105 protein-coding genes and 2 pseudogenes (2 of these 107 cut by a window edge) are annotated in these 112,865 nt (G+C 64.5%); 29 read left to right on the forward strand and 78 right to left on the reverse strand.

Annotated features, from left to right (window positions below):
• The 5 genes from ACOAPY_RS11360 to ppsA all read right to left on the reverse strand — a co-directional run.
• A protein-coding gene (locus ACOAPY_RS11360) for a zinc transporter ZntB (RefSeq protein ID WP_465153337.1) crosses the window boundary here: on the reverse strand, positions 1–99 show its 5' end (the start). 882 nt of this gene lie to the left of the window's left edge; only the first 99 of its 981 coding nucleotides appear in the window; the start codon lies at positions 97–99; its stop codon lies off the left edge, out of view.
• A gap of 18 nt (positions 100–117) precedes the next feature.
• Positions 118–606, reverse strand: coding sequence for a ribonuclease E activity regulator RraA (gene rraA, locus ACOAPY_RS11365; RefSeq protein ID WP_076578659.1), 489 nt, complete (start codon positions 604–606; stop codon positions 118–120).
• Between the two features lie 24 nt (positions 607–630).
• A complete protein-coding gene (locus ACOAPY_RS11370) occupies positions 631–930 on the reverse strand; it encodes a Rieske (2Fe-2S) protein (RefSeq protein ID WP_465153338.1) in 300 nt (99 codons plus the stop codon).
• A 65-nt stretch (positions 931–995) separates the two neighbouring features.
• Positions 996–1,964 (reverse strand): alpha/beta fold hydrolase, encoded by a 969-nt coding sequence (locus ACOAPY_RS11375; RefSeq protein WP_279999754.1) that lies wholly within the window; start codon positions 1,962–1,964, stop codon positions 996–998.
• Positions 1,965–2,069: 105 nt separating this feature from the next.
• Entirely contained in the window at positions 2,070–4,442 is a 2,373-nt protein-coding gene (gene ppsA, locus ACOAPY_RS11380; RefSeq protein ID WP_076426653.1) for a phosphoenolpyruvate synthase, read from the reverse strand.
• Positions 4,443–4,597: 155 nt separating this feature from the next.
• Between ppsA and ppsR the strand changes: the two genes are divergently transcribed.
• Positions 4,598–5,416, forward strand: a complete 819-nt coding sequence (gene ppsR / locus ACOAPY_RS11385; RefSeq protein ID WP_076578654.1) for a posphoenolpyruvate synthetase regulatory kinase/phosphorylase PpsR — start codon at positions 4,598–4,600, stop codon at positions 5,414–5,416.
• A 52-nt stretch (positions 5,417–5,468) separates the two neighbouring features.
• On the opposite strand, the gene prpF is transcribed toward ppsR, so the two are convergent.
• The 5 genes from prpF to ACOAPY_RS11410 all read right to left on the reverse strand — a co-directional run bounded on the left by prpF (position 5,469) and on the right by ACOAPY_RS11410 (position 12,293).
• Positions 5,469–6,656, reverse strand: a complete 1,188-nt coding sequence (gene prpF / locus ACOAPY_RS11390) for a 2-methylaconitate cis-trans isomerase PrpF (protein WP_465153339.1) — start codon at positions 6,654–6,656, stop codon at positions 5,469–5,471.
• A 173-nt stretch (positions 6,657–6,829) separates the two neighbouring features.
• A complete protein-coding gene (acnD, locus tag ACOAPY_RS11395) occupies positions 6,830–9,439 on the reverse strand; it encodes a Fe/S-dependent 2-methylisocitrate dehydratase AcnD (protein ID WP_465156776.1) in 2,610 nt (869 codons plus the stop codon).
• 11 nt (positions 9,440–9,450) lie between these two features.
• Positions 9,451–10,614, reverse strand: a complete 1,164-nt coding sequence (gene prpC, locus ACOAPY_RS11400; protein ID WP_076578650.1) for a bifunctional 2-methylcitrate synthase/citrate synthase — start codon at positions 10,612–10,614, stop codon at positions 9,451–9,453.
• 72 nt (positions 10,615–10,686) lie between these two features.
• Positions 10,687–11,574, reverse strand: a complete 888-nt coding sequence (gene prpB / locus ACOAPY_RS11405) for a methylisocitrate lyase (RefSeq protein WP_465153341.1) — start codon at positions 11,572–11,574, stop codon at positions 10,687–10,689.
• Positions 11,571–12,293 carry a GntR family transcriptional regulator gene (locus ACOAPY_RS11410; RefSeq protein WP_465153342.1) on the reverse strand — a complete coding sequence of 241 codons (723 nt, stop codon included), beginning with the start codon at positions 12,291–12,293 and terminating at the stop codon, positions 11,571–11,573. The genes prpB and ACOAPY_RS11410 overlap by 4 nt, the downstream gene beginning before the upstream one ends.
• 284 nt (positions 12,294–12,577) lie before the next feature.
• Between ACOAPY_RS11410 and rloA the strand changes: the two genes are divergently transcribed.
• The 4 genes from rloA (at position 12,578) to pabB (ending at position 17,074) form a co-directional block, all read left to right on the forward strand.
• Positions 12,578–13,114 carry a retropepsin-like aspartic peptidase RloA gene (gene rloA, locus ACOAPY_RS11415; protein ID WP_465153344.1) on the forward strand — a complete coding sequence of 179 codons (537 nt, stop codon included), beginning with the start codon at positions 12,578–12,580 and terminating at the stop codon, positions 13,112–13,114.
• A 5-nt stretch (positions 13,115–13,119) separates the two neighbouring features.
• A complete protein-coding gene (gene rloB / locus ACOAPY_RS11420; RefSeq protein WP_465153346.1) occupies positions 13,120–14,646 on the forward strand; it encodes an osmotic stress tolerance membrane protein RloB in 1,527 nt (508 codons plus the stop codon).
• A gap of 7 nt (positions 14,647–14,653) precedes the next feature.
• Complete coding sequence (locus ACOAPY_RS11425; protein WP_465156778.1) at positions 14,654–15,637, forward strand: alpha-L-glutamate ligase-like protein; 984 nt, start codon at positions 14,654–14,656, stop codon at positions 15,635–15,637.
• Positions 15,638–15,730: 93 nt separating this feature from the next.
• Complete coding sequence (gene pabB / locus ACOAPY_RS11430) at positions 15,731–17,074, forward strand: aminodeoxychorismate synthase component I (RefSeq protein WP_465153347.1); 1,344 nt, start codon at positions 15,731–15,733, stop codon at positions 17,072–17,074.
• Positions 17,075–17,134: 60 nt separating this feature from the next.
• Here pabB and thrH read toward each other — a convergent pair whose 3' ends face one another.
• Positions 17,135–17,752, reverse strand: a complete 618-nt coding sequence (gene thrH / locus ACOAPY_RS11435) for a bifunctional phosphoserine phosphatase/homoserine phosphotransferase ThrH (protein WP_021699844.1) — start codon at positions 17,750–17,752, stop codon at positions 17,135–17,137.
• A gap of 140 nt (positions 17,753–17,892) precedes the next feature.
• On the opposite strand from thrH, the gene ACOAPY_RS11440 reads away from it, so the two are divergent.
• Positions 17,893–18,675: a phosphoadenylyl-sulfate reductase gene (locus ACOAPY_RS11440; protein WP_465156780.1), complete on the forward strand. Its 783-nt coding sequence runs from the start codon at positions 17,893–17,895 to the stop codon at positions 18,673–18,675.
• A 45-nt stretch (positions 18,676–18,720) separates the two neighbouring features.
• Here ACOAPY_RS11440 and cysB read toward each other — a convergent pair whose 3' ends face one another.
• The 4 genes from cysB to ACOAPY_RS11460 form a co-directional block, all read right to left on the reverse strand.
• Positions 18,721–19,695: an HTH-type transcriptional regulator CysB gene (gene cysB, locus ACOAPY_RS11445; RefSeq protein ID WP_465153348.1), complete on the reverse strand. Its 975-nt coding sequence runs from the start codon at positions 19,693–19,695 to the stop codon at positions 18,721–18,723.
• Positions 19,696–19,832: 137 nt separating this feature from the next.
• Positions 19,833–20,318 carry a universal stress protein gene (locus ACOAPY_RS11450; RefSeq protein WP_061904385.1) on the reverse strand — a complete coding sequence of 162 codons (486 nt, stop codon included), beginning with the start codon at positions 20,316–20,318 and terminating at the stop codon, positions 19,833–19,835.
• Between the two features lie 50 nt (positions 20,319–20,368).
• Entirely contained in the window at positions 20,369–21,304 is a 936-nt protein-coding gene (locus tag ACOAPY_RS11455) for a putative 2-dehydropantoate 2-reductase (RefSeq protein WP_465153349.1), read from the reverse strand.
• Entirely contained in the window at positions 21,304–21,690 is a 387-nt protein-coding gene (locus tag ACOAPY_RS11460; protein WP_076578638.1) for a thioredoxin family protein, read from the reverse strand. The genes ACOAPY_RS11455 and ACOAPY_RS11460 overlap by 1 nt, the downstream gene beginning before the upstream one ends.
• On the opposite strand from ACOAPY_RS11460, the gene ACOAPY_RS11465 reads away from it, so the two are divergent.
• The gene (locus ACOAPY_RS11465; protein WP_465153350.1) at positions 21,689–22,111 is read left to right on the forward strand and encodes a PilZ domain-containing protein; all 423 of its coding nucleotides are present in this window, start codon (positions 21,689–21,691) and stop codon (positions 22,109–22,111) included. The genes ACOAPY_RS11460 and ACOAPY_RS11465 overlap by 2 nt on opposite strands.
• Before the next feature lie 121 nt (positions 22,112–22,232).
• On the forward strand, positions 22,233–23,309 hold the full coding sequence (locus ACOAPY_RS11470) for a 3-deoxy-7-phosphoheptulonate synthase (protein WP_061904381.1): 1,077 nt from the start codon (positions 22,233–22,235) through the stop codon (positions 23,307–23,309).
• Between the two features lie 55 nt (positions 23,310–23,364).
• On the opposite strand, the gene ACOAPY_RS11475 is transcribed toward ACOAPY_RS11470, so the two are convergent.
• Together ACOAPY_RS11475 and ACOAPY_RS11480 are read right to left on the reverse strand one after the other, a co-directional pair.
• Positions 23,365–23,646, reverse strand: coding sequence for a GNAT family N-acetyltransferase (locus tag ACOAPY_RS11475; RefSeq protein WP_076578636.1), 282 nt, complete (start codon positions 23,644–23,646; stop codon positions 23,365–23,367).
• Between the two features lie 19 nt (positions 23,647–23,665).
• A complete protein-coding gene (locus tag ACOAPY_RS11480; protein WP_465153351.1) occupies positions 23,666–24,931 on the reverse strand; it encodes a hypothetical protein in 1,266 nt (421 codons plus the stop codon).
• Between the two features lie 330 nt (positions 24,932–25,261).
• Here ACOAPY_RS11480 and oprI point away from each other — a divergent pair, with 330 nt between their 5' ends.
• Entirely contained in the window at positions 25,262–25,513 is a 252-nt protein-coding gene (oprI, locus tag ACOAPY_RS11485) for an outer membrane lipoprotei OprI (RefSeq protein WP_003448337.1), read from the forward strand.
• Between the two features lie 127 nt (positions 25,514–25,640).
• Here the strand turns inward: oprI and ACOAPY_RS11490 are convergent, their stop codons facing one another.
• From ACOAPY_RS11490 to ACOAPY_RS11500, 3 genes are all read right to left on the reverse strand, one after another.
• On the reverse strand, positions 25,641–26,594 hold the full coding sequence (locus ACOAPY_RS11490) for a L,D-transpeptidase family protein (protein WP_465153352.1): 954 nt from the start codon (positions 26,592–26,594) through the stop codon (positions 25,641–25,643).
• Between the two features lie 74 nt (positions 26,595–26,668).
• Positions 26,669–26,950, reverse strand: coding sequence for a hypothetical protein (locus ACOAPY_RS11495; protein WP_076578630.1), 282 nt, complete (start codon positions 26,948–26,950; stop codon positions 26,669–26,671).
• A gap of 56 nt (positions 26,951–27,006) precedes the next feature.
• Complete coding sequence (locus ACOAPY_RS11500) at positions 27,007–27,612, reverse strand: arylesterase (protein WP_465153353.1); 606 nt, start codon at positions 27,610–27,612, stop codon at positions 27,007–27,009.
• 10 nt (positions 27,613–27,622) lie between these two features.
• On the opposite strand from ACOAPY_RS11500, the gene ACOAPY_RS11505 reads away from it, so the two are divergent.
• Genes ACOAPY_RS11505 through greB form a run of 3 tightly spaced genes read left to right on the forward strand, consistent with a single transcriptional unit; the run spans position 27,623 to position 31,351 of the window.
• Positions 27,623–28,306 (forward strand): ABC transporter ATP-binding protein, encoded by a 684-nt coding sequence (locus tag ACOAPY_RS11505; protein ID WP_076426633.1) that lies wholly within the window; start codon positions 27,623–27,625, stop codon positions 28,304–28,306.
• Complete coding sequence (locus tag ACOAPY_RS11510) at positions 28,306–30,798, forward strand: ABC transporter permease (protein ID WP_465153354.1); 2,493 nt, start codon at positions 28,306–28,308, stop codon at positions 30,796–30,798. Before ACOAPY_RS11505 ends, ACOAPY_RS11510 begins: the two co-directional genes overlap by 1 nt.
• Before the next feature lie 40 nt (positions 30,799–30,838).
• Positions 30,839–31,351 (forward strand): transcription elongation factor GreB, encoded by a 513-nt coding sequence (greB, locus tag ACOAPY_RS11515; protein WP_272793600.1) that lies wholly within the window; start codon positions 30,839–30,841, stop codon positions 31,349–31,351.
• Here the strand turns inward: greB and ACOAPY_RS11520 are convergent.
• The gene (locus ACOAPY_RS11520) at positions 31,338–31,649 is read right to left on the reverse strand and encodes a class I SAM-dependent methyltransferase (protein WP_465153355.1); all 312 of its coding nucleotides are present in this window, start codon (positions 31,647–31,649) and stop codon (positions 31,338–31,340) included. The two genes, greB and ACOAPY_RS11520, sit on opposite strands and share 14 nt — an antisense overlap.
• 166 nt (positions 31,650–31,815) lie before the next feature.
• On the opposite strand from ACOAPY_RS11520, the gene thpR reads away from it, so the two are divergent.
• The 3 genes from thpR (at position 31,816) to ACOAPY_RS11535 (ending at position 34,581) form a co-directional block, all read left to right on the forward strand.
• Positions 31,816–32,352, forward strand: coding sequence for an RNA 2',3'-cyclic phosphodiesterase (thpR, locus tag ACOAPY_RS11525; RefSeq protein WP_465153356.1), 537 nt, complete (start codon positions 31,816–31,818; stop codon positions 32,350–32,352).
• A 197-nt stretch (positions 32,353–32,549) separates the two neighbouring features.
• Complete coding sequence (locus ACOAPY_RS11530) at positions 32,550–33,491, forward strand: alpha/beta fold hydrolase (RefSeq protein WP_465153357.1); 942 nt, start codon at positions 32,550–32,552, stop codon at positions 33,489–33,491.
• A 55-nt stretch (positions 33,492–33,546) separates the two neighbouring features.
• Positions 33,547–34,581: a lipase secretion chaperone gene (locus tag ACOAPY_RS11535; RefSeq protein WP_465153358.1), complete on the forward strand. Its 1,035-nt coding sequence runs from the start codon at positions 33,547–33,549 to the stop codon at positions 34,579–34,581.
• A gap of 46 nt (positions 34,582–34,627) precedes the next feature.
• On the opposite strand, the gene ACOAPY_RS11540 is transcribed toward ACOAPY_RS11535, so the two are convergent.
• Together ACOAPY_RS11540 and ACOAPY_RS11545 are read right to left on the reverse strand one after the other, a co-directional pair.
• On the reverse strand, positions 34,628–35,062 hold the full coding sequence (locus tag ACOAPY_RS11540) for a DoxX family protein (protein ID WP_076578616.1): 435 nt from the start codon (positions 35,060–35,062) through the stop codon (positions 34,628–34,630).
• A 107-nt stretch (positions 35,063–35,169) separates the two neighbouring features.
• Complete coding sequence (locus ACOAPY_RS11545) at positions 35,170–36,585, reverse strand: MltF family protein (protein ID WP_465153359.1); 1,416 nt, start codon at positions 36,583–36,585, stop codon at positions 35,170–35,172.
• Between the two features lie 215 nt (positions 36,586–36,800).
• Between ACOAPY_RS11545 and ACOAPY_RS11550 the strand changes: the two genes are divergently transcribed.
• Positions 36,801–37,604, forward strand: a complete 804-nt coding sequence (locus tag ACOAPY_RS11550) for a TatD family hydrolase (RefSeq protein ID WP_465153360.1) — start codon at positions 36,801–36,803, stop codon at positions 37,602–37,604.
• Here ACOAPY_RS11550 and ACOAPY_RS11555 read toward each other — a convergent pair.
• From ACOAPY_RS11555 to ACOAPY_RS11580, 6 genes are all read right to left on the reverse strand, one after another.
• Positions 37,601–38,398 carry an acyl-CoA thioesterase gene (locus ACOAPY_RS11555; RefSeq protein ID WP_076578610.1) on the reverse strand — a complete coding sequence of 266 codons (798 nt, stop codon included), beginning with the start codon at positions 38,396–38,398 and terminating at the stop codon, positions 37,601–37,603. The genes ACOAPY_RS11550 and ACOAPY_RS11555 overlap by 4 nt on opposite strands.
• A 90-nt stretch (positions 38,399–38,488) precedes the next feature.
• Complete coding sequence (locus ACOAPY_RS11560) at positions 38,489–40,474, reverse strand: transglutaminase TgpA family protein (RefSeq protein WP_465156782.1); 1,986 nt, start codon at positions 40,472–40,474, stop codon at positions 38,489–38,491.
• A gap of 50 nt (positions 40,475–40,524) precedes the next feature.
• The gene (locus ACOAPY_RS11565) at positions 40,525–41,484 is read right to left on the reverse strand and encodes a DUF58 domain-containing protein (RefSeq protein WP_465153361.1); all 960 of its coding nucleotides are present in this window, start codon (positions 41,482–41,484) and stop codon (positions 40,525–40,527) included.
• The gene (locus ACOAPY_RS11570) at positions 41,484–42,401 is read right to left on the reverse strand and encodes an AAA family ATPase (RefSeq protein ID WP_076426621.1); all 918 of its coding nucleotides are present in this window, start codon (positions 42,399–42,401) and stop codon (positions 41,484–41,486) included. Before ACOAPY_RS11570 ends, ACOAPY_RS11565 begins: the two co-directional genes overlap by 1 nt.
• 92 nt (positions 42,402–42,493) lie before the next feature.
• Positions 42,494–43,102 carry a flavin reductase family protein gene (locus ACOAPY_RS11575; RefSeq protein ID WP_465153362.1) on the reverse strand — a complete coding sequence of 203 codons (609 nt, stop codon included), beginning with the start codon at positions 43,100–43,102 and terminating at the stop codon, positions 42,494–42,496.
• A 2-nt stretch (positions 43,103–43,104) separates the two neighbouring features.
• Entirely contained in the window at positions 43,105–43,383 is a 279-nt protein-coding gene (locus tag ACOAPY_RS11580; RefSeq protein ID WP_061904363.1) for a hypothetical protein, read from the reverse strand.
• A 142-nt stretch (positions 43,384–43,525) separates the two neighbouring features.
• Here ACOAPY_RS11580 and ACOAPY_RS11585 point away from each other — a divergent pair, with 142 nt between their 5' ends.
• On the forward strand, positions 43,526–44,512 hold the full coding sequence (locus tag ACOAPY_RS11585) for a patatin-like phospholipase family protein (RefSeq protein ID WP_465153363.1): 987 nt from the start codon (positions 43,526–43,528) through the stop codon (positions 44,510–44,512).
• Positions 44,513–44,521: 9 nt separating this feature from the next.
• Here ACOAPY_RS11585 and ACOAPY_RS11590 read toward each other — a convergent pair whose 3' ends face one another.
• The 7 genes from ACOAPY_RS11590 to ACOAPY_RS11620 all read right to left on the reverse strand — a co-directional run bounded on the left by ACOAPY_RS11590 (position 44,522) and on the right by ACOAPY_RS11620 (position 53,823).
• Positions 44,522–45,871 carry a tetratricopeptide repeat protein gene (locus ACOAPY_RS11590; protein WP_465153364.1) on the reverse strand — a complete coding sequence of 450 codons (1,350 nt, stop codon included), beginning with the start codon at positions 45,869–45,871 and terminating at the stop codon, positions 44,522–44,524.
• Between the two features lie 93 nt (positions 45,872–45,964).
• Positions 45,965–46,660, reverse strand: coding sequence for a response regulator (locus ACOAPY_RS11595; RefSeq protein WP_076578600.1), 696 nt, complete (start codon positions 46,658–46,660; stop codon positions 45,965–45,967).
• Positions 46,657–49,314 carry a DUF4118 domain-containing protein gene (locus ACOAPY_RS11600; RefSeq protein ID WP_465153365.1) on the reverse strand — a complete coding sequence of 886 codons (2,658 nt, stop codon included), beginning with the start codon at positions 49,312–49,314 and terminating at the stop codon, positions 46,657–46,659. Before ACOAPY_RS11600 ends, ACOAPY_RS11595 begins: the two co-directional genes overlap by 4 nt.
• Complete coding sequence (gene kdpC / locus ACOAPY_RS11605; RefSeq protein ID WP_465153366.1) at positions 49,311–49,886, reverse strand: potassium-transporting ATPase subunit KdpC; 576 nt, start codon at positions 49,884–49,886, stop codon at positions 49,311–49,313. The genes ACOAPY_RS11600 and kdpC overlap by 4 nt, the downstream gene beginning before the upstream one ends.
• Before the next feature lie 74 nt (positions 49,887–49,960).
• Complete coding sequence (gene kdpB / locus ACOAPY_RS11610) at positions 49,961–52,024, reverse strand: potassium-transporting ATPase subunit KdpB (protein WP_465153367.1); 2,064 nt, start codon at positions 52,022–52,024, stop codon at positions 49,961–49,963.
• Positions 52,025–52,033: 9 nt separating this feature from the next.
• Positions 52,034–53,722: a potassium-transporting ATPase subunit KdpA gene (gene kdpA / locus ACOAPY_RS11615; RefSeq protein ID WP_465153368.1), complete on the reverse strand. Its 1,689-nt coding sequence runs from the start codon at positions 53,720–53,722 to the stop codon at positions 52,034–52,036.
• 8 nt (positions 53,723–53,730) lie between these two features.
• Positions 53,731–53,823, reverse strand: coding sequence for a potassium-transporting ATPase subunit F (locus tag ACOAPY_RS11620; RefSeq protein ID WP_465153369.1), 93 nt, complete (start codon positions 53,821–53,823; stop codon positions 53,731–53,733).
• Positions 53,824–54,078: 255 nt separating this feature from the next.
• On the opposite strand from ACOAPY_RS11620, the gene ACOAPY_RS11625 reads away from it, so the two are divergent.
• The 3 genes from ACOAPY_RS11625 (at position 54,079) to xopAW (ending at position 56,705) form a co-directional block, all read left to right on the forward strand.
• Positions 54,079–54,825 carry a response regulator gene (locus ACOAPY_RS11625; RefSeq protein WP_465153370.1) on the forward strand — a complete coding sequence of 249 codons (747 nt, stop codon included), beginning with the start codon at positions 54,079–54,081 and terminating at the stop codon, positions 54,823–54,825.
• On the forward strand, positions 54,825–55,841 hold the full coding sequence (locus ACOAPY_RS11630; RefSeq protein WP_465153371.1) for a sensor histidine kinase: 1,017 nt from the start codon (positions 54,825–54,827) through the stop codon (positions 55,839–55,841). Before ACOAPY_RS11625 ends, ACOAPY_RS11630 begins: the two co-directional genes overlap by 1 nt.
• Positions 55,842–55,964: 123 nt before the next feature.
• The gene (gene xopAW / locus ACOAPY_RS11635; RefSeq protein WP_465153372.1) at positions 55,965–56,705 is read left to right on the forward strand and encodes a XopAW family type III secretion system calcium-binding effector; all 741 of its coding nucleotides are present in this window, start codon (positions 55,965–55,967) and stop codon (positions 56,703–56,705) included.
• A 49-nt stretch (positions 56,706–56,754) separates the two neighbouring features.
• On the opposite strand, the gene ACOAPY_RS11640 is transcribed toward xopAW, so the two are convergent.
• From ACOAPY_RS11640 to sdhC, 18 genes and pseudogenes are all read right to left on the reverse strand, one after another.
• Positions 56,755–58,344 (reverse strand): YdgA family protein, encoded by a 1,590-nt coding sequence (locus ACOAPY_RS11640; protein ID WP_465153373.1) that lies wholly within the window; start codon positions 58,342–58,344, stop codon positions 56,755–56,757.
• A 151-nt stretch (positions 58,345–58,495) separates the two neighbouring features.
• Positions 58,496–59,566, reverse strand: a complete 1,071-nt coding sequence (locus ACOAPY_RS11645; protein ID WP_465153374.1) for an AI-2E family transporter — start codon at positions 59,564–59,566, stop codon at positions 58,496–58,498.
• 52 nt (positions 59,567–59,618) lie between these two features.
• Positions 59,619–60,416, reverse strand: a complete 798-nt coding sequence (locus tag ACOAPY_RS11650; protein ID WP_465153375.1) for a DUF4892 domain-containing protein — start codon at positions 60,414–60,416, stop codon at positions 59,619–59,621.
• 8 nt (positions 60,417–60,424) lie between these two features.
• A complete protein-coding gene (locus tag ACOAPY_RS11655; RefSeq protein ID WP_465153376.1) occupies positions 60,425–61,078 on the reverse strand; it encodes a glutathione S-transferase family protein in 654 nt (217 codons plus the stop codon).
• A 49-nt stretch (positions 61,079–61,127) separates the two neighbouring features.
• Positions 61,128–61,991 (reverse strand): alpha/beta hydrolase, encoded by an 864-nt coding sequence (locus ACOAPY_RS11660; protein WP_465153377.1) that lies wholly within the window; start codon positions 61,989–61,991, stop codon positions 61,128–61,130.
• On the reverse strand, positions 61,988–62,806 hold the full coding sequence (locus ACOAPY_RS11665; RefSeq protein ID WP_061904351.1) for an alpha/beta fold hydrolase: 819 nt from the start codon (positions 62,804–62,806) through the stop codon (positions 61,988–61,990). Before ACOAPY_RS11665 ends, ACOAPY_RS11660 begins: the two co-directional genes overlap by 4 nt.
• Positions 62,807–62,962: 156 nt before the next feature.
• On the reverse strand, positions 62,963–64,276 hold the full coding sequence (brnQ, locus tag ACOAPY_RS11670; RefSeq protein ID WP_465153378.1) for a branched-chain amino acid transport system II carrier protein: 1,314 nt from the start codon (positions 64,274–64,276) through the stop codon (positions 62,963–62,965).
• A 241-nt stretch (positions 64,277–64,517) separates the two neighbouring features.
• Positions 64,518–65,231 (reverse strand): methyl-accepting chemotaxis protein, encoded by a 714-nt coding sequence (locus ACOAPY_RS11675; RefSeq protein ID WP_465156784.1) that lies wholly within the window; start codon positions 65,229–65,231, stop codon positions 64,518–64,520.
• Between the two features lie 141 nt (positions 65,232–65,372).
• Positions 65,373–66,479, reverse strand: a pseudogene (locus ACOAPY_RS11680) (HAMP domain-containing protein); the annotation flags it as partial.
• Positions 66,480–66,611: 132 nt separating this feature from the next.
• The gene (gene sucD / locus ACOAPY_RS11685; RefSeq protein ID WP_021699802.1) at positions 66,612–67,499 is read right to left on the reverse strand and encodes a succinate--CoA ligase subunit alpha; all 888 of its coding nucleotides are present in this window, start codon (positions 67,497–67,499) and stop codon (positions 66,612–66,614) included.
• Positions 67,499–68,665 (reverse strand): ADP-forming succinate--CoA ligase subunit beta, encoded by a 1,167-nt coding sequence (sucC, locus tag ACOAPY_RS11690; protein ID WP_021699801.1) that lies wholly within the window; start codon positions 68,663–68,665, stop codon positions 67,499–67,501. Before sucC ends, sucD begins: the two co-directional genes overlap by 1 nt.
• A gap of 189 nt (positions 68,666–68,854) precedes the next feature.
• Positions 68,855–70,291, reverse strand: coding sequence for a dihydrolipoyl dehydrogenase (gene lpdA, locus ACOAPY_RS11695; RefSeq protein WP_465153379.1), 1,437 nt, complete (start codon positions 70,289–70,291; stop codon positions 68,855–68,857).
• Between the two features lie 68 nt (positions 70,292–70,359).
• Positions 70,360–71,583, reverse strand: coding sequence for a 2-oxoglutarate dehydrogenase complex dihydrolipoyllysine-residue succinyltransferase (gene odhB, locus ACOAPY_RS11700; RefSeq protein WP_280052694.1), 1,224 nt, complete (start codon positions 71,581–71,583; stop codon positions 70,360–70,362).
• Between the two features lie 71 nt (positions 71,584–71,654).
• Positions 71,655–74,486, reverse strand: coding sequence for a 2-oxoglutarate dehydrogenase E1 component (locus tag ACOAPY_RS11705; protein WP_465153380.1), 2,832 nt, complete (start codon positions 74,484–74,486; stop codon positions 71,655–71,657).
• Between the two features lie 243 nt (positions 74,487–74,729).
• Complete coding sequence (locus ACOAPY_RS11710; RefSeq protein WP_021699797.1) at positions 74,730–75,449, reverse strand: succinate dehydrogenase iron-sulfur subunit; 720 nt, start codon at positions 75,447–75,449, stop codon at positions 74,730–74,732.
• An 11-nt stretch (positions 75,450–75,460) separates the two neighbouring features.
• Positions 75,461–77,233, reverse strand: coding sequence for a succinate dehydrogenase flavoprotein subunit (gene sdhA / locus ACOAPY_RS11715; protein WP_465153381.1), 1,773 nt, complete (start codon positions 77,231–77,233; stop codon positions 75,461–75,463).
• Between the two features lie 3 nt (positions 77,234–77,236).
• On the reverse strand, positions 77,237–77,605 hold the full coding sequence (sdhD, locus tag ACOAPY_RS11720; protein WP_076578577.1) for a succinate dehydrogenase, hydrophobic membrane anchor protein: 369 nt from the start codon (positions 77,603–77,605) through the stop codon (positions 77,237–77,239).
• Positions 77,599–77,985: a succinate dehydrogenase, cytochrome b556 subunit gene (gene sdhC, locus ACOAPY_RS11725; protein WP_169920005.1), complete on the reverse strand. Its 387-nt coding sequence runs from the start codon at positions 77,983–77,985 to the stop codon at positions 77,599–77,601. Before sdhC ends, sdhD begins: the two co-directional genes overlap by 7 nt.
• Before the next feature lie 349 nt (positions 77,986–78,334).
• On the opposite strand from sdhC, the gene gltA reads away from it, so the two are divergent.
• A complete protein-coding gene (gene gltA / locus ACOAPY_RS11730) occupies positions 78,335–79,624 on the forward strand; it encodes a citrate synthase (protein WP_465153382.1) in 1,290 nt (429 codons plus the stop codon).
• A gap of 57 nt (positions 79,625–79,681) precedes the next feature.
• On the opposite strand, the pseudogene ACOAPY_RS11735 reads toward gltA, so the two are convergent.
• The 3 genes and pseudogenes from ACOAPY_RS11735 to ACOAPY_RS11745 all read right to left on the reverse strand — a co-directional run bounded on the left by ACOAPY_RS11735 (position 79,682) and on the right by ACOAPY_RS11745 (position 81,580).
• A pseudogene (locus ACOAPY_RS11735) lies at positions 79,682–80,291 on the reverse strand (START domain-containing protein).
• Between the two features lie 55 nt (positions 80,292–80,346).
• The gene (locus ACOAPY_RS11740; protein WP_021699791.1) at positions 80,347–80,598 is read right to left on the reverse strand and encodes a YkgJ family cysteine cluster protein; all 252 of its coding nucleotides are present in this window, start codon (positions 80,596–80,598) and stop codon (positions 80,347–80,349) included.
• A gap of 109 nt (positions 80,599–80,707) precedes the next feature.
• The gene (locus ACOAPY_RS11745) at positions 80,708–81,580 is read right to left on the reverse strand and encodes an NAD(P)-dependent oxidoreductase (protein WP_465153383.1); all 873 of its coding nucleotides are present in this window, start codon (positions 81,578–81,580) and stop codon (positions 80,708–80,710) included.
• 121 nt (positions 81,581–81,701) lie between these two features.
• Between ACOAPY_RS11745 and ACOAPY_RS11750 the strand changes: the two genes are divergently transcribed.
• Entirely contained in the window at positions 81,702–82,244 is a 543-nt protein-coding gene (locus ACOAPY_RS11750) for a 3'-5' exonuclease (RefSeq protein WP_465153384.1), read from the forward strand.
• A gap of 68 nt (positions 82,245–82,312) precedes the next feature.
• Positions 82,313–82,594, forward strand: a complete 282-nt coding sequence (ppnP, locus tag ACOAPY_RS11755; protein ID WP_021699787.1) for a pyrimidine/purine nucleoside phosphorylase — start codon at positions 82,313–82,315, stop codon at positions 82,592–82,594.
• A 68-nt stretch (positions 82,595–82,662) separates the two neighbouring features.
• Here the strand turns inward: ppnP and ACOAPY_RS11760 are convergent, their stop codons facing one another.
• The 3 genes from ACOAPY_RS11760 to ACOAPY_RS11770 form a co-directional block, all read right to left on the reverse strand.
• Complete coding sequence (locus tag ACOAPY_RS11760) at positions 82,663–84,483, reverse strand: NAD(P)-binding protein (RefSeq protein WP_465153385.1); 1,821 nt, start codon at positions 84,481–84,483, stop codon at positions 82,663–82,665.
• A 66-nt stretch (positions 84,484–84,549) separates the two neighbouring features.
• Complete coding sequence (locus tag ACOAPY_RS11765) at positions 84,550–85,644, reverse strand: extracellular solute-binding protein (RefSeq protein ID WP_465153386.1); 1,095 nt, start codon at positions 85,642–85,644, stop codon at positions 84,550–84,552.
• A gap of 95 nt (positions 85,645–85,739) precedes the next feature.
• The gene (locus tag ACOAPY_RS11770; protein WP_465153387.1) at positions 85,740–86,627 is read right to left on the reverse strand and encodes a LysR substrate-binding domain-containing protein; all 888 of its coding nucleotides are present in this window, start codon (positions 86,625–86,627) and stop codon (positions 85,740–85,742) included.
• Positions 86,628–86,743: 116 nt separating this feature from the next.
• Here ACOAPY_RS11770 and ACOAPY_RS11775 point away from each other — a divergent pair, with 116 nt between their 5' ends.
• The 4 genes from ACOAPY_RS11775 (at position 86,744) to rhtA (ending at position 91,148) form a co-directional block, all read left to right on the forward strand.
• Positions 86,744–88,252 (forward strand): aldehyde dehydrogenase family protein, encoded by a 1,509-nt coding sequence (locus tag ACOAPY_RS11775; RefSeq protein ID WP_465153388.1) that lies wholly within the window; start codon positions 86,744–86,746, stop codon positions 88,250–88,252.
• 35 nt (positions 88,253–88,287) lie between these two features.
• Positions 88,288–89,655, forward strand: a complete 1,368-nt coding sequence (locus ACOAPY_RS11780; RefSeq protein WP_465153389.1) for a flavin monoamine oxidase family protein — start codon at positions 88,288–88,290, stop codon at positions 89,653–89,655.
• A gap of 87 nt (positions 89,656–89,742) precedes the next feature.
• Entirely contained in the window at positions 89,743–90,195 is a 453-nt protein-coding gene (locus ACOAPY_RS11785) for a hypothetical protein (RefSeq protein ID WP_465153390.1), read from the forward strand.
• 95 nt (positions 90,196–90,290) lie between these two features.
• Complete coding sequence (gene rhtA, locus ACOAPY_RS11790) at positions 90,291–91,148, forward strand: threonine/homoserine exporter RhtA (protein WP_465153391.1); 858 nt, start codon at positions 90,291–90,293, stop codon at positions 91,146–91,148.
• Here rhtA and ACOAPY_RS11795 read toward each other — a convergent pair whose 3' ends face one another.
• The 5 genes from ACOAPY_RS11795 to ACOAPY_RS11815 are packed head-to-tail and all read right to left on the reverse strand — an operon-like array spanning position 91,149 to position 96,276.
• Positions 91,149–92,255 (reverse strand): saccharopine dehydrogenase family protein, encoded by a 1,107-nt coding sequence (locus tag ACOAPY_RS11795; protein ID WP_465153392.1) that lies wholly within the window; start codon positions 92,253–92,255, stop codon positions 91,149–91,151. It lies immediately after the preceding gene.
• Positions 92,256–92,264: 9 nt separating this feature from the next.
• Entirely contained in the window at positions 92,265–94,043 is a 1,779-nt protein-coding gene (locus ACOAPY_RS11800; RefSeq protein WP_465153393.1) for an ABC transporter transmembrane domain-containing protein, read from the reverse strand.
• Positions 94,040–94,480: a thiol-disulfide oxidoreductase DCC family protein gene (locus ACOAPY_RS11805; RefSeq protein ID WP_465153394.1), complete on the reverse strand. Its 441-nt coding sequence runs from the start codon at positions 94,478–94,480 to the stop codon at positions 94,040–94,042. Before ACOAPY_RS11805 ends, ACOAPY_RS11800 begins: the two co-directional genes overlap by 4 nt.
• A 33-nt stretch (positions 94,481–94,513) precedes the next feature.
• Entirely contained in the window at positions 94,514–95,146 is a 633-nt protein-coding gene (locus ACOAPY_RS11810; protein WP_465153395.1) for a DUF1287 domain-containing protein, read from the reverse strand.
• 17 nt (positions 95,147–95,163) lie between these two features.
• Positions 95,164–96,276 carry an ATP-NAD kinase family protein gene (locus tag ACOAPY_RS11815; RefSeq protein WP_465153396.1) on the reverse strand — a complete coding sequence of 371 codons (1,113 nt, stop codon included), beginning with the start codon at positions 96,274–96,276 and terminating at the stop codon, positions 95,164–95,166.
• 118 nt (positions 96,277–96,394) lie between these two features.
• Here ACOAPY_RS11815 and ACOAPY_RS11820 point away from each other — a divergent pair, with 118 nt between their 5' ends.
• On the forward strand, positions 96,395–96,568 hold the full coding sequence (locus ACOAPY_RS11820) for a PA1571 family protein (RefSeq protein WP_465153397.1): 174 nt from the start codon (positions 96,395–96,397) through the stop codon (positions 96,566–96,568).
• 141 nt (positions 96,569–96,709) lie between these two features.
• Here ACOAPY_RS11820 and pdxB read toward each other — a convergent pair whose 3' ends face one another.
• Positions 96,710–97,840: a 4-phosphoerythronate dehydrogenase PdxB gene (gene pdxB, locus ACOAPY_RS11825; protein ID WP_465153398.1), complete on the reverse strand. Its 1,131-nt coding sequence runs from the start codon at positions 97,838–97,840 to the stop codon at positions 96,710–96,712.
• Between the two features lie 124 nt (positions 97,841–97,964).
• Here pdxB and ACOAPY_RS11830 point away from each other — a divergent pair, with 124 nt between their 5' ends.
• Positions 97,965–99,332 carry an MATE family efflux transporter gene (locus ACOAPY_RS11830; RefSeq protein ID WP_169920016.1) on the forward strand — a complete coding sequence of 456 codons (1,368 nt, stop codon included), beginning with the start codon at positions 97,965–97,967 and terminating at the stop codon, positions 99,330–99,332.
• A 9-nt stretch (positions 99,333–99,341) separates the two neighbouring features.
• Here the strand turns inward: ACOAPY_RS11830 and ACOAPY_RS11835 are convergent, their stop codons facing one another.
• From ACOAPY_RS11835 to ACOAPY_RS11890, 12 genes are all read right to left on the reverse strand, one after another.
• Complete coding sequence (locus ACOAPY_RS11835) at positions 99,342–99,794, reverse strand: gamma-glutamylcyclotransferase family protein (protein WP_222931724.1); 453 nt, start codon at positions 99,792–99,794, stop codon at positions 99,342–99,344.
• A gap of 3 nt (positions 99,795–99,797) precedes the next feature.
• The gene (gene tusA, locus ACOAPY_RS11840; RefSeq protein WP_021699775.1) at positions 99,798–100,037 is read right to left on the reverse strand and encodes a sulfurtransferase TusA; all 240 of its coding nucleotides are present in this window, start codon (positions 100,035–100,037) and stop codon (positions 99,798–99,800) included.
• Positions 100,038–100,091: 54 nt separating this feature from the next.
• Entirely contained in the window at positions 100,092–101,141 is a 1,050-nt protein-coding gene (gene rlmM, locus ACOAPY_RS11845) for a 23S rRNA (cytidine(2498)-2'-O)-methyltransferase RlmM (RefSeq protein WP_465153399.1), read from the reverse strand.
• 104 nt (positions 101,142–101,245) lie between these two features.
• Positions 101,246–102,688, reverse strand: coding sequence for a mannose-1-phosphate guanylyltransferase/mannose-6-phosphate isomerase (locus tag ACOAPY_RS11850; RefSeq protein WP_465156786.1), 1,443 nt, complete (start codon positions 102,686–102,688; stop codon positions 101,246–101,248).
• A 76-nt stretch (positions 102,689–102,764) separates the two neighbouring features.
• Positions 102,765–103,877 (reverse strand): mannuronate-specific alginate lyase, encoded by a 1,113-nt coding sequence (locus tag ACOAPY_RS11855; protein ID WP_465153400.1) that lies wholly within the window; start codon positions 103,875–103,877, stop codon positions 102,765–102,767.
• Positions 103,877–104,524 carry an alginate O-acetyltransferase AlgF gene (locus tag ACOAPY_RS11860; protein WP_442962413.1) on the reverse strand — a complete coding sequence of 216 codons (648 nt, stop codon included), beginning with the start codon at positions 104,522–104,524 and terminating at the stop codon, positions 103,877–103,879. The genes ACOAPY_RS11855 and ACOAPY_RS11860 overlap by 1 nt, the downstream gene beginning before the upstream one ends.
• An 11-nt stretch (positions 104,525–104,535) precedes the next feature.
• On the reverse strand, positions 104,536–105,696 hold the full coding sequence (locus ACOAPY_RS11865) for an alginate O-acetyltransferase (RefSeq protein WP_465153401.1): 1,161 nt from the start codon (positions 105,694–105,696) through the stop codon (positions 104,536–104,538).
• 12 nt (positions 105,697–105,708) lie between these two features.
• Entirely contained in the window at positions 105,709–107,175 is a 1,467-nt protein-coding gene (locus tag ACOAPY_RS11870) for an MBOAT family O-acyltransferase (protein WP_465153402.1), read from the reverse strand.
• A 72-nt stretch (positions 107,176–107,247) separates the two neighbouring features.
• Positions 107,248–108,657: an alginate O-acetyltransferase gene (locus ACOAPY_RS11875; RefSeq protein WP_465153403.1), complete on the reverse strand. Its 1,410-nt coding sequence runs from the start codon at positions 108,655–108,657 to the stop codon at positions 107,248–107,250.
• Entirely contained in the window at positions 108,654–110,186 is a 1,533-nt protein-coding gene (algG, locus tag ACOAPY_RS11880) for a mannuronan 5-epimerase AlgG (RefSeq protein ID WP_465156788.1), read from the reverse strand. The genes ACOAPY_RS11875 and algG overlap by 4 nt, the downstream gene beginning before the upstream one ends.
• Before the next feature lie 13 nt (positions 110,187–110,199).
• Entirely contained in the window at positions 110,200–111,615 is a 1,416-nt protein-coding gene (locus tag ACOAPY_RS11885; protein WP_465153404.1) for an alginate export family protein, read from the reverse strand.
• Positions 111,612–112,865, reverse strand: the 3' portion of a protein-coding gene (locus ACOAPY_RS11890) for a tetratricopeptide repeat protein (protein ID WP_465153405.1). The gene runs 117 nt beyond the window's last position; the window shows 1,254 of its 1,371 coding nt (coding positions 118–1,371); its start codon lies off the right edge, out of view; it ends in the stop codon at positions 111,612–111,614. Before ACOAPY_RS11890 ends, ACOAPY_RS11885 begins: the two co-directional genes overlap by 4 nt.

Raw genomic sequence — 112,865 nt, forward strand, 5'->3', positions numbered from 1 at the left:
CCCTTCCAGCTGCCCCCACTCCAGGCTGCGGGCGCCGCCTCGTCCGTCGAGGACGAAGGCGTGCACCAACCCCCAATGCAGATTGTCTTTCTCGTACATCCTAGTGTGCGTCAGGCCTTATTCCGGCATCTTCAGCGGCTCGGGGGAAACGATGATGCCGTTGTTGTCGGCATATACGTAGTGGCCCGGTTTGAAGGTCACGCCGCCGAAGGTCACGGCCACATTGAGATCGCCAATATTGCGCTTGTCGGTCTTCATCGGGTGGCTGGCCAGGGCCTGTACGCCCAGGTCAGTCTGCGCCAGCACATCGACGTCGCGCACGCAGCCATAGATCACCATGCCTTCCCAGCCGTTCTTCGCCGCCTTCTCGGCAATCATGTCGCCCAGCAGCGCGCGGCGCAGCGAGCCGCCGCCATCGACTACCAGCACCTTGCCTTTGCCCGGCTGGTCGGCCTGGGATTTGACCAGCGAGTTGTCCTCATGGCACTTGACGGTGACGATCTCGCCGCCGAAGGAGTCGCGGCCGCCGAAGTTGGCGAACATCGGCTCGACCACTTGCACCAGCTCCGGGTAGGCGTCGCACAGATCGGGGGTGACGTATTGCATGGGAAAACTCCTGTGGGTTGAGACTCAGACATCGATACCGATACGGTCGCCGTCATAGGCTAGGTCGAACATCTTCAGTGCTGCGCACCTGGCGCTCAGCGGCTCACCGCTGCGCAGGTCGAACTCGATACCATGGCGCGCGCAGCGCAGTACCTGGCCGTTCAGCGAAGCGCTGTGCAACGGCGCATCGCGGTGTGGGCAGCGGTTCTCCAGCAGCAATGGCCGACCATCGACCACCAACAGCAGAAGATCAAGGCCGGCGACCCGAAAGGTGGACCGATAGCCATCCTGTAGATTGATCAGGCGCTCCAGGGCTACGAACATGACTAATCGTGACCAGCTCGGCGAATTTCGTCACATCTTAGCCGCATGCCAGAGCGCTTGGAACCTCAATCCTGCTGCTTTTCAGGTGGCAGCTGCAGCTCCCGCAACCAGTGCTCGACCAGCGGCCAGACTTCGCCCTGTGCCTCCTTGCTGACCAGCATCTCGACATGACCGAAGTCACTGCTGAAGCCCTGTTCCTTGCCCAGCAGCAGGAAATGCCGCGGCGCCGCGATGAACTGCTCGTAGAGCTTGCGGCAGGCCCAGGCGGGGTCCTGCTGGTCACCGGCGGCACTCACCGCCAGCAGCGGCACCTGTACATCGGCCATGCCGGCCCACCAATCGCGCTCGGCGTCGCCGAAGCGGCCGAACAGCCGGTGCCAGCGCAGGCTCTCCAGTGCCAGGCCGATCGGCTCGTCCTCGGGGCCGCGCTTGAAGCGTGCTCCGGAGATATGGTGGAAACCCTTGAGCAGCAGGCGACTGCCCCACTCCACCGGCGGCACCTTGAGCGGCCAGTAGATACGGCTGATCTGCGTGCCGAACAACGCCGCCGAGGCAGCCTCCTCGGCCCCCAGGTAGCCGCCACCCAGCGCAGCCGCCAGCGTCGTGCCACCCAGCGAATGGCCAACCCAGTGCGGCGCCTGAGCGGTCTGCTCGCGAACGAAGGCGGCGATGGCCGGCAGGTCGTAGCGGGCATAGTCGGCCACGCTGTTGTGCTTGTAGGCCTGGTTGCGCGGCGACAGACCGTGGCCACGCATCTCGGCGATCCACACGTCGAAGCCGGCACGCGCCAGGTGCGGACCGAGCCCGATACCACGCGGCGAGTACCAGAAGCGCCGATTGGAGAAGCTGCCGTGCAACAGGATAACCGGCACGCCACGGTTTTCCTGGCCGGCCAGGCCAAGACGGGTGACGGCCAGTTCGACGGTGAAATCCGGCGAATTGCCGGGTTTCAGGCGATAGACGTCCTCGCTGAGATCACCGCGCAACTCGGCGCTGACCAGGGCGACGGGAAATAACTCACTACTGCTTTGCATACTGCTTCTTGCACACAGATTTATCGGATGCCCGAGGCATCCCGCATGGATCACCGCTCACAAAAAAGGCGGGATCGCTCCCGCCCTTTCCGCGATATTCAACTATCAGCCTTGCTGGCCCTCGGCGAGGAAGAACCAGGTGTCCAGCACCGAGTCTGGGTTCAGCGACACGCTCTCGATGCCCTGTTCCATCAGCCAGCGCGCCAGATCCGGGTGGTCCGAAGGGCCCTGACCGCAGATACCGATGTACTTGCCAGCCTTGTTACACGCCTGGATGGCGTTGCTCAGCAGCTTCTTGACCGCCGGATTACGCTCGTCGAACAGGTGCGCGACGATGCCGGAGTCACGATCCAGGCCCAAAGTCAGCTGGGTCAGGTCGTTGGAGCCGATGGAGAAGCCATCGAAGAACTCGAGGAACTCGTCAGCCAGCAGGGCGTTGGACGGCAGCTCGCACATCATGATGACGCGCAGGCCGTTCTGGCCACGGGCCAGGCCATTGCTGGCGAGCAGTTCAACCACCTGCGACGCCTCGCCCAGGGTGCGCACGAAGGGCACCATGATCTCGACGTTGGTCAGGCCCATCTCGTTGCGCACTTTCTTCAGCGCGCGGCATTCCAGCTCGAAGCAGTCGCGGAAGCTCTCGCTGATGTAGCGCGAGGCGCCGCGGAAGCCGAGCATCGGGTTCTCTTCTTCCGGCTCGTAGAGCTTGCCCCCGATCAGGTTGGCGTATTCGTTGGACTTGAAGTCCGACAGGCGCACGATGACCTTCTTCGGCCAGAAGGCCGCCGCCAGGGTGCTGATGCCCTCGACCAGCTTCTCGACGTAGAAGCCGACCGGGTCGTCGTAGCCGGCGATGCGCTTCTCGACGCTGTCCTTGATCTCGGCCGGCAGGCCGGCGAAGTTCAGCAGCGCCTTGGGATGCACGCCGATCATGCGGTTGATGATGAATTCCAGGCGGGCCAAGCCCACGCCCTCGTTAGGCAGCTGGGCAAAGTCGAAGGCGCGGTCCGGGTTGCCGACGTTCATCATGATCTTGAACGGCAGGTCGGGCATAGCGTCGACCGAGTTCTTGCGGATATCGAAGCCCAGCTCGCCTTCGAAGATGAAGCCGGTGTCGCCCTCGGCGCAGGATACGGTCACACCCTGGCCATCCTGCAGTACCTGGGTGGCGTTGCCGCAGCCGACCACGGCCGGAATGCCGAGTTCGCGAGCGATGATCGCCGCGTGGCAGGTACGCCCGCCGCGGTTGGTAACGATGGCACTGGCGCGCTTCATCACCGGTTCCCAGTCCGGGTCGGTCATGTCGGAGACCAGCACGTCGCCCGGTTGCACCTTGTCCATCTCGGACACGTCGTGGATCACCCGCACGCGGCCTGCGCCGATGCGCTGACCGATGGCACGGCCTTCGACCAGAACCTTGCCCTTTTCCTTCAGCAGGTAGCGTTCCATCACGGTGGCGCTGGCACGGCTCTTCACGGTTTCCGGACGGGCCTGCACGATGTACAGCTTGCCGTCATCGCCATCCTTCGCCCACTCGATATCCATCGGCCGGCCGTAGTGTTTCTCGATGATCAGCGCCTGCTTGGCCAGCTCGCTGACTTCGGCGTCAGTGATGCAGAAACGCGCACGGTCGGCGCGGTCGACGTCGACGGTCTTGACCGAGCGACCGGCCTTGGCCTCGTCGCCGTAGACCATCTTGATCGCCTTGCTGCCCAGGTTGCGGCGCAGGATGGCCGGGCGGCCGGCTTCCAGGGTCTGCTTGTGCACGTAGAACTCGTCGGGGTTCACCGCGCCCTGCACCACGGTCTCGCCGAGGCCGTAGGCACCGGTGATGAACACCACGTCACGGAAGCCGGATTCGGTGTCCAGGGTGAACATCACCCCGGCGGTGCCGGTTTCCGAACGCACCATGCGCTGCACGCCGGCGGACAGGGCAACCAGCTTGTGGTCGAAGCCCTGGTGTACGCGGTAGGCGATGGCACGGTCGTTGAACAGGGAGGCGAAGACTTCCTTGGCCGCACGGATCACGTTGTCCACGCCACGGATGTTGAGGAAAGTCTCCTGCTGGCCGGCGAAGGAAGCATCCGGCAGGTCTTCGGCGGTCGCCGAGGAACGCACTGCAACGGCCATGTTGTCGTTGCCGGCAGCCATTTCGGCGAAGGCCTGGCGAATTTCACGGTCGAGGCGCTCGGGGAACTCGGCGTCCATCACCCACTGACGAATCTGCGCGCCGGTCTTGGCCAGGGCGTTGACATCGTCGACATCGAGAGCGTCAAGCGCAGCGTGGATACGGTCGTTCAGGCCGCTCTGTTCGAGGAAGTCACGGTAGGCCTGGGCAGTGGTGGCAAAGCCGCCGGGAACCGATACGCCTGCACCGGCGAGGTTGCTGATCATCTCGCCCAGGGATGCATTCTTGCCCCCTACATGCTCCACATCGTGGACGCCGAGCTTATCGAGGGAAACGACGTACTCTACCAAGGTGAACTCTCCACTGTACGTGGCAGAGCCGGTGCAGCGCCGCCGCTACCTGGCTTTGCCTCAAGGAAATAAGTCACAATGCCGACCAGTACGGGCCCGGCAAAGGGGGCCTATCATAGCCAAGAATCGTTCCTGACTTAAGGCCTCCGCCATCAATGAAACGCACCGCATTCTTCATTTCCGACGGCACGGGCATCACCGCGGAAACTCTGGGGCAAAGCCTGCTGGCGCAATTCGAGGCCATCAGCTTCACCAAGCTCACACGCCCCTACATAGACAGCGTCGACAAGGCGCGGGCCATGGTACAGCAAATCAACCATGCTGCGGAGAAGGACGGCGCTCGGCCGATCATCTTCGACACCGTGGTCAACCAGGAGATTCGCGACGTCCTGGCCCAGTCCGACGGCTTCATGATCGACATCTTTTCGACCTTCCTGGCACCGCTGGAGGCTGAGCTCAGCGAGCACTCCTCCTATTCGGTTGGCAAGTCGCATTCCATCGCCAGCAACAGCAACTACATGGAACGCATTGAGGCGGTCAACTTCGCCCTCGACAACGATGACGGCGCCCGCACCCATTACTACGACAAAGCCGATCTGATCCTGGTCGGGGTGTCGCGCTGCGGCAAGACACCCACCTGCCTGTACATGGCCATGCAATTCGGCATCCGCGCCGCCAACTACCCACTGACCGAAGAGGACATGGAGCGCCTGCAGCTACCCGCCGCGCTCAAGCCCTACAAGCACAAGCTGTTTGGCCTGACCATCGACCCGGACCGGCTCACCGCCATCCGCCACGAGCGCAAACCCAACAGCCGCTACGCCAGCTACGCGCAATGCGAATTCGAGGTGCGCGAAGTGGAAAACCTGTTGCGCCGCGAGAATATCAACTTCATCAACTCCACCCATTTTTCGGTGGAGGAGATCTCCGCCAAGATCCTGGTGGAAAAAGGCGTGGAGCGCCGGCTCAAGTAAAACCGGCGCTGCCCAGCAAAAAGCCCGGCCCAGTGCCGGGCTTTTTCATGCATCAGAACGCATCACCCGGCACCCGCACCCAGCCTTCCATCAGGATGCGTGCCGAACGCGACATGATGGCCTTGGTCACCGTCCACTGACCGTCAATCTGCTTGGCCTGAGCGCCGACCCGCAGAGTGCCCGACGGATGACCGAAGCGCACCGCTTCGCGCTCCTGGCCACCCGCCGCTAGATTGACCAGTGTTCCGGGCACCGCCGCCGCCGTGCCGATGGCCACCGCACAGGTCCCCATCATGGCGTGATGCAGCTTGCCCATGGACAGCGCGCGTACCAGCAGGTCCACTTCGCCCGCCTCGATCTGCTTGCCGCTGGAGGCCTGGTAAGACTTGGGCGGACTGACGATGGCAATCTTCGGTGTGTGCTGCCGGGTCAACGCCTCTTCGGCCGTTTTGATCAGGCCCATGCGCAGGGCGCCGGCCACGCGGATCTGCTCGAAGCGCGCCAGCTGCGCCGGATCTCCATTGATGGCCTCGCGCAGTTCGGTGCCCTGGTAGCCGATGTCCTCGGCATTGACGAACACGGTGGGGATGCCGGCGCTGATCATGGTCGCCTTGAAGGTGCCGACGCCGGGCACTTCCAGGTCATCGACCAGGTTGCCGGTGGGGAACATCGAGCCGCCCTCCTCGCCATCATCGGACGGATCGAGGAACTCCAGCACGATCTCGGCGGCCGGAAAGGTCACCCCATCCAGCTCGAAGTCGCCGGTTTCCTGCACCTGACCACTGCTCACCGGCACATGAGCGATGATGGTTTTCTGGATATTGGCCTGCCAGATACGCACCACGCACACGCCGTTGTCCGGAATGCGCGCCGGATCGACCAGCCCGGCATGAATGGCAAAGGCGCCGGCGGCGGTGGAGAGGTTGCCGCAGTTGCCGCTCCAGTCGACGAAGGCCTTGTCGATCGAAACCTGACCGTAGAGGTAGTCGACGTCATGCTCCGGCTGACTGCTTTTCGACAAAATCACGCACTTGGAGGTCGAGGACGTGGCGCCGCCCATGCCGTCGATATGCGCCGCATAGGGATCGGGGCTACCGATCACCCGCATGAACAGCTTGTCGCGGGCAGCGCCCGGGACCTGGCAGCTCTGCGGCAAGTCCTGCAAACGGAAGAACACGCCCTTGCTGGTGCCGCCACGCATATAGGTGGCGGGAATCTTGATCTGGGGTACGTGAGCCATGATGAGGTCCTGGCTTGATGGAAGTAGCCCGAATGCAATCCGGGAAACAGGTCACCCCGGATTACATCCGGGCTAGAGGCTGGGGTCCCCTTCTCCCCAAGGGAGAAGCGGCCCGAAGGGCGGATGAGGGAGACCGCCTCCCTCACCCAGCCCTCTCCCAAAGGGAGAAGGAGTTAGCCGGCGGACGACTCGAGGAAGTCCTGGGCGAAGCGCTGCAGCACACCACCGGCCTTGTACACGTGCACTTCGGCAGCAGTGTCCAGACGGCAGGTCACCGGCACCTTGACCACTTCACCGTTGCGGCGATTGACCACCAGAGTCAGATCGCAACGCGGCGAGATATCGCCTTCGATGTCATAGGTCTCGGTACCGTCGAGGCCCAGGGTCAGGCGAGTGGTACCCGGCTTGAACTCCACCGGCAGCACGCCCATGCCGACCAGGTTGGTGCGGTGGATACGCTCGAAGCCTTCGGCAACGATCACTTCGACGCCGGCCAGACGCACACCCTTGGCAGCCCAGTCACGCGAGCTGCCCTGGCCGTAATCGGCACCGGCGACGATGATCAGGTTCTGCTTGCGGTTCATGTAGGTTTCGATCGCTTCCCACATGCGCATCACCTTGCCCTCGGGCTCCACGCGCGCAAGCGAACCCTTCTTCACCACACCGTCGACCACGGCCATTTCGTTGACCAGCTGCGGGTTGGCGAAGGTGGCGCGCTGAGCGGTCAGGTGATCGCCGCGGTGGGTGGCGTAGGAGTTGAAGTCCTCCTCCGGCAGGCCCATCTTCGCCAGGTACTCGCCGGCGGCCGAGTCCGCCAGGATGGCGTTGGAAGGCGACAGGTGATCGGTGGTGATGTTGTCCGGCAGGATCGCCAGCGGCAGCATGCTCTTGAGCGTACGCTCGCCGGCCAGCGCGCCTTCCCAGTACGGCGGACGGCGGATGTAGGTGGACATCGGACGCCAGTCGTACAGCGGGCTTTCGGCTTCCTGAATGGTGCCCAGATCGAACATCGGGATGTAGATCTGCTTGAACTGTTCCGGTTTGACACTGGCGGCAACGATGGCATCGATCTCCTCGTCGCTCGGCCACAGATCCTTCAGGGTGATCGGCTTGCCGTTCGAATCTACGCCCAGTACGTCCTGCTCGATATCGAAGCGCACGGTACCGGCGATGGCGTAGGCCACCACCAGCGGCGGTGAGGCGAGGAAGGCCTGCTTGGCGTAGGGATGGATACGACCGTCGAAGTTGCGGTTGCCGGAAAGCACGGCGGTGGCGTACAGGTCGCGGTCGATGATCTCCTGCTGGATCACCGGGTCCAGCGCACCGGACATGCCGTTACAGGTAGTGCAGGCGTAGGCAACGATGCCGAAGCCGAGCTTTTCCAGTTCGGTCAGCAGGCCGGCTTCTTCCAGATACAGCTTGGCAACCTTGGAACCCGGAGCGAACGAGGTCTTGACCCACGGCTTGCGCACCAGACCCAGCTCGTTGGCCTTCTTCGCCAACAGACCCGCGGCCACCACGTTGCGCGGGTTGGAGGTGTTGGTGCAGCTGGTGATGGCAGCAATGATCACCGCGCCATCCGGCAGCAGGCCTTCGGCTTCCTCAGCCTTGGCTGCCGCCAGTTTGGCTTCGTCAGCAATGCCGCGCTCGTGCAGTGCCGAAGTCGGCAGGCGCTTGTGCGGGTTGCTCGGGCCGGCCATGTTGCGCACGACGGTCGACAGATCGAACTCGAGCACACGCTCGTACTCGGCGGTGACCAGCGCATCGGCCCACAGACCGGTGAGCTTGGCGTAGTTCTCGACCAGCGCCACCTGCTCCGGCTCGCGCCCGGTCAGTTTGAGGTAATCGATGGTCTGCTGGTCGATGTAGAACATCGCGGCGGTGGCACCATACTCCGGGCACATGTTGGAGATGGTGGCGCGGTCACCGATCGACAGGCTGTCCGCTCCCTCGCCGAAGAATTCGACATAGGCGCCGACCACGCGCTCCTTGCGCAGGAACTCGGTCAGGGCCAGCACGATGTCGGTGGCGGTGATACCGGGCTGACGCTTGCCGGTCAGTTTGACACCGACGATATCGGGCAGGCGCATCATCGACGGCAGACCGAGCATCACGGTCTCCGCTTCCAAGCCACCCACGCCGATGGCGATCACGCCCAGCGCATCGACGTGCGGGGTGTGCGAGTCAGTGCCCACGCAGGTATCGGGGAAGGCCACGCCGCCGCGCGCCTGGATCACCGGGCTCATCTTCTCCAGGTTGATCTGGTGCATGATGCCGTTGCCGGCCGGAATCACATCGACGTTTTTAAAGGCCGTCTTGGTCCACTCGATAAAGTGGAAACGGTCCTCGTTGCGGCGCTCCTCGACGGCACGGTTCTTCTCGAACGCATCCGGATCGAAGCCGCCGAATTCGACGGCCAGCGAGTGGTCGACGATCAGCTGGGTCGGCACCACCGGATTGACCTTGGACGGATCACCGCCCTTCTCGGCAATCGCATCACGCAGGCCGGCGAGGTCGACCAGCGCGGTCTGGCCGAGGATGTCGTGGCAGACCACACGGGCCGGGCACCAGGGGAAGTCGAGGTCACGCTTGCGCTCGATCAGCTGCTTGAGCGAGTCGGTCAGCAGCTCCGGCTCGCAGCGGCGTACCAGCTGCTCGGCCAGGACACGCGAGGTGTACGGCAGCTTGGCGTAAGCGCCCGGCGCGATCGCATCGACCGCCTCGCGGGTGTCGAAGTAGTCCAGCGAGGTACCGGCCAGGTGCTTGCGGTACTGGGTGTTCATCGCGCTGCTCATTATTTGCGGTCCTTCAGCGGCACGAACTTGAGGTCCTCAGGACCGGTGTAGTTGGCGCTCGGACGGATGATCTTGCCGTCGATGCGCTGCTCGATGACGTGCGAAGACCAGCCCGAAGTGCGGGCGATGACGAACAACGGAGTGAACATGGCAGTGGGCACGCCCATCATGTGGTAGCTGACGGCGCTGAACCAGTCGAGGTTGGGGAACATCTTCTTGATTTCCCACATCACGCTCTCCAGGCGCTCGGCGATGTCGAACATCTTGGTGTTGGACTGCTCGAGCGACAGCTCGCGCGCTACTTCCTTGATCACCTTGTTGCGTGGGTCGCTGACGGTGTAGACCGGGTGACCGAAGCCGATCACCACTTCCTTTTTCTCGACACGGGCGCGGATGTCGGCCTCGGCCTCGTCCGGGTTGTCGTAGCGCTTCTGGATCTCGAAGGCCACTTCGTTGGCGCCGCCGTGTTTCGGACCGCGCAGCGCGCCGATGGCGCCAGCGATGCAGGAGTACATATCGGAACCAGTACCGGCGATCACCCGCGAGGTGAAGGTGGAGGCGTTGAACTCGTGCTCGGCGTACAGGTTGAGCGAAGTGTGCATGGCGCGCACCCAGGACTCACGCGGCTTCTCGCCATGCAGCAGGTGGAGGAAGTGGCCGCCGATGGAGTCATCATCGGTTTCCACCTCGATGCGCCTGCCGTTGTGGCTGAAGTGGTACCAGTACAGCAGCGCCGAACCCAGCGAGGCCATCAGCTTGTCGGCGATGTCACGGGCGCCCGGGTGGTTGTGGTCGTCCTTCTCCGGGGACACGCAGCCCAGCACGGACACGGCGGTGCGCATCACATCCATCGGATGAGCCGACGGCGGCAGCTGCTCCAAGGACGCCTTGAGCGCCGCAGGAATACCACGCAGGGCCTTGAGCTTGGCCTTGTAGGCGTTCAGCTCAGCGACATTGGGCAGCTTGCCATGGACCAGCAGGTGAGCGATTTCCTCGAACTCGCAGCGGTTGGCGAAGTCGAGCACGTCATAGCCGCGGTAGTGCAGGTCGTTGCCGGTGCGGCCGACAGTGCACAGGGCGGTGTTGCCGGCGGCGGTGCCGCTCAGGGCAACGGACTTCTTCGGCTTGAAGCCGGGCGTGGTGGTATCTACGGAAGCGCTCATCGCGGTCTCCTCAGTCTGAATCCGGTGGTACGGCTTGTTGTTGTGGCAGGCCGCATGCGGCCTGCGGCCCGGTCACTTCTTGCCGGCGGCGAACAGGGCGTCGAGCTTCTGCTCGAAGGCGTGATAGCCAATGCGGTCATACAGCTCGGCACGAGTCTGCATCAGCTCGATGACGTCTTTCTGGTGGCCGTGCTGGCGGATCGAGGTATAGACGGCTTCCGCCGCCTTGTTGGCGGCGCGGAAGGCCGACAGCGGGTACAGCTGGATGGCCACGCCGACCGAGGCCAGCTCGTCGCGAGTGAACAGCGGGGTGGCGCCGAACTCGGTGATGTTGGCCAGCACCGGCACGTTCAGCGCATCGACGAAACGCTTATAGGTCGGCAGGTCATAGGCGGCCTCGGCGAAGATGCCGTCGGCGCCCGCCTCCACATAGCGCTGGCAGCGCTCGATGGCGGCATCCACGCCCTCGGCCTGGATGGCGTCGGTGCGGGCGATCAGGAAGAAATCGGGGTCGGTCTTGGCATCGGCAGCAGCACGCACGCGGTCGACCATCTCCTCGCAGGAGACGATTTCCTTGCCCGGACGGTGGCCACAGCGTTTGGCGCCGACCTGGTCCTCGATATGCGCGGCAGCGGCGCCAGCCTTGATCAGGTTCTTGATGGTGCGCTCGATATTGAAGGCGCTGGGGCCAAAGCCGGTATCGATGTCCACCAGTAGGGGCAGGTCGCAGACATCGGTGATGCGGCGCACATCGGTGAGCACGTCATCCAGAGTATTGATGCCCAGGTCCGGCAGGCCCAGGGAGCCGGCGGCGACACCACCACCGGACAGGTAGATGGCCTGGAAGCCGGCACGCTTGGCCAGCAGCGCATGGTTGGCGTTGATCGCGCCGATCACCTGCAGCGGCTGCTCGGCAGCGATGGCATCGCGGAAGCGCTGGCCGGGGGTTCTTGCACTCATGACTCACCTCGTGTTTTGGACGGGTTGGCGAGCGCTTCCTGGTAGTGGCGCTCGATGTTGCGCTTGGAGGCGCCGATGTGGCGGCGCATCAGCAGTTCGGCCAGTTCGCCGTCACGTTCGGCGATGGCATCGAGAATGCGGTGGTGCTCGGCGAAGGCCTGGTGCGGGCGGTTCGGTGTGGCGGAGAACTGCAGGCGATACATGCGCACCAGCTGGTACAGCTCGCCACAGAGCATCTTCGCCAGGGTCTGATTGCCGCTGCCCTGGATGATCCGGTAGTGGAAGTCGAAATCGCCTTCCTGCTGGTAGTAACCGACGCCCGCCTTGAAGGCAGCATCCTGTTCATGCAGCTCCAGCACCCGACGCAGATCATCAATTTCGGCCTGAGTCATGCGCTCGGCCGCCAGACGACAGGCCATCCCCTCCAGCGACTCGCGAATCTCGTACAGCTCGATCAGCTCGGCATGGCTGAGCGAAACCACCCGCGCGCCGACATGAGGCACCCGCACCAGCAACTTCTGCCCTTCGAGGCGGTGGATGGCCTCGCGCAGCGGGCCGCGACTGATGCCGTAGGTACGCGCCAGCTCGGGCTCGGAGATCTTGCTGCCAGGCGGTATCTCGCCCTGCACGATGGCCGCCTGGATGCGGCGAAACACGTGCTCGGCAAGCGTTTCCGAGTCGTGTTGTTCGTTGCTGGTAACATCGAGAGCGTCGAGCATTATTGTCAACACAATGGGTTTAGATGACGGGAAATTAGGCCTCGAGCCGGCTGATGTCAATCGCCAAAAATAGGATTGTCGACAATCTGCCCCAGAGGGGAAATGCCTCGCAACCGTGCAATCAACCTGCAGAAACGCTTATAAGCCGCTGTCGCAGCAGAAAAACCCCATGTTAGAATGCCGCCCGCAAGCGTCGGCCCGGAGCCGCCGCCACGCCTGCTAGACTTCACCCGCCGGCTGTAGCGCCCCGCCGCCGCCCCGACGACGCGAATATCAAAGGATTTATGCGACTCAAGCCTTTCGCCCTCTTCCTCAGCTTCAGCCTGCTGCCCGGCCTGAGTCTCGCCGCGGAAAAGACCGTCTATGGTCTGAACGAATACGTCAGCCTGTCCGATCTCGACCTCGAAGTCGCCGCCAAACTGGATACCGGCGCCAAGACCGCCTCGCTCAGCGCACGCGACATAGAGCGCTTCAAACGTGACGGCGAGACCTGGGTGCGCTTCTATCTGGCTATTGATGACGCACATGCGCACCCGATCGAGCGGCCGCTGGCTCGCATCAGCAAGATCAAGCGCCGGGCTGGCGATTTCGACCCTGAAGAGGGCAAGACCTACACCGCCCGCCCGGTGATCGAACTGCAGGTATGCATGGGCAAGGCCCTGCGTACCATCGAAGTGAACCTGACCGACCGCAGCGCATTCCAATTCCCGCTGCTGATTGGCTCCGAGGCACTCAAGCGCCTGGATGCCGTGGTCGATCCCAGTCTTAAATATGCCGCTGGTAAACCTGGCTGCACCCCTGACGCAAACTCTGCCGAGTAACTCACATGCGCTCTCTTACCCTGCATCTGAAAGTCCTTATCACCCTCCTGGTGACAGTGGGCGTTCTGGTCACGGCCTATCAGATCTTCGTTCTTGGCATTCCGGTGACCGAAGACGAAACCGATGACCTGTGGAACATCGACGCCAAGGTCGAGTTCCAGGCCAGTCCGCGTGAACCGGTGAAGGTGCAGATGTTCGTGCCGCCGCTGAACCAGGACTATGTCAGCCTCAACGAGAGCTTCATCTCCAACAACTACGGCGTGAGCGTCAACCGCGTCGATGGCAACCGCAAGCTGACCTGGTCGGCTCGTCGCGCCAACGGCAACCAGACTCTCTATTACCGACTGGTGCTGACCAAACGCTATAGCGGCGAGCCGGCCAAAGCCAAGGGCCCGATCTTCCGCGACAGCATCGCGGTGGAAGGCGCCGAGAAGATCGCCGCCGAAGCCCTGCTCGCCCCCATCCGTCAGCACTCTGCGGACGTGCAGACCTTCATCAGCGAGACGATCAAGCGCGTCAACAACGTCAACGATGACAACGTCAAGCTACTGCTCGGTGGCGACGCCTCAACGGCCAACAAGGCCAAGGTGATCGACCTGCTGCTGTCCATCGCGCACGTGCCGATGGAGCGCGTGCACACCATTCGCCTGGTGGCTGACGCCCAGCAGAGCCCGGAACTCTGGCTGCGCAGCTTCAACGGCGAGAACTGGCTGTACTTCAACCCAGAGAGCGGTGAGCAGGGCCTGCCGAGCGACCGCGTGGTCTGGTGGACCGGTGACGAACCGCTGGTGACCATCGAAGGTGGCAAGAAACCGCAAGTCAGCTTCACCCTGAACAACAGCGAGATGAACGCCATCCGCCTGGCCAAGCTGACCGACGAGAACACCGACGTCGATTTCCTCGAGTACTCGCTCTACGGCCTGCCGCTGCAGACCCAGCAGACCTACCAGATCATGATCATGATCCCGATCGGTGTGCTGGTGATCCTGGTCCTGCGTAACCTCGGCGGCCTGCAGACCCTCGGCACCTTCACTCCGGTGCTGATTGCTCTGGCCTTCCGCGAGACCCAGTTGGGCTTCGGCATCGTGCTGTTCACCATCATTACCGCGCTCGGCCTGTCGCTACGCTCCTACCTGGAGCACCTCAAACTACAGATGTTGCCGCGACTGTCGGTGGTGCTGACCTTCGTGGTGGTTCTGATCGCCGTGATCAGCCTGTTCAGCCACAAGCTCGGTCTGGAGCGCGGTCTCTCGGTCGCGCTGTTCCCGATGGTGATCCTGACCATGACCATCGAGCGCCTGTCCATCACCTGGGAAGAACGTGGCGGCAGCCATGCCTTCAAGGTCGCCGTCGGCACCCTGTTCGCCGCTACTCTGGCGCACCTGCTGATGACCATTCCGGAGCTGACCTACTTCATCTTCACCTTCCCGGCCGTGCTGCTGATCATGGTGGGCTTCATGCTGGCGATGGGTCGCTACCGCGGCTACCGCCTGACCGAACTGTTCCGCTTCAAAGCCTTCCTGAAGGATTGAACCCATGATCGGCCTGTGGAAGACGTGGAAGGCCCTTGAAGCCAAAGGCATCATGGGTATCAACAGACGCAACGCGGACTACGTGCTGAAGTACAACAAGCGGCACCTGTACCCGATCGTCGACGACAAGATCATCACCAAGGAGCGCGCCATCGCCGCCGGCATTCATGTGCCGGAGCTGTACGGCATCATCTCCACGGAGAAGGAGATCGAGAAGTTCGACGAGATCATCGGCGGCCGCAGCGACTTCGTCATCAAGCCGGCGCAAGGCGCCGGTGGTGACGGCATTCTGGTGATCGCCGACAAATTCGAGGGCCGCTACAAGACCGTCTCCGGCAAGATCGTCAGCCAGGAAGACATCGAGCACCAGCTCTCCAGCATCCTCACCGGCCTCTATTCCCTGGGCGGCCACCGCGACCGCGCGCTGATCGAGTACCGGGTCACCCCGGACCCGATCTTCAAGAGCATCAGTTACGAAGGCGTGCCGGACATCCGCATCATCGTGCTGATGGGCTACCCGGTGATGGCCATGCTGCGCCTGCCCACCCGCCAGTCCAACGGCAAGGCCAACCTGCACCAGGGCGCCATCGGCGTGGGTGTGGACCTGGCGACCGGCATCACCCTCAAGGGTACCTGGCTGAACAACAAGATCAGCAAGCATCCGGACACCACCAATGCGGTGGACGGCGTGCAACTGCCCAACTGGGATGGCTTCATGAAGCTGGCCGCCGGTTGCTACGAGCTGTGCGGCCTTGGCTATATCGGCGTGGACATGGTACTGGACGTCGACAAGGGCCCGTTGATTCTCGAACTCAACGCCCGTCCCGGCCTGAACATCCAGATCGCCAACGACTGCGGCCTGACCCATCGCGCCCATGCGGTGGAGGCTCACCTGGCCGAGCTGGCGAAAAATGGCGTCACCGAAAGCGTGGAAGAGCGCGTGCGTTTTTCCCAACAGCTGTTCGGCCACGTCAAACCCAAGGAAATCTGAGCCCAGGCTCGCTGAAAAGGCCCGGCGATGCCGGGCTTTTTCATTTCCGCCCGCCCTCCTACAATCGCAACCCCACACTCCCGAACCCTTAGCATGAGCCTCTGCCGCGTCCACTCGCTGCCTTATCGGCCAGATCCCGCCAGCTACTTCGCCCTGGTGCGCCATGCGCCAGGCGCCGTGCTGCTGGATGCCGGACGCCCGCAGGCCGGGCGCGGTCGCTACGACCTGCTGAGCGCCTGGCCGCTGGCAACCTATGCAGCAGAAGTCCACGAGAGCGGTACCCGCTTCTTCCAGCGCCTGCGTGCCGGCCTGGATCAGCTGGGCCGCGCCGAGGCGCCGGACGGCTGTGAGCTGCCGTTCACCGGCGGCCTGATCGGCTACCTTTCCTATGACTTCGGCCGGCGTCTTGAGCGACTCCCCGAACAGGCTGCTGACGACCTGCAGCTGCCGGACGCACGCTTCGGTCTGTATGCCTGGGCGCTGGTCAGCGATCATCAACGGCAGACCAGCCAACTGCTGTTCCATCCTGCGCTGACCGATTCGGAGCGGGAGCGCCTGATTCAGCTATTCGAGGCCGGCAACGCAGCGCCATGCCCACCCTTCTCCCTGCGCCAGGCTTTCCGGGCCGACCAGAGCCAGGATGATTATCGCCACGCCATCCAGCGCATCCAGGCCTATATCCAGGCGGGCGACTGCTACCAGGTCAACTTCGCCCAGCGCTTCCAGGCGCCCTGCCAGGGCGACGCCTGGAGCGCCTACCAGGCGCTGCGAGCCGCCTGCCCCACGCCCTTTGCGGGCTTCCAGGCGCTGGAAGGTGGTGACGCCATTCTCAGCCTGTCACCGGAGCGTTTCCTGCAGGTCAGCCAGGGGCGCGTGGAGACGCGGCCGATCAAGGGTACCCGCCCGCGCGGTATCAGCACTGCAGACGACCAGGCCAATGCTGATGAGCTGGTCGGCAGCGCCAAGGATCGTGCCGAGAATCTGATGATCGTCGACCTGCTGCGTAACGACCTGGGTCGCAGCTGTCGCACGGGCTCGGTACGCGTACCGGAGCTGTTCGCCCTGGAGAGCTACCCCAACGTGCATCACCTGGTCAGCGCGGTGACCGGCGAGCTGGCCGAGGACCACGACGCCCTCGACCTGATCGCTGGCAGCTTCCCCGGTGGCTCGATCACCGGCGCACCGAAGATCCGCGCCATGCAGATTATCGACGAGCTGGAGCCAACGCGCCGCGCCATCTACTGCGGCTCTCTGCTCTACCTGGACGTGCGTGGCGAGCTAGACAGCTCCATCGCCATTCGCAGTCTGCTGATCAAGGACGGCACCGTCAGCTGCTGGGGCGGTGGCGGCATCGTGGCGGATTCGGATTGGCAGGCCGAGTATCAAGAGTCCATCACCAAGGTGAAGGTGCTGCTGCAGACCCTCGAAGCCCTCTGATCCCAACGAGCGCCCACAAAAAAGGCCCGCCGATGCGGGCCTTTTTTGTGGCGGCGAAGCTTACAGGCTCAGCTCGCGATTGGATGCCTTGAGGAACTCGCGCTTGAGGTCTTCATAGGTGTGCACCGCCGGGAACTGCGGGAACTCGCGGATCACGTTGTCCGGGGCGTGGAACAGGATGCCGGCATGGGCCTCGGCGAGCATGGTGGTGTCGTTGTAGGAGTCGCCGGCTGCAATCACGCGATAGTACAGGCTCTTGAAGGCAATCACCGACTGACGCTTGGGGTCCTTCTGGCGCAGCTGGTAGCCCACCACGCGATCGGTTTCGTCGGTGATCAGCTTGTGGCAGAGCAGGGTCGGGAAGCCCAGCTGGCGCATCAGCGGCTGCGAGAACTCGTAGAAGGTGTCGGAGAGGATCACCACCTGGAAACGCTCACGCAGCCAGTCGACGAACTCGACGGCGCCTTCCAGCGGCTTCAGGGTGGCGATCACTTCCTGAATATCCTTCAGCTTCAGGCCGTGCTCGTCGAGGATGCGCAGACGCTGCTTCATCAGCACGTCGTAGTCGGGAATGTCACGGGTAGTCGCCTTGAGCGCTTCGATACCGGTTTTTTCGGCGAAGGCGATCCAGATTTCCGGAACCAGTACACCTTCGAGGTCGAGGCAGGCGATTTCCACGGGAGACTCCTAACGGTCTGAATGAAGAAAGCCGGCACTCTAGCGATTCACCAGACCGGGCGCAACGCGCCTTTTATATCCGAAAGCAGCAGTAAGACTCCGATTTGGTTATTTAGGCGCATAAAAGCTTTCTTGTTAACATTCCCGCCACAGAGCGCCCGAGCGCCGATCACCAGGAAGCCCGCCCGATGAGCCAAACCTTCAACGTTGCCGAACTGGCAGCGGCCTATGCCAACAAATCTCCTCAGGACATTCTCAAGCTCGCCTTCGAACACTTCGGCGACGACCTGTGGATCTCCTTCAGCGGCGCCGAGGATGTGGTGTTGCTGGACATGGCCTGGAAACTCAACAAGCAGGTCAAGGTGTTCACCCTCGATACCGGCAGGCTGCACCCGGAGACCTATCGCTTCATCGAACAGGTACGCGAGCACTACGGCATCGCGGTCGAGGTGATGAGCCCGAATGCCGAGAAGCTTCAGGACCTGGTGCGCGAGAAAGGCCTGTTCAGTTTCTACAAGGACGGCCATGGAGAGTGCTGCGGCATTCGTAAGATCGAGCCACTCAAGCGCAAGCTGGCCACGGTCAAGGCTTGGGCCACCGGGCAGCGCCGCGACCAGAGCCCAGGCACTCGCAGCCAGGTTGCCGTGCTCGAAGTGGATGCCGCCTTCTCCTCGCCGCAGCAGCCCCTGTACAAGTTCAATCCGTTGGCACAGATGAGCAGCGAGGAAGTCTGGGCCTATATACGCATGCTGGAGCTGCCTTACAACAGCCTGCACGAGCGCGGCTTCATCAGCATCGGCTGCGAACCCTGCACCCGCCCTGTGCTGCCAAACCAGCACGAGCGCGAGGGGCGCTGGTGGTGGGAAGAGGAAACCCAGAAAGAGTGCGGCCTTCACGCCGGCAACGTGATTGCCAAGGCCTGAACGAAAAAAGCCCGGCAATCGCCGGGCTTTTTCTTGTCCTGTTACTCAGTGGACAGGCAGGTCCACGCCTTCGAACAACTCGTCCAGTTCGGCCTTGGTGTGGCACTGCACGGCCTTGGCCAATACGTCACGGGTCAGGTGCGGGGCGAATTTCTCGATGAAGTCGCACATGAAGCCACGCAGGAAGGTGCCGCGGCGGAAACCGATCTTGGTGATACTGGCTTCGAACAACTCGCTGGCATCGAGCATCACCAGGTCGCTGTCGAGCTTGGTGTCGACGGCCATGCGCGCCACGATGCCGACGCCCAAGCCCAGGCGCACATAGGTCTTGATCACGTCGGCGTCGGCTGCGGTGAACACCACCTTGGGCGATAGCCCGCGGTGATTGAAGGCCTCGTCCAGCTTGGAGCGACCGGTGAAGCCGAACACGTAGGTAACGATCGGATGCTCGGCCAGTGCCTCCAGGGTCAGTTTCGGCAACTTGGTCAGCGGATGTCCCTGCGGCACGATCACGCAGCGATTCCAGCGATAGCAGGGCATCATCACCAGATCGTTGAACAGCTCCATGCCCTCGGTGGCAATGGCGAAATCCACGGTGCCGTCGGCTGCCATTTCGGCAATCTGGGTCGGCGAGCCCTGATGCATGTGCAGGGCCACTTCCGGGTACTGCTTGATGAAGCCACTGATTACCGGCGGCAGCGCATAGCGCGCCTGGGTATGAGTGGTGGCGATCGACAGGGTGCCCTTCTTCTCGTTGGAGAATTCCTGGGCAATCTGCTTGATGCTTTCGACCTTGCGCAGGATCTCGCCGGCGGTGGTGATGATGCGCTCACCGGCGGGGGTTACGCGGGTCAGGTGCTTGCCACTGCGGGCAAACACCTCGACGCCCAGCTCGTCCTCCAGAAGGCGGATCTGCTTGCTGATGCCAGGCTGCGAGGTATAGAGGCTCTGCGCGGTGGCAGAGACGTTGAGGTCATGATGCGCCACTTCCCAGATGTAGCGCAGTTGCTGCAGCTTCATAAATGTCCCTCAAAGCAGATAGACGCTGCGCGAATTTGCCAATGCAGCGATATAACCATATTAACGGTTCAGAGATAAAACTAGACGATTTTCTGAGCTATGCATGCCGTTCGTCTAACGCCTGGCGATAAGCGCCGCTAGCGGTGCTGCAACATGGGCACCAGATAGACCGGCGTTTCTGACAGTTGCAGCAGGCGAGCTGCGGTCCTCCCCAGCGGAATTTCCTGTGCCGCGCCATGACTGTGACTGCCTACGACCAGCAGATCGGCACCGAGTTTCCGCGCCTCGTCGAGAATCACCTGCGGCGGATCGCCTTGCGCCACGCGCACGCTACGAATCATCTGCATGTCCTGCTGGGCCTCGCCCATCTCGTCGCGAAAGCCCTCCAGCACACGCAATTCGATACTCGCCATCACCCGGGACAAGCCCTTGCTGCGCAATTCCTGCAGGGTCTTTTCGTCCAGGTAGGTCTGCAGCACCGACTCGGCGAACAACCCCATCGGCTCGACTGCGTGGACCACGTGCAGCTCAGCGCCGAAGGCCTTGGCCAGCGACAGGGCGTGCTGCAGCACATAAGGCGCATAAAGCCCCAGATCGGTGGCATAGAGAATGGAGCGCAGCATGGTTGCCTCCCTGACTTCCTGCTAGGGCCCAGTATTGAGCTTAGCAGCGCTCAGCCGGCATCCAGAAAACGCAGGGCCTGGTGCAGCATGCGCATCTTCGGCAGCTCACAGCCCGCCGCGGCAGCCGCAGCCAGCGGCGCGGCATAGATGGCCTGCAGCTCCAGCGGGCGCTTATGCTGGAAATCGTGGTACATGCTGGGCAGGTAGTCCGGCATGCGTTCGGTCGTGGCCAGCAGTTTCTCCGGGTAGCCCTCTGGCAACAATTGCCCACAGGCTGCCGCCCCCTGCACCACCTCGCGCATCAGCTCAAGGATCAACGCGCGGCTATCGGCATTGGCCATCAGGCGGGTGGTACCAGCACCAAGCAGCACCGACAGGCCGTTATACGGCACGTTCCACACCAGCTTCTGCCAGCGCGCCTGCTGCAGATCGGCCATGGCGACAGACTCCAGACCTGCCGAACGAAACAGCTCGGCGCCCTCCTCCACGATCGCCAGACTCTCGCCTGCGCGTGCCGGCCCGGAGTGATAGCCCAGATTCACCGCACCCAGGGCCTGGTGCTCGATCACGCCGGGTGCGGCGCGATGCGTGCAGATGAAACAGAGCCCACCGAGCAGGTGCAGGTTATCCGGCAGCAAGGGGCGCAGCTGCTCTTCCACGGCCAGGCCATTCTGCAACAGCACCACCTTGGCCCCCGGCCGCGACAGCCGGGTGATGACGGGCGCCAACTGCGCATTGCTGGTGGTCTTGGCCCCCACCAGCAACCAGTCACAGGGCGGCATCTCAGCCGGATCCCCCCAGGCCTGAACCGGTTGCAGGTGCAACTGGCCATGTACCGCGCTGTTCAGGCGCAGGCCGTTGGCAACTACCGCCTGGTACTCGCTGCGCAGCAGAAAGTGCACATCATGCCCGGCCTTTGCCAGCATAAGGCCATAGAAACCACCGATGGCACCGGTGCCGACAATGCCAATGCGCAAGCGCTCCATCAGGGAAGCTCCTCAGGTATTCGACGGCGCGCCTGGTTCAGCGCGTCAGTCAGTTCGGCCAGACGTAGCGGCACATGCAGGGCGCCAAGGAATTGGCCTTCTTCGATCAGAAACAGGCTGGGCAAGTGAAAAACGCCATAGCGCTGAACCAGGCCGCCATTCTCGGCGGCATCCACCCAGCACAGACGATCGACGCCAAGCGCCATCTTTGGCAGCTCGCGCCGCGCCCAGCGGCAGCTGGCACAACCTGTGCTGGTGAATATCAGCAGGGAGCGCCCCGGCAGCTCCAGCAACCGACGGTCGGCGTCGAAGTCGGTCAATTCCAGGCTGGGCACTATACTGTCCACGAGTGATGTCAAATGAATGGCATCCGGAGTATTCACCATGCGTCGTTTCCTGCGTCACCCCAGCGACATGCCAGTGGAACTGGTCCAGCGCAAACATGCGTTCCTGCCGCGACAGAGGCTGAACAATATCAGCCTGGGCGGTGTGGCGTGCAATTCCAGCAAGGGATTTCGCAAAGGCACCGCCGTCGAGCTGCGCATCCCGCTGCTCGGCGAGCAGGCTCGCTATCCGGGCGTGGTGGCCTGGTGCCGCAAGCAGCAGGAAGACAGCTATCTGGTGGGCATCGCCTTCATCGACGAAGACACCCTGTTCCGCGCGCGCATGGTCGAGCAGGTCTGCCAGATCGAGCACTACCGCCACCAGCGCGAACAGGAGCTGGGCACTGTACTGGAGGTCGAGACGGTCGCGCGCGAATGGATCGCCCTCCATGCGGCCGAGTTTCCCGGTGCTCAGATACACTGATACCGGCCGGTTCCGCCCATTGTCTAGGCGGCCTGGAACGCGTTAAGGTTCCCATCCCCCGCTGCGCCCCATGATTTCGCCTGAAGAGGCGCTCGGCTCCCGTGACCTGACGAGTACCACGATGGCTGATTTACCGATTGACGATCTCAACGTTTCGTCCAATGAAACCCTGATCACCCCGGCGCAGCTCAAGCGCGAAATCCCTCTCACCGAAGCCGCTCAGCGCACCGTGGCCCATGGTCGCCAAGTGGTACGCGACATTCTCGATGGCAAAGACCACCGCCTGTTCGTGGTGGTCGGCCCCTGCTCGATCCACGACATCAAGGCCGCCCATGAGTATGCCGAGCGTCTTAAGGTGCTGGCCGCCGAGGTCTCCGACAGCCTGTTCCTGGTCATGCGCGTGTACTTCGAGAAACCGCGCACCACGGTCGGCTGGAAAGGCCTGATCAACGACCCCTACCTGGATGACTCGTTCAAGATCCAGGATGGCCTGCACATCGGTCGCCAGCTGCTGCGCGACCTGGCCGAGATGGGCCTGCCGACCGCCACCGAGGCACTCGACCCGATCTCCCCGCAATACCTGCAGGACCTGATCAGCTGGTCAGCCATCGGCGCCCGCACCACCGAATCCCAGACGCACCGCGAGATGGCCTCCGGCCTGTCGTCCGCCGTGGGCTTCAAGAACGGCACCGACGGCGGCCTGACCGTGGCGATCAACGCCCTGCAGTCGGTCTCCAGCCCGCATCGCTTCCTCGGCATCAACCAGGAAGGTGGCGTCTCCATCGTCACTACCAAGGGCAACGCCTACGGCCATGTGGTACTGCGCGGCGGCAATGGCAAGCCCAACTATGACTCGGTCAGCGTCGCCATCTGCGAGCAGGAGCTGACCAAGGCCAAAATTCGCCCGAACATCATGGTCGACTGCAGCCACGCCAACTCCAACAAGGATCCGGCCCTGCAGCCGCTGGTCATGGAAAACGTCGCCAACCAGATCCTTGAGGGCAACAACTCCATCGTCGGCCTGATGGTGGAAAGCCACCTGGGCTGGGGCAGCCAGGCGATTCCGAAGAACCTCTGCGACCTCAAGTATGGCGTCTCCATCACCGATGCCTGCATCGACTGGGACACCACCGAGAAGACCCTCCGCAGCATGCATGCCAAGCTCAAGGACGTACTGCCCAAGCGCCAGCGCGGCTGATGGCAGACAGAAACGAAAACGCCGGGTATTGCCCGGCGTTTTTCTTTGACCAGGTTCAGTGCCTGGACTGTTGCCGCTGGCGACGCTCCAAGTAGCGCTCCACGTAGGAGCAGGAGGGAATCACCGTGTAGCCCATGGCCTCGGCATACTCCAGCGCCTGCTCGGTCAGCGCCGCCGCAATGCCGCGCCCGCGTAACGGATTCGGCACGAAGGTGCGATAGATGTCGAGCGTCTGCTTGCCCAGATCCATGTAGGCCAGGTAGGCACGGTGACCATCGATCACAGCCTCGAACTGATGACCCGCCTGGTCATGGTGGATGGACACGCCCTCGCTCATTTCATCTCCTCAGCAGGCATCAAAACAACACCCTTACCTTATCGATCTTTTCCAGCCGAAGAAACATCTCGGCGGAACCGGTCCCCATCTGCACCGTCAGGAACACCTTGCCATTCTCGACCTTGTGCAGCACGCCCTGATAATAAGTGCCTTCGTAGGTAATGAACTGTAGCCGTTTACCGGCATGATCGGGCAGGCTTCGCACATCGACAAAGTCGTAACGCGGATCCTTGGCTACGGCGTCCTCGCCCTCCGCGCGCACCAACTCCTCGGCATGCGATACGGGAGCGGCCTTGGGATCGACCCAGGAGAAGGCGAGAGGTTCAACTACCTGCTGGTTGATCAGGACCACCGGGCGCAACATGGCCACAACGTCCTTCGCCTCGAAGAATTGCAAACCATCCAGGGTCGCACCATCGGTCGGGCGCAACTCCACGCGTAGCGACTGTGGGTCCTTGTAATAACCCTTGAGCGCGTCCAGCACCTCAGGCGCCAAAGCAATGCGCTGCGCACGCAGGGATTGATCCAGATGCTTGATTGAGGTTTCCAGGTACTGCTCGCCCGACTGGCCGAGCTTGCCAGCGCAGTAGCTGACTATCTTGCGCTGGTACTGGTTGTCATTGACCTCGACCACCAGCGCGGACATGCGAGGCGGATTAACTCGCAGATCGCCTGGCTTTTCCGACATGTTGGCCAGCGATAGATTCAGGCGGTAGTCACCCATGTCGCGTACGTCGGCGATCAGATTAAGTGCCAGGGTTTGAACTCCGGGCCGGAACAGGTAAGAAAACTCCGCGTCAGTCTCCAGCGTCCGGTACCCCATCTCCAGCAGATCGTCCACGCCGATCTGCCGAGAGCTGCCGCAAGCGACACTGGACCAAGCACTTGCCAGATCCGCTTCCTCGGGCTCCTGCTGGACCATCTCCATGAAGGCGCCATGCACATCCACTTCCAAGCCCTTCAGGCTGACTGACATCTGCTCCGGGAACTTGCCCTCGGCCAGGCGCTCCTTGAATGAGAGAAGCTCTCCCAGGCTTTTGAACTTGAGTTCGGCATGCCTGATACGAAATTCATCATTGAGCATCGGCACCTGGACCTTGATGCCCTCAACGCCCACCTTGCCGTCGAATGATGAAGTGATGCCCTGATAGCTCAGTGTCATAAAGGGCGAGACCTGGGCAATGGCGTCGTTCATGATCGAGCGCACCGAAAGCCACAGCGAAACCTTGATCAGTATTGCAACAGCCAGAATGGCCAGCAGACCCCATTTGATGAGTTTGGACATCGGTACTTCCTTGGCGTTGTCTGAGTTTGCTTCCTGCCAAATCTGGCGCGTGCAATCTTATCAAGCTCTGCCGGCAGCGGCCACGCGTCAGAAATGCACCAGAGTACCAATTGCAACTCCACCCAAAAGTTCAGGGGGAGGTCCTGCAAACGTCAGAACTGTATGTTTTTTAAACAAAAAAGGACGGATGCAGATCGGAGCAAAGTTTTTTTTGCTTCCCTTGCGCGAGGCCAGTTTACTTACTAAAAGTAACGGGTAGTATGTAGCCCGGCTAATTTCCCACGCTCGGGAAATTGCTTTTCATGGAAAGTCCACCTTAAGGGGAACACGATGAACAACGTTCTGAAATTCTCTGCTCTGGCTCTGGCCGCCGTTCTGGCCACCGGTTGCAGCAGCGTATCCAAAGAAACCGAAGCCCGTCTGACCGCTACCGAAGACGCCGCTGCCCGTGCTCAAGCTCGTGCCGACGAAGCCTACCGTAAGGCTGACGAGGCTCTGGCCGCTGCTCAGAAGGCTCAGCAGACCGCTGACGAAGCCAACGAGCGCGCTCTGCGCATGCTGGAAAAAGCCAGCCGCAAGTAATCCTTGCCAAGGCTTTGAAGAAGCCGCCCCGGTTCGCCGGAGCGGCTTTTTTAATGCCTGCGATTTGCTCAGGCCAACAAAAAGCCCGCCGGCATTGCTGCGGACGGGCTCTTTGACGCCAAGAGTCTTACATCTCCAGTGGAGCGGCCTCGTGGTTGGCCACCGCCTCCTGAGGCACGGCGATCTCGATCGGCATGCCATCTTCGGAGGCTACCACCTCGCGCACCATGTCCCAGTCCAGGCGCATGCTGCCGGCAAGCTGCTCGTTCTTCAGCAGGGCATTGATCACGGCGGTGTGCTTGTCCACAACAGACGGCTCACCACTGTCGCTCAGCGGCTCATGAGCCTCCAGATAGATCTTGCCGCCGCTGACACCAAACTTGTAAGGCTCATTGACGATACGCACCGAAGTACCTACCGGCGCCATCTTGGCCAGCTCCAGCACGTTGTTGTTGAGCATGCGGAAGCAGCCGTGACTGACGCGCATACCGATACCGAACTTCTTGTTCGAGCCATGGATCAGGTAGCCAGGAGTCCCCAGGGTAAACTTGAACGGCCCCAGCGGATTGTCCGGACCTGGCGGCACGTAGGCCGGCAGCGGATCACCATCGGCAGCGTGCTCGGCACGAATGGACGCTGGCGGCGTCCAGCCCGGGTTCGGCGTTTTACCAGTGATGGTGGTGTGGGCAATGGGCGAACCCCAGCCTTCGCGACCGATACCCAGCGGGTAGGTATGCACGACGTTTTGCCCCTTCGGGAAGTAGTACATGCGGTACTCGGCCAGGTTGATGACGATACCCTCACGCGGCCCCGGCGGCAGGATATAGCGGGTCGGCAGGATGATTTCGGCACCCTCGCCTGGCAGCCAGGCGTCAACGCCCGGGTTGGCCGCTACCATCTCCAGATAACCCAGGTCGTTAGCCGTGGCGATATCGGCGAAGGTGTCTTCGTACTTGGCCTTGATCACCTGGATCTGACCGACGATATCTTCGCCCGGAGGCGGCAGAGGCAGTTCGAGGGCGGCAGCAGGGCCGGCCACGATCAGGCTGGCGAGGCTCAGGGAGCGGGCGAGCGACAACATCCGTAAATCCTTGGCAAGAATGGCTGATGGAAAGACTCGGGATTGTACACCGACGGCGCGCGCGCCGGGAGAGCTCAGGTTTCGGGCCATAGCGGCCGTTCACCGCGACGCTGCGCCTCGAGGATCTCGCGACAGTAGGCACACAATCGCCTGTCGCGCAGGCCGGCCCTGTCCACATCGCGCATCACCGGTAGCGCAGGCAGCAAGCCGCCACACAGGGTGCGATCGGCGAATCCGCCCAGCTCCAACTGGCGCGCCACCAGATGCACCTTGGCCTCACGGCAGGCGAACAGGTCAAGCTGTTCGTCGGGCACGATCAGTTGATAGGCATACAGGGACCAGGCGGGACGCGGCATTCACGGCTCCAGGGCGGGGGCGCCACGATAGCCGAAAGCCCGCAGGCGGGGAAGGCTCAGAGCAGAGGCTCCAGCGTCGGCCAGACGTTCTCCAGCATGATCGGCTGAGCCGCTGCCGTTGGGTGGATGCCATCGGCCTGCATCATGCCCGGGACGCCGCCGACGCCATCGAGCAGGAAGGGCACCAGGGCCACCTGCTTGCCCGCAGCGAGGTCCGCATAGACCTGAGCGAACCCCTGAGTGTAGCGCTGACCGTAGTTGGGTGGCAGACGCATGCCTAATAGCAGCACATTGGCACCCGCCGCACGGGAGGCATCGATCATCCGCGCAAGATTCTGTTGCAATTGCAGTAGCGGCTGGCCACGCAGGCCATCATTGCCACCCAGCTCGATGACCACCAGTTCTGGCTGATGGCGGGCAAGCAGCGCCGGCAGCCGTGCGGCGCCGCCTGAGCTGGTATCGCCACTGATCGAGGCATTCACCACCTGATGCTCGAAACCGCCTTCCTGCAGGCGTTTCTGCAGCAGCGCGACCCAACCCTGGCGGGTATCCACTCCCAAAGCGGCGCTGATACTATCCCCGACCACCAGGACGGTGCCGGCCAGTGCGCCCTGTGCCCACATCAGCAGTGTCAGTGCACCGCTCATCCACAATGCACGCATCGGATTCTCCATGAGCGCAAGCATTCTTAATGCGCGGCACCTTAGCAAAGTGGTACCCAGCACGGAAGGCGAGCTGGCCATCCTCCACGACCTGTCGCTGGATCTGGCAAAAGGCGACAGCCTGGCAATCGTTGGCAGCTCAGGCTCCGGCAAATCCACGCTGCTGGGCCTGCTCGCAGGGCTCGACCTGCCCAGCTCCGGCGAGGTCGAGCTGGCAGGTCATGCGCTGCAGGCACTGGACGAGGACCGCCGCGCGCGAGTGCGCGCCGAGCATGTCGGCTTCGTGTTCCAGTCGTTCCAGTTGCTGGACAACCTCAACGCCCTGGAAAATGTCATGCTGCCGCTGGAGCTGGAAGGCCGCAGCGATGCCCGCCAGCGTGCCGCAGCACTGCTGGAGCGAGTCGGCCTGGGCCAGCGCTTCAGTCACTACCCGCGCCAGCTGTCGGGCGGTGAGCAGCAGCGCGTGGCTATTGCCCGCGCCTTTGCTGCCGAGCCGGCGATACTCTTCGCCGACGAGCCGACCGGTAATCTCGACAGCCATACCGGCGAGCGCATCAGCGATCTGCTGTTCGAGCTGAACAAGGAGCGCGGCACCACGCTGGTACTGGTCACCCATGACGAGCGCCTGGCGCATCGTTGCCGTCGCCTGATCCGTCTGGAAGCCGGGCGCCTGATCGACAGCGTGGAACCCTGATGCGCGCCCGCCTGTTCGTTCTTGCCTGGCGCCAGTTACTGCGCGACGCCCGCGCCGGCGAGCTGCGCGTGCTGTTTTTCGCCCTGCTGGTGGCCGTGGCCGCCAGCACGGCCATCGGCTACTTCGGCGCGCGCCTCAACGGCGCCATGCTGTTGCGTGCCACCGAGTTCCTCGGCGCCGATCTGGTGCTGAGCGGCAGCGCCGCCGCCCTGCCCGAGCAGATCGAGGTCGGCACGCAGCTGGGGCTGGAGCATGCCCAGGTGGTCGAGTTCGCCAGCGTGATTGCCGGTGAGCAGGGCATTCAACTGGCCAGTATCAAGGCTGCCAGCGGCAGCTATCCGCTGCGCGGCGAACTCAAGAGTGCCGCCGAGCCTTATGCGGCCGAACAGCCCGGCGGTGGCCCCGGTCCCGGTGAAGCCTGGGCCGAGGCCCGCCTGTTTGCCGCGCTGGATCTGCGAGTCGGCCAGAGCATCGAGGTCGGCAGCCGCCAGTTGCGACTGACCCGGGTGCTGACTTACGAGCCGGATCGCGCCGGCGACTTCTACAGCCTCACGCCGCGCGTGCTGATCAACCTTGAAGACCTGGCCTCCACCGGCGTGGTGCAGCCGGGCAGCCGGGTACGCTACCGCGACCTCTGGCGTGGCGATAGCGATACGCTGGCGCGTTATCGCGAAGCGACCGAGAAAAGCCTGGCCGCTCACCAGCGCCTGGAGGACGCACGCGATGGTAACCGCCAGATCGGCGGCGCCCTGGGTCGCGCCGAGCGCTACCTGAATCTGGCAAGCCTGGCTGCCGTGCTGCTGGCCGGCGTTGCGGTGGCGCTGTCTGCCGCACGCTTCGCTGCCCGTCGTTTCGACGCCAGTGCGCTGCTGCGCTGCCTGGGCCTGTCGCGCCGCGAAGCACTGAGTCTCTTTGGCCTGCAGCTGGCCATGCTCGGGCTGTTGGCGTGCCTCGCTGGCGCCCTGCTTGGCTGGATAGGACAGCTGGTGCTGTTCCAATTGCTGCAGGGTCTGCTGCCACCGGGCGTGCCGCCGGGCGGCCTGCTGCCGGCAATCGCTGGCATGGCCACAGGGTTGGTAGCCCTCGCAGGCTTTGCCTTGCCACCGCTGGCAGCCCTGGGGCGCGTGCCGCCGCTGCGCGTACTGCGCCGCGACCTGCTGCCCGTGCCCCCCAGCAGCTGGCTGGTATATGGCGCCGCATTGCTGGCCCTGGGTCTGATCATGTGGCGCCTGAGCCTGGACCTTAAGTTGACGCTGGGCCTGCTTGGCGGCGGCCTGCTCGCCACCCTGCTGCTTGGCGGCGTGCTGCTGTTCGGCCTGAACGCCCTGCGTCGCCTGCTGGCCCGCGCCTCCCTGCCCTGGCGCCTCGGCCTCGGCCAGCTGCTGCGTCATCCGCTGGCGGCTGCCGGCCAGTCGCTGGCCTTCGGCCTGATCCTGCTGGCCATGGCGCTGATCGCCCTGCTGCGTGGCGAACTGCTCGATACCTGGCAGGACCAACTGCCCGCGGAGTCGCCCAACCACTTCGCGCTCAACATCCTGCCGGAAGAGCGCGGAGCCTTCGCTGCACGTCTGGCTGAACTGTCGCCGCATCCGGCACCGCTCTACCCGATCGTTGCCGGGCGCCTGACCCTGATCAACGGCGAGCCGGTGCAGGGCATCGTCAGCAAGGAGAGCCAGGGTGAGCGCGCCATCCAGCGCGACCTCAGCCTGACCTGGGCTGCGAACCTTCCTGAAGGCAACGTGCTGGTCGATGGTCAATGGTGGAATGACCTGCCACAGAGTGATCTGCCCGGCGTCTCGGTGGAATCCGAGCTGGCCGAGAGCCTCGGCCTGAAACTGGGCGACGAACTGAACTTCAGTGTCGGCGGCCTGGAGCGCAAGGCGCGGGTCAGCAGCCTGCGCCAGGTGGAGTGGGACAGTTTCCAGCCCAACTTCTACATGGTCTTCGAGCCGGGCACCCTGCAGGATCTACCGGCCACCTACCTGACCAGTTTCTACCTGCCGCCGCACAGCGAGAAACAACTGGTGGAGCTGTCGCGGCAGTTCCCCGCCGTCACCCTGCTGCAGGTCGAGGCCCTGCTGGAGCAGCTGCGCAGCATCATGGCTCAGGTCAGTCTGGCGGTGGAGTACGTGTTGCTGTTCGTCCTCGCGGCCGGCCTGGCGGTGCTGTTCGCCGGCCTGCAGGCGACCCTCGACGAGCGCCTGCGTCAGGGGGCCCTGCTGCGCGCGCTGGGTGCGGAGCGGCGCCTGCTGCTACGCGCACGGCGTGCCGAGTTCGGCCTGCTGGGCGCCGGCAGCGGATTGCTGGCCGCGGTCGGCTGCGAGCTGGCAAGCTTCCTGCTGTACCGCTATGCGCTGGAGTTACAGTGGCAGCCGCATCCCTGGCTGCTGCTGTTGCCGCTGATCGGCGCCCTGCTGGTTGGGGGCGCGGGTGTCTGGGGCACGCGACGGGCGCTGAACGCCTCGCCGCTGACGGTGCTGCGCGAAGTCTGAGCTTGCTAGAATCGCTCTCCCTCAAGACCTCGCGAGCACCATGAGCCGTTATCGTCCCCCCCGTACCGCCGGCACGCCGCTGATCACCCCCGAAGGCGAGGCGCGTCTGCGCGCCGAGCTGCACGAGCTGTGGCACGTGCGCCGTCCCCAGGTGACCCAGGCGGTCAGCGAGGCGGCGGCCCTGGGTGATCGCTCGGAAAACGCCGAATACATCTACGGCAAGAAAATGCTGCGCGAGATCGACAGCCGCGTGCGTTTCCTGACCAAGCGCCTGGAGAATCTCAAGGTGGTGGATGCCCGCCCGGCCGACCCGAACAAGGTCTACTTCGGCGCCTGGGTGACCCTGGAGGACGATGACGGCGCCGAATCGCGCTACCGCATCGTCGGGCCTGACGAGCTGGACCTCAAGCAGGGTTTGATCAGCATCGACTCGCCGCTGGCACGGGCCCTGGTCGGCAAGGCGCTGGATGCCGAGGTGCGGGTGCAGACGCCTGGTGGCGAGCAGGCGTTCTACATCACCAACATCGAATACCCGCAGGTCAGCGCAGGCTGATCAGGCCCTGGCGCGCCACGCGGATCAGCTGGCCAACCAGCTCGCGGTCCAGCGGCCGCGCTTCAGCGCCCACCACCACCAGGTCAAAGGCATCGGCCGGCAGGTCTGCCAGCGCCTTTGCCTGGGCATTGGCGAAACGGATCAGGAAATTGCGCGCCCCTGGCCACTGCTTAGGCCAGCCTTCCAGACTCTTGAGCAGACGCGGCTGATGGCTGCCGACCAGCAGAACGTGCGGATGGCGATTGACCGCGGTGCGCGGCAGAGGGGAGAAATACAGATGGGTACGCGGACAACTCATGGATACAGTCTCGGCCTCATAGTCCCGCCGGACTGCGGTGGGAGGCGACACCGGCCAGCGCTTTAGCGGTATTTGCCCAACCGGGCAGCGCCCCGCAAGTTGCTCTTAAATCGGCGCTATGGGGTGTGATCCTAAAAATGCCGCCCAATGCTGTCAAGGTGAGACCATGCTGCGACTGTTCTTCGCCCTGCCCTGTCCAACCAAAATCGCCGCCCAGATCGATGCCTGGCGACAGGACCAGCACTTCGCCGGCAAACCGGTGCCAGCCGCCAACCTGCATGTAACGCTGGCCTTTCTCGGCCAGGTGCCGGAGAGCCGAGTGCAGCTGTTGCAGCGAGTTCCGCCAAAGCTAGCGCTGGCGGACCTGGCCTTCGACCTGAACCTGGATCACCTCGACTGCTGGCCCGAAGGGCTGCTGCACCTGGCGCCCAGCCAACCGCCGCAGACCCTGCTGAAACTGGCCTGGGCGCTGCAGCAGCAGCTGAAGCTCGATGGCTTCACGCTGGACTCACGTCCCTATCGCCCGCACCTGACTCTCGCCCGCAACAGCCGGCCTGCCGAGACACGCACAGTGCCCAGCTTTGCCTGGCGCGTCGACCAGCTGCATCTCTACCATTCGGCTGGCGGCCAGTACCTGTCCCTGCAGCGCTGGCCGGTCGGCCAGCCGCAGCCGCACAATCGCACCGGCTGTTTCTCTCGGTAACAAGCTCTGCTGCCGGCCAGGGCCCCACTGCAATGAGGGTCGCGCCGCAAACGCCCGTTTAGAGCGCTCGCTCTAATTTCGTCGAAACTGGCACAAATCATGCCCCTCCAGGCGAGCTGAAGTACCGTTTCCAGGAGGGAAGCGGATGGCTGACGCAAGGACGGATTCACTGCCTTTCCACCGTTCGAGAGCACCAGATGAATAATAAGAAAACCCTGCTCGCCCTCTGTGTCGGTAGCAGCCTGCTGCTGTCCGGCCAGGCTAACGCCGGCCTGTTCGGCTCCACCGGCTACACCAAGACCAAGTATCCGATCGTCCTGACCCACGGCATGCTGGGCTTCGACAGCATCCTCGGCGTCGACTACTGGTACGGCATCCCCTCCTCCCTGCGCTCGGACGGTGCCAGCGTCTACATCACCGAAGTCAGCCAGCTGAACACCTCCGAGCTGCGCGGCGAAGAGCTGCTCGACCAGGTGGAAGAAATCGCCGCCATCAGTGGCAAGGGCAAGGTCAATCTGATCGGGCACAGCCATGGCGGCCCGACGATACGCTACGTCGCCGCCATACGTCCCGATCTGGTCGCCTCGGTCACCAGTGTCGGTGCGCCGCACAAGGGTTCCGACACCGCCGATTTCCTCCGCCAGATTCCGCCGGGGTCGGCCGGTGAGGCATTGGTCGCCGGTATCGTCAACGGCCTGGGCACGCTGATCAACTTCCTCTCCGGCAGCCCCAGCACCACGCCGCAAAATGCACTGGGCGCCCTCGAGTCGCTGAACAGCCAGGGCGCTGCGGCGTTCAACGCCAAGTATCCGCAAGGCATTCCGACCAGCGCCTGTGGCGAAGGCGCCTACAAGGTCAATGGCGTCAGCTACTACTCCTGGAGTGGCACCAGCCCGCTGACCAACATCCTCGACGTCAGCGACCTGCTGATGGGCGCCAGCTCGCTGACCTTCGACGAAGCCAACGACGGTCTGGTCGGCCGTTGCAGCTCGCGCCTGGGCAAAGTGATTCGCGACAACTACCGGATGAACCACCTCGACGAGGTCAACCAGGTCTTCGGCCTGACCAGCCTGTTCGAGACCGATCCGGTCACCGTGTACCGCCAGCAGGCCAACCGCCTGAAGCTGGCCGGTCTCTGAGCCAAGAATCGGGGTCCGGACGGGCCCCGATGTTATCTCCCCGCCGAGTCTCGCCGTGAACAAGCCGCTGCTATTGGCCGTGCCCCTGCTGATCGGGGCAGGCGTCGCCGTGACCCTGTACTTCAGTCCTGTCGATCCATCCCCGCAGCCCACTGCACAACAACTAGCCGGGCAGGTGACCGTTCCGACTGCTGTTGCCCCATTGGCGCCAGTCGAGCCAGTGCCTGCAGTTGCCGACAGCGCCGCCTTGAGCACCTTGCCGCCCTCTTTCGCCGGCACCGAGGTGGACGGCCAGTTCCGCCTCGATGATGCCGGTAACCTGCTGATCAGCATGGATATCCGGCGCATCTTCGATTACTTCCTCAGCGCCTATGGCGAAGAGCGTATTCAGACCAGCATCGCTCGCCTGCAGGCCTATATCCGCAGTCAGCTGGCTGAACCCGCCGAGGGCCAGGCCCTGGCATTGCTGGAACAGTACCTGGACTACAAGCGCCAGCTGATCCAGCTGGAAAAGGACCTGCCACAGATGGCCAGCCTGGAGGCCATGCGCCAGCGCGAGCAGGCCGTGCAAAACCTGCGCGCGAGCATCTTCAGCCGCGAGGCGCACCAGGCCTTCTTTGCCCAGGAGGAAGCCTACAACCAGTTCACCCTGCAACGCCTGGCGATCCGCCACGACCAGTCGCTGAACGAGCAGCAGAAGGCCGAGGCCATGGATCGCCTGCGCGCCACGCTACCGGAGGACATGCAGGAGATGCTGGTGCCGCAGCTGCAAGCCGAGCTGCGCCAGCAGACTGCGGCCCTGCAGGCGCAGGGTGCCGCCCCGGAGCAGATCCGCCAGCTGCGTCTGCAACTGGTTGGCGCCGAGGCCACCGCGCGTCTGGAGGCACTCGATCAGCGCCGTCAGCAGTGGCAGCAACGGCTGGACGCCTACCGCCGGGAGAAGGCGCTCATCGAGGCCAACAGCGGCCTCAGCGAAGAGGATCGCCAGGCCGCCATCGCCAGCCTCGCCGAGGAGCGTTTCGACGAGCGCGAGCGCCTGCGTCTGGACGCTGCGGAGCAGCTGGCGAAGAGCCGGGAAAAGAAACTCTGAACGCAGAAAGGCCCGCAACTGCGGGCCTTTCTGTCTAAGCAGCGGATCAGCGGGCGATGGCGCGGTCCAGCGACAGCTTGCCGGCACCTTCGATGATCAGCACGGCACTGATCAGGCCGAGGATCATGGCGTACTCGAAGCCATTGTTGGTGATGAAGAAGCCGTTGGCCCAGTGTACGGTCACCGCGGCTACCACCATGGACACCAGCAGGGAAACTGCCGCCGGGCGCACCAGCAGGCCGACCACCAGCGCCAGGCCACCGAAGAACTCGGCACTGCCGGCCAGTACGGCCATCAGGTAGCCGGGGGTGATGCCGATGCTTTCCATCCACTGCGCGACACCCTCCAGGCCATAGCCACCGAACCAGCCGAAGAGTTTCTGTGCGCCGTGGGCGGCGAAGGTCAGGCCAGTGACGATGCGCAGCAGAGTGATGCCGTAGCCGGCGTTGGTGGACATCAGGGTGGTGATCAGCTTGTTCATGTGCCAGTTCCTTGTGGAGGAGTTGTTGGGGTTGGTGAGGCACATACTATTCGAATTAAACGATCATAAAAGCGCAATTATGCGCTAATAAAAATCGATATTTTCGATTATTTCTTGGCGCTCAGCTTGCGCTTCTGCGGCTCCAGCAGGAAACGCTCGCGGTCATAGGCAAGGTAGTACTTGTTCACTGCGTTGACATAGCTGACCACGCCCATCCCCAGCTGCTCCATGGCCACGCGTTCGACCTGAAAGAACCACTGGTTGGGATTCAGACCGCGCCTGCGCGCCTCGGTCCGCAGGCTCTGCACGCGCTGCGGCCCCATGTTGTAGGACGCCAGCACAAAGGCCATGCGCTCACTCTCGCCAATCTGCCGGCTGGCGAAGAACTCGCGGCGAATACGCGCCATGTAACGGGTCGCGGCCAGAACATTGTTGTCCACTGCCTGGATATTGCCGACGCCAACGCTGCGCGCCGCCGCTGGGGTGATCTGCATCAGCCCGGTGGCGCCCGAGGCGCCACGCGCCGCCGGGTTGAGGGTGGACTCCTTGTAGGCCACGGCAGCCAACTGCAGCCAGTCCAGCTCTTGCTTCTCGCCGTGTTTCTGCAGCACTCCACGCACCTTTTCCAGACGCTGCCGTTCGATCGGCAACAGTGGGTTGCGCACTTTGTAGGAGCGCCTGTAAAAGCGCTGGAAAGCGGAGTCCTGATCACTCGGCGTGCGGTAGCCGGCGATGAAACGATCGATGCTGGCGCGCAGCATCGGTGATTCACGACGCACGAACCAACTCATATCGCCCTTGGCGCCGATACTCAGATGGCGCTCTATGCGCAGCCCCGGCATGACTTTTTGCCAGCGCTCGGCAATCGGCAGCTCGACCGCTGTCCAGGGATAGATGCCGGCCTGCACCATCTCCAGCACATCCTCCACGGCCAGACTGGTATCGGCCCACTCCACCGCGATCGGTGGCTTGCCTTGCTGCGCCAGCTGCTGGTTGACCTCGCGCAGGGCGTCACTGACGGCACTGCCCACCGGCAGCGTCAGGCTGCGCCCGGACATATCCTCCAGGCGCTTGTAGTGACGGTTACGCCGATTGCCTACCACCACCAGCGCCACGTCGCTGCGCAGGGCTGCGCTGGGGCTGATTCCGAGCCCGGGGTGCGCATCGAGCAACTCGCCGGGGGCGACCAGGTCGCCCTCGCCTTTCTGTAGCGCGGCTACCAGCTGGTCCTTGGGCTTGGGAATTATCTTCAGACGCAGCTCGCGACCCTCGCGGGCATTGCGGTTGAGGTACTGGCCGAAGGCGCGCAGGCGCTGGTACTCGATACCAATGGCCTGGCCCTTGATCTCGCCCGAGCTGTGGCGACTCTGGTTGACCAGCACGCGCAGCTCGCCACTCTTGCGGATCTCCGCCAGGTCACGCTGGCTGCCGGTGTGCGGCAGGTTGCCGCCCAGCCCACTCAGCCGCGCGTGGGCCGGCAGTATCGTCAGCAGGCAGAGCAGGAACAGCAGCGCTCGCGTCATCGGGCCTCCGGACTGGAACGGGGCACGGCTTGGCCCGACCGGGCGACAGATGGTTCCATCGCAGGGGGCGCGGAGGTTGGCACAGCGGCGCTCAAACGGCCAGCCAGAGCTGGTAATAAACGTTAACAAGCATACATAACCACCTGTATTTACTTGCTTTATTACGGCAAGCAAGGCTCTGCTATGCTGCCCCGCTCGGATTGCGAGGTAGCACCATGCAACTCATCGACATCGGCGTCAACCTGACCCACCCCAGCCTGGCACGGGAACGCGAAGCAGTACTCGAACGCGCCAGAGCGGCCGGCGTGTGCCAACTGGTGCTGACCGGAACCAGCCTGGAGGAAAGCGAGCGGGCGCTGACCTTCTGCCGCGAGCTGGACGACAGCGGTCTGCAGCTGTTCAGCACGGCCGGTGTGCATCCGCATGACGCCAGCCAGTGGAATGCCGACAGTGCGCGGCAGCTGCGCGCACTGCTGAACGAGGTGCCGGTGCGCGCAGTGGGCGAATGCGGGCTGGATTTCAACCGCGACTTCTCGCCGCGTCCGCTGCAGGAAAAGGCGCTGGAGGAACAGCTGGAACTGGCCGTGGCGCTGCAGCTGCCGGTGTTCCTGCACGAGCGCGAGGCGGGCGAACGCCTCACCGGTATCCTGCGTCAGTTCCGCGACCGCCTGCCGGCGGCGGTGGTGCACTGTTTCACCGGTGACAAAGCAACGCTGTACGGCTATCTGGACCTCGACCTGCACATCGGCATCACCGGCTGGGTCTGTGACGAGCGCCGAGGCACTCACCTGCAGCCGCTACTGCGTGACATTCCCGCCGGTCGCCTGATGCTGGAGAGCGATGCGCCCTATCTGCTGCCGCGCAGCCTGCGGCCCAAACCGAAGAGCGGACACAACGAGCCGGCCTTCCTCACCGAGGTGCTGCGCGAGGTGGCGCTGCACCGTGGCGAGAGCCAGGAGGTGCTGGCTGCGCACAGTACGGCCTGCGCCAGGGCTTTCTTCGGGCTACCGGTTGTCTAGTCGAAAACCGTGGTGGTCTGCCGGCTGAGCGCCAGCAACTGGCCATCGGCCGTCCACAGGCGCGCCGCGATATGGCCATAGCCATCGAGGGCGTGCTCGATCTCGGCGCGATAGAGGCACCAGTCGCGGGTGGTCAGGCTGGGAATCGGATGGACGAACTCGATGGTCCAGGTCAACGAACTGCCGGGTGCCGGCTTGCTCAGGTGTGACAGCACCGCTGGCGGCCAGGCATCGACCAGCGCCAGCAGATGGGCTTCAGTCACCTTGTCGTAGCTGACGTCGCTGCGCAGGCGCACCCAACCGCCCATATGCCGTGCCGGCGTGCAACTGAAGGGTATGCCGCCCTCGCCCCAGCGCATGGCCAGGAAGCGGGTGAACTCCGGGGTGATGCCCGCCGCATAGGGCAGCTCCTGGCAGTCCTCGACAGCCTTCATGTGGGGCGCCGCCTCGGCCTCGACCCGTACCGCCGACTGCCGCGACGCACCGAAGCTACCCTGGGCCATGGCCACCACCGCGCCGTTCTGTATGGCGCGACCGACCACCTGGCTGACCGACTTGCCCTCACGCAGCACTTCCACCTCGAAAGCCGCGGGCTCTCCCATCAGCAGCGGTCCGACGAATGTCACCGACAGCGAGCGCACCGGCCTTCCGGCGGGTACCTTGAGGCGCATGGCCTCGTAAAGCATGGCGGCCACCAGGCCACCGAACGTGGCGCGCCCCTGCCCCCACAGCCCGGGCACAACGACGTGTTGGGGGTGGGTATGCACCGCGTGAATCAGTTCAGCGAAGGTCATGCGCAATCTCCTGTCATGCTGACTGAAGCTTAGAGAAAAGCCCGGTCTGACGGAAAGCCGATTCAGCGGCGATATTGCCGATCATCAGCCCTACCCGCCAGGCCTGGCACGCCAGGGCAACGCTCGGCGCAGGCGGCGTAGCAGTTCACGCAGTTGCTCGGGAGATGCCGGCTGACCGGCATAGCGCTGAGCCTCGAAGGCCCGGGCAAAGGCATCGATCGCCTGCGCCTGCTGCGGCAACCGTTGCGCCGCGCGCTCGGCAAAGGCCCGCACACCCTCGCCCTTGTCTCGCTGTACGCCATGACGCAGCAGCAACGCCTCGTAACGGCGCAGCAGACGTTGCTGGGGATCGCGCTCGCGCTGCCAAGGCTTGAACAGCCAGAGTGCCAGCAGGCCCAGCAGGAAACCGCCCCCCCCTACCAGTGCCAGAGCTAGACGACTCCACTCGAGGGTCCCAAACCAGCGTTGCAGCAACTGCAATTGCTGCTCGCTCTTGTAGCCCAGAACCCAGCGTTGCCAGTTGTAGTTGAGATTATCCCATCCGAACCGTAACTCGTTGAGCCACGCGAGATCGCGGTAATGCAGCGGAGAGAAAGGTGAATCCTCCAGGAAGCCATCATCGTCGGCAAAGGCTTCATCGGCACCCAATTCGATACGCTCAGGAGCAACTTGGAAAGTTGGGTCGACACTGATCCAGCCTCTCCCCTCCACCCAGTATTCGACCCATGCATGGGCATCGAGCTGCCGTACAGAAAGATAGTTGCCGTCCTGATTAAGCTCGCCCCCTTGATAACCGGCTACTACCCGCGAGGGTATGCCCGCCGCGCGAAGAACAAAAACCATGGCGCCTGCATAGTGCGCACAGAAGCCTTTGCGCGTGCGAAAAAGGAAGTCATCAATGCTGTTGCGCCCCACTGGCGGTGGTTTCAGCGTATAGCCATAGGGTTCATCCGCGAAATGCCTCAACATCGCTGAAACGAGGGACTGTGGATCGGCATTCTCTTGCCAGAGCTGCCGGGCCCATGACCGACTCCGTGGGTCACCCTCCTCTGGAAGCTGCAAGGTGCGTTGTACGACGTCGGCGGGCAGATCCAGCTGCCTAATTGCGGCAGGCCAGGATTGCACCTGATAGAGCAGATTCTGAAAAACCGGCCTGTTGTTTTCGAGGCGGAAATCACTCATCTGCCTGACACCGGACAAGGAGCTTTCGGCTGTATCAAGCGCGAACAGCCAGCTCTGGCCACTGGGCTGCATCACGATGCTGTAGCTGATCGGGGAGCCGACCTTCTGCCAACTGGGAGACATCGGCAACCGCGCAGCGCTGGACTGCGACCAGCGTCGTCCGTCGAACGCCTCCAGGGTCAGTGCTCTCCAATAAAGCTGAGACTGGGGAGGCATATCGCCCTCGAAGCTGACCCTGAATGCCAAGGCGGAAGATCGGCTCAGCTCGGCGACATCTCCTGGAGTCATGCTGTCCGACAACCCTGTCAGGCCTTTAGAGGAGTTGGGAAGGCTCCACAACGGCCCCAGTCGCGGAAAGAACAGAAACAGCAACAGCATCAGCGGTACCGCCTGCAGCATCATCGCGCCGGCCAGCTTCAGCGTGGCCGCCGGGCGTTCGGCCATGCCTCTGTGCTGCATGCCGATCAGCGCAGCCAGCAGCGCCGTCACCGGTAGCAGGCTGTAAAGAGCGGCCAGAGGGCCGTCATCGAACAGGTAGCCGGTCACCACCACGAAGAAGCCGAGGAAGATAAGCAGCAGCGCATCGCGCCGGCTGCGCAACTCCACCAGCTTCAGGATGAAGGCGGCGACCAGCAGCAGTACCCCGCCGTCCAGGCCGACCAGGCTGCCCCGCGAAAAGAACACCGCCGCCGCCGTACCGAGCATCAATGCCGCCCGCTCCAGGCGCGACGGATAACGCGCACGCATGCGAAACACCTGGATCCGCCAGCCCGCGCACAGCAGCCACAAACCGATGATCCACAGCGGCAGGTGCAGCAGGTGCGGCAGTATCACCAGCACCTGCGCGACCAGCAGCCAGGTCAGCGCGATGCGCGGAATCGGCCTGGCCGCGATCGGCCGAGCCGCGATAGGCCGGGCGGCGATCCGTTGGGCGGTAGCGAGGCTCATGTGCGAACTCCATAGAGTGCCAGGGCACGCAGGCAAGCCTCGCGATGGGCATCGCCATGATCCGGCGCCAGTTCGCAGCCGGGCAGACGCAGGCCATAGGCCTGTTGCCGGGCGTCCAGCTGCAGCACCCAGTAGCACAGGCGCGACAGACGCTCCTCGGCGTCACCGCCGAGCGCCTGGAAATCCAGCCACAGGTCGCGCCCGGCCAGCGCGGCGAAGTCCTTGACCAGCAGACCCTGGCCGCGTGAGAACGCCTTCCAGTGCAGGCGCCGCTTGGAGTCACCGGGCTGATAGCTGCGCAGCCCCTGGTAATCGTCGGCGCCCTGACCGGTTGCGCGTTGCCCCTCGTCTTCCTCGTCGAGCGAGCCGCCGTCACTTAGCGGCAGCTCGCCCTGCAGCGGTCGCGGATAGACCAGTACCGACTGGTCCAGGTCGACCCAGCTCCAGGCCACCAGGATGCCCAGCGGGAAATGGCTTTCCACCCGCAGGCGTTCTGGCCGCAGCCAGCCGCGCTGCAACGCAGGCTGGGTCAGCTCACATTCGCGCTGTCCCTGTGCCGGTACATCCTGCGTCTGCAGCGGCTGTGGTGGCCAACCAATACCGATGGCCATGTGGGCTCGGCCATCGCTTTCCAGACGCACCCTGAAGCGCGCCTGCTCGCCGACGAACACGGCACCGCTGGCACCAGCCTTGAGGATCAAGCCGGCAAAGTTGCGATAGGTGTGCAGGATCGCCACCACGAACACGGAGGCGAGCAGAAAGGTCAGACCATAGGCGAGGCTGTTCTCGTAGTTGATGCCGGCCAGCAACATCAGCAGCAGCACCAGCGCAAAAGCGGCACCGACCCGGTCGGGCATGATGAAAATGCGCCGCTGGTCAAGCTGCACCTGGGCCGCAGCGGGAATTCGCCTGACCACCCAGCGCCGCCAGCGGGCTTTGAGCGAGATCGGCAACATCACACCGCCGAGACTTCGCGCAGCAGCCACTGCACCAGTGCGCCGCCACCATGGCCGGCCGGGTCGGCACGCTCGCGCAGGCGATGGCCTACGACAGCGGGCAACACCGCCTGCACATCCTCGGGAATCACATAGTCCCGGTTGGCCAGGAACGCCCAAGCCCGCGCCGCCGCCAACAACGCCAGACTGGCCCGCGGTGACAGGCCCCAGGCGAACTGCGCCTCGCTGCGCGTCGCTTCGACCAGGCGCAGCACGTAATCGACCAGGGCATCGCTGGTGCGTACCTGCGGTATCAGAGCCTGAATCGCGGCAAGTTCGGCGTGATCCAGGATCGGCTCGAGACGTGGCAACAGATCGCGACGAGCTTCACCGAGCAGCAGCGCACGCTCGGCGGCTCGGGCCGGATAGCCCAGCGAGAGGCGCATGAGGAAACGGTCCAGCTGCGACTCCGGCAGGGCAAAAGTGCCGCCGGAACTGACCGGGTTCTGCGTGGCGATGACGAAGAAAGGCTCCGGCAACGGTCGGGTGGCCCCCTCGATGGTCACCTGGCCCTCCTCCATGGCCTCCAGCAACGCACTCTGGCTCTTCGGCGTGGCACGGTTGATCTCGTCGGCCAGCACCAGCTCGGCAAAGATCGGCCCGGGGTGGAAAACGAACTGGCCGCTGTCCTTGTCGAACACCGAAGTGCCAAGAATGTCGCCGGGCAGCAGGTCGGAAGTGAACTGGATGCGCTGGTAGGACAACCCCAGTACCCGCGCCAGGGCCTGGCTCAGGGTGGTCTTGCCCATCCCGGGCAGGTCCTCGATCAGCAGGTGACCACGCGCCAGCAGGCAGGTCAGCGCCAGGCGCACCTGCGGCTCCTTGCCCAGCAGCACCTGATTGACCTCGTGCAATACCGCATCCAGTTTCGTCCGCATCATTCGCTCCTGTTCCAGTCTGCCGATGCTACTGGGCGACACTGGCCCGGCAAAGCGCCATGAAACAGTTGCTGACGAAACTGTGCGACGGGTCAGGAAGGTCGCTGCATGCGAAAAACATCGCGCGTGCGAGTGTAACCGCTGCCACCGAGGCGGCCGACCAGGTCGAGGCGAGCCGGGTCGATGCGCCGTTCGCCATCCAGAACCGACTCGTCGATATGTGCCAGCAAGACTTCGGCGAAGATCAGGTGGCAGTTCGGCGCCTGTCGCGGATAGGGCTGGATCTCCGCCACCCGACACTCGAACACCACCGGTGCGCCGGCCACTCGCGGTGGCGCCACGCGCAACGAAGCCTCGCGGGCGATACCACAGTGTTCGAACTCGCTGACCTGCGGACCGAGCAGCGCGGCCGTGGCGTTCATCGCCTCGGCAAGGGCAAAGGGCACCAGCTGGATCACCAGTTCGCCGGTATCACGCGCATTGCGCAGACTGTCCTTGAGGCTGCCGTCGTCACGACTGCCGACGTTGATCATCAGGGTCGGCGGCTGATCGCTGATCACCTGGAAGAAGCTGAACGGCGCCAGGTTGTCGACGCCCTCGGGCGAGCGTGTGGAGACCCACGCAATGGGCCGCGGCGTGACAGTCGCAGCCAGCCAGCGGTAGGCTTCCAGCGCACTCAGCTGGGCGAAATCGAGCAGCACCTTCAGCGCCCGGCACGCGATTCGCGGATATAGAAACGCGCTTTCTCGGCATTGCGCGTGCAGCTCTCGTAACCCTCGAACTGTTGCGAGGTTTTGGCGCCAGTCAGCAATGTCAGCGCCTTGGAGTAGCTCACGGTCCCCGCGAAGCCTTCGGCCTTGGCCAGGTCCAGTTCGCGCCAGGCGGCATCCAGCTGATTGGCGCAGCTGTCACGGTAGGCGGTCTTGGCGGCGCAACCACTGAGGGCCAGGGCCAATAGGGCCAGGGTGGCGATTCTCGTCATCTTCTCTCTCCTGGGGAAACGGGTGTAAGGCTTGGATACTCCTGCACGGGCAAAGTGCCCGGCGCTGCCGATTCTAGCAAAGCCGTCCTTGGCGCAACCGCTCTGCACGGGTATGTTCGAAGCCTCTGTGGGGGATTTGCCAATGAACAAGAAAGTGGCTCTGGTGCTGGGCTCCGGCGGCGCACGCGGCTATGCCCATATCGGCGTGATCGAGGCGCTGGAGGCGCGTGGCTACGAGATCGGCTGCATCGCCGGCTGCTCCATGGGCGCCGTGGTCGGCGGCATCTACGCCGCTGGCAAGCTCGACGAGTATCGTCAGTGGACCGAGAGTCTGGATTATCTCGACGTGTTGCGCCTGCTCGACGTCAGCTTCCGCCTGGGTGCGATTCGTGGTGAAAAGGTATTCGGCAAGATCCACGAGATCGTCGGCGAGATTGACATCGAGCAGCTCGCCATCCCCTACACGGCTGTCGCCACCGACCTGACCAACCAGCAGGAAATCTGGTTCCAGGAAGGCTGCCTGCACAAAGCCATGCGCGCCTCGGCCGCCATTCCCAGCCTGTTCACGCCAGTTACCCAGGGTTCGCGGATTCTGGTCGACGGTGGCTTGCTCAATCCACTGCCCATCGTGCCGGTGGTCTCCAGCCACTGCGACCTGATTGTCGCGGTCAACCTCAACTCGTTGAACCAGAAACAGTACAGCCTTCCGGTGATCGAACGGCCGGCGGCGTTCAAGGGCAAGATCGATCAGCTGATGGGCTCTCTCAGCGCCCGCCTGCCCTTCCTCCGTCGCGAGACGGACGAGGGCGGGATGGAGGTCGACAACCCCTGGATCGAACCCAAGATCTCACGGGAGGCAGATGACAGCGTGCCCAAGTCGGCCAGCAGCTCCCAGGCGCTCGGCAACGTCGGCCCCGCGTCACTGCTGGAACTGGTCAACCTGAGTTTCGAGACCATGCAGACCTCGCTGGCCCAGTACAAGATCGCCGGCTATCCGCCGGACATCCTGATCAACGTACCCAAGCGCGTATGCCGCTTCTTCGAGTTCCACAAGGCGCCGGAACTCATCATGCTCGGCAGACAGATCGCGAACGATACGCTGGACAGATATGAACGCAGCGAACACTGAGACCTGACATCAAAAGCGGTAGGTCAGGCTCAGGGACGTGCTTTCGTTGTTCTTGTCCTTGCCGGGCTGGTTGGAGTCTTTCTCCTTGTGTTCGTAACTGACCGCGACCTGTAGATCCTTGGTTAGTTTGTGCCCAAGGCTCAGGCCGTACTTATCCTCATCTTCCTCCTTGCCCTTGGGATCGTTGTCATACTCGGTATGCCGACGGCTATAAGAGATGCTGGCGAAACTGTCCCAGGGAAGTTTGCGCGCGTAGGCAACTTTCCAACCGCTTTGATCCTTGTCCTTCTTGCTCTGATCGTTGTCCTCGATCTTGGGTGAGAAGCTCAAGTTGAAACTGTCGTGTGTCGTGGGTTTGAACTTGGCTGCAAACTTCAGAGTATCGATCTCAACATCAGTAGAGTCCTGGCTGCTGAGATCCCGATTCTCATAGTTGTAACGCACGCCCAGCTCCAGCACTCGGTTCAGCTTGTGGCTCACGCCAAGCGACCAGACCGTGCTGGACAGGTCGTAGTGGTGATCCTTGTACAGCTGCAGGTAAGTGACCGCGGGATTGATCTTCAGGCGCCAGTCAGGCACTACGAAGACCGGCCCGGTAGAAAGCGCAACGGTTTGTCGATTCAGGGCATCCTGCTCGTCCTGGCGGGCCTGACTGAAATTGCCGGCCAACTGCCAGCGATCACCGCGCTCGTTCAGGCCATAGGAGTAGCGCAACGCTGTGGACACCTGGCGACGGCTGTCGTGGACTGATCGCTTGGGCTTTTCGCCACCGGTATCCCCCTCATCTTCAAGGTCGTCCTCGTCGAGGTCGACATCTTCGAGCAGGTCATCCGCGAAGTCCGAATCGGCCAATTCGTCTTCCGCGAACTCGTCATCCTCGTCGAACTCGGCGGCCTCTTCGTCAACGTCCTCATCATCACTGAACGACGGCTCGCTGACCGGACTTGCGGAGGAGGCGTTGGCAGTATCGGTATCATGAATCAACGCTACCTGCAGCTTACCGCCGAAGCTGTGCGCCTTGGTCTTGCGTGCGGCCTTCTTTGATAACTTGCGCGCTTGCGCGGCCTCCTCGCTATCGGGGGCTGCTGCAATCACTTGTGCCAGCTCATTACGCGCCGCCGGATAATCGAAGCTATCCAGATAAAGACGCGCCAGACGCAGGCGAGCTTTATTGTGCGAGGCCTGAAGATCAGGATCAGCCAATACCTTGCGATAAGTCTCTATGGCATTACCGAGTGAGCCCCAGCGTGCCTGCTGCTCAGCCTGCTGGCTGATATCGGCATAGTCGGCCGCATGGCCATACAGCGGCAGTCCCAGCGTACCCAACAATGCTGCAACAACAACTTCCTTGCGATTCATAACAGCTCCGACAACGCATACAGGGATAATGTGCGGCGCAGTCTATTCAACACCCCAGAATACTGTCTACCGCCTCCAGATAAGGGCAAGCACTTACAATCCGTCGCGCAGGCGATAACCAACACCCGCCTCGGTAACGATGAAACGTGGTGCAGTGGGATCGTCACCCAGTTTCTGCCGAAGGTGGCCGACCACCACGCGAAGATAGTGACTGTCCTCTGTATGGGTCGGCCCCCAGATGTCCTTGAGAAGTTGCTGCTGGGTCACCACACGACCGATATGCCGAGCGAGCATGGCCAGCACCGCGTACTCCTTGCGCGTCAGGGCGACCTCGAGATCGTCCAGGGTAACCCGCCGGTAGGCGAAATCCACACACAGGGGGCCTGTCCTGACCAGCGCCGCCACCTGCTCTGGGGTGCTGGACTGGCGCAGCAGAACGCGCACCCGCGCCAGAAACTCCTGGATGGCGAAGGGCTTGGTCACATAGTCATTGGCGCCGCCATCCAGCGCCAACACCTTCTCGCCCTCGCTGGCGCGCACCGAGAGCACCAGCACCGGCACCTGCGACCATTCGCGCAGCTCGGCGAGCACGTCCTTACCGTCCATATCCGGCAGGCCAAGGTCCAGCACCACCAGATCCGGCTTCGCCAGGGCCGCCTGTGCCAAGCCGTCGCGACCGCTGGCGGCCTCTACCACCTTGTAGCCCTGGGCACTGAGGCTGATGCGCAGAAACTTGCGAATCTGCGCCTCGTCGTCGATCACCAGGAGCGTTGCACCATGACCATTCATGCGGATTCGTCTTCCAGCTGCGGTTGCGGATGCAGCGGCAGGTGCAGGGTCAGGCAGGCGCCGCGACCATCCAGCCCCTCGCCAACCGTCACCCGTCCACCGTGGGCACCGACCATACCCTGGCAGATCGCCAGGCCCAGACCAGTCCCCTGCCCGCCACGGTCGCCCCTGGCGGCGGTATAGAACATATCGAAGATCTTCTCCCGTTCCGCCTCGGGAATACCCGGCCCCTGGTCGGCCACGGCGATACACAGCTCATTCTGTTCGGCCTTCACGGCGAGCTGCAGGCGCCCGTGAGCGGGCGAGAAACGCGCAGCATTCTCCAGCACATTGACCAGCGCCTGTTCGATCAGCGCCGCGTGCACATAAAGCAACGGCAGTTGCTGCGGCGCCAGCACTTCCAGCTGCAGCGGCGCCAGCACCGGACGCAAGCGCTGCACCGCGCTGGCGACGATGTCTGCCGGTGCCACCCAGTCACGCGCCAGCTTGAGGCCACCGTGGCCGAGCCGAGTCATGTCCAGCAGGTTCTGGATGTAACGGTCGAGGCGCTCGGCCTCGTCACGGGTGCCCTCGAGCAGCTCGCGCCGATCGCTCAGGGGAATCTGCTCACCCAGTGCCAGCAGGCTGTCGATCGAGCCGCGCATGGCGGTCAGCGGCGTGCGCAGGTCGTGCGACACCGAGGCCAGCAGTGCGCTGCGCAGTTCCTCGGTCTGCCCGTGCAGGCGCGCCGCCTCCAGGTCCTCCGCCAGCTGGGCACGCTCCAGGGCCTGAGCCAGGGGCTGGCCGAGAGCGGCGATCAGGCGGCGCCGCTCCGGGCTGAGCGGGCGCTCATCCTTCGGCGCGATACCGAGCAGCGCCAGTGGCCCCTCCTCGCCCGCCAGCGGCCACCACCACCAGCGGCCGTTCGGCAGCGTGCCGCTCCCCAGGCCGGCCGGCTGACCGTGCTGCCAGGACCAGTCGGCAGCGGCGTGCTCCTGCTCGTTGAGCAGGCGCTGCGCGCCGGCCTCGACCTTCCAGATGCCATCCCGGCTACGGGCCAGCAGGCTGACTTCGACGTCAGACCACAAACCGAACTGCTGCATGGCAGCGCTCAACACGGCCTGGCGATCAGTGGCCGCCGTCAGCTTGCGCGACAGTTCCAGCAGCGCCGTGGTCTCCGCCTGGGTCCGGCGCAGGCTCTGCAACTGGCGCCGCTGACGGGTCGCCAGGTTGCCGGTGAGCGCCGCCATCAGCAGGAAGAACACCAGGGTCAGCACATCCTCCTGGCGGGCAATCTTCAGCGACAGCAGCGGCTCGATGAACAGCAGGTTGTAGGCCAGGAAAGACAGTCCGGCACACAGCAGCGCCGGCCCCAGGGAGCTGCGCACAGCCACCACCAGCACGGCGGCGAGGAAGATCAGCGAGATGTTCGGCAACTCCAGCACCTGCGAAAGGCCCAGGGCCAGGCCGGATGCCAATACCGTGGCCAGCGGAGCCAGCAGGTAGTCACGCCACTGCGCTGCTGCGTTGGCGCGTGGCCCGGCCGGCGCACGCTCTGCCTCGGTATCCAGCACGCTGATTTCCAGGCCCTCGCCCAGGCTCAGCAGACGCTCGGCCAGCCCGCGTCCGAAACGCCAGCGCCGACGCAAGCGCTGCCGACTGCGACCGACCAGAATCAAGCTCGCGCGGCGTTCGCGGGCATGCTCGACCAGCGTGTCGGCCACCGAACTGCCGCGCAACAGCACCACCTCGCCCCCCAGACGCTCGGCCAACTGCTGGGCCGCCTGCAGGTTGCCCAGACGTTCTTCGTCACGCTCCGCGCCGGTGTCCACATGCACCACCGACCAGGGCAGATGACGCCGCTCCGCCACCCGACTGGCGTGGCGCACCAGACGCTCGGCCTGGGTGTCGCCGTCGATACCGAGCAGCAGGCGGCCACGCACGCTCGGCGCTTCCTGGCCCTGCTGACGGTAACGCCGGTTGAGGTCGGCATCGACGCGTGCCGCCGCCGTCTGCATAGCCAGTTCGCGCAGTGCCGTGAGGTTGGTCTGGCTGAAGAAGGCATCGATGGCTGCGCGCGCCTGTTCCGGCACGTACACCTTGCCTTCGCGCAGACGCTCGAGCAGCTCGCGTGGCGGCAAGTCGACCAGCAATATCTCGTCGGCTTCCTGCAGCACCCAGTCCGGCAGCGTCTCGCGCACCTGCACGCCGGTGATGTCGCGCACCTGGTCGTTAAGACTCTCCAGGTGCTGCACGTTCACCGTGGTGTAGACGTCGATGCCGGCATCGAGCAGTTCCTGTACATCCTGCCAGCGCTTGGCATGGCGGCTGCCCGGTGCATTGCTGTGAGCCAGCTCGTCGACCAGTACCAGCTTGGGCGGATTGGCCAGCAGGCCATCGAGGTCCATCTCGGACAGCGCTACGCCGCGATACTCCAGGTACCGCAACGGCTGTTGTGGCAGGCCGGTGAGCATGGCCTCGGTTTCCGCACGGCCGTGGGTCTCGACCAAGCCGACGCGCAGGTCGATGCCCTGGCGCTGCTGTGCCTGGGCCGCCTGCAGCATCGCGAAGGTCTTGCCCACTCCGGGTGCCGCGCCGAGGAAGACCTTGAGCCGGCCACGTCCCTCGCGGGGCATCTCGGCCAGCAGCGCATCGGCGCGCAACGCATCACTCATGGGGTGTTCTCATGACGAATAGGGGCGCGATTGTCCGCCAGCGCCAGGTTCAGCGCCAGCACGTTGACCACGGCCGGGCCTACCAGGGGGCGCACGGTGTGCTGTTCAACCAGGCGCTCCAGGCTGTTCGCCGGCAGGCCGCGTGCCGTGGCGACGCGAGTAATCTGCCAGCGCGCGGCGGCCGGCGAAAGGTGCGGGTCGAGACCGCTGCCGGAGGTAGTGACCAGTTGCATCGGCACCGGCGCAACGCCCTCGCCGACCAGACGCTGGGCGTCCTGGGCAATGCGTTCGGCCAGGGCCGGATTGCTCGGCGCCAGGTTGCTGGCACCACTGGCTACGGTGGCGAAGGCGGCGGCAGACGGCCGAGGCTGGAACCACTGATCACCGTCAAAGGGCTGTGCCAGCAACATGCTGCCGCGCACCTCATCCTGGGCATCGCGCACCAGGCTGCCGTTGGCCTGCTCGGGGAAGGCCAGCTGGGTGATGCCGGTCACGGCCAGCGGATAGGCAACCCCGGTTATCAAGGACATCAGGCCCAGCATGGCAATGGCCGGGCGGAGTTGTTTAAGCATGATGGTTCTCCGAATTCTCAGGTTTACACCGAATCAGTCCCCTCTCCCATTTATGGGAGAGGGGAGGAAAATCACTACACCAGCCCCACCGCCACCAGCAGCGCGTCTATCACCTTGATCCCGACGAAGGGCGCGAGGATGCCGCCTAGGCCGTAGATCAGCAGGTTGCGGCGCAGCAGGCTGGCGGCGTCCAGGGCCTTGACCCGCACCCCGCGCAGGGCCAGGGGGATCAGCGCGATGATGATCAGCGCGTTGAACACGATGGCCGAGAGGATGGCGCTCTGCGGGCTGTGCAGTTGCATCAGGTTGAGCGCGCCGAGCTGCGGGTAGATGCCGGCGAATAGCGCCGGCAGGATGGCGAAGTACTTGGCCACGTCGTTGGCCACCGAGAAGGTGGTCAGCGCGCCACGGGTCACCAGCAACTCCTTGCCCACCTGCACCACGTCCAGCAGCTTGGTCGGGTCCGAATCCAGGTCGACAAGGTTGGCAGCCTCGCGGGCGGCCTGGGTGCCGTCGTTCATCGCCAGGCCGACATCGGCCTGGGCCAGCGCCGGGGCGTCGTTGGCACCGTCGCCGCACATGGCGACCATCTTGCCTTCGGCCTGCTCGGCGCGAATACGCTGCAGCTTCTTCTCCGGCGTGGCTTCGGCGATCAGGTCATCCACGCCAGCCTCGGCGGCGATAGCGGCGGCAGTCAGCGGGTTGTCGCCGGTCACCATCACGGTGCGGATGCCCAGGCTGCGCAGCTCGGCGAAGCGCTCGCGAATGCCCGGCTTGACCACGTCCTTGAGGTGAATGGCGCCAAGCAGACGGCCGTCACCGGCTACCAGCAGCGGGGTGCCGCCGCTCTGGGCGATCTTCTCCACTTCGCGGGCCAGCGGCGCCGGCATCTCCTCGCGACTCAGGCCGAGGTACAGGAGCACGGCGTCCACCGCCCCCTTGCGATAGCTGTGGCCGCTCCAGTCGACGCCAGACAGACGAGTCTCCGCGCTGAAGGCAATGGCCTTCACGTCGCTGCGCGCCGGCTCACGTAACGTGGTCAGCGGCCGCAGGTACTCGACGATGGATTTACCTTCCGGGGTATCGTCAGCCAGGGAAGCCAGCAGCGCCGCCTCACCCAGCTCCTTGCCGTTGATACCAGGGGCCTTGATCACCGCACTGCAGCGGCGGTTGCCGAAGGTGATGGTGCCGGTCTTGTCCAGCAGCAGCACATGCACATCCCCCGCGGCTTCCACCGCACGGCCGGACTTGGCGATCACATTGAGGCACACCAGGCGGTCCATGCCGGCGATGCCGATGGCCGAGAGCAAGCCGCCGATGGTGGTGGGGATCAGCGTCACCAGCAGCGCGGCCAGGTACATCAGAGGCAGGTCGCCGCCGGCATAGCGGGCGAACGGCTGCAGGGTGGCCACCACCAGCAGGAAGATCAGGGTCAGGCCGATCAGCAGGATATCCAGCGCCACCTCGTTGGGGGTCTTCTGCCGCTTGGCGCCCTCGACCAGGGCGATCATGCGGTCCAGGGTCGACTCGCCCGGGTTGGCGGTGATCTTCACCAGCAGCCAGTCCGACACCACGCGGGTGTTGCCAGTGACTGCCGAGCGGTCGCCGCCGGATTCACGGATCACCGGCGCGGACTCACCGGTGATGGCTGCCTCGTTGACGGCGGCAATGCCCTCGATCACCTCGCCGTCGCCGGGGATCAGCTCGCCGGCCTCGACGCGCACGATATCGCCGCGGCGCAGCTGGCTGGCAGCAACCACCTGGTACTGCTCATCACCGACCTTGCGCCGCGCGGTCAGCCCCTGGCTGCCAGCCTTCAGGCTATCGGCGCGGGCCTTGCCACGGCCTTCGGCCAGTGCCTCGGCAAAGTTGGCGAAGAGCACGGTAAACCACAGCCACAGGGCGATCTGCACTGCCAGTCCGGTCGATACGGCGGGGTTAGGCACGAAGCACAGCAAGGTGGTGAGAACGGCAGTGATCTCCACCACCAGCATCACCGGCGAACGCAGTAACTGACGCGGGTCGAGTTTGACAAAGGCCTGCTTCAAAGCCGGTTTCCACAGCGCGGCGAAACTGGTCTTGGCCTGGTTTTTGGGGGTCTTGGCGCCTTGTTGCGCCTTTACAGGGGCATTCATCATGGTTCTCCGTTAGAACGCCAGGTGCTCGGCCAGCGGGCCCAGGGCCAGCGCCGGCAGGAAGGTCAGGCCACCGACCAGCAGGATGGTCAGTACCAGGAGGGTGACAAACAGCGGGCCATGGGTCGGGAAGCTGTTACCGTCGACCGGCGCACGCTTCTTCGCCGCCAGGCTGCCGGCAATGGCGAGGATCGGCAGGATGTAGCCGAAGCGGCCGAGCAGCATGGCCAGGCCGATCATCAGGTTGTGGTACGGCGTGTTGGCGCCGAAGCCGGCGAAGGCCGAACCGTTGTTGGCGGTACCCGAGGTGTAGGCATACAGCGCCTGGCTGAAACCGTGGGCACCCGGGTTGGTGATGGAAGCCGCCGGGCCGTCCAGGCTCACCGCCAGGGCGCAGAACACCAGGACACCAACCGGCATCACCAGCAGGGTGGCGACCAGCAGGCGCACCTCGCGGGCTTCCAGCTTCTTGCCCAGGTATTCCGGAGTGCGGCCGATCATCAGGCCGGCGAGGAACACGGCGATCAGGACGAACAGCAACATGCCGTACAGGCCGGCGCCGACGCCGCCGAAGATCACCTCGCCGAGCATCATGTTGAACATCGGCAGCATGCCGCCGATAGCGCTGAAGCTGTCGTGCATGGCGTTGACCGAACCATTGGAAGCCGCCGTGGTGGTCACCGCCCAGAGTGCCGAAGCGGTGGTGCCGAAGCGCGCTTCCTTGCCCTCCAGCGAGCCGGCCTGTTCGATCGGCAGCGCCGCCAGGGCGGGGTTCGGCTGGTATTCGGCCCACAGCGTGACGCCAAGGCTGGCGACGAACAGGATCAGCATGCTGGCCAGGATGGCGCGGCTCTGACGCAGGTCCTTGACGTAATGGCCGAAGGTGAACACCAGGGCAGCCGGGATCAGGATGATCGACGCCATCTCGAACAGGTTGGTCCAGGCCGTCGGGTTCTCGAGCGGGTGCGCCGAGTTGACGCCGAAGAAGCCGCCGCCGTTGGTGCCCAGCTGCTTGATGGCGATCTGGCTGGCGGCCGGGCCCAGGGGGATGCTCTGGTCGGCGCCCAGCAGGGTTTTGGCCTGTACGTAGTCCATGAAGGTCTGCGGCACGCCCTGCCAGACCAGGAAGATGGCCAGCAGCACGCAGAACGGCAGCAGCACATAGAGCACGGCGCGGGTGACATCGACCCAGAAGTTACCGATGCCGCCACTGGACTTGCGCGCAATGCCACGGGCAAAGGCCACCAGGATGGCCAGGCCGACGGCCGGGCTGACAAAGTTCTGCACGCCCAGGCCGATCATCTGGCTGAAGTAGCTCAGCGCCGCCTCGCCGCTATAGGCCTGCCAGTTGGTATTGGTGACGAAGCTCACGGCGGTATTGAACGCCAGGCTCCACTCCAGGCCTGGCAGTTGCTGCGGATTAAGCGGCAGCAGATGCTGCAGCATGAGGATGGCGAATAGCACCAGCAGGGAAACAGCGCTGAAGGCCAGCAGCGCCAGGCTGTAGGTCTTCCAGTCCTGATCGCGCTCGGGGTCGACCCCGGATAACCGGTAGCATAGGCGCTCCAGCGGCTGCAGCACCGGGCTCAGCAGGTTGCGCTTGCCTTCCATGGCGTTGAAGCAGTAACGCCCGAGGAAAGGTGCCGGCAGCAGAACCAGCACGAAGAAGGCCAGAATCAGCCAGTAGTCATGGACTTGCATGGGGCCCCCTAGCTCTGCCGTCCGGCGCGCAGCAGCGCAACCAGCAAATAAATGAAAAGCCCCAGGGCCAGGCCCAGGGACACCTCGTCGAGAATGCTCATGTGTGTGCTCCGTGATGCGGTCTGTACCGCCTTGCCGGCATTGTTCTGCCGACGCGCGTAAAGGCGCGATTGGCCTTGGGGAGCTGCGCATAAAGAATGCGTAAAGTTCGCTTTGTAACGGTCGCGATACAGTACCGACACGCTGCCGATACCTGTCCACCGGAGCATGCCGACGGGCGGAGCCTGCCCGGCCTCGCGACCCGCTAACATGCCCATCCTTCCGTTTACCCTGCCCGCAGTCTGGAGCCCGTAACGGTGCATGCCTTGCCCGAGCGCACCACGCGCCCCCGCCCCACCCGCGCCCTGATCGTCGACGACAATCAGGAACTGCGCGAGCTACTGGGCGGCTACCTGACCCGCTTCAACATCGACAGCGAGGCGGTCGGCGACGGCCCCGGCATGCGCCGGGCCCTGGCGCAGAGCCACTTCGATGTGATCATTCTCGACCTGATGCTGCCCGGGGAGGACGGCTTGGCGCTATGCCGCCAGGTACGTGCCGAGTCGGACATTCCGATCCTGATGCTCACTGCCCGCTGCGAGCCGACCGACCGCATCATCGGGCTGGAGCTGGGCGCCGACGACTACATGGCCAAGCCCTTCGAGCCGCGCGAGCTGGTAGCCCGCATCCAGACAATCCTGCGTCGCGTGCGTGACGATCGCGTTGGCCCGCGCGAAGAGGAGCCGCGCACGAGTATCCGCTTTGCCGGCTGGACGCTGCAGTGCGTACTCCGTCAGCTGCATTCGCCGACAGGCCTGGTGGTGCCGCTGTCGAACGCCGAGTTCCGCCTGCTCTGGGTGTTTCTCGAACGGCCGCGGCGGGTGCTCAGCCGGGAACAGTTGCTGGACGAGGCCCGCGGCCGCTCCATCGAAGCCTTCGACCGCAGCATCGATCTGCTGGTCTCGCGGCTGCGCCAGAAGCTCGGTGATGACCCGCGCAATCCGACACTGATCAGGACCGTGCGGGGCGAGGGTTACCTCTTCGACGCCGCCGAGATTCGCTGATGCGCCGTGTCGACAGCCTGTTCGCCCGCCTGTTCGGTGTCTTTCTGGTGGCCATTCTGCTGGCCCATGCACTGGCCTTTGCCTGGTTCAGCCACTACGGCCGACCACCGCCGCCACCAGCCCCACTGCAGGCTGAGCTGATGCGCCCGCCACCGCCACCTGGACCGGTGCTGCGTGGCCCTCTGATCGTGCTGGGTTTCCAACTGCTGACACTGATCGTCGCCGCCTGGTACGGCGCGCGCCTGCTCAGCCGACCGATCCAGCAGCTCTCAGAGGCTGCTGAGCGCATCTCAGACAATCTCGACAGTCCGCCGCTGGCGGAAAGCGGTCTGCCCGAAGCACGCCAAGCCGCGCAGGCCTTCAACCTGATGCAGCGGCGCATCCGCGAGCAGGTCCAGCAACGCGCACGCATGCTGGCGGCGGTGTCGCATGATCTTCGCACACCGCTGGCCCGCCTCAAGCTGCGTCTGGAACAGATTCCCAACACCCAGCTGCGGACGCGCATGGATCAGGATCTGCAGGAAATGATCGGCATGCTCGACGCCACCCTGCGCTATCTGCACGAGCAGCGCAGCAGCGAGACGCCACAGTGGCTGGATCTCCAGGCCCTGATCGAGTCGATGGTCGAGGACGCCCAGGATCATGGTGCCGATGTGCGCTGCCAAGGTCACTGCGCACCGTTGCGCGCACAACCCCTCGCACTGCGCTCGTGCGTCAGCAACCTGCTGGAGAACGCGCTGCGCTATGCCGGCCACGCCTGCATCGAGCTGAACGACAGCCCTGAGGTCGTGGAGATGCGTGTGGTAGACCGCGGCCCCGGGATTGCCGCCGGACAGCGCGAAGCGGTGTTCGAGGCCTTCTTCCGCGTCGAGGGATCGCGCAACCGCAACTCAGGCGGCGTGGGCCTGGGATTGACCATTGCCCGCGAGGCCGCCAGACACCAGGGCGGCGACATCCTGCTGGAGGAAACACCAGGTGGTGGACTGACCGCAATCCTGCGTCTGCCCCGTCTATAGCCCGCGCCGCCCTGGCGTTGTAGTCCGACCGATACAAAGCTCATAAACCCCCGACACAGAGTACGCCGAGGCTGACATTACCGGAGAACCCTCTCCGGAATGCCAACAACAGGAGTGACTCCCATGATCAGTGGTGTCAGCAGCAGCAGTTACTCGAGCTATGCCGCCTATAGCTCGACCCAGCGCAGCGCGCCGCCCAGCGCAAACTGTGCGGGCGGCCCCGAAAAGATGCAGGAAAAGCTGTTCAGCCTGCTCGACAGCAACAGCGATGGCAGTGTGGCCAAGGACGAGCTGGCAACGGCCCTGACGTCTGCCAAGGAAAGCGACAGCAGCCTGACCATCGACATTGATGAACTGTTCAGCCAACTCGACGCCAATGGCGACGGCAGCCTCGATACGCAGGAGACTGCCGCGCTGGCACCGCCACCGCCTCGCGGGCCGAACCCCGAGGAGATGTTCGCCACACTGGATGCCAATGCCGATGGCAGCATTGATGCCGAGGAGCTGAGCGCCCTGCCCGCGCCCCCCGGCGCCGACAGCAGTGCCCTGCTGGCGGAACTGGACAGCGACGGCGATGGTGCGTTGAACCTCGACGAACTGTCCGCCATGGCGCCGCCTCCGCCCCCCGCCCAGAACGCCACAAACAGCGATGAGCTGTTCACCAGGTTCGACGCTGACAGCAGCGGCAACATCAGCCAGGACGAGTTGAGCAGTCTGCTCGAGGCCGTCGCCCAGCAGACACCCTCGCGCACTGGCAGCCAGGAGGACGCCGACTCTGGACTGATCGCCAAGCTGCTGAAGCAGTATCAGGACGGTGCCGGCTACCGCACCAGCGTCGGCAGTCAGGTCAATATTTCGGCGTAAAAGCAAAAGGCCCGCATCACTGCGGGCCTTTTAGCACTACTGCACGAGGTTATTCGACGGGAATCTCTTCCTCGACGCTTTCTTCCTCCTCCAGCTGCAGGCCCTGCATGGCCGGGTCTTCCTCGCCCATCGCAGCACCACCCATGCCCAGGCCGGCGCCGCTGGCGAAGGCCATGGCGACGAATTCTTCGACGCTCATCTGCTTGCCGTTGAAGTCCACCTTGTCGTCGGCGTAATGCAGGCTGGTGACGATGTTGTCACCCTCCAGTTTGGCCAGCTCGGTGGACAGCGCCATGCCACTGGCCATCTCGGTCATCATCGACGCTTGCTGGGCAACCGCTTCCTTGTCGGTTTCGCCGGCGAAGGTCGCTTGCAAGCCGATCACGTCGCTGATCATGGCCTTGGAAACCGCAACCTTGGCATCCAGCTGGGTGATCAGTTGCTTGGCCAGTTCGGGCGCCGGCAGCTCGAAGGACTCGGGCTTGGCGAAGTCCAGCGCCAGGCTCAGGCTGCTTTCACCATTGGCGGTCTTGAACGCCAGCTTCTCCAGGGCGATCCCCGGTTTGGCGGCCAGCAGCTTCTCCAGGTCCACCATCAGCTGGGCCTTTTGCGCTTCGGAGAGTTGCGGCAGATCGTCCTCGGCTTCCAGGCTGGCCTGCTGCAGCTGGCCGGTGCTCTTGATGATGTCGCTGTACAGCGCCAGCAGCGATTGCAGGGCCGCCGCGTCGATGTTCTTCACGCTGGAGACCATGTCCATGCCACCGATGTCCTGGCCCTGGTAGCTGACCATGCCGATCTTGTAGGTGGAACGGGCGGCCAGCTTGCCGTCGGCTTCGCTGGTCTCGTCGAGCTGGGAAATGTCCTTGGCCAGGATCGGCGCGTTGGCGCCGATCACCAGCTGAGCTGTCTGCAGCTTGACCTCGTTGCGGCCCAGGTAGAAGTCGCTGCTGCCCTTCGCGGTATCGCTGTTCAGGGTCAGGCCCTTGAGCTCGATGCTCAGCGCTTCCGGGCTGTCGCTCAGTTTGGTGCTGACCTTCAGGCTGTCCATCAGACCACTGGCCTCGATCTGCTTGGCTTCGGCCGAGCTGTCGAAGTCGATGTTCAGGCCACTGAAGTCCAGGTTGCTGTCCTCATCCAGGGCTACTTGCACCGGATTCAGACGCAGGTTGCCGGAGACGGAACGGTCGTAACCCAGGCTGGCCTGGCCTTCCACCGGCGATTTGCCCTGGCTGGCGGCAAACCATTGCTCCAGGGCCGGGCTGGTTTCCAGCGCATAGTTGCTGGTGGCCATGACCGGCATCAACTTGAACGCCTTGAGGCGCGACAGCGGGAACGGACCGTGTTCGATACGGTCGTTGATCACCAGCTCGAACTGCTGCGGCGCTTCGCCATCGAGCGAGCCGTTGAAGGTGATGCGATAGCGCGCATTACTGCTGAAGAACTGGCGATCCAGCGAGAGCAACTCGATGGACGCATCCAGGCCCAAGGCCGGCAGGGTCTTGGCCATGTCGGCATTGGCCTGCTTGATCGACTCGTCCAGCACCGAGGGCAACTGGTTGCCGGTGTACCAGGCGCCGGCCACGCCAATGGCGGCAACGGCAACAACTGCGCCTACAACGATACCTGCAGATTTCTTCATGGGGGTCTATCCCTTGTGTAGTGTTGGTCTGTCTTCCCTGAACCGCCTGCGGCCTCTACGGACCCTTACATCACGGTTTGAGGCGGGCAAGGCTATCACTGCCCCGCATGCCCACCAAGGGTGGTGGGCAGAATTCTGCACAGGATGCCAACTATGCCCCGTCCCTACGCTCGCTGCGCTCGGCATCCCGTGGCGTGCTGTTCACCCAGTCGCCGAGCAGGCTGAAGGCGACGGCCAGCAGGGTCGGCCCCAAGAACAGGCCCATGAAGCCGAACGCCAGGATGCCGCCGAACACGCCGAGCAGCACCACTACCAGCGGCAGGTTGCCGCCGCGACTGATCAGGTAGGGCTTGAGTACGTTGTCCACCCCGCTGATGACGAACATGCCCCAGATGCCGAGGAATACCGCCATGCCGTAATGCTCCTGGCTGACCAGCCAGGCGGTGGCGGGAATCCACACCAGCGGCGGGCCCATGGGAATCAGGCTGAGGACGAAGGTGATGATGCCCAGCACCAGCGCTCCCGGCACCCCGGCGATGTAGAAGCCGATCAGTGCCAGCACGGCCTGGGCCGCTGCGGTACCGATCACGCCATTGACCACCCGTTGCACGGTGCCGGCCACCAGCTCCAGGTAATGCCCGGCGCGATCACCGATCAGGCGCCCCAGCAGGCTTTGCACGAAGGACGCCATGCGCGGGCCATCGCGGTAGAAGAAGAACACCAGCACCAGGCTCAGGGCCAGCTCCAGCATGCCGCCGCCAATCTGTGCGCTGCGCGCCAGCAGCCAGTTACCCACCTGGCCCAGATAGGGCCGCACGGCCTCCAGCAGGGCAACCCCCTCCTCGTCGATACGATTCCACAGGCCGACCAGGCGCTCACCCACCAGCGGCAGACCACCGAGCCAAGTCGGCGGATCGGGCAGGCCGTCGACCTGGAAATCCTTGAACAGCGCGGTGGCATCGCGGATGTGGTCAGCCAGGTTGAAGCCCAGCCAGACCAGCGGTACCGCCACCAGGACCATCCAGCCAGCCGTCAGGATGGCCGCGGCGGTGTTGGCCCGGCCATTCAAGGCGCGGCTCAGCAGGCGCATCAGCGGCCAGCTGGCAAAGGCCAGTACCGCCGCCCAGAACAGCGCGGAGAAGAAAGGCGCCAGCACCCAGGCGCAAGCGCCCAGCAACGCCAGCAGCAGAATCTGCACCAGCAGGCGATCATTGTTCAGCATGGTCATGCATCCCCAGGCAAACCGGACACGCGGGTCCGGAGTCAATCAGCACTCAGCGCAGTGGCTGCAAAGTCAGGCCCTTGCCTTCGCTGCCCTGCAGCTGCAGGCGCGTGGCTGCCACGCCCTGTTGCTGCAAAGCCGTGCGCCAGGCATCGGCATGGATTCCGGAAAGCCCCAGGCGCAGCGTGCTGTCGAGCCGCAGCGTCTGCGCCAGCAAGGCACTCCAATCATCGTTCGGAACATCGACAAGCGCCAGCTGCAGTTGGCCGTCACGGCGCAACTGACGCAGCAGGGTGCCAGCGGTCGGCAGCAGCGTCGGCAACGGCGCGCCCGCATCCAGCTGCTCCACATGCAGGTAGCCACGACGATTGCCACGGACGATGCCGTACAGCGCCACCAGGCTGTCCTGCGGCTCGGCCAGGCGCAGCAGCAGGTAGCTCTGCTGCTCCTCCGGGCCATAGAGCTTGGCGCTGCCGAAGATCTGGTTGGCCCACAGGCTGCTGGAACCGCAGTCGCGCCCCTCGCACCAGAACAACAGCTGCGCGCCCTGCTCCTGCAAATGCTGACGAGCAATCTGCAGGGCCTCGCGCGGCCCGTGCTCTTCCGGCAACTGATAGGTCAGTGCACGCAGACGACCCTCGACGAGAACTTCACGGGCCACCAGCTGGCCGCTGATGCGGCGCAGCGAATCCTGCGGGTAGCGGCGTTCGGCCGCGGGGGTGTCGCGGTAGTCGACGATCACAGAGCGCGCCAGACGCGGCAGTGCCTCCAGATCCTGGCTACCTGCCGGTTCAGCCGCCAGCAGGGGCGCACAGACCAGGCTCAGACAAAAGAGAAGATGGTGACGCATGCGCCTCCTTAGCGTGTCAGCATGCCTTGCGCGGTTTTCACCAGCTTGGCGTCATCCTGGGCCCTGACCGGTACCCGAAGCCCACGTTGCACGGCCGGGCGCACGGCAATGGCATCCATCCAGCGCTGCAGGTGCTCCAGGCCGTCGATGGCCACGCCAGCCCAGTCGTGGATACGCACCCAGGGAAAGGTGGCGATATCGGCGATGCCGTAGTCGCCGGCCAGGTACTCGGACTCACCCAGGCGCCGATCGATCACCTCATACAGGCGCCGAGTCTCGTGCTGGTAGCGGTCGATGGCGCCCTGCAGCTTCTCCGGAAAGTAGCGGAAGAACACATTGGCCTGTCCCTGCATCGGCCCCACCCCACCCATCTGGAACATCAGCCACTGGACGGCCAGCGAGCGCCCCTTGGGATCGCTGGGCAGCAACTGGCCGGTCTTCTCCGCCAGGTAGAGCAGGATGGCCCCCGACTCGAACACGGCAAAACCGTCATCGACGATGGCCGGGATGCGCCCGTTGGGGTTGATGCGCAGGAACTCCGGGGCTTTCTGTTCTTGCCGGTCGAAGGACAGCGCATGCACCTCATAGGGCAGCCCGAGTTCTTCGAGGGCGATGGATATCTTGTGGCCGTTGGGCGTGGCGGCGGTGTACAGCTCGATCATGGCAACCTCCGAAGCGATGCGCACAGCCTCGGCAGTTGCCAGGGCCGCGTCAAGCGCGACGGAAGAATGGATTGAAACAGTCTGCAACCTGCTGCGCGCCGGCCTCGTCGTTGAGATGCAGGTGGTGTCCGCCGGGCAGGATATGGGTCGCGAAGCTCGTCTGCTCGATCAGGCTCCTGAGGCGTGGATCGACACTCATCTGCCCGCCTTCGGCAAGGATCAGGCTGACCGGGCACTGCACGGCACGGACGAACTGCTCGACATGGGCGAAGGTCAGACGCATCACCGAGGGCAGGGTCAGACGGATATCGGTGCGCCAGGTGTAGCCCCCCGGCACCGGCTCCAGGCCACGCTGGGCCAGCAGCTCGGCAGCCTCGCGGCTGACCGCGACCACGCCGCGCATGCGCGCCTGCACGGCCGTATCGAGGTCCGGATAGACCGGTTTCTGCTTGTCGCGCACCGCCAGGCGCGCGCGCAGCGCCTCACCCAGGCGCTTGGGTGCGCTGTCGGCCTCGGCCGTATAGGGCACCAGGCCATCGATCAGCGCCAGGCGTTCGATCCGCTCGGGCACAGCGGCTGCCAACAGGGTGGAGATAATGCCACCGAGGGAATGACCGAGCAGGGAAAAGCGCTGCCAACCAAGCTGTTCGGCCACCAGCAGCACGTCCTCCAGGTACTCCCACATGCTGTAGCTGGAGTTGCTGGCGTAGTGCCCGGAATGACCGTGGCCAGGGAAATCCAGGGCGACAATGCGCAGCCCTTCCAGCTTCGGCGCCAAGCGGGCGAAGGTCATGGCGTTGTCCAGCCAGCCATGCAGGGCAATGACCGGCATGCCATTTTCCGGGCCGAACAGATGTGCCGCCAGTTCCACGTGCGGCAGGCTGAAACGGGTTTCTTCCACCTTGAGCGTCATGCCGAGTGCTCCTTGCCCTGCCCCTGCCAGCGCCCGAATAGCTCGCGCAGCAGGTGGGCCGTATCCTGCGGACGCTCCAGCGGGAACATGTGGCCACCGGGCAGGCTCAGATACTCACCCTTGGGCACGCGGCTGACCTGCCGTGCATGATGCGGTAGCACCACTTTGCTATGCCGGCCACGCACCACGGCAAGTGGTACGGCCAGCTGCTGCGGCCGGCCCGGCACGGTATGCGGCACACTGCGGTAGATACTGATCTCGGTGGCCGGATCGAAGCGCAGGCGCAGGCGCCTCTCCTGCCCCTGGCCCTCCTCGCGCAGACCGTGGCGCACGTAGGCGTCCAGGCAGTCGGGGTCGAAGCGGCTGAACAGCGTCTTGCCGGCGAAATAGTCCCGCGCCTCGCGGACGTCACCGAATGCCTCACGACGCCCGACAGTTCGGCCCGCCGGAGTGATCCGATCGATGAAGCCGAAACGCTTGGCGGCGCGAATCACCAAGCGATCGACACCGGTCAGCAGCGGCGAGTCGAGCATCACCACGCCGCGATAAAGCTCGGGGCGACGCAGCGCCGCGTGGTAATGCAGTACACCACCGAGCGAATGGCCGACACCCCAGACCGGCTCGCTGCCCTGCTCCACGTGCAGGATCAGTTCGTCCACCAGGTTGTTCCAGTTATCGTCCACCGGGAAGCGCGGGTCATGACCGTGCTGTTCCAGGTGCCGTACCCGGTAATCCGGCTCCAGCGCGCTGAACAACTTGCCGTAGGTGGCCGAGGGGAAGCCATTGGCATGGGCGAAGAAAATGGTTTGCGACATGGCGAGCGGACTGCTGAAAGATTCCCGCAGATTGTCCGGCACGTCAGGTTGGGCGGCAATCGGCAGAAGGTGCCAGATGTGCCAAAGAACAGGTGCAGCGCGCCAAAAGGCGCGTTGCAGAGGCCCCGGGGCCGCCTTGCACGGCCCCGGACCGGATCACGCGGCCTGAATCGCCGGCGCGCCGCGCAGGCGGTCGAAAACCACCGCGACCAGCAGGGTCAGCGCCACCGGCAGCAGCCAGCCAAGGCCTTCGGCAGCCAGCGGCAGGTGGGCAAACACGCCCGGCACCAGGCCCTTGAAACCGGCGGCATTGAACGCATCGACCAGGCCGAATACCAGCGTCACCGCCATCACCGGCACGAACACGCGCGGCGACGAGCGCCAGAACCCGTCCAGCAGGCTCAGCGCGACCAGCACGATGGCCAGCGGATAGAGACCGACCAGCACCGGCACCGACACGCTGATCAGTTGGGTCAGACCCTGGTTGGCCACCAGCAGGCTGAACACGCCGAAAGTCAGCACCACGGCGCGATAGGACACTGGCAGCAGCTTGCTGAAGTACTCGCCACAGGCGGTCAGCAGCCCCACCGCCGTGGTCAGGCAGGCCAGGGTGATGACCACCGCCAGCAGCAGGCTGCCGTAGATGCCGAAGGTGTGCTCGACATAGGTCGTAAGGATCTGCACGCCGTTCTGCGCATCACCGGCGATGCCCTGGCTGGTGGCACCGAGGTAGAACAGCGCCAGGTAGACCAGCGACAGGCCAATCGCAGCGATGACGCCGGCGATCACCGAATAGCGGGTAATCAGTGCACTGTCACGTACGCCACGGTCCTTGATCGCGGTGGCGATGACGATGCCGAATACCAGCGCGCCCAGGGTATCCATGGTCAGGTAACCCTGCAGGAAACCCTGTACGAAAGGCATTGCCTCATAGGCTTCGGCGCTCTGGCCGATTTCGCCGGCGGGAGCCAGCAGGGCTGCGCCACCGAGCACCAGCAGAGCAGCCAGCAGCACCGGGGTGATGAACTTGCCGATGCTGTCGACCAGCTTGCCCGGATTCAGGGCGAGGAACAGCACGGCGGCAAAGTAGGTCAGCGTATACAGGCCCAGCGCCAGCGGCTCGTTGCCGACAAAGGGCGCCACGCCCATTTCGAAGGACACCACGGCGGTACGCGGGGTGGCGAACAGCGGGCCGATGGCCAGGTAAACGGCCACCGCCAGCAGCGTGCCGGCACGCCGACCAAGCGGAGCGGTCAGTTCCGGCATGCCGCCACCGACACGAGCGAGGGCCACCACCGTGAGCAGCGGCAGGCCGACACCGGTGATCAGGAAACCGAACGCGGCGGACCAGACATTGGCTCCGGCGGCCATGCCGGCGCTGGGCGGAAAGATGATGTTGCCGGCGCCCAGGAACAGGGCAAAGGTCATGAAGCCAAGGGCCAGGAGGTCGAGGCTATTCAAGCGATTCATACAGAGCGTTACCACAGGCAGAAATTCGGAAATCCAGGGGCTCGCCTTGAGGTTCGGTGAGCGTCATCTCTCCGGATGGGATGAGACCGCTAAGCGGCGACCACACCTTGTGAGTGGCGGTCGCCGGGGCGCGGCCACCTTAATGGATAGCCTCCAGCAGAGCGACCGGAGCTGGTCGGCTGGTCGGGCAGGGGCAAGTGGATGTCGCAAATCTGTAAGCAAGCTGACTGAATGAACAACTTCAGATGCGGAACTGTGCAATCAACCGGTGCAGCTGATCTTCCATCTGCTTGATACGACTGGCCGCCGTGCGTGTTTGCTCGACGGTGGCGAAGGTATGCGCGTTGATGTCGCTGGCCCTGGCGGCGCCCTCTCCGACTGTTCCCGCGACGTGCGCCTGCTCCACGGCGGCATGTGTGATGTGCTGGATGGTCTGATCGATGGCGGCCACTGCAGTGGCGATCTCGATCAGGGCTGCGCTCGCCTGCTCGGCCCGTTGCCCGGCATCGCGCACTGCATGCTGACTCTCTCCCATCGTGTCACTGGCCGCGCGAGTGCGTTGCTGCAGGGTCTGGATGATTTCCTGGATCTCCTGGGTGGACTGCTGGGTGCGCTGGGCCAGTGAGCGTACTTCGTCCGCCACCACCGCGAAACCGCGTCCCTGCTCGCCGGCACGGGCTGCCTCGATAGCAGCATTAAGCGCCAGCAAGTTGGTCTGTTCGGCAATCGCGCGGATCACCTCGAGTACCGAACCGATCCGCTCACTGTCGGCGCGCAACGATTCGACCTCACCAGACAGTCGGGAAAACTGCCCAGCCAGCTGCTGCATGCTATTGAGGTTACCCTCGACTCGGCTGCGACCTTGCTCGGCGGTGCTCAGAGCCTGCCCAGACAGTTCGGCGGCCTGCTCTGCACGACGCGCCATGTCCTGGGCACTGGCCGCCATCTGCGCCATGGCCGAGGCGGTATGCTGGCTCTCGTCGCGTTGTTGCTCGACATCTCGGTGGGCTGAATCGGCCGAGGCCTGCAACTGATCCGCTTCACGCTCCAGGGTGGCTGATGCGCTGGTTACCTCGGCGACGGTCTGGCGGATCTTCTCGACGAAGGTATTGAAGCTCAGCGCCAACGCGCCGAGGTCATCTCGCCCCTGGATGGGTAAACGGCGAGTCAGGTCGCCTTCTCCCTCAGCGATATCTCTGAGCATCAGGTTGATCCGACCGATGGTGCCGACCAGCGCGCGACCAACACCATATGCCAGTGCCCCGCCGAACAGCAGGGCGACCAGCACCAACCCCCACTGCACCCGATTGACTTGCGCGGCCGTATCATCCACCGCCTGCCCCGCCTCGCTCATGGCCCGCATGATGCTGGCCTGGAGATCGGCCGCACGCTGGGCGATCTGCGGCTCCAGCGCGTCCATTTTCTGCAAGGTGGCGTTTCGTGCACGCACCAGCTCAGCGGCCCTCTCCGCTGCGGCCTTGTACTTTTCCAAGCTCTGCAGTGCCCCGCTGAGCTTGTCCTGGGTACTCTGGCTGCTGGTCCGCTGCAGCAACGCACTCATGCTGCTCTGGGCGAAGCTCAGCTCACGCGCATAGGCCTTGGCCTGTTCCTCCTGGTTCTCCTGCAGGAACTGATAGAAGTACTGGCTACCGAGCAGCAGATGGCGCATCGCCGCACTGGAGTAGAACACCGCATCCAGGTTGAAATCCTGCTGGGCATTCTCCAGCACCGAAGTCAGGGCCTTCTCGATCGCCGGGCCATGCAGCCCCAACTCCCCTGCCACCAGTGCCTGACGCTGCTGGCTCAGTGGCACCAACTGCGTACGGAACAGCTCGCTGTACTCCCGGCGCAGGCCCTCGATATCTGCCAGAAGCTGCTGATGTTGTGGCTCCTGCAGGCGCGACGCCGTCGCTTGCTGCAGGCCTTGCAGGCGCTGCTCAAGCTCAGTCACCTGTTGCGCAACCGCCGCGTCACCACTGCGGGCATACAACTGCACCGCGAGTTGCAGACGAGCCGTGGCGTCCGCCAACTGTGCCAGTTGCTCAAGGCTGGGCCCGAGATCCTGCGTCACCGCCTGCACGCTCTGCGACACGCTGCGCAGGGATAGGCTGGAGACCACGCCGACAACGACCAGCAACGTGCACAACACGGCTGGCGCAATGGCGATCTTGTGAGCAATGCGCAAATCGGCAAACCACTGCATGCGCGAGCACCCTCTGTGGCGGCGAGATGATGTTCAAGCCATAGGCAGCGTATCGACCATTCGCTTGAGACACTTGAAGTCTAGAAAAGAAAAAGGCCGCCCGGAGGCGGCCTTTTCGCAATCAAGTCAGCCTCAGGCCTTCTTGACTTCCCAACCGGTCAGCTCGGCCAGGGCCTTGCCGATGTCGGCCAGGGAACGCACGGTTTTCACACCGGCGTCCTGCAGAGCGGCGAACTTCTCGTCCGCAGTACCCTTGCCACCGGAGATGATGGCACCGGCGTGGCCCATGCGCTTGCCGGGCGGCGCAGTCACACCAGCGATGTAGGACACCACCGGCTTGGTCACGTTGGCCTTGATGTAGGCCGCGGCTTCTTCTTCAGCGCTGCCGCCGATCTCACCGATCATGACGATCGCTTCGGTCTTCGGGTCTTCCTGGAACAGCTTCAGGATGTCGATGAAGTTGGAGCCCGGGATCGGGTCGCCACCGATGCCCACGCAGGTGGACTGGCCGAAGCCGGCGTCGGTGGTCTGCTTCACGGCTTCATAGGTCAGGGTGCCGGAACGCGACACGATGCCTACCTTGCCCGGCAGGTGGATGTGACCCGGCATGATGCCGATCTTGCACTCGCCGGGAGTGATCACGCCCGGGCAGTTCGGGCCGATCAGGCGTACGCCCAGCTCGTCGCACTTGACCTTGGCGTCCAGCATGTCGAGGGTCGGGATGCCTTCGGTGATGCACACGATCAGCTTGATGCCGCCGTTGGCAGCTTCCAGGATCGAGTCCTTGCAGAACGGAGCCGGAACGTAGATCACGGACGCATCGGCGCCAGTGGCTTCGACAGCTTCCTTGACGGTGTTGAACACCGGCAGGCCCAGGTGGGTGGTGCCACCCTTGCCCGGAGTCACGCCGCCAACCATCTTGGTGCCGTAGGCGATGGCTTGTTCGCTGTGGAAAGTACCCTGCGAGCCGGTGAAGCCCTGGCAGATGACTTTGGTGTCTTTATTGATCAGGACGCTCATTACTTGCCCTCCGCGGCTTTGACGACCTGCTGGGCAGCGTCGGTGAGGCTGGTAGCCGCGATGATGTTCAGACCGCTGTCGGCCAGGACCTTGGCGCCCAGCTCGGCATTGTTACCTTCCAGACGGACCACGACCGGTACTTTCACGCCGACTTCTTTCACGGCGCCGATGATGCCTTCGGCGATCATGTCGCAGCGCACGATGCCGCCGAAGATGTTCACCAGTACGGCAGCGACGTTGCTGTCGGACAGGATGATCTTGAAGGCTTCGGTTACGCGCTCTTTGGTCGCGCCGCCGCCGACGTCGAGGAAGTTGGCCGGCTTGCCGCCGTGCAGGTTGACGATGTCCATGGTACCCATGGCCAGACCGGCACCGTTGACCATGCAACCGATGTTGCCTTCCAGCGCAACGTAGTTCAGCTCCCACTTCTGCGCATGGGCTTCACGCGCATCGTCCTGGGACGGGTCGTGCATGGCGCGCAGCTTGGGCTGACGGTACATGGCGTTGGAGTCGATGTTGATCTTGGCGTCCAGGCAGTGCAGGTTGCCGTCCTTCTTGATCACCAGCGGGTTCACCTCCAGCAGCGCCAGGTCGTAGTCCTGGAACAGCTTGGCCAGGCCCACGAAGATGTGGGTGAACTGCTTGATCTGGTCGCCCTGCAGGCCCAGCTGGAAGGCCAGCTCGCGGCCCTGGTAAGGCTGTGCGCCAACCAGCGGATCGATGGTGGCCTTGAGGATCTTCTCGGGAGTCTCGTGGGCAACTTTCTCGATGTCCACGCCACCTTCGGTGGAGGCCATGAACACGATACGGCGGCTGGAACGGTCGACGACGGCGCCGAGGTACAGCTCCTTGTCGATGTCGGTGCAGGACTCAACCAGAATCTTGCTGACCGGCTGGCCATTGGCGTCTGTCTGGTAGGTCACCAGACGCTTGCCCAGCCACTGGGCGGCGAACGCCTTGGCGTCTTCCTTGTTCTTGACCAGCTTGACGCCGCCCGCTTTACCGCGGCCACCGGCGTGCACCTGGGCTTTGACAACCCACTCGCTGCCACCGATCTTTTCGCAGGCCGCAGCCGCTTCTTCCGGGGTGTCAACGGCATAGCCAGTGGATACCGGCAGGCCGTATTCAGCGAACAGCTGCTTACCCTGATACTCGTGAAGATTCATGCTTATCTACCGTTCTTCGTTTAGGTATTGCGCATTTCGGCGCTGCGCTCATGGCACCGCGCCACCTGTGACTGCACTGGTTAGCAGTCCGACGGGCATTCCTGCGACAGACTCTTGCAAGCCGCCACGGGCCGCCCGCCGTGGTTTTTCCTGATCTGGGCACCTCGGATATCGAGGTGCCCACACGCATCAGCGCTTCTTGCGATTGGCGATGTGGATGGCGTGGCCATTCACCGCCAGAGCCGCTTCGTGCAGCGCTTCGGACAGCGTCGGGTGCGAGAACACCATCATGCCCAGGTCTTCGGCACTGGTGCCGAACTCCATACCGATGGCGCCCTGCTGGACCAGCTCGGCGGCGCTCGGGCCGATTACGTGCACGCCCAGCACGCGGTCGGTCTTGGCATCGGCGATGACCTTCACCAGACCGGCGGTGTCGTTGGCGGCCATGGCGCGGCCGCTGGCAGCGAACGGGAAGGTACCGACGTTGATCTCGACGCCTTCGGCCTTGAGCTGTTGCTCGGTCTTGCCGACCCAGGCGATTTCCGGGTGGGTGTAGATCACCGACGGGACCAGGTCGTAGTTCATCTGCGCCTTGTGGCCCTTGATGCGCTCTGCAACCATCACGCCCTCTTCCGAGGCCTTGTGCGCCAGCATCGCGCCTCGCACCACGTCACCGATGGCGTAGACGCCCGGCACGCTGGTTTCGCACTGGTCGTTGACGAAGATGAAGCCACGCTCGTCCAGGGTCACGCCGCTGTCGGCGGCCAGCAGATTGGTGGTTACCGGGCGACGGCCGACGGCGACGATCAGCTTGTCGAAGGTCAGCTTCTGCTCGCCGGTGGCGTCGGTGAAGGTCACAGTCACCTGCTTCTTCTTCACTTCGCTGCCGGTTACGCGGGCGCCCAGGCGGATGTCCAGACCCTGCTTGCTGAAGATCTTCAGGGCTTCCTTGGAGATTTGCTCATCGGCGGCGGCGAGGAACTTGTCCATGGCCTCCAGCACGGTCACTTCGGCACCCAGACGGGCCCACACCGAACCCAGCTCAAGACCGATCACGCCAGCGCCGATCACGCCCAGCTTCTTCGGTACGGCCTGGAATTCCAGCGCGCCGGTGGAATCGACGATGACGTCCTGGTCGACCGGAGCCGGCGGAATATCCACCGGGCGCGAGCCGGAAGCGAGAATCACGTTCTCGACCTCGACCACCTGGACGGAGCCGTCCAGACCGGTGACTTCAACCTTCTTGCCGGCCAGGAGCTTACCGTGGCCTTCCAGCAGGGTGACGCCATTGGACTTGAACAGCCCGGCAACGCCGCCAGTCAGGTTCTTGATGATGGTGTTCTTGCGCGCGACCATCTGCGGTACGTCGATGGTGACGCCCTTGGCCTCGATGCCATGGACTTTGAAGCCTTCGTGGGCCTCGTGGTACTTGTAGGAGCTGTCCAGCAGCGCCTTCGACGGAATGCAGCCGACGTTCAGGCAGGTGCCGCCCAGGGCGACCTTGCCGTCCTTGTCCTGGTACTTCTCGATGCAGGCGGTCTTCAGGCCGAGTTGCGCGGCCTTGATGGCGGCCACGTAGCCCCCTGGGCCCGCGCCAATCACTACCACGTCGAATTTCTGGGTCATAACTCATTCCTTCTCGAATAAAACCGGGCGGTTCCTTGTGAGAACCGCCTTATTGCGCAGCTCCGGGATCAGATGTCCAGCAGCAGGCGAGCCGGGTCTTCCAGCAGGTTCTTGATGGTGACGAGGAAGCTCACCGCTTCCTTGCCATCGATCAGACGGTGATCGTAGGACAGCGCCAGGTACATCATCGGGCGGATCACGACCTGGCCGTTGATGGCCACTGGACGCTGGATGATGTTGTGCATGCCGAGGATCGCGGCCTGCGGCGGGTTGACGATCGGGGTCGACATCATCGAGCCGAAGGTGCCGCCGTTGGTGATGGTGAAGGTGCCACCGGTCATCTCTTCGATCGACAGCTTGCCGTCACGGGCCTTCTTGCCGAAGGTGGCGATGCCGTTCTCGACTTCGGCCAGGCTCATCAGCTCGGCGTTGCGCAGCACCGGAACCACCAGGCCACGGTCGCTGGACACGGCCACGCCGATGTCTTGGTAGCCGTGGTAGACGATGTCGTTGCCATCGATCGAGGCGTTGACCGCCGGGAAGCGCTTGAGCGCTTCGACCGCGGCCTTGACGAAGAAGGACATGAAGCCCAGGCGCACGCCGTTGTGGGTCTTCTCGAACAGGTCCTTGTACTTCGAACGCAGGGCCATGACTTCATGCATGTCCACTTCGTTGAAGGTGGTCAGCATGGCCATGGTCGACTGGGCTTCGACCAGACGCTCAGCCACCTTGGCACGCAGGCGGGTCATCGGCACGCGCTTCTCGACGCGATCGCCGGCGGCGAACACCGGTGCCTCGGCAGCCGGGGCGGCCGGCTTGGCGGCAGCGGCCGGCGCGGAGTTCTTGGCGGCGACGGCTGCAACGGCGTCTTCCTTGGTGACGCGACCGCCTTTGCCGGTACCGACGATGGCGTTCGGGTCGATACCGCCCTCCTCGGCAATCTTGCGCGCGGCAGGCGACAGGATGGCGTCATCGCTGGCGGCGGCAGCGGCAGCCGGAGCGGCAGCAGCGGCGGCAGGCGCAGCAGCGGCCGGGGCGGCAGCAACAGCAGCGCCGGCGGCACCCAGCTTGCCCAGCAGTTCGCCGGACAGGACGGTATCCCCCTCGTTCTTGACGATTTCGGCGAGAACGCCGTCGGCTTCGGCGAGTACTTCCATCACCACCTTGTCGGTTTCGATGTCGACGATCAGCTCATCGCGCTTGACCGCATCGCCCGGCTTCTTGTGCCAGGTGGCCACGGTGCCGTCGGCGACCGATTCCGGGAAGGTTGGGGCTTTGATCTCGATAGCCATTGTGTGTGTTTCCTTAAATTCGTTTCTTCAGGGGGCGACGACCCATGCCGTCGCCCCGATGCGCGAAGGCGTTAGACAGTAAAGGCGTCGTTCAGCAGTTTTTCCTGCTGTTCGGCGTGCATCGAGGCATAGCCACAGGCCGGTGCCGCCGAGGCGTCGCGACCGGCGTACTGCAGGAACAGCTCCTTCTTGTGCGCCGAGGCAACGCGACGCATGTGGTGCTGACTGCAGTACCAGGCGCCCTGGTTCATCGGCTCTTCCTGACACCAGACGATGTGCTTGAGGTTCTTGTACGGCGCCAGAGCCTCGGCCAGATCGTCTTCGGGGAACGGGTAGAGCTGTTCGATGCGCACGATGGCGATGTCGTCACGCTTCTCGGCACGACGCTTGGCCAGCAGGTCGTAGTACACCTTGCCGCTGCACAGGACGACGCGCTCGACCTTCTTCGCCTCGATCGGATCGATCTCGCCGATAACGGTCTGGAACGAGCCTTCGGCCAGTTCTTCCAGGGTCGAGATGGCCAGCGGGTGGCGCAGCAGCGACTTGGGCGACAGCACCACCAGGGGCTTGCGCAGCGGGCGAATGACCTGGCGACGCAGCAGGTGGTAGATCTGCGCCGGGGTGGTCGGCATGCAGACCTGCATGTTGTGCTCGGCGCACAGCTGCAGGAAGCGCTCCAGGCGCGCGGAGCTGTGCTCCGGGCCCTGACCCTCGTAGCCGTGCGGCAGCAGCATGGTCAGACCGCACAGACGGCCCCACTTGTGCTCACCGCTGGAGATGAACTGGTCAAACACCACCTGGGCGCCGTTGGCGAAGTCGCCGAACTGCGCTTCCCAGATCACCAGCGCGTTCGGCATGGTGGTGGCATAGCCATACTCGAAGGCCAGTACCGCTTCTTCCGAAAGGAAGGAGTCGAACAGCTGGAACTTCGGCTGACCCTCGAACAGGTTCTGCAGCGGCAGGTAGGTGCTGGCATCCTTCTGGTTGTGCAGCGCCGCATGGCGGTGCGAGAAGGTGCCGCGGCCGACGTCCTGACCGGTCATGCGCACCGGATGGCCTTCGAACAGCAGGGTGGCGTAGGCCAGGTTCTCGGCATAGCCCCAGTTGATCGGCATGGCGCCGGCGGTCATCTTGGCGCGGTCTTCCAGCACCTTGGCGACCTGACGCTGCAGCACGAAGCCTTCCGGAATTTCCAGCAGCTTGCCGGCCAGCTCCTGCAGGGTCTTCAGTTCGAAGCGGGTGTCATGGCGAGCGGTCCAGGTGTGGCCCAGGTAGGGGCGCCAGTCGACGAACAGCTCCTTGTTCGGCTCCTTGACCAGGCTCTTGACCACGTGCTGGCCGTTGTCCAGCGCGCTGCGGTAATCCTCAATCTTGGCCTTGACCGCCTCCTCGGCAATACGACCGGCCTGGATCAGGCTATCGGCGTACAGCTCGCGGGTGGTGCGCTGCTTGGCGATCTGCTGGTACATCAGCGGCTGGGTGCCGCTCGGCTCGTCGGCCTCGTTGTGGCCGCGACGACGGTAGCAGACCAGGTCGATGACCACGTCACGCTTGAACTGCATGCGGTAGTCAACGGCCAGTTGGGTGACGAACAGCACGGCTTCCGGGTCGTCGCCATTCACATGGAAGATCGGCGCCTGGATCATCTTCGCCACATCGGTGCAGTACTCGGTGGAGCGCGAGTCCTCGGGACGGCTGGTGGTGAAGCCGACCTGGTTGTTGATCACGATGTGGATGGTGCCGCCGGTCTTGTAGGCACGGGTCTGCGACATCTGGAAGGTTTCCATGACCACGCCCTGACCGGCGAACGCCGCGTCACCGTGGATGGAAATCGGCAGTACCTTGTCGCCGGTGGTGTCCTGGCGACGATCCTGACGGGCACGTACGGACCCCTCGACCACCGGAGAGACGATCTCCAGGTGCGACGGGTTGAACGCCAGCGCCAGGTGCACTTCGCCACCGGGGGTCATAACGTTGGACGAGAAGCCCTGGTGGTACTTCACGTCACCGGAGGACAGACCTTCGACCTGCTTGCCTTCGAACTCGTCGAACAGGTCGCGTGGGTTCTTGCCGAAGGTGTTGACCAGCACGTTCAGACGGCCACGGTGGGCCATGCCGATGACGATTTCCTGGGTACCGTAGGAGCCGCAGCGCTGGATGATCTCGTCCAGCAGCGGGATCAGGCTCTCACCGCCCTCGAGACCGAAGCGCTTGGTGCCCGGGTACTTGGTGCCCAGGTACTTTTCCAGGCCCTCGGCAGCGGTCAGGCGCTCGAGCAGATGCGCCTGCACTTCCGGCGAATAGGCCGGACGGCCACGCACGCTCTCCAGACGCTGCTGGAACCACTTGCGCTGCTCGGAATCGACGATGTGGGTGAACTCGGCGCCGATGGTGCGACAATATGTCTGCTGCAGCGCTTCGTGGATTTCCCTTAGAGTCGCCTCCTCCTTGCCGATGTAAAGCTCACCGGTACGGAAGGTGGTGTCGAGGTCGGCATTGGTCAGGCCATAGTGATGGACTGCCAGATCGGCCGGCGCAGGACGCTGCCACAACCCCAGCGGGTCGAGCGTCGAGGCCTGATGGCCGCGCATGCGGTATGCCTGGATCAGGCGCAGGACTTCCACCTGCTTCTTCTCGTGCTCGCTGCTGACGCTCCCGGCGGAAACCGGTTGAGCGCGGCGCTGGTTCTTCGCCAGCAGCACGAAATGATCGCGGACAGTGGAGTGCGAAACGTCGGTCGCGGCATTGCCATCGGCCGGCAGTTTCTGGAAGTAGGTGCGCCACTCTTCGGGCACAGCGTTGGGATCGTGCAGGTAGAGCTCGTAGAGCTCTTCCACGTAGGCCGCGTTGCCACCGGATAGGTGGGCGCTGTCCCACATGCGCTGCATCACGCTTTCTTGCATGCTTGGTCACCCTCGGTAAGGGGACACCACCGGCGTAGAAGCCGTAGCTGGGCCATTCATAGTCCTAGAGCAGCGACCTGGTAAGCCACTACGGATCCCGCAGATAGTCCGGGTACCAGCCCGGATGCCCCTGCTGGTCGTCATTTTCTTTCAAATAAGACCCCCGGCTTTGTGAGCTGGGGGTCTGGCTTTACTGCGCCGGCGAATCGTTCCGCCGGCGCAGGTGTTGCGTGAAGCGGTGTATCAGGTACCGCTCTGCAGCAGCATGTTGCGCACGTGACCGATGGCCTTGGTCGGGTTCAGGCCTTTCGGGCAGACGTTGACGCAGTTCATGATGCCGCGGCAGCGGAACACGCTGAACGGGTCGTCCAGGGACGCCAGACGCTCGGCGGTCTTGGTGTCACGGCTGTCGGCCAGGAAGCGATAGGCCTGCAGCAACGCGGCGGGACCGAGGAACTTGTCCGGGTTCCACCAGAAGGACGGGCAGCTGGTCGAGCAGCACGCGCACAGGATGCACTCGTACAGACCGTCCAGCTTCTCGCGCTCTTCCGGGCTCTGCAGACGCTCGATGGCCGGAGCCGGCGTATCGTTCTGCAGGAACGGCTGCACCTTCTCGTACTGCTTGTAGAAGATGCTCATATCGACGACCAGGTCACGAATGACCGGCAGCCCCGGCAGCGGGCGGATCACCAGCTTGTCGCCCTTCACCACGGTGGAGATCGGGGTGATGCAGGCCAGGCCGTTCTTGCCGCTGATGTTCATGCCATCGGAACCGCAAACGCCTTCACGGCAGGAGCGACGGTAGGAGAAACCTTCGTCCTGCTCCTTGATCAGGGCCAGCACGTCAAGAACCATCAGGTCCTTGCCGTCGATCTGCACCTGGAAATCCTGCATGAACGGCGCAGCGTCTTTTTCCGGGTTGTAGCGATAAACGCTGACTTGCAAAGTTTTACCAAGAGACATGGCAGCCACCCTTAATAAGTACGTACTTTGGGTTCAAAAGCAGGAACGGTCTTTGGCGCGAAGTTCACGGCGCGCTTGGAGACACGTTTCTCACCCGGGAAGTACAGCGAGTGGCACAGCCAGTTCTCGTCGTCGCGATCCTCGAAGTCCTCGCGGGCATGGGCACCACGGGACTCGGTACGGGTATCGGCGGCGATGGCAGTGGCCTCGGCCACTTCCAGCAGGTTCTGCAGCTCCAGCGCTTCGATGCGCGCGGTGTTGAAGGCCTGGCTCTTGTCGGCGATCTTGACGTTGGCGATGCGCTCACGCAGATCAGCCAGCTGAGAGATGCCCTTCTTCATGTATTCGCCGGTACGGAATACACCGAAGTAGTTCTGCATGCACTGCTGCAGTTCTTTACGCAGCGGAGCCACGTCTTCACCGCTACTGCGCTCGTTGACGCCGGACAGGCGCTTGAGCGAGGCCTCAATGTCGGTTTCGCTGGCGCTGCGGGTCTCGACGCCTTCCTTCAGCGCCTTTTCCAGGTGCAGGCCGGCGGCACGGCCGAACACCACCAGGTCGAGCAGCGAGTTGCCGCCCAGACGGTTGGCACCGTGCACCGATACGCAAGCGACTTCACCTACGGCGAACAGACCTTCGATGATCTTGTCGTTGCCGTTGGCGTCCTGGGTGATGGCCTGGCCATGAATGTTGGTGGCCACGCCACCCATCATGTAGTGGCAGGTCGGGATCACCGGAACCGGAGCGACAACCGGGTCGACATGAGCGAAGGTCTTCGACAGTTCGCAGATGCCCGGCAGACGGCTGTGCAGTACTTCCTCGCCAAGGTGGTCGAGCTTCAGCAGCACGTGGTCCTTGTCCGGGCCACAGCCGTTACCGGCGATCACTTCCTTGACCATGGAGCGGGCGACCACGTCGCGACCGGCCAGGTCCTTGGCGTTCGGCGCGTAACGCTCCATGAAGCGCTCGCCGTGGGCGTTGATCAGGTAGCCACCTTCACCGCGGCAGCCTTCAGTGACCAGCACACCGGCGCCAGCGATGCCGGTCGGGTGGAATTGCCACATCTCGATGTCCTGCACCGGCACGCCGGCACGCAGGGCCATGCCCACGCCGTCACCGGTGTTGATCAGGGCATTGGTGGTGGAGGCGTAGATACGACCGGCACCGCCAGTGGCCAGAACCACGGCCTTGGAGCGGATGTAGACGGTTTCGCCAGTCTCGATGCAGATGGCGATGATGCCGACGATGGCGCCATCCTGGTTCTTCACCAGGTCAACGGCGTACCACTCGTTGAGGAACGAGGTGCCAGCCTTCAGGTTGGCCTGGTACAGGGTGTGCAGCAGGGCGTGCCCGGTACGGTCGGCCGCAGCACAGGTACGAGCAGCCTGGGTCGGATTGTCCGGGCCCTTGGACTGACCGCCGAACGGACGCTGGTAGATGCGACCCTGCTCGGTACGGGAGAACGGGAGCCCCATGTGCTCGAGCTCGAACACGGCTTCCGGGCCGACAGAGCACATGTATTCGATCGCGTCCTGGTCGCCGATGTAGTCGGAGCCCTTGACGGTGTCGTACATGTGCCAGCGCCAATCGTCGTTCGGATCGGCCGAAGCGATGGCGCAGGTGATGCCGCCTTGAGCGGATACAGTGTGCGAACGGGTCGGGAAGACCTTCGTCACCACGGCAGTCTTGTGACCGCCTTGAGCCAGTTGCAGTGCGGCACGCATGCCTGCACCACCGCCACCGACAATGATGGCGTCATAGGAAAGAGTACGAATGCTAGACATGAATCAGAAACCCCACAGGATCTGCACACCCCAGACGAACACGACGAACTGAATCACGCCGCAAGCCGCCTGGACGAGGAAACGCACGCCAGTCGCCCAACGGCCGATGGCCATGGGAGTCAGGTAGTCGGTGGTGATGGTCCACATACCGACCCAGGCGTGCACGATCAGCGCAACCAGCGCCAGCAGGCTGAAGATGCGCATCGCATTGTGGGAGAACAGGCTGTGCCATTCGGCGTAGCCCAGACCTGGATTGACCACGAAGTAGCCGATCAGGAAGATGAAATAAGCCGCGAGAACGACCGCAGAAACGCGCTGAGCCATCCAGTCGTAGAGGCCAGAGCGCGAGAAGTTGGTTACGTTGGTTACCATATCCACACCCCCACCAGAACGATGATCACAGCCGACACGGCGATGACGATCTTCGAGCCCAGCTTGCCGCCTTCCAGCGACTCGCCGACACCCATGTCCATGATCAGGTGGCGTACGCCGGCCACCAGGTGATACAGCAGGGCGGACAGCAGACCCCAGACAATCAGCTTGGCCAGTGGGCTGGTCAGACACGCCTTCACTTCTGCAAAGCCTTCCTCGGAAGCCAGGGACTTATCGAGAGCAAACAGCATCACGATGATACCCAGGAAGAGGATGACACCGGATACCCGGTGCAGAATGGACGTATAAGCTGTGATCGGGAGTTTTATGGTCCTGAGATCTAGGTTTACAGGTCGTTGGCTATTCACGGCTTTTTTCACACTAGAGGCCCCTAACAAACAGGGCAAGTTGTCGGGAAGTGCACTGGTCAGGTACCCCTCACCAAGGGAGTGCCAGCCGCCTTATTAAAGGCTCTAAAGCCTCTGACGGCCGGGCGCAGAGTATAGACAGTTAGGTTACTAATGACAACGCAAGACCCCACACCCAAAAGCGGATTGCGCGCCCTCAATAAATGACGTATTAGGCCACTCCCCGCGCCCTAAAAAAGGGCTGAAACCCGTCTGCCGTCTGGGTTTCAGTAAATTGACTTTCAGATTTATGTCTCTATAGTGTCCCGGGCCCTGCGTGGGGGGCTGTCTGATGATTCCAAGCATAAACAGGAGGCCGCACATGGCTGACAAAAAAGCGCAGTTGATCATCGAGGGCAATGCCCCCGTAGAGCTGCCCGTACTGACCGGCACCGTAGGTCCCGATGTTGTCGACGTGAGGGGCCTGACCGCCACGGGTCGCTTCACCTTTGATCCTGGCTTTATGTCGACCGCCTCTTGCGAGTCGAAGATCACCTACATCGACGGTGACGCCGGCATCCTGCTGCACCGCGGTTACCCCATTGAGCAGCTGGCCGAGAAATCCGACTACCTGGAAACCTGCTACCTGCTGCTGAACGGCGAACTGCCGACCGCCGAGCAGAAGGCCAAGTTCGTCAGCGTCATCAAGAACCACACCATGGTTCACGAGCAGCTGAAGAGCTTCTTCAACGGCTTCCGCCGCGATGCCCACCCGATGGCCATCATGTGCGGCGTAGTCGGCGCCCTCTCCGCCTTCTACCACGACTCGCTGGACATCAATAACGCCCAGCACCGCGAAGTGTCGGCCATGCGCCTGATCGCCAAGATGCCGACCATCGCTGCCATGGCTTACAAGTACTCCATGGGCCAGCCCATGATGTACCCGCGTAACGACCTGAACTACGCGGAAAACTTCCTGCACATGATGTTCAACACCCCGTGCGAGATCAAACCGATCAGCCCGGTGCTGGCCAAGGCAATGGACCGCATCTTCGTCCTGCACGCCGACCATGAGCAGAACGCCTCCACCTCCACCGTGCGTCTGGCCGGCTCCTCCGGCGCCAACCCGTTCGCCTGTATCGCCGCCGGCATCGCCGCGCTCTGGGGCCCGGCACACGGCGGCGCCAACGAAGCCGTGCTGACCATGCTGGACGAGATCGGCAGCGTCGAAAACATCGACAAGTTCATCGCCAAGGCCAAGGACAAGAACGATCCGTTCAAGCTGATGGGCTTCGGTCACCGCGTGTACAAGAACCGTGACCCGCGCGCCACCGTGATGAAGAAGACCTGCGACGAAGTGCTGGCCGAACTGGGCATCAAGAACGATCCGCAGCTGGAACTGGCCATGCGCCTGGAAGAGATCGCCCTCACCGATCCGTACTTCAAGGAACGCAACCTGTACCCGAACGTGGACTTCTACTCGGGCATCATCCTCAAGGCCATCGGCATCCCGACCAGCATGTTCACCGTGATCTTCGCCCTGTCGCGTACCGTCGGCTGGATTTCGCACTGGAAGGAAATGCTGTCCAGCCCGTACAAGATCGGCCGCCCGCGCCAGCTGTACACCGGCTACGACAAGCGCGACTACGTCAAGCTGGAAGACCGCAAGTAAGTTTTGCGGACAAGAAAAAAGGCTGCCAATGGCAGCCTTTTTTATTTCCACAGGGCCTCAGCGCTTCTCGGCCAGGGTGCGCAAACCACTCAGCGTATTGAACGGAGCATCGACCACGAAGCTATTGGCCAGCCAGGACGGTACGCTGCCACCCGGCTCGGTATGCACCTGGTAGGTGACCTCGACCTTGCCATCACCCAGCGGCACGAAACGCCAGAAGCCCTGCAGGCTGGCGACCCGCGTATGGCCTTTGTCCTGCGGCAGGTACTGCGGTTGGCCATCCAGCTTGCGGGTCAGGCTGCCATCGGCGCCCTGCTCTGACACCACATGCAGGATCGAGTCGCGCGCCTCGACCGGCCAGGGCATGTCGAAACGGGTATAGACCCAGCTCTCACCCTCTTCGTGCTTGAGCAGGCTCTGCTCGGCACAGGCGTGAATCCACTTGCAGGATCCCTGGACGTCATCCTGCAAAGCGCGCAGCGTCGCGACATCGGCGTTGATCGTGGTCACGCCGCGATAGGCCTTGTACTTCGAGCCTTGAACCTCGCTCAGGTAGATCTTGATGCCACCCTCATCCTTGGCCAGCTTCCAGTCTTCGGCGTAGAGCCAGGCCGCTTGCCAGCAGGCTAAGGCCGCAGACGGCGGCTATTCGACTCAACGCAATCATCATTGCTCCTTGGTGGGAAAAGGCCCGCCGGCAGGGCCGCCGGACCGGAAATCGCTCAGGCCGTAACCTGCTCCAGCCAGCCGATCAGGCGGATCGCCTCCTCGCGGCTCGAGCCGCAGACGTACTCCGCCGCGGCAAAGCCCGAACAGACGCTTGGCCGCTCGGGGCGGCCGAAGATCGCGCAGAGAAACTCGGCGGTAAGATGGGGACAGCGTTCACCGGCAGCCTTGCCGTTGGGCAGACCGGGAATCGGTGAGCTGATGGAGGGTGCGATGCAGCAGGCACCGCAGCCGGCACGACACTCCATGAAAACCTCTCATGTACTGGGCGGGCGCGATCTTAACGTCTGTGCGCCCGACCTTCCATCATTCAGATGGCACCATGCCCGCCGCCGCTCTCTTGACGCCTTGAATACCTCAGCTGCGCTGCTTGAGACGGGCAATCAGGCTGGAAGTATCCCAGCGGCCACCACCCATGGCCTGAACATCGGAATAGAACTGGTCGACCAGCGCAGTCACCGGCAGCTGCGCGCCATTGCGGCGAGCCTCCTCCAGTAGGATCGAGAGGTCCTTGCGCATCCAGTCCACGGCGAAACCGAAGTCGAACTTGCCGGCCAGCATGGTCTGATGACGGTTCTCCAGCTGCCAAGACTGCGCCGCGCCCTTGCTGATCACCTCCATCGCCGCCTGACCGTCGAGCCCTGCGCACTGGGCGAAGTGCAGCGCCTCGGCGAGGCCCTGAACCAGGCCACCGATGCAGATCTGGTTGACCATCTTGGTCAGCTGGCCGCTGCCCACCGGCCCCATCAGCTTGATCATCTTGGCGTAGGCGTCGATCACCGGCTCGGCACGCCTGTAGAAGCTTTCATCTCCGCCCACCATCACGGTCAGCATGCCGTTCTCGGCACCTGCCTGCCCGCCGGACACCGGCGCATCGAGGAAGCCCAGCTCGCGCTCGGCAGCAATCACTGCCAGCTCGCGGGCGACGTTGGCCGAGGCGGTGGTGTGGTCGACCAGCACGCTGCCCGGCGCCATGCCGACAAAGGCACCATCCGGCCCCAGCAGCACGCTGCGCAGATCATCGTCGTTACCGACGCAGGTCATCACGAACTCGGCACCCTGGGCCGCCTCGCGGGGGGTTGGCGCCGCCTCACCGGCGAACTCGTCCTGCCACAGCTGGGTCTTGCCCGGCGTACGGTTGTACACGCAGACCTCATGCCCCTCGCATGCCAGATGCCCGGCCATGGGAAAGCCCATCACGCCTAGGCCGATAAATGCCACCTTTGCCATGCACACCTCCTCACTCACTGAGGTCCAAGCATAGCCCGGAACAGGGTGGCGCCAGCCAGCACAGCTGGACGGCAAAACTGTGCAAGGCACGCCATAATGGCTGCGAGCTAAGGAGGCCCGGATGCGCCAATGGCTGATCATCGACCTGGAAGCCACCACCGAAGAAGGTGGCTGGCCGATCGAAGACATGGAAATCATCGAGATTGGCGCCAGCCTGGTCGCCGCCGATGGCCATGAGCTGGAACACTTCCAGCGCTTCGTGCGTCCGCTGCGGCGCCCCTACCTGACCGACTTCTGCCGCGAGCTGACCCATATCAGCCAGGCGCAGGTCGACGGCGCCCAGTCGCTTGCCCAGATCTGGCCACAGTTCGAGCGCTGGCTGCAGCCGCACCTGCCCCATCTGGTGGGCTGGGGCAGCTGGGGCGACTACGATCGCCGCCAGTTGCTCCAGGAGTGGCAGCGTCATGATCTGCGCAGCTGCCTCCAGGACATCGCTCATCACAACCTCAAGCAGCGATTCGCCGAGAGCCGCCAGCTCAAGCGCGCCGTCGGCCTCAACGCGGCCCTGCAGCTGACCGGCTTGCAGTTTCAAGGGCAGCAGCATCGCGCCCTCGAAGACGCGCGCAATACAGCCAGGCTGCTGCCCGTGATATTTGCCACCTGAGGGCTGACGCCAATCGCGGCCTTGGGCATACTGGCGGGCCTTTTTCGACCCTTTCCGAGGAGCCCGCCATGTTCAAGGTCAACGAATACTTCGACGGCACCGTCAAATCCATCGGCTTCGCCATGGCCGAAGGTCCGGCCACCATCGGCGTGATGGCCCCTGGCGAATACGAGTTCGGCACCGCGCAGCTGGAAGTGATGCACGTGGTCGCCGGCGCCCTGACCGTCAAGCTGCCGGGCAGCGACAACTGGGAAACCTTTGCCGCCGGCAGCCAGTTCACCGTACCGGGCAACAGCAAGTTCCAGCTCAAGGTAGCGGTAGACACCGCCTACCTGTGCGAATACCGCTGATTGGCACCCTGTGCTGAAAAAGCCGGCCACCCAGCCGGCTTTTTCGTTTAGAGATACAGCGCCCTTTACTACCCCAGCTCGCCCACCGCCCGCCACGCCTGATCGACGGCGCCGTGCAAGTACGGGTCCCATCCCGCATCGGAGTTGGCGATGGCCACGCGGCCCAGCGGCTGGCGGGCGGCTTTCATCACCGCTTCGCCGCCATCCGGACCGTCAAACAGCGAGTTGCTGTAGTAGGAATAGCCATGGGGCCAGCGGTTGACGGTGATGGCCAGGATATCGCGCTGGCTGTCGAAGCCGGCCTTGCCCAGCAGGCGTTGCAACTGGTCGCGGATCTGCGCCTCGTACTGCTCGAAAGACGTGATGTAGATCTGCATGCGGGCTGCCCGCGCCTGGGTGCGCAGGTCCGGTCCGACGCCCGCCGCATGCGGCACCTGCACCATGTGCAGACAGATCGGCTGCTGTGGATCACGTGGCGCGCGGTACCCACCGAGGTCCACCGGGTAGTCGAGCTTGACCAGGCAGAACGGCATGCCCGGTGAATAGACCTCCTGCATGCCCAGCGTGGCCCAGCTGCTCCAGTCGCGGAGCACCACGTTGGCATACACCATCGGCAGCTTGACGTTCTGGCTCAGCGCCGTGGCCTGCGCCGCCGGCAGGTCGCGCAGGATGTAGGGAATCAGCATGTTGTAGCAGGCCAGCACGCAGTGACGCCCGCGCACACGGTAGAGCTGCCCGCCGCGGCTGTAGCCGACATCCACCCCCTCGTCACGATTGCGCACGCTGACGGCGGTGCTCGACAGGCGCAACCGCACCGCCTGCCCGGGGACATCCAGCCGGCCGTAGTCGAAGGCGGCCAGCACCACATCCTCCATGCCGCGCCCCGGCGCCACGCCCGGAATCAGGTCGCGCACCAGCAGACGTGCCACGCCGGCGTTGCCATCGGGAAAGTGATAGATATAGGGCTCCTCTTCGCCTTCATCCTCCTCCAGCCCCAGCCCGGCAAATCCCGGGTACCCGGCATACCGGGCATCGCTCGCCGGTAGAAAGTCGATGCGATAACCGTACTCATCGCTGGAGCGCTGCTGGAAATAGGCAATGGCCGTTTCCGACAGCCCCACGTGCCGTTTGAGGTAATCGCGGTAGCTCAGGCTGGCCAGGTAATCCTCGCGCTCATCGGCGGGCATCTCGGCGAGGTAGTCCTCTTCATCCTCGTACAGCGCCCGCAACGCCTCGCGATCAGCCTCAGGCAGCGGGAAACGCCCGATAAAGCCGGCCCAGTCCGCTTCATCCCCGGCCTCCGCATCGGGCTCACCCACCACCAGCCGGTCCTCACCGAAGGTCTGCCGGTCGAAGAACACCGCGCTGTCCAGTTCCTCATACAGCCGGTGCTGATAGGCCTGATCGAAACGCTCCAGATGCACACCCAGCGCCTGCAGCAGGCGGTGAACCTGATCACTGAAATTGGCCTTGGGCGAGTCCAGCGATTCGCTGCCGCCATAGCCCAGAATCAGCCGGCCACCGGCACGAAACTCGTTGCGCCGGGCATGCCCGCCGAAGTCATCGTGGTTGTCCAGCATCAGTATGCGCGCCTGCGGGTGCCGCTCGCGGTAGAACCAGGCCGCGGCCAGACCGCTGATACCGGCGCCGACCACCACCAGGTCGTATTCCTCCTGTATGGGCAGTTTGTCGGTGTCGAACACCTTCTTTTCCCAGCCCATCTGGTGAGCCACCTCGAAGCTGCCGGGGTGGCTGCCGCGCAACCCGGTCAGCGCCGGCGGATAGCCGGCCTGCTGCGCCTGCGCGGCCCGGACCAGTTGCCAGGGCAGCAACCCGGCGCCCACCGCAAGCGCCGCACCGTTGAGGAAATCACGTCGTTTGATGGTCATACCACCCTCGCAAAAAAGCCCCACACAAGGCGGGGCAAGCTGCTTTGGAACACTGCCACACACAGACTAGTTGCTGTAGAGGCGCCGCCAGTATTTGGTCATCACCTTGATCGTTTTCGGCCCGATCGTGCCCGAGACATAGAAGCTGCGGATCTCCGCCTCACCCGGAGCATAACGGCCATCCTGAATCGCGCGGCTGGCCTCCTGCGCCTCCCGCACCGAACTCGGGTAGCTGTTGTACTCGGTCACCTGGGTCGCCACCTTGGGGTCGAGCAGATAGTTGATCCACTGGTAGGCCGCATCCTTGTTGGGCGCATCCTTGGGAATCCCCATCATGGTGAACCAGATGGGGGTCTGGCCCTTGGGCGTGATGTAACGGATTTCCATGTCCAGCTTGTTCTCGCGGACGATGCGGTTGACCACCCCGGCATCTCCACTCCAGGCCATGGCCACACAGATTTCGCCACGGGTGATCTGATCCCGGTAGGTCGAGTTGACCTGACGGATGTGCGGCCAGACGCGCTGCAGCTGCATGTAGGCGGCCTTGTAGTCCTCGATATCGTTGCTGTTGGGATCACGCCCCAGATAGGCCAGCACCATGGTGAACACATCCTGCGGCGAATCGAGGAAGGACACCCCGCACTTGGCCAGCTTGCTCACCACCAGCGGATCGAACAGCAGAGCCTGGGTGTTCAGGTCGAAGTCCTCGCCGAGGATGGCCCGCACCTGTTTGACGTTGACCAGAATGCCGTTGGTGCCCCAGAGAAAGGGCACGCCGTAGCGGTTACCCAGGTCATGCAGTTCGACCTTCTTCAGCAACACCGGGTCCAGGTGCACACGGTTGGGAATCTTCGACCAGTCCAGCGGCTCGTAGGCCCCCGCCTTGATCTGCTTGGCCATGTAGGAGGAGGACGGATAGACCACGTCGTAACCGGAGTGACCGGTCAAGAGCTTGCTCTCCAGCGTGTCGTCGCTGTCGAGGATGTCGTAGGTCATCTCGGTCGAGGTCTGCTGGGCATAGGCCTTCTGCACCTCGGCCGGGATCAGCTCCGACCAGTTGAGGACATTCAGTGACTGTGAAGCGGCCTGAGCGCTCAGCACGCCCAGGCACAGGGCGCTGGACAGGAACGCGCGGCAAAGAGCGGAGGATCGTGACTTCATGGAGGCTCTCGCGGTGGGATCGGGACAGCCAGACCTTAGGAGAGCACAGCCACTGGCCACAACACGCGATTAGGGCACCTGGCTATTAGAAAAAGTCATACCTGAAGGCTGGCCAGCTTGGCGAACAGCCACTGGCGGAACAACTTGGCCTCCGGCTTCAAGCCCCCCGCCGGACTGAGCAACAGATAGCCCTCCAGTACCGCCTGATTAGCCAGCGGACGCACCAGCCGGCCACTGGCCAGCTCCTCCTCGACCAGCAGGCCATTGGTCAGCGCCACCCCGGCACCGGCCAGCGCCAGGTCGATCACCTGATCGGCACTGACATAGGACATCTCGCTGCTCAGCCGCGCCCGCAGCCCCTGGCTCTGCAGCCAGGCGCCCCACCAGTAGCCGTCGTCCTCGTGCAGCAGAGGCAGACGCAGCAGGTCTTCGACCCCCGTCAGCGGCCCGTGCTCGAGCAGAAACGCCGGCGAGCAGACCGGAAAGATCGGCGGCTGCACCAGCACCTCGCGCGGGCCGCTGAACTCCTCGCCCTCGCCAAAGGCGATACCCAGATCGGCACGCTCGGCCGTCACTTCGCGAAAAGACGGATTCGGCTCAAGGGCGATACGGATGCCGGGGTGCAGCGCACGGAACTCGGCCAGGTGATGGCGCAGCCAGCGCCCGGCGAACCCCGGCACCACCAGCAGGCGCAACCAGCGCTGCTGGGCGCGGGAGGTCAGCTCGTAGGAAGCCTCGGCGATCTGCGTCAGCGCGGCGCTGACCTGTTCGAAGTAACGCCAGCCATCTTCGGTCAGCACCACGCCACGCGGCGTGCGCTGAAACAGCTGCGTCTGCAGACGCTCTTCCAGCGCCTTCACATGCCGGCCGATGGCCGGCTGGGTGACATGCAGCTCCTGCGCGGCGGCCACGTAGCTACCCAGACGGGCAGCGGCCTCGAAGGCACGCACGGCATTCAGGGGGGGCAAACGATGCGCGACCATGCCGGCTCCAGCTATTAGTTTTTTTAACAACCTAGCACAGAAAACGCAGGTTGTTGCAGGCCGGACATGCCTCGCATCCTGCGCCGGACACTGCCCTCCATCACAGGACCTGCCGCATGACACCCACAGCCACCCTGATGCTCGAACGCTCCGCCCAACACTTCGTCGATGGCCAGTACCTGCCCGGTAACGGCGCCCGCGTGACCATCATCGACCCGGCCACCGAGGCCGAAATCGGCTGCTATGCCGAGGCCACCGAGGCCGAGATGGAACAGGCCATTGCCCTGGCCAACCAGGCCCAGAAGGGCTGGTGGGCGCTCAGCGCCCTGAAGCGCGCCGACGCCCTGCACCGGGTCGCCGACCGCCTCGGCGAACTCAGCGCCCAGGTGGGCGAATGCCTGACCCGCGAGATGGGCAAACCCTACCGCGAGGCCGAGTGGGAGGCCGGCGCCTCGGCCTCGGCCTTCCGCTACTACGCCGAACTGGCCCGCCAGGAACACGGCCGCGTGGCCGGCCCGGCCATCGCCGGTCAGCTGCACATGACCATCAAGGAGCCGCTGGGTACCGTGGTTTCCATCGTGCCCTACAACTTCCCGGTGCTGCTGTTCGGCTGGCAGGCCGCGGCCTCGCTGGCCGCCGGCAACGCCATCATCGTCAAGCCGTCGGAGCTGACCTCGCTGACCCTGCTGCTGGTCATGCAGGCCTTCGACCATCTGCCGGCCGGACTGGTGCAGTGCCTGACCGGCGGCGCCAACGTCGGCCGCCATCTGGTGGCACACCCGCACACCCATGCCGTGGCCTTCACCGGCAGCGTGCCGGCCGGTCAGGCGGTGGCGCAGAGCGCCGCGCTGCGCTTCAAGCCGGTGCTGATCGAAGCCTCCGGCAACGACCCGTTCATCGTCATGCCCTCGTCGCCGGTGGAGATCGTCGCCCGTGGCGCCGCCTTCGCCGCCTTCCTCAACTGCGGTCAGGTGTGCACCTCGGCCGAGCGTTTCTACGTGCATGAAGACGTCTACGACCGCTTCGTCAGTGCCCTGGCGGCCGAGGCCCGCAAGCTGCGCATCGGCAACGGTCTGGAGTGCGTGGACATCGGCCCGCTGGCATCGGCCCGCGAGCGGGCGCGGGTAGAGAACATCGTGGCCCGCGCCGTGGAACAGGGCGCGCGCATCGTCTGCGGCGGCAAGCGCCCGGCAGACCGCGAGCAGGGCTGGTTCTTCGAACCCACGGTGCTGGAGGTCAGCCACGCCATGGACATCATGCACGGTGAGTGCTTCGGCCCGCTGGCGCCGGTGTGCAAGGTGCGCAGCCTGGACGAGGCGATTGCCCTGGCCAACGACTCCGAATTCGGCCTGGGCGCCAACATCTACACCGAGAACCTCGCCGAAGCCATGCGTGCGGTGAACGAGATCGAGTCCGGCATCGTCTGGGTCAACACCCCGCTCAACGACAACGATTGCGTGCCCTTCGGCGGCCGCAAGATGACCGGCCAGGGCCGTGAACTGGGCATCGAGGGGCTGGAGCAATTCCGCCGCTCGAAGATGGTGATGATCGCCCCGCAGGCCATCGACGACCCGGAATGGTTCCCCTACCCCGATGACGAGGCCTTCCCGGCCACGCAGCAGTAACCCCGACAACAAGCACAAGACAGGAGCGTTACCCGATGAATCGTCGCACTTTGCTGAAAAACGCCGGATTGGCAGCTGCCATGGCAGCAGCTGCAACCGCCAGCCGGACTACTCTGGGCGCCACCACCAGCCCGAAGCGGGTCATCGTGATCGGCGCCGGCATCGCCGGTCTGGCCGCGGCCAGCCAGCTGGCCGGGCGCGGCCATCAGGTTACCGTACTCGAAGCGCGCAACCGTCTAGGCGGCCGCACCTGGACCAGCGCCGCCTGGGCAGACGCTCCTGTCGATCTCGGGGCCTCCTGGATTCATGAAATGGACGGCAATCCACTCACCCCACTGGCCCGCAGTGCCGGTGCGCAACTGATTACCACCAGCTACGACAGCGTGGTGGACTATGACGTCGACGGCAAACCGATCAACGCCACCCGCGCCTCGCGCCTGGCCGCGCTCAAGGACGAACATGAGTGGGCCATCGGTCAGGGCCAGAACGACGACATCGACCGCTCGGTGCGCAACACCATAGAAAGCCAGCTGGACTGGGCCAGCCTCGATACAGGCGACCAACAGCTCCTGGCGTTCATCACCAACAGCACCGTGGAGCAGGAGTACGCGGGCAGCCGCAATGACCTCTCCACCTACTGGTTCGACAGCATGGGCGGTTACAACGGCGAAGACGCCGTATTCGCCGACGGTTACCGCACCTTGGTCAACTACCTGGCGCGCGGCCTCAACGTGCAACTGGGGCAGGTGGTCAGCGCCATCGACTCCAGCACCGCTGCAGTCAAGGTCACCACCAACAAGGGCAGCTTCAGCGCCGATCGCGTCATCGTTACCGTGCCGCTGGGCGTACTGAAGAAAGGCTCGATCAAATTCACCCCGGCCCTGCCAACCAAGAAGACCACCGCCATCAGCAAACTCGGCATGGGTCACTTCAACAAGTGCTACCTGCGTTTCCCGACCCAGTTCTGGCCGCAGGAAGACTGGCTGGAATACATTCCGCCGCTGTCCCAGCACGGCCAGTGGAGTCAGTGGCTGAACCTGGCCCGGCTGACCGGCCAGCCGATCCTGCTGGGCTTCAACGCCGGCGACTTCGGTGGGCAGATCGAGGCGTGGAGCGATGCGCAGATCGTCGCCGGCGCCATGACGCGGCTGAAACAGATGTTCGGCAGCGGCATCCCAGACCCGATCGGTTTCCAGATCACCCGCTGGAGCCAGGATCCGTACAGCTACGGGGCCTATTCCTTCTACAAACTGGGCTCCAAACCGGCGATGCGCGACGACCTGGCCGCGCCTATCTCAAACCGCGTGTTCTTCGCCGGTGAGGCGACCCACAAGCAAATGTTCGCCACCGTGCACGGCGCCCTGCTCTCCGGCCAGCGCGCCGCCACCCAGGCCGAGGCCTGATCCCCTGCGGCCGCCCGATGCCCTCGGGCGGCCGCCCACAGCAGGCTCGACTAGGCTCAGTGGATACGTGATCACCGAGGCCTCCCTATGGACCGAGCACTGCTGCGCCATCTCGCCCACCTGAGCACCATCGCCACCGCGCTGCTGGCCATTGGCGGCTTGCTGGTGGCGGTCTGGCAGATACGGGCCAGCGAGGCCAGCCAGCGCGAAGCCTCGGCCCGCGACGCCTACAAGGAATACCTCAAGCTGGTGATCGAGAAGCCCGAGCTGGCCGAACCCGACCTCCCCGGCTCGACCTCAGGCCCGGCACGCGAGGCTGGCCAGGACAACCTGTTCAGCTTCTACCTGTTCAGTGCCGAACAGATCTTCGATGCCTTCCCCGATGACCCCGGCTGGCACCAGAGCCTGCAGAGTGACCTGTGCGGTTTCCGCCAACTGCTGGGCCCGCGCCTGGACAACTGGCACTGGAGCCAGCACGAGGCGGAGTTCGTCGAGTTTGCCCAGCAGGCGCTGAGTACCTGCCCGCACGCCAACGACTGAGGATGTCGCCTGAATCCAAAGCTTGCTACTGTGTGAGCAAGATCGTAGCCGGCCCCGTGTCGGCTTTTTTATTGCCCTTCGTCGACTGCCAAAACATGCGCCGCTCCGCCCTGCTCCTGCCCATCGCCCTGCTGATCATCGCCATGACCTCGATCCAGAGCGGCGCCTCCCTGGCCAAGAGCCTGTTCCCGCTGATCGGCCCCGAGGGCACCACCGCCCTGCGCCTGAGCCTGGCCGCGCTGATCCTGTGCGTCGTCATGCGGCCCTGGCGCACCCGCCCGAACTTCGCCGCCTGGCGCTCGCTGCTCGGTTACGGCCTGTCGCTGGGGGCGATGAACCTGCTGTTCTACATGTCGCTGAAGACCATCCCGCTGGGCATCGCCGTGGCCCTGGAGTTCACCGGCCCGCTGGCCCTGGCACTGTTCGGCTCGCGGCGGTTGCTGGACTTTGTCTGGATCGCCCTGGCCGCGCTCGGCCTCTGGCTGCTGCTGCCGGACACGTCCGCCAACGACCACCTCGACCCGCTGGGCATGGCCCTGGCCCTGGGTGCGGGTGTCTGCTGGGCGTCGTACATCCTCTTCGGCCAGCGCGCCGGCGCCGCCCATGGGGCGCAGACCGTGGCCTTCGGCACCCTGGTGGCGGCCATGCTGGTGTTCCCGGTAGGCCTGTGGTCGATCGGCAGCGACCTGTTCTCCCTCGACCTGCTGCCGGTGGCGCTGGCCGTGGCGGTGATGTCGTCGGCACTACCCTACAGCCTGGAAATGGTCGCCCTGACGCGCATGCCGGCGCGCACCTTCAGCGTGCTGATGAGCATGGAGCCGGCCATCGCCGCCCTCTCCGGCCTGATCTACCTCAGCGAGCGCCTGGGCGCCACGCAGTGGCTGGCCATTGGCGCGATCATCCTCGCCTCGGCGGGAGCGGCATTGACCATCCGCCCGCGCAAGCACGCCTGATCAGAGCGGACGCAGCGCACTACTGATCGCCAGCCCCTGCAACTCGGCCAGGTACTCGTCCTGCGTCAGCAGCCCCAGGCAGGGCATGGCGCCGCGAGCCTGCAGAGTGCCGGCTGCCAGCTTGCGCGCCAGGGCCACGGCCGCCATGCAGGGAATGTTCGGGCCATCGTTGTGCTCGGCCAACAGCTCCCAGCACAGGCGTAGCGGCTGCCCCTGCGGGTCCAGCCCTTGCAGACGCACGAACATACCGCTGCGGCCGTCGCCGAAAGGCTCCACCGACACGGCGCGGCGATGCAAGAACCGGGTCAGCGGCACCGCGCTACGCAGCAGGCCGGCACGCACCAGCCAGGACAGCGCCCAGGTGCCGAACTGGGTGATGCGCAGGCCAACACCGGCGGAGAAGCGCACGCTGCGCACGCCGGCATAGCGCGCCGCAAACAGTTCGAGATCGGGGATATCGCAGTTGGCCACCCAGCGTGGGCCGAGCGGCGCGGGGAAGTCGTGGCGAGCCAGGTCCTGCCAGCCGTATACGGTTTGCCACTGGCCATCGCACCATTGCCGGAATGGCTTGCCGCAATAGTCCAGCACCGCTGCCAAGGTCGAAGCGCCCGGAGTCTTCTCCGAAGAGCTGATGCCATGCCAGATGCTGTCCAGCCGCGAGAAGCGCGGCAGCAGCTCATCGATCACCGCCCCGGCCAGCGCCGGCACCGAACTGGCGCCTGCACAGACCAGCACCCCGGCGGCTCGCGCCGCCTCATCCAGCTCGCCGACGCCGCAGACGAAGGCCCGCGCATCAGCCAGGTCGGCATAATGCATGCCGGCCTCGATGGCGGCGCGGGCGACCCGATAGTCCTGGCCCTGGAACGGCCCTGCGGTGGAGATCACCATCTGCGCCCCGGTGGCACGCAGGCGCTCGACCAGGTCCGCGGCGTTCATGTCCAGCGGCAGCGCCTGGCTGCCGCTCTGCGCGGCCAGCGCCTCGGCCTTGGCGCGGTCGCGACCGGCCACCCAGACGCGCATCCCGGCAATGCCGCTGAGCCTGCGCACGATGACCTGGCCGAAGTTGCCATAGCCACCCAGTACCACCACCCCAAACTCCCTGTCCACGCACACTCCTCAGTCGCGCTCACGACGCTCGGTATTGAATTGCAGCTCGGCCAACCGGGCATACAGCGGGTTGCTCAGCACCAGTTCACCATGTGTGCCGATGGCCTGCAGGCGACCGCGCTCGATCACCGCGATGCGGTCGGCGTTCTTCACCGTGGCCAGGCGGTGGGCGATCACCAGGGTGGTACGCCCGCGCATCAACTCCGGCAGGGCCTGCTGGATCAGGTGCTCGCTCTCGGCGTCCAGCGCGCTGGTGGCCTCGTCGAGCAGCAGGATCGGCGCATCGCTGAGCAGCGCGCGGGCAATCGCCAGGCGCTGACGTTGGCCGCCGGAGAGCCCCAGCCCGGCCTCGCCCAGGTGGGTCTGGTAGCCCTGCGGCAGGCGCTCGATGAACTCGTGGGCGTGCGCCGCACGCGCCGCGGCCTCGACCTCGACATCCGTGGCCTCGGGCCGGCCATAGCGCAGGTTGTCCGCGACGCTGCCGAAGAACAGCGCCGGGTTCTGCGACACCAGGGCGAAGCAGCGGCGCAGGTCGGCCGGGTCGAGCCGCTGGATCGGCAGGCCCTCGACCAGGATCTCGCCCTGCTGCGGGTCGAAGAAGCGCAGCAGCAGGTCGAACAGAGTTGACTTGCCTGCGCCAGAGGGACCGACCAGCGCCAGGGTCTCGCCAGGCCGTACTGCCAGGTCGATGCCATCGATGGCCGGATGCTCCGGCCGGCTCGGGTAGCTGAAATGCACGCCGCGCAGCTCCAGTGCGCCGCTGACCCGCTCGGGCAGGCGCAACAGCTCGCCCTGTGCCGGTATTGTGATCAGGTTGCGCGTGCGCAGCAGCTCGGCGATGCGTTCGGCGGCGCCGGCGGCGCTCTGCAGCTCACCGATCACCTCGCTGATGGCGCCGAAGGCCATGCCGACGATCAGGCTGTAGAACACGAACGCAGCCAGGTCGCCGCCACTGATGCGTCCGGCGATAACGTCCATGCCGCCGACCCAGAGCATGGCACCGACGGCGCCCAGTACCAGAACGATAACCACGGTGATCAGCCAGGCGCGCTGACGAATGCGTTTGCCGGCGGTGGCAAAGGCCGCCTCCACGGTGCCGGCGAAGCGCTGACGGTCCTGGTTCTGGTGGTTGTAGGCCTGCACCGTCTTGATCTGGCCCAGCGTCTCGCCGATGTAACTGCCGACATCGGCGACGCGGTCCTGGGTCTGCCGCGAGAGCGCGCGCACGCGGCGGCCGAAGATCAGGATCGGCGCCACCACCAGCGGCAGCGAGCAGACCACGATGGCGCTGAGCTTGGCATTGGTGACGAACAGCAGGATCACCCCGCCGATCAGCATGATGCCGTTGCGCAGGGCCATCGACAGCGAGGAGCCGATCACCGTCTGCAGCAGCGTGGTGTCGGCGGTCAGCCGCGACTGGATCTCCGAGGCACGGTTGCTCTCGTAGAAACCGGGGTGCAGGTCGATCAGGTGATCGAACACGCGCCGGCGGATATCGGCCACCACCCGCTCGCCAAGCCAGCTGACCAGATAGAAACGACTGAAGGTGCCAACCGCCAGGGCCAACACCAGCACGAAGAACAGGCCGATGGAGTGGTTCAGCGCGGCCTGTGACTGGGTGGCCAGGCCCTGGTCCACCAGCAGGCGGATGCCCTGCCCCATGGACAGGGTGATGGCGGCGGTGAACATCAGCGCCAGCAAGGCGCCGATCACCCGCCCGCGATAGGGCGCGACGAAGTGCCAGGCCAGGCTCAGCGCCTCACGCCGGCTCGCGGACAGCAGGCTCATGAGCGCGGCTCGGCGCTGTCGAGGAAGCGGCCCTGGTGGTCCGGGTCCGGCAGCAGGCAGCTGTCATAACGGCCGAACAGGCGGTAGCGGTTCAGCGCGATGCGGTCGTAGCACCAGTCGCGCAGGGCACGCGGCAGGATGCGCGGCCAGGCCAGCCAGCGCCAGGCGCCAGGCAGCTGGGCGACGATGCGCAGCACGGCGTCGGAGCGCACGAACAGCGCCTCGCCCTCGATATAGGCCATGGTCTCGAACGCATCGGTGGGCAGGCCAAACCAGGCGAGGATCGCCTGCCCTTCGGCGGACTGCACCGAGCACAGGCGAAAGCGCCGCTCGCGGTCGTGGCGGATCAGGAACTTCGCCCAGCCATTGCACAGCCGGCACACACCGTCGAACAGCACCACACGCTCGCCAGCCTGGATATGGGGTGGTAGAGCCATCGCGACCTCCGGAAATCCTGCCGCGATGCTAACTCATCGCACGAAGCGATAGTGACCGGTGATGGCGAAGCCGAACAGGATGTCCTCCTCCTGCGTGCCACGGCCGATGTTGTGCAGCACCAGTGGTACGCCCGCCGGGCTGGTGCGATCGGAAACGATGCCGATATGCGTGAGGCCGCGCCCCAGGTCCCAGGTGACGATATCGCCGGCCTGGTAGTCCGCCGGTTTGTCGCTGACCTCGAGGGCCAGGCCCTGGCGCCTGAACCAGGTCATCAGGTTGGGCACGCGACGGTGGTCGATATTGCGGTCCGGGCGCTGCAGGCCCCAGTTGCGTGGGTAGAGGGAGAAGTGCGCACGCATGTCTTCATGCACCATCTGCTGCAGATCCAGCCCCTGCTGACGCAGGGCGCGGATCACCACATCGGTGCACACGCCGGTGCTAATCGGTACATCGCCGCCGGGATAGTCGAGCCGGCGGTAGACCGGGTCATAGCCCAGGGTCACACCAATCTGGGTGCGGGCGTCGCGCACCAGCTGTTGCGGATCGATACTGCTCGCCCAGGCCGGCCCGGCAAGCAGCAGCGCTGCCAACAGCAGATGACGCAGGGCAGGACCAAGTCCCCTACCATCACCGGCCCCCCGGCCAACGCAATGTGCTTGCCGCATGCTTGGTTTTCCTTGATTCAACCCAGCGGATAAAGCAGCTCTTCCCGGTAACCCGCCCAGACGCGCACGGCATCGGGGAAAGCCTCGTCCAGCGCCGGATCGCCGCTGTCCACTCGCAGCGGACGACCGTCCAGGGTGCCGAGCTTGCGCTTGGTAGCGATCACCCGCAGGTGCTCCAGGCCGATGGCGCGCAGCACGCGCGGGCTGATCTGCTGGTTGCCGCGACCGATGATATGGCCCTGGCCGCCGATGGCGGTGACCAGCAGGCGCGCCGGATGACCGTCGATCAGCGCGAACAGCTGCGCCTCGGTCACATCACGGGCGATCACCTGGCCGTTCTCGATCACGTCCACGCCCAGCAGGGTGGTCTCCAGCCCCAGGTTCTGCGCCAGGCCATGAAGGGTAGAGCCGGGTCCGAAGACGTAGCGCACGCCCTCCTCCCAGCTCTCGGCCAGCCAGTCGGCCAGGTCCACCAGCACCAGCTCCTCGGATTCCATGCCGCCCTGCTTGACGTGCTGCATGAACTCGCCTTCCACCGGCACGCACATCTCACCGTAATGCCGCGAGCCGACCTTGCCGTCGCGCAGGGCAGCTTCGTCGATATCACGCACCTCGCCACTGGACAGCCGAACCAGGCCACCCTCGATCAGGCGCAGGGCCATCTGCCCGGCGGCGCGCGGGCTGATGGCATAGACCGCGGAATGGATTTTCACCCCGGCCGGAATGCCCAGCACCGGCTGCTCCTCGCACACCACACTGCACACGTCGCGTGCGGTGCCGTCGCCACCGGCGAACAGGATCAGCGCGCAGCCGGCGTCCTGCAGTTCACGCACCGCCGCCTGGGTGTCCTCGGCTGTCGTCGGGCCCTGGCCCAGGCTGCCGAGCACGCGGTGGGCATAGCCCAGCTCCGCCAGTAGGTCAGCCCCCATGGGCCCGGGGAAGGTGATGAACTGCAGGCGCTCGGCCACCGGTCGCAGGCACTCCAGGGCGATGCGCGTGCGCTCCGCCGCGCGCGGCTCGGCGCCCCGCGCCAGGGCCTCGGCGGCCACACCGTCGCTGCCCTTGAGCGCCGCCGGTCCGCCGAGGCCAGCCAGCGGGTTGATGATCAGGCCCAGATGGAAAACGCTCATAACCACTCCCCAGCGGCGCGGCAGCGGCCACGCCCTTCAATTCAAGTCGCGCGGTTCTGTCACCGCGCCTTCATCTGGCCGCCCTAGACTGCGCCCATCGTCAGACCAGGAGGCCGCCATGCAACCCATTCAACAGCCCAACCAGGCGCATATTCTGCCCTTCAACCCGCAGCAGCCGGTCGGCGGCGCCATTATCGATGCCGAGGGCCGGGAAATTCCCATCACCGAGCAGATGATCCTGCAGGCCTGCCGCGAACTGGAGCAGAGCCTGCAGCAGCGCCAGGCCGGCTAGCAGGTCGTTGAGAAACGTTGGCGAGGCAGTCTCGCATAGGCAAAAACAGCCGAAAAAGCGCAGTTTACGAGCAGTAAATGAGCATTTTGAGGCTGTTTTTAACAACGTCCAGACAACGCAGCCAGTTCTTTCAACGATCTGCTAAAGCACCCGGCAACCCAAGGCTCCGACCAGCGCAGCCAGATGCGGCGCATCACCCTCCAGGCGCACCTGCAGGCCGTCGATCTCGCGGCGATGAGGGTAATGCTTGCGCAGCTGATCGAAGGCTGCCTTGCGCTGCGCCGCATCGCCGACCAGGCTGCGGCGGAAATCCGCGTCGTCGCGCCGCGGGTCGTATACCGCGCGGCACAGGGTGGCCAGCGCCCAGTCGATGGCGGCGTCTTCGTGCAGCGACAGCGCGCCGAGCCAGGCCGGCGGCAGCAGTTCATCCAACTGCACCTGTTCGGCCAGGCCCATGGTCCGGCAGTAGGCCTGGTAGATCTGCGCCGTGCCACGCAGCTTGCCGTCCAGGCTGTAGCCGGCAATGTGCGGGGTGGCTATCTGGCACAGCGCGGCCAGCTCCGGATCGGCCTGCGGCTCGCCCTCCCATACATCGAGCGCCACCTGCAGATCGGCCCCGCTGCGCAGGTGGGCCTTGAGCGCTGCATTGTCGAGCACCGCGCCACGGCTGGCGTTGATCAGCCAGGCGCCCGACCTGAGCGCGCACAGCTCCTCGGCGCCAATCAGGTGGAGGGTGCCGGCGTCCAGCGGCGTATGCAGGCTGAGTACATCGCACTCGCGCAGAATCTCCGCCAGCTCGACGAAGTCGCCGCCCTCGGTCGCCTGGCGCGGCGGATCGCAGACCCGCACGTCCCAGCCCAGGCCGCGCAGCACCTCGACCAGGCGACCGCCGACCTGGCCGGCACCGACCACGCCATAGGTCAGTTCCGGCAGGCGGCGCCCGGTACGTTCGCCCAGGGCCAGCAGACAACCCAGCACGTAATCGACCACGCCACGAGCATTACAGCCCGGCGCGCTGGACCAGGCGATGCCGGCTTCAGCGAAGTAGTCGAGGTCCAGATGGTCGGTGCCGATGGTGCAGGTGCCGACGAAGCGCACCTTGCTGCCTTCCAGCAGCGCGCGGTCGACGCGGGTCACCGAGCGCACCAGCAGCACCTCGGCGTCGCCCAGGGCGGCGCGGTCGATGGCGCGGCCGGGGTGGCGATGAAGGGTGCCGAAACCGGCAAAGAATTCATCGAGCAGGGGGATGTTTTCGTCGGCGACAATCTGCATGAGGTGCTCCTGTAGCAAGCGCCCATTCTAGGCGCAGAGCCACCTGCCGGGTAAGCCGAGCTTTTCTGACCAGGCGGACAGGGCTAGACTAACGCGCCTTTCTGCATCTCCCGCCGGATCCACCATGCTCGCCCTCTCCCGCTCGGCCCGTACCCTGGCCGAAATCCGCGCCCTGCTGGCGCTGGCCACGCCGATCATCATCGCGCAGCTCGCCTACACCTCGATGGGCTTCGTCGACACCGTGATGGCCGGCCGCGTAAGCGCCCGCGACCTGGCCGGCGTGGCGCTGGGCAACTCGCTGTGGGTGCCGGTGTTCCTGCTGATGAACGGCACCCTGCTGGCCACCACGGCCAAGGTAGCGCAGCGCTTCGGCGCCGGCAAGGAGGCCGAGAACGGACCGCTGGTGCGCCAGGCCCTGTGGCTGGCGCTAGCCATCGGCACGCTGTGCGCGGTGCTGCTGTGGAACGCCGAACCGGTGCTGCGCCTGATGGGCGTGGACGCCGAACTCAGCGCCCTGGCCATGGGCTACCTGCGCGGCGTCGCCTGCGGCTTCCCGGCCACCGCGCTGTATCAGGTGCTGCGCTGCTTCAGCGACGGCCTGGGGCGCACCCGGCCGAGCATGGTGCTGGGCATCTGCGGCCTGCTGCTGAACATCCCGCTCAACTACGTGCTGATCTACGGCAAGCTGGGCATGCCGGCGCTGGGCGGCGTCGGTTGCGGCTGGGCCACCGGCATCGTCATGTGGTGCAGCCTGCTGGGCATGCTCTGGTGGGTACGCTGGGCGCCGGCCTACCGCGCCAGCGGCCTGTTCCTGCGCTTCGACTGGCCACAGTGGCCGGTGATCCGCCGTCTGCTCTCGGTCGGCCTGCCAATCGGCGTGTCGATCTTCGCCGAGTCGAGCATCTTCTCGGTGATTGCCCTGCTCATCGGCGGCCTTGGCGCCACCGTGGTGGCCGGGCACCAGATCGCGCTGAACTTCAGCTCGATGATCTTCATGATCCCCTACTCGCTGGCCATGGCCGCCACCGTGCGCGTGGGCCAGTCGCTGGGGCGCAGCGCGCCGCGTGACGCGCGCTTCGCCGCCGGCGTGGCGATGGGTACCGCGCTGACCTATGCCTGCCTGTCGGCGAGCCTGGTGATGCTGCTGCGCGAGCCGATCGCGCGCATCTACAGCCCCGATCCGGAAGTGATCGCCATGGCCGCCACCCTGCTGGTGTATTCGGCGCTATTCCAGTTCTCCGACGCCGTGCAGGTCACCGCCGCCGGCGCCCTGCGCGGCTACCAGGACACCCGCGCGACCATGCTGATCACCCTGCTCGCCTACTGGGGCATCGGCCTGCCGGTGGGTTATGCGCTGGGCCTGTCCGACTGGCTGGGCCAGCCCTCCGGGCCGAGCGGCCTGTGGCAGGGCCTGGTCGCGGGCCTGACCTGCGCGGCCGTGCTGCTCGGCATCCGCCTGGCGCGCAGCGCGCGGCGGCATATTCGCGCGTAGGGCCGAGCCTCAGTCGTCGAGCGCGGGAGTGGCGGCCAACGCCGCCCAGTAGGGCTCGGACAGGTAGGGGCGACCGGCCAGCAGATGCGCCAGGTAGGCGCGGCTGGGGGCCAGGCCCTCGCTGCGCCAGCACGGATTGGCCACGTACAGCCAGGCCGCGATCTGGCCCTGCCCGGTGTGCAGCGCCATGCGCTCGCGGCTGTAGAAGATCGGCGTGCCTTCGAAGACATCCATCTTGAAGATCTCGCGCTCATCGGCGAGACGGTAGAGCACGCCCTCCACCACGGCGTCGCGCTGATGACGGATATTGGCGTAGGCCCGGCCGGGGTGGTCGTGGGCGCGCTTGTCGAAGCTCAGCGCATAGCCCGGCAACCGCGCCGCCATGGTGTCCTCGACGCGCAGCCCGCGTGCCTGCATGCGCGCGGGGTTCATGTTGGAGCCGTAGGCGAAGTAGTAAGGCACGGTTCAGTCGGCCTTCTTGCGGATCCAGTACAGATAGGTGCCGCCATCCTCGCCCTGCTCCACCAGCTCATGGCCGAGAAACATGCAGAACTTGGGGATGTCGCGCTTGGTCGAGGGGTCGGTGGCGATCACCTTGAGCAGACCGCCGGCCGGTAGGTCGCGCACCTTGTTGTGCAGCATCATCACCGGCTCGGGACAGTTGAGCCCGCTGGCGTCGAGAATGGCGTCGGGTTGCAGGGACATGGGGTTACTCCAAAAACGGGCGACTGTTGACGGCTGTGGGCCTGATGCATGGCCCTAGAGGCGGCGCAGATGGCAGGTCACTTCCTCGCGGTCGTGATAGAGCTGCTTGCAGGCGATGGCGACCTTGATGCGCCGCTCCGCGAAGGCGTCTTGCAGACGCTGCAGCAGCTTGCACACCTCGGCGTAGCGCTGCTTCATCGGCAGCTTGAGGTTGACCACCGCCTCGCGACAGTGCCCCCCACCTATCCACTCCTCGACCATCGCCGCGGTGCGCGCCGGCTTCTCAACGATGTCACAGACCATCCAGTCCACCGGCTGCTTGGGCTTCCAGGTGAAGCCGTCGACCATCAGGTGGGTGACCAGGCCGGTGTCCATCAGGCTCTCGGCCATCGGCCCGTTGTCGATGGCGGTGACCAGCATGCCACGGCGAACCAGTTGGTAGGTCCAGCCGCCAGGGGCCGCGCCAAGATCGACGCCGGTCATCTCGTCGGACAGCCGCGCATCCCACTGCTCGCGCGGGATGAAGAAATGCCAGGCCTCCTCCAGCTTGAGGGTGGAGCGGCTCGGCGCCTCGCGCGGGAATTTCAGACGCGGGATGCCCATCGGCCAGGGCGCCTGGTTATCGACCTCGGCCATGCCGAGAAACACCTCGCGGCCGCTCTTGAAGGTCAGCAGTAGACGTGGCTTGCTCGCGTCCTCCACCAGCCGGCCGGCCTTCTCCAGCGCCTTGCGCAGCGGCCCCTCGAACTTCTTGCAGAAGTTCGACAGCTCCTTGCCGTCGTTGGTATCGAAGACCTCCAGCCACAGGCTGCCGCATACCGGGTAACTGGCCAGGGCCTGCAGCAGCACGCTGATGCGATCGGTCTCCGGCAGCTGCAGGTAATCGCCACGGGCCCACTGGCGCGGGAAGATCAGCCGGTTGAAACGCTGGCCCTGCATCAGGCGCTCGGCGCCGCCGGGCTCCAGGCAGGTGAATTCGGCATGGGCACTGTTCGGCTTGGCCTTGGCATAGCCGGCCACGCCCAGGCGCGCGGCCTGGTCGCTGATCTCGGCGCAGACCTCGCCCTCGAAACCGGGACGGCAGTGCAGCAGTAGGGTATTCATCGGCGGTTCTCCTCAGGCCGCGCATGATAGCGGACTCGGAAAGCCCCGGCGCGCCCCGACGGGCGCAAAACGCAAGGGGCGGCTCAATGGCCGCCCCCGTGCTTTCAGCCGACCGATACCGGTTTGACCGGTGTGCGGCCGTAGACATCCTCCAGACGCTCGATGTCGTCCTCGCCCAGGTAGCTGCCGGACTGCACCTCGATGATCTCCAGGGGGATCTTGCCGGGGTTGGCCAGGCGGTGCACCGAGGCGATCGGGATGTAAGTGGACTGGTTCTCGGTGAGCAGGAACACCTTGTCGTCACAGGTCACCTGGGCCGTGCCGGACACCACGATCCAGTGCTCGGCGCGGTGATGATGCATCTGCAGCGACAGCTGCGCGCCGGGTTTGACGGTGATGTGCTTGACCTGGTGACGCACGCCGTTGTCAACCGAGTCGTAGCTGCCCCACGGGCGGTACACGGCGCAATGGCTCTGGGTCTCCTGGCGGCCCTTGGCATCCAGAGTATTGACCAGCTTCTTGACGTCCTGCACGGCGTCCTTGCGGGCGATCATCACCGCGTCCTTGGTTTCCACCACCACCACGTCGTCCATGCCGACCAGGGTCACCAGCTTGGACGTGGCATGCACGAAGCTGTTGTGGCTGCCATGGGTGACGACATCGCCCTTGAGCACGTTGCCATCGCTGTTCTTCTCGTGCACATCCCAAAGCGAGGACCAGGAGCCCACGTCGTTCCAGCCGGCAGCCAGCGGTACCACGCAGGCGCGCGAGGTCTTCTCCATCACCGCGTAGTCGATGGAGTTGTCCGGGCAGCACTCGAAGGTGCCAGCGTCGATGGTCAACGCACCACCGGCCAGCTTGCTGCGCTCCAGGGCCAGCACGCAGGTGTCGTAGATGTCCGGCTCGTAGGCCCGCAGCTCGTCCAGGTAGCGACTGGCGCGGAACAGGAACATGCCGCTGTTCCAGTAATAGCCGCCGCTGCGCACGAACTCGGCGGCGCGCATGGCATCGGGCTTCTCGACGAACTGCATGACGCGGTAGGCGCCCGGCACCAGGTCGTCACCGCCCTCGCCACGCGCCGCCTTGATATAGCCGAAGCCGGTCTCGGGGCTGTTGGCGGGAATGCCGAACAACACCATCTCGCCCTCCTCGGCCGCCACCCGCGCCAGCTCCAGCGCCTTGCGCAGGGCCAGCTCGTCGTCGATCACGTGGTCGGCCGGGAGGATCAACATCAGCTCGTCGCGTCCTTCGCCGAGCAGTTGCAGGGCCGCCATGGCCACGGCCGGCGCGGTGTTGCGGCCAAAGGGTTCAAGCAGCATGGCCTGAGCGCCGAGGCCGATCTGCGCCAGTTGCTCGTTGACGATGAAGCGGTGCTCCAGGTTGCACACCACCACGGGCTTTTGCATGCCCTCGAAGGCCAGACGCTGCAAGGTCTGCTGGAACAGCGAGTGTTCGCCGGTAAGGGCCAGGAACTGCTTGGGATACAACTTGCGCGACAAGGGCCAGAGGCGCGAGCCGCTACCGCCAGAAAGAATCACCGGGATCATGTGGTTTGTCTCCATTCAATATCCGTTTAAATCTGTTGCCACGCCTCACGAGGAAGCGCGTACATCAGGACCAACCTCAAGGCAGTTGCCCGGAAAACAGCTGGGTCATGTCACCGCCGAGCCGATAGCTGCTCAGCGGCTCAAGGGAGCGCCGCCACGCGTCCGTGCTCTGCGAGCACGGATACAACACGCAGTAGGGCTCCAGCCAGGCGAACCGGCTGCTCTGCTGCAGGCCTACGGCCTCCTGCGGGTAGCCGGTCTTTTCTTGGAATAGCTTCGGGTCATGCAGGCCCGCCTCCAGGGTGCGGACCAGGCGGCGCATGGCGCCGTCGTTCTCTTCGCGCAGGTCCAGGCCGTTGGCCTGGGCGAACGCGGACACCATCAGCAGCGGGCCGATGCTGTAGTTGTGGTAGGACAGCGCGCGGGTCTCGCGCACCAGTTCGCGTGGCAGGTAGCCGTCGGCGGTGACCTGGGCCATGCCATGGCGGTACTGCCCCACCGCCCAGTCGAACAGGTCGCGGCGGTCGAGAATCACGGCGCTGGCCATCACCGACCAGGCGGCCCAGTAGTTGTGGTTGTTGCTGCGTTCCTTGGGATAGGCGTTCCAGTCCGCTACCACGCGGTCAGCCAGCTGGCCGAGCCAGCGCTCGACCTGCTGCGCCTGCTCGGCGTTTGCGGCCAAGGGCTGCGAGGCTGAGAACTTGAGGCGTAGGTAGGCGCCAGCCAGGCTGCCGAGCGTCCATTTGCGCACCGACATGCCGGTATGGTTGTACTCCTCGCTGAGCAGCGCGTCGGCCTCGGCCCAGCTGGCCAGCCAGCTCATGGCACAAGCCACTTCCTGCGGTCGCCCGTACTTGAAGTAGCGGCCGACCATGACGTTGACGCCCTTCTCCATCTCGCGCATGTCGCCCGTCAGCTTGAGGTAGCGCCGCTCGGCCGCCGGGTTGAGCTTGTCGCGCGCCTTGTCCGAGCCCTCGTACTTGCTGGGGAAGTCCAGCACGCCGGTATAGGCTGGCGGCGGCGCCTCGCACTCGCGCGGTTTGCCCTGGGCGGCCGGGGCCGCCCGGTAGTAGCCGCTCGGCGCCACCAGCGCCGGGCCTGCCGCGCTTTCTGGCGCCGGCGAGCAGCCTGCCAGCAGTGCGCTCAGCACCGCGGCAGACAGCGACCGGCAGCCTCGCGGGGCGAGCATCACTCGGCGCCCGCCGGGCGCTGCACCCACACCGGCGTCAGGCTGGCGCCACTGCCGGTGACGTACAGCGCCGCCACCTGGCCGCGCTCCAGAACCAGCGGACTGAGATCGCCCACCTTGCGCTCGCCGGCGAACAGCGCCAGACGCACCTTGACCGGGTTAATCTCGCGCTCGCCGCGCCCCTGGCCGGCCACGGCCTGGATCACTTCGGTCTTGCCGTCGGCAGTCTTCAGGCTGACCGGGGTGTCGGACAGGTTCTGCAGGCGCACCAGCGCTTTCTGGCGGTTCTTGAAGGCCGGGTCCTCGACCAGGCTCAGCTTGCCGCCGGGTAGTTGTACCAGGGTGTAGTACTGGTCGGACTTGAGCGTCACCGGCAGGCTCTGCCCGGCGGCGCTGGCGCTGTAGCTGCCGGCCGGGAGGAACTTGAAGTCGCTGGAGCCCTGCGGCGCGACATCCTTGATGCTGACCGGGCCCAGGCTCAGGTCCAGCTCGCTGGAGCCGGCATTGTAGGTCCGCACGAAAGCCGAACCAGCGGGCGCGGTGGGCCCGTACAGGCCACCCTCGTTGGCCTGGGAAGCGACAGAAGTGGCCAGCAGGCCCAGGCAGCCCATGGCCAGGGTCAGTGAGCGGATCGGGGCGTTTTTCATGATGGTCGTCCTTAGTGGTTGTGGGCCGCGACGGAATCCGCGGCTCGCTGGATGGCCAGGCGATCGACACCACCCGAACCGGCCCGCAGCTGGGCCAGCCACTGCGGGTCGAACTCCGACAGATCGCTGGGCATCATCAGATAGCGCTCGGGAACCTCCCAGAGCACCAGGCGCAGGCCGGCGGTTTCCGCCTCGCCCTTGGCCAGTAGGCGCAACATCGGCACCAGCGGGCCATGGCCATTCTCGGCGTAGTTGTACAGATCGCTACCCAGGCTCTGGCGCAATGCGCCGAGGAAGTTCCACTTGGCGTTGGCGCTGTAGCTGGTGCCTACCAGCGCCAGCTGCGGCGTGCTGTCGCCGAACAGATCGCCACCGGCCTCGCTGGATAACTCAGTGCTGCGCTGCTCGAGCTCCTCGGCCGGCGGCTGCATCTCGGCGAAATAAGGCTCCAGCGGCAGGTAGCTGAGCAGGTCACCCTTGTGTGTCTCGCGGCCCTTGACCTGGGTGCTGTAGCTCAGTTCGCCGCCCTGCCACTGGCCGCTGCGACGCAGGTGTTCGGCCACGGCCTGGGCCACCACCGCCGCGCCATGGGGTGTCCAGTGGGTATCGGTGCGCAGGAACACCGCTTCGCGGCCCTTGGCGGCCTGCAGCGCAGCCAGCAGGTCCGGCCCCGGCAGCCCGAGCGCTTGCATGCGCTGCCGGGCCTGGGCATAGAGTGCCTGCTGCTGGAGCACGGGCTGCTGCTCGGCCAGGTATTCCGGGTAAAGGCGTGCCTTGGCCGGCAGCAATACCAGCTGCAGGTCGATACCACGGCGCTGCAGCTCCTGCTGCACGCCGGCGATCAGGCGCCAGTTGTCGTCCAGCTGGCTGGCGCTGACAGCGGGCTTGAACTCCTCGTCGGTAAACAGCCAGTCCTGACGACCGACCACCACTCCGGGGCGGCCCTCGCCGAACAGGCCGTACTCCAGGGCGGCCCAGGCGTTGGTGCCCAGCTCCTTGAGCGGAAAACCCTTGTCGTAGTGCTTCTCGAAGGCCAGAGCCAGTTTGCCATTGAGCCAAGGCGTCTGCGCTGCCGCCGAGAAGCTCAGTGCGGCCGGTACGGACGCCAGCGCCAATAGCAGCATCAGCAGGATGAAGGCCAGGCTGTAGAACAGATTGAGACTGAGTTTCATGGGTCGGCCTCCTCAGAACTGGAAGTACAGGAAGGGAGAGAAGCTCTGTGCCGACAGCTTCAATACCGACACCAGGAACAAGGCCAGCCAGAAGGCCCGCACCAGCATGGCCGAGGTACTGAACGGCACGGCCACGCCGGCGTCGGCTGCGGCGCCGGCAGCTGCCGCCGGTGCCTTCGCCGCCAGCGGGTTGCCGTAGAACTGGCGCAGGCCGTTGAACAGCACCACGGCATAGGCCAGCAGCAGCGTGGCGACTTGCAGGCTGGTGAGCTGGGCCACGGTCAGCTCGGACAGGCGCCAGTCGGCAAAACTGAACATGGCGGTGTACATGCGCCAGGCCACCTCGACGTTCTCGGCGCGGAAGATCACCCAGCCGAGCATGACCAGCAGGAAGGTGAAGGCCAGGCGCCAGGGGAACAGGCGCCGTGGCGCGGCATCGACGCCGAGAGCACGCTCGATGGCCAGCCAGATGCCATGCCAGGCGCCCCAGATCACGAAGGTCCAGTTGGCGCCATGCCACAGACCGCCGAGCAGCATGGTGAGGAACAGGTTGCGGTAGGTCTTGAAGGTGCTGCCGCGGTTCCCGCCCAGGCTGATGTACAGATAGTCGCGCAGCCAGGTGGACAGGCTGATGTGCCAGCGCCGCCAGAACTCGGTAATCGACTGGCTGATGTAGGGCTGGTTGAAGTTTTCCATGAAGCGGAAACCCATCATCAGCCCCAGGCCGATGGCCATGCTGCTGTAGCCGGCAAAGTCGAAGTACAGCTGCGCCGTGTAGGCCAGCGCACCGAGCCAGGCGTCGGCGGTACTGGGATTCTCCAGCGCGAAGCAGTGATCGGCGATGGGCGCCACGCTGTCGGCGATGAACACCTTCATGATGAAGCCCTGCATGAAGCGCGTGCAGCCTTCGGCGAACTTGTCGAGGGTGTGGGTACGGTGATTGAACTGATCCACCAGGTCGCGGAAACGCAGCACCGGCCCGGCAATCAGGTGCGGGAAGATCGCCACGAAGGCGGCGAAATCGATCAGATTGCGGGTGGCCGGAGTGTCGCCACGGTAGACATCGATGATGTAGCTGATCGACTCGAAGATGTAGAAGGAGATCCCGATCGGCAGCAGTATGTGGGTGACGACGAAGGGGTCCATGCCAAACGAGGCGATGATGGCATTGAAGCTCTCCACGCCGAAATTGGCGTACTTGAAGTAGCCGAGCACCCCCAGGTCGACCACTACCCCGAGAATCAGCCAGCGCTGTGCTGACCGGGTCCTGATGCCATGGGCACCGATGCGCAGACCGATCCAGTAGTTGAACAAGGTCACCGCGGCGAACAGCAGCAGGAAGTCCACGCGCCACCAGGCATAAAACACGTAGCTGGCAACCAACAGCAGCAGGTTGCGGTAGCGATTGCCACACAGGTAGTACAGGCCGAGGAAGATCGGCAGGAACAGGAACAGGAACACGTTCGACGAGAAAACCATCCTAGCTTCTCCAGGTAAGGCGGCACGGCTCCACACCGGCCAGAGCCGGAGGGATCGAGTTGTTCAGGGTGGTCATCGGCCGACCGCCAGCTGCGGGCTGCCGGCGTCGCGACGCTGGCACACGGTGGCCTCGACGCTGAGACCTGCGGGCATGTTTTCGGGGGCGTCGACTTCCAGGCTCATGAGGGTCAGGTCGGCCCAGTCGGCATCGTCACGCAGCTCGAACAGGTATCGCCCGCCGGTGTCGATGCGCTCGCTCTGCTCCAGCTTGTAGCCCTCCTTGCGCCCGCTGAAGTACCAGAGCCGGGTCTGCGCCTCATGGATCTTCGAATCACTGAAACGCAGATCGACCATGTGATCGGCACTGCGCAGCTCCTTGAGCCCGCCGACACCGTTGAGCAATACCTGGTTGCTGCCCGGCTGCAGCTTGACTTTGCCGCTGAGCAGCGCCGGCTGGCCGACGCAGCCGTTGTCGACCATGGGTACGGCCTGGCGGTAGAAGTCGCGCAGGGACATGTCGTAGTGAGTCGCGAACTCCCAGACGATCACCTTGGGCGGCTTGCTCTGGAACTCCTCGCTGGCCAGCAGCTGCAACATGGCGCTCTCGAAGCCGCCGCCGGTAACCGCCATGTTCAGTACCTGCACGCCGCTGTACTGCTCCAGATAGCCGGCAAAGTTGTAGGCCACCCCGCTGTTGCTGGTGCCGACCAGCACCACCTCGGGGCTCGACTCGTCGCCGAACAGGTTATCGCCACTGCTTTCATCGGCCGGTTCGGTAGCGAAGCGATCGACATACTCGGTGTCATAGCTGGTGCCGCACAGCTCACCTGCGGCCTCCCCGGAGCTGCCGGGGCTACCGAGGATGCCGACACGCTTGGTGACGAACTCCTTCTTCGGCATGTCGGCGTAGGCCGGAATCTGCTTTAGCACCTCGGCCGTCAGGCGGGCGGCATCCTGGGCGCCACGTGGCGTCCAGTGGTGGTCGTCCTTGAAGAAGAAGTCGGTTTCCTGATTCTGCTCGTCGAACAGCGGCGAGTAGTCGGCAGCCCAGATGCCGATCCGGCGGAACTCCTCGATGGTCCTGATGTAGTTGGCGCGGGCCGTCTCCCAGTCGAAGCGGGCCTGCCACTCCGGCGTCAGCTTGCGCCGGTTGACCAGACCCTTGGTCGGCTGGAACACCACCAGCAACTCCACCCCACGGGCCTTCAGGGCATCGCGGAAACGCTTGAGCTGGGCATAACCTTCGGGCGTGGTGCCGATGTCGGTACGCAGGTCGTTCTTGGTGCGGAACAGCCAGCTGTCCTGGCCATCGATCAGGGTGTAATGGAAATCCAGCTTCTTGGTGTTGTAGCTGGCCGGATCAGCCGCCGCCGGACACAGCCGGTCGATGCGCTCGATATGGTATTCGGGCAGTTGCGTCGCGGCCGCAGAAGCCGTCAGCAGGCTCGCCAGGATGGCGGCGAGCGTACGGGGCGCGCTCATCGCGTGACCTCCTTGTCGTTGCCGAGGTAATCGATCAGTACCGGTTTGTTCTGGCGTACCAGCAGGTCGAGGATCTTGTCCTGATGCGGGCCGAGAATGCCGGGCAGGACGATGCCGGAGCTCTTGGTCGGCGACAGCATCTCCACCCGGTACAGCTCCAGGCTCAGCGGCGAATCCACGCCCAGCGGGCCGGAGGCATTGGCCACCAGCTTGCCGCCAACGATGAGCATGGAGATGTTGGTTTCGAAAGGGTCGAGCAGGATGTCGCGGTCGGTGTTGCTGAGGTCCTTGACGTGACCGTAGACCCCCAGCTTGCCGTTGCCGACCAGCAGGTTCTCGTACAGGCGCACGTTCATGCTGTTGCGCACGCGGATGCCGTGGCGCTCGTTGTTGAAGGCCTTGTTGCCCCACAGCAGGTTGTTGCCGCTCTCGTAGATGGTCACGCCATCGGACTTGTTGCGGTACGTCTCGTTGTAGGCGATGACGTTGTTCACGCTGCTGCGGTCGATAACGATGCCGGAGAGGTTGTTCTCGTAGGAGCGGTTGTTGAAGATCCAGCTGTCGTTGACCTCACGCGAGACGATGATGCCGTGCTTCTGCACCGTGCCGTAGGCGGTGTTCTCGGCGATGATCAGGCGCCGCGAGCGGTCGTGTGGGTCGATGCCGTAGACCAGGTTGTTGCGGTAGGTGTTGCCGCGGATCACCACGTCGTCGGCCTCGTAGCAGTAGAAGCCGTACCACATGTCGTCCCACAGCGAGTTGAGCAGCCAGCCGGTGGGGTGGCCACGCTGCATTTTCGGGTGCATCGACGGGCTGTACTGGGATATCGAGAAGCCGTAGGACTTGCTCTCGGTGTAGCCGAGGCTGGAGATGGTCGAGCCGACCACGTAGGTCTCGGTACCGCCCCAGGCGTTGATGAAAGGACGGAAGCGCCCCGTCTTCTCGAACCAGTCCTGACGGTCTTCCTTCTCGCGCCAGGCGGTAACCCGGCTATCGGTAATGAACAGCTTGCCGTCGTTGATGAGAAAGGCGCCACGGTCACTGGAGAGGCGGAAATCCTTGGTCGCCTGATCGATATGCAGGGTCGCGCCCGGCATCACCACCAGCGGCCGGCGCAACAGATAGACACCCGGCGCCGTTTCGCGCAGCTGCTCGGCACCGAGCGCCTTGGCCAGACCGGCCGGCGTGATGTAGCCGCCCTCCACCAGGATCGCCTCGGGCATGCCGCCCTGGCGTACCACCCACTCACGCAGGCGTTCGTCGCCGCCAGTGAACTCGCTGAGCTGGTCGAGACCGATCATGCGCCGCACGCTGACGCGGGCTGCCGGCTTGCGCTCGATCCTGGCCTCTACTGCCGCCGGGGTGAACGGCGTCAGGTCGGGCAGCTTCGGTGCATCCAGTTGCAGCGGCTCGACTGGTGCGCTGCTGACCCGGTAGGACTTGGGCGTTACATCGGTATTCACCGCCAGGGCCTGGCCAGCCAGCAGGCTGGCGCAGAAACCGAGGGTGATCATGCGTGTGCTGTGCATCATGCCGCCCTCCTCAGTAGCGCCAGATCAGGTCAAGCATGACCCGATGCATGGTCGAGTCGGTGCCACTGGGGAAGGCATCGCCAGGCAGGAACAGGCCGCCACGCAGGCGCACCAGCGCCGAGTCAGCTTCCACCACGCCCAGTTCGGTGCGGTCGAAGTAGCGGGTCAGCACCAGGTCGACTTCCTGGCCCAGGTCCTTGTCGCCCGGTTCCAGTCCGACGCTCAGGCCACTGGCACTGTCGAGGTCCTCGTCCACCCGCCAGAAGCGGTGATAGACGATGCTGGCGTCGTACTTCTTGTCGAGAATCCAGCTGCCGAACAGCGAGGCCGCCTGCAGGTTGTTCAGCTCGCCACGGTAGGCCTCGCCGAAGCGGTGCACGCTGGAGCGGGTGCCGGTGAAGCGCGCGCGGTTGCTCTGCAGATCGGTCTGCAGAAACTGTTCGGAGTCGTCGGCATCGCCACCGCCACTGGCGCGCGTCAGGGTGCCGCCGAGGCGCCAGTGTTCATCGATGTTCCAGCGCAGACCGAGGTCGATGGCCCAGCCATCCAGGTCCTGATCGCGGCTACCGAGGGCGCGCCGCTCGCCGCTGGCGCTGCTGGTCTGCAGCAGTTCGGCGTCGCCCTGCATGCCGGTGAGCGCCACCCAGTAGTTGAGCGGCGCGCTGCTGCGCGGATTGAAGAAGTCGCCATTGAGCTCGGCGCCGAGCCAAGTAATGTCGCCCTTATAGGTTTTGCTCAGCTCATCGACCCGCTCGCCCACCCCGGCCAGACTGCCGTCATCGCGGCTGTGATGCAGCTTGAGCCCGGCCCAGTGCCCGGGACGCCATTGCGTGGAGATGTCGCCCATGAAGTACTGGCGATCCTCGTCCTGCGGTGCCAGGTCGTCGAGGTCGGTGCGGTAGTCGCTGAAACGCTCGGCCACGCCGATATGGGCGTCGAGCAAGGTGGTCTCGAAGTTCCAGCGCAACGCCTCGATATTGGTGTCCCACCACAGGCCGTCATCGGCACGGATGCGTTGACGGCCGAAACGCAGCGACTCCTGCGGATAGGCGGTGAGGCCGCCGTAGTCGATCCAGAACTCGTGCAGGGCGAGGAAACTGTCATCGCGCTCGCGGGCATCACCGGCATCGATGTCGTCGCCGGCGACCTGCGAGGACTCCAGCACATCGGTGGCGGCGAATGCCTCGCCGAGCACATAGCCCGACCAGTCGCCACGCTGTGCCAGCAGCCAGGGTCGTACGCCGAAGCCGAGGCCGTTGAAGTCGCCTTCGTCACGGGTGCCCAGGTCGAGATCCTCGGTGGACTGGGCGGTGAGCTTGAAATTGACGCCGTAGTCGAAACGCGCGCTCTCCTCCGCGCGCAGGCCGGGCGCACTCAGCGCACCGGCGGCGATCAGGAAGGTGGTAACAGCTTTATTGAGGGTCATAGTACTTCCTGTGCCTTGTCCTTGTGGTTGCCCTGGCTGATGCGCTCATCCGCCCTGGCCGCCCTCTCCTGCGCCGCCATCTCGCGGGCCCGCTGCAGATCGGCGGGCTGCAGGCGCGGTGCCATGCGCTCCAGCCAGACGTCGCCCTGGGCCGAACCCTGCTCCTTGGCCAGCAGGGCGAAGCCATAGGCGTAAACCGGATTGATCCGAATGCCACGGCCTTCGCCGAACAGCTGGGCCAGCGCCGCATCGGCGCCGGGCTCGCCGGCGCGGGCGGCGAGCAGCAGATGGTCCAGCGCCTTCTGCGGGTCGATACGCCCCAGCTGACCGCCGCGATACAGCTTGCCCAGCAGCATGTGCGCCTTGTTCTGCTCGGACGCAGCCTGCAGCAGGTACTGCTCGGCCTTGCGTGGCTCGGCGGGCACCAGTTGGCCATTCAGGTAGAGGTGACCAAGGCTCAATGCGGCCTTGGAGGAGCCGGCCGCCAGGCCCTGCTCCAGGTAGGCCACGGCCTGCTGGCCATCGCCCAGCTGCGGGAAACGTGCAAGCAGATCAGCCAGGCTGCTCCAGGCATCCGGCCATTGCGGAGCGATTGCCGCATAGAGCTCGCGCGCTAATTCCGGCTGCGGCTCGCCCTGCCCCTCGGCCACCAGCGCTGCGGCGACGGTTTTCACCCGTATCGGTGTCACCAGGCCGGCGGCATAGTCCGCGCGCAGCCGTTCCAGCAGCGCTTGCAGAGGCTCTTGCGCGCCCTCCAGGCGGTACACGCTGACCAGCTCGACATAGCACTCGCTGACTTCGCTCAGCCAGGCCTCGCACCCCTGGCGGATCTCCGCCAGGTGCGCGGCGTAGTCACCGCGCGCGCGATACAGCAGGATCCAGCCGAGCCGCGCCTGCGGCATGCCGCGTGCCTGCCAGCCGCGTAGTTGCTCTTCCAGTTCGCCGCTAGCCAGACGCTGCGGGTCCTGCAGTTGCAGACGCAGCAGCGCCAGCAGCGCACTCTGGTCACCGTCCTCGATGGCCTGTAGCAGGAGGCGCTCGGCCTCCTGCCGCTCGACCGCGCTGGCCTGCTCCTTGGCCGCCAGCCACTTGCCGAGCTTGTTGCGCGCCAGCGGCGAAACATCGGCCGCCTGGCGATAGAGCGCCTCGCCCTGCGCCTGGCGTTGCGGCTCGGGGCTTTGCACCAGGACATCGGCCAGGCCGATCTGCGCCTCGACGAAGCCCTGCTCGGCCAGGGGGCGGAAGTTGGC

Origin of the sequence: Pseudomonas stagnisoli (assembly GCF_048595745.1) — a bacterium.
Taxonomy (GTDB): Bacteria; Pseudomonadota; Gammaproteobacteria; order Pseudomonadales; family Pseudomonadaceae; genus Aquipseudomonas; species Aquipseudomonas alcaligenes_A.

Bases quoted from the DNA above. Each gene is read 5' to 3' on its own strand.
- ACOAPY_RS11665 (WP_061904351.1), bottom strand. From the start codon at position 62,806: ATGTCGCAAACCATTTTCTTCGCCCATGCCAATGGCTTCCCCTCGGCC.
- ACOAPY_RS11620 (WP_465153369.1), bottom strand. From the start codon at position 53,823: ATGAGCATTCTCGACGAGGTGTCCCTGGGCCTGGCCCTGGGGCTTTTC.
- brnQ (WP_465153378.1), bottom strand. From the start codon at position 64,276: ATGAATCGCTTGAATAGCCTCGACCTCCTGGCCCTTGGCTTCATGACC.
- ACOAPY_RS11550 (WP_465153360.1), top strand. From the start codon at position 36,801: ATGCAACTCATCGACATCGGCGTCAACCTGACCCACCCCAGCCTGGCA.
- ACOAPY_RS11780 (WP_465153389.1), top strand. From the start codon at position 88,288: ATGAATCGTCGCACTTTGCTGAAAAACGCCGGATTGGCAGCTGCCATG.
- ACOAPY_RS11410 (WP_465153342.1), bottom strand. From the start codon at position 12,293: ATGCTCGACGCTCTCGATGTTACCAGCAACGAACAACACGACTCGGAA.
- ACOAPY_RS11600 (WP_465153365.1), bottom strand. From the start codon at position 49,314: ATGAGTGATGCGTTGCGCGCCGATGCGCTGCTGGCCGAGATGCCCCGC.
- ACOAPY_RS11475 (WP_076578636.1), bottom strand. From the start codon at position 23,646: ATGAGCGAGGGCGTGTCCATCCACCATGACCAGGCGGGTCATCAGTTC.
- odhB (WP_280052694.1), bottom strand. From the start codon at position 71,583: ATGGCTATCGAGATCAAAGCCCCAACCTTCCCGGAATCGGTCGCCGAC.
- ACOAPY_RS11370 (WP_465153338.1), bottom strand. From the start codon at position 930: ATGTTCGTAGCCCTGGAGCGCCTGATCAATCTACAGGATGGCTATCGG.
- ACOAPY_RS11875 (WP_465153403.1), bottom strand. From the start codon at position 108,657: ATGAGCGCGCCCCGTACGCTCGCCGCCATCCTGGCGAGCCTGCTGACG.
- ACOAPY_RS11640 (WP_465153373.1), bottom strand. From the start codon at position 58,344: ATGAAGAAATCTGCAGGTATCGTTGTAGGCGCAGTTGTTGCCGTTGCC.
- ACOAPY_RS11565 (WP_465153361.1), bottom strand. From the start codon at position 41,484: ATGTTGCCGATCTCGCTCAAAGCCCGCTGGCGGCGCTGGGTGGTCAGG.
- prpC (WP_076578650.1), bottom strand. From the start codon at position 10,614: ATGAGCGCTTCCGTAGATACCACCACGCCCGGCTTCAAGCCGAAGAAG.
- sdhA (WP_465153381.1), bottom strand. From the start codon at position 77,233: ATGTCTAGCATTCGTACTCTTTCCTATGACGCCATCATTGTCGGTGGC.
- ACOAPY_RS11570 (WP_076426621.1), bottom strand. From the start codon at position 42,401: ATGCGGACGAAACTGGATGCGGTATTGCACGAGGTCAATCAGGTGCTG.
- ACOAPY_RS11470 (WP_061904381.1), top strand. From the start codon at position 22,233: ATGGCTGATTTACCGATTGACGATCTCAACGTTTCGTCCAATGAAACC.
- ppnP (WP_021699787.1), top strand. From the start codon at position 82,313: ATGTTCAAGGTCAACGAATACTTCGACGGCACCGTCAAATCCATCGGC.
- ACOAPY_RS11865 (WP_465153401.1), bottom strand. From the start codon at position 105,696: ATGAAACTCAGTCTCAATCTGTTCTACAGCCTGGCCTTCATCCTGCTG.
- pabB (WP_465153347.1), top strand. From the start codon at position 15,731: ATGAGCCTCTGCCGCGTCCACTCGCTGCCTTATCGGCCAGATCCCGCC.
- greB (WP_272793600.1), top strand. From the start codon at position 30,839: ATGAGCCGTTATCGTCCCCCCCGTACCGCCGGCACGCCGCTGATCACC.
- ACOAPY_RS11585 (WP_465153363.1), top strand. From the start codon at position 43,526: ATGAACAAGAAAGTGGCTCTGGTGCTGGGCTCCGGCGGCGCACGCGGC.
- ACOAPY_RS11800 (WP_465153393.1), bottom strand. From the start codon at position 94,043: ATGAGCCTGCTGTCCGCGAGCCGGCGTGAGGCGCTGAGCCTGGCCTGG.
- ACOAPY_RS11850 (WP_465156786.1), bottom strand. From the start codon at position 102,688: ATGATCCCGGTGATTCTTTCTGGCGGTAGCGGCTCGCGCCTCTGGCCC.
- ACOAPY_RS11660 (WP_465153377.1), bottom strand. From the start codon at position 61,991: ATGACGCTCAAGGTGGAAGAAACCCGTTTCAGCCTGCCGCACGTGGAA.
- ACOAPY_RS11460 (WP_076578638.1), bottom strand. From the start codon at position 21,690: ATGGTGAATACTCCGGATGCCATTCATTTGACATCACTCGTGGACAGT.
- ACOAPY_RS11810 (WP_465153395.1), bottom strand. From the start codon at position 95,146: ATGCGGCAAGCACATTGCGTTGGCCGGGGGGCCGGTGATGGTAGGGGA.
- ACOAPY_RS11785 (WP_465153390.1), top strand. From the start codon at position 89,743: ATGGACCGAGCACTGCTGCGCCATCTCGCCCACCTGAGCACCATCGCC.
- ACOAPY_RS11815 (WP_465153396.1), bottom strand. From the start codon at position 96,276: ATGAGCGTTTTCCATCTGGGCCTGATCATCAACCCGCTGGCTGGCCTC.
- ACOAPY_RS11805 (WP_465153394.1), bottom strand. From the start codon at position 94,480: ATGGCTCTACCACCCCATATCCAGGCTGGCGAGCGTGTGGTGCTGTTC.
- ACOAPY_RS11870 (WP_465153402.1), bottom strand. From the start codon at position 107,175: ATGGTTTTCTCGTCGAACGTGTTCCTGTTCCTGTTCCTGCCGATCTTC.
- cysB (WP_465153348.1), bottom strand. From the start codon at position 19,695: ATGAAGCTGCAGCAACTGCGCTACATCTGGGAAGTGGCGCATCATGAC.
- ACOAPY_RS11650 (WP_465153375.1), bottom strand. From the start codon at position 60,416: ATGCGTCACCATCTTCTCTTTTGTCTGAGCCTGGTCTGTGCGCCCCTG.
- ACOAPY_RS11645 (WP_465153374.1), bottom strand. From the start codon at position 59,566: ATGCTGAACAATGATCGCCTGCTGGTGCAGATTCTGCTGCTGGCGTTG.
- ACOAPY_RS11885 (WP_465153404.1), bottom strand. From the start codon at position 111,615: ATGACCCTCAATAAAGCTGTTACCACCTTCCTGATCGCCGCCGGTGCG.
- gltA (WP_465153382.1), top strand. From the start codon at position 78,335: ATGGCTGACAAAAAAGCGCAGTTGATCATCGAGGGCAATGCCCCCGTA.
- ACOAPY_RS11500 (WP_465153353.1), bottom strand. From the start codon at position 27,612: ATGCGTGCATTGTGGATGAGCGGTGCACTGACACTGCTGATGTGGGCA.
- algG (WP_465156788.1), bottom strand. From the start codon at position 110,186: ATGCACAGCACACGCATGATCACCCTCGGTTTCTGCGCCAGCCTGCTG.
- ACOAPY_RS11770 (WP_465153387.1), bottom strand. From the start codon at position 86,627: ATGGTCGCGCATCGTTTGCCCCCCCTGAATGCCGTGCGTGCCTTCGAG.
- ACOAPY_RS11590 (WP_465153364.1), bottom strand. From the start codon at position 45,871: ATGAATCGCAAGGAAGTTGTTGTTGCAGCATTGTTGGGTACGCTGGGA.
- ACOAPY_RS11580 (WP_061904363.1), bottom strand. From the start codon at position 43,383: ATGACGAGAATCGCCACCCTGGCCCTATTGGCCCTGGCCCTCAGTGGT.
- kdpC (WP_465153366.1), bottom strand. From the start codon at position 49,886: ATGCTTAAACAACTCCGCCCGGCCATTGCCATGCTGGGCCTGATGTCC.
- acnD (WP_465156776.1), bottom strand. From the start codon at position 9,439: ATGAACACCCAGTACCGCAAGCACCTGGCCGGTACCTCGCTGGACTAC.
- sucD (WP_021699802.1), bottom strand. From the start codon at position 67,499: ATGAGCGTCCTGATCAATAAAGACACCAAAGTCATCTGCCAGGGCTTC.
- ACOAPY_RS11480 (WP_465153351.1), bottom strand. From the start codon at position 24,931: ATGTCCAAACTCATCAAATGGGGTCTGCTGGCCATTCTGGCTGTTGCA.
- kdpB (WP_465153367.1), bottom strand. From the start codon at position 52,024: ATGATGAATGCCCCTGTAAAGGCGCAACAAGGCGCCAAGACCCCCAAA.
- ACOAPY_RS11675 (WP_465156784.1), bottom strand. From the start codon at position 65,231: ATGGCGCAGATGGCGGCCAGTGCCCAGGACATGGCGCGTCGTGCAGAG.
- ACOAPY_RS11520 (WP_465153355.1), bottom strand. From the start codon at position 31,649: ATGAGTTGTCCGCGTACCCATCTGTATTTCTCCCCTCTGCCGCGCACC.
- sucC (WP_021699801.1), bottom strand. From the start codon at position 68,665: ATGAATCTTCACGAGTATCAGGGTAAGCAGCTGTTCGCTGAATACGGC.
- ACOAPY_RS11510 (WP_465153354.1), top strand. From the start codon at position 28,306: ATGCGCGCCCGCCTGTTCGTTCTTGCCTGGCGCCAGTTACTGCGCGAC.
- ACOAPY_RS11540 (WP_076578616.1), bottom strand. From the start codon at position 35,062: ATGAACAAGCTGATCACCACCCTGATGTCCACCAACGCCGGCTACGGC.
- ACOAPY_RS11595 (WP_076578600.1), bottom strand. From the start codon at position 46,660: ATGAATGGTCATGGTGCAACGCTCCTGGTGATCGACGACGAGGCGCAG.
- ACOAPY_RS11450 (WP_061904385.1), bottom strand. From the start codon at position 20,318: ATGCTGCGCTCCATTCTCTATGCCACCGATCTGGGGCTTTATGCGCCT.
- ACOAPY_RS11710 (WP_021699797.1), bottom strand. From the start codon at position 75,449: ATGTCTCTTGGTAAAACTTTGCAAGTCAGCGTTTATCGCTACAACCCG.
- pdxB (WP_465153398.1), bottom strand. From the start codon at position 97,840: ATGCAGATTGTCGCCGACGAAAACATCCCCCTGCTCGATGAATTCTTT.
- lpdA (WP_465153379.1), bottom strand. From the start codon at position 70,291: ATGACCCAGAAATTCGACGTGGTAGTGATTGGCGCGGGCCCAGGGGGC.
- ACOAPY_RS11860 (WP_442962413.1), bottom strand. From the start codon at position 104,524: ATGAAAAACGCCCCGATCCGCTCACTGACCCTGGCCATGGGCTGCCTG.
- ACOAPY_RS11765 (WP_465153386.1), bottom strand. From the start codon at position 85,644: ATGAAGTCACGATCCTCCGCTCTTTGCCGCGCGTTCCTGTCCAGCGCC.
- sdhD (WP_076578577.1), bottom strand. From the start codon at position 77,605: ATGGTAACCAACGTAACCAACTTCTCGCGCTCTGGCCTCTACGACTGG.
- ACOAPY_RS11465 (WP_465153350.1), top strand. From the start codon at position 21,689: ATGCGTCGTTTCCTGCGTCACCCCAGCGACATGCCAGTGGAACTGGTC.
- ACOAPY_RS11530 (WP_465153357.1), top strand. From the start codon at position 32,550: ATGAATAATAAGAAAACCCTGCTCGCCCTCTGTGTCGGTAGCAGCCTG.
- prpF (WP_465153339.1), bottom strand. From the start codon at position 6,656: ATGGCTCACGTACCCCAGATCAAGATTCCCGCCACCTATATGCGTGGC.
- ACOAPY_RS11830 (WP_169920016.1), top strand. From the start codon at position 97,965: ATGCTCGCCCTCTCCCGCTCGGCCCGTACCCTGGCCGAAATCCGCGCC.
- ACOAPY_RS11760 (WP_465153385.1), bottom strand. From the start codon at position 84,483: ATGACCATCAAACGACGTGATTTCCTCAACGGTGCGGCGCTTGCGGTG.
- tusA (WP_021699775.1), bottom strand. From the start codon at position 100,037: ATGTCCCTGCAACCCGACGCCATTCTCGACGCCAGCGGGCTCAACTGT.
- kdpA (WP_465153368.1), bottom strand. From the start codon at position 53,722: ATGCAAGTCCATGACTACTGGCTGATTCTGGCCTTCTTCGTGCTGGTT.
- rloA (WP_465153344.1), top strand. From the start codon at position 12,578: ATGCGACTCAAGCCTTTCGCCCTCTTCCTCAGCTTCAGCCTGCTGCCC.
- ACOAPY_RS11375 (WP_279999754.1), bottom strand. From the start codon at position 1,964: ATGCAAAGCAGTAGTGAGTTATTTCCCGTCGCCCTGGTCAGCGCCGAG.
- ACOAPY_RS11495 (WP_076578630.1), bottom strand. From the start codon at position 26,950: ATGCCGCGTCCCGCCTGGTCCCTGTATGCCTATCAACTGATCGTGCCC.
- ACOAPY_RS11655 (WP_465153376.1), bottom strand. From the start codon at position 61,078: ATGATCGAGCTGTACACCGCCGCCACGCCCAACGGCCACAAGATATCC.
- ACOAPY_RS11705 (WP_465153380.1), bottom strand. From the start codon at position 74,486: ATGCAAGAAAGCGTGATGCAGCGCATGTGGGACAGCGCCCACCTATCC.
- ACOAPY_RS11630 (WP_465153371.1), top strand. From the start codon at position 54,825: ATGCGCCGTGTCGACAGCCTGTTCGCCCGCCTGTTCGGTGTCTTTCTG.
- rraA (WP_076578659.1), bottom strand. From the start codon at position 606: ATGCAATACGTCACCCCCGATCTGTGCGACGCCTACCCGGAGCTGGTG.
- rloB (WP_465153346.1), top strand. From the start codon at position 13,120: ATGCGCTCTCTTACCCTGCATCTGAAAGTCCTTATCACCCTCCTGGTG.
- oprI (WP_003448337.1), top strand. From the start codon at position 25,262: ATGAACAACGTTCTGAAATTCTCTGCTCTGGCTCTGGCCGCCGTTCTG.
- ACOAPY_RS11855 (WP_465153400.1), bottom strand. From the start codon at position 103,877: ATGCTCGCCCCGCGAGGCTGCCGGTCGCTGTCTGCCGCGGTGCTGAGC.
- ACOAPY_RS11740 (WP_021699791.1), bottom strand. From the start codon at position 80,598: ATGGAGTGTCGTGCCGGCTGCGGTGCCTGCTGCATCGCACCCTCCATC.
- ACOAPY_RS11455 (WP_465153349.1), bottom strand. From the start codon at position 21,304: ATGGAGCGCTTGCGCATTGGCATTGTCGGCACCGGTGCCATCGGTGGT.
- xopAW (WP_465153372.1), top strand. From the start codon at position 55,965: ATGATCAGTGGTGTCAGCAGCAGCAGTTACTCGAGCTATGCCGCCTAT.
- ACOAPY_RS11820 (WP_465153397.1), top strand. From the start codon at position 96,395: ATGCAACCCATTCAACAGCCCAACCAGGCGCATATTCTGCCCTTCAAC.
- ACOAPY_RS11490 (WP_465153352.1), bottom strand. From the start codon at position 26,594: ATGTTGTCGCTCGCCCGCTCCCTGAGCCTCGCCAGCCTGATCGTGGCC.
- ACOAPY_RS11505 (WP_076426633.1), top strand. From the start codon at position 27,623: ATGAGCGCAAGCATTCTTAATGCGCGGCACCTTAGCAAAGTGGTACCC.
- ACOAPY_RS11555 (WP_076578610.1), bottom strand. From the start codon at position 38,398: ATGACCTTCGCTGAACTGATTCACGCGGTGCATACCCACCCCCAACAC.
- rhtA (WP_465153391.1), top strand. From the start codon at position 90,291: ATGCGCCGCTCCGCCCTGCTCCTGCCCATCGCCCTGCTGATCATCGCC.
- ACOAPY_RS11750 (WP_465153384.1), top strand. From the start codon at position 81,702: ATGCGCCAATGGCTGATCATCGACCTGGAAGCCACCACCGAAGAAGGT.
- ACOAPY_RS11545 (WP_465153359.1), bottom strand. From the start codon at position 36,585: ATGACGCGAGCGCTGCTGTTCCTGCTCTGCCTGCTGACGATACTGCCG.
- ACOAPY_RS11775 (WP_465153388.1), top strand. From the start codon at position 86,744: ATGACACCCACAGCCACCCTGATGCTCGAACGCTCCGCCCAACACTTC.
- ppsR (WP_076578654.1), top strand. From the start codon at position 4,598: ATGAAACGCACCGCATTCTTCATTTCCGACGGCACGGGCATCACCGCG.
- rlmM (WP_465153399.1), bottom strand. From the start codon at position 101,141: ATGAATACCCTACTGCTGCACTGCCGTCCCGGTTTCGAGGGCGAGGTC.
- thpR (WP_465153356.1), top strand. From the start codon at position 31,816: ATGCTGCGACTGTTCTTCGCCCTGCCCTGTCCAACCAAAATCGCCGCC.
- ACOAPY_RS11745 (WP_465153383.1), bottom strand. From the start codon at position 81,580: ATGGCAAAGGTGGCATTTATCGGCCTAGGCGTGATGGGCTTTCCCATG.
- prpB (WP_465153341.1), bottom strand. From the start codon at position 11,574: ATGAGTGCAAGAACCCCCGGCCAGCGCTTCCGCGATGCCATCGCTGCC.